The organism is Magnetococcales bacterium (assembly GCA_015231175.1).
Lineage (GTDB): Bacteria > Pseudomonadota > Magnetococcia > Magnetococcales > DC0425bin3 > HA3dbin3.
Map to the genome: position 1 here is coordinate 1 of JADGBZ010000003.1, position 99,293 is coordinate 99,293.

Here is a 99,293-nt window from a genome sequence, read left to right on the forward strand (position 1 = left end):
CAGGGGTGTGGGGGGTGCATGGGCCGGGTTCCACTCCCGATCCATCACCCGGTGGAGCAGCATGGCAAAACCGGCCAACAACACCACCCCGCCCAGGATGACAAAAAATTTCAGCACGCGCATGGATATCGAGACCTCCCCTGACAGGTACCGGATGGTGCGGATACCGGCGTCGCTTGCCGGGGCCCGGGTGGATCAGGCCCTGGCTGCCTGTGACCTTACGATGAGTCGCAGCGCCATTCAACGGCTCATCAAGCAGGGAGGGGTTTTGCGTTGGGGCGCTGCCATGGCGGACCTGGATGCGGGGGAGCCGGTTCTGGAAGCCGATCTTCGAGTGCAGGCCGGCGAGCGTTATCAAATGCCGTCGCCACAACCCGAACCCATCGCGGCGTTGCCCGAAAATATCTCCCTGGTCATCCGCCACGAGGATCGCCATCTGCTGGTGATCGACAAGCCGGCGGGTCTGGTGGTGCACCCCGGGGCCGGCAATGGGCACGGAACCCTGGTTAACGCCTTGTTGTACCATTGTGGCGGGGAGGGGGACTCTGCTGCGTCCGGTGAAGAAGGTTCAGTTCTTTCGGGTGTAGGCGGATCCTTCCGCCCCGGCATTGTGCATCGGTTGGACAAGGATACCAGTGGTTTGCTTGTGGTGGCCAAGAGTGACGCCGTTCACATGCACCTGGCGCAGCAGTTTGCCGAGCATTCGGTGTCGCGCCGTTACCTGGCGCTGGTCAAGGGCCACCCCGAGCGGGAGCAGGGGAGGATCGAGGCTCCCATTGGGCGGCATCCGACGCAGCGTACCCGCATGGCGGTTACGACCCGCCATGGTCGGGCGGCGGTAACCCACTATACGGTTTTGGAAAAACTCACCGGTTTTTCCCTGATCCAGTGTCGCCTGGAGACAGGGCGTACCCATCAGATTCGCGTCCATTTGACCCATATCGGCCACCCCTTGCTGGGGGATCCGGTTTATGGCCGTCCTTTTCAGCCTCCCGGCCACTGGCCGGAGGCGGTGCAACACCAGGTCAGGAGCTTCGCCCGCCAGGCCCTGCACGCCACCACCCTGGGTTTTACCCATCCGATCACCGGGGAACGTCTGGCTTTCGACTCCCCTCCGCCCGAGGATTTCAAGGGGTTGCTGACGGCGTTACGGAGTCTCGGGGAGAGCGGCAGGTGACCGCCGGGTGTTCCTCCTGGTCTATCTCCTGCCGAAGGAGCGTTTAGGACCAAATTTTTTGCCGCGTCCGGGGTGGGTACGGGTTTGTGCTGCACGCGGGTGGGGCAGGGTGCGCCTCTGGCCAAGGAGGCGGTCGATTTCGGCATTGATGGTGTGGCGATGGTCACGCGCCTCTTCCAGATCGGGGAAGCTGACGGGAAAACGGTAGTGCAGCCAACAGTAGAGATCGACAATGCGGACGGTGGTTTCCAGGGTGACCAGGCGTTGGAATCGGTTTGCGTCGGTGGGGAGGATATCCTCCAGGTCCAGGGTATGTTTGCGGGCCACGCTGGCGACCATGGTTTCAAAGGCGGCCATGGCCTCGTGGGAACGCACAGGTACCGGGGCCGAGGAAAAAATGAAACGGGTCGGCAGGTCCAGGGATTCGTGACTGTCGGCAATGCGGGCCAGAATGGTTTGATCTTCCAGATCGGCGAGCTTGTAGGTTTTCGGGTCGGGTTTGACGGACTTGAGAAACAGCGCGAGCAGGCGGGCCAGCTTGGGATCGTTTTCGCCCCGTAACGTGGCCATGGCCAAAATATGGTCCAGATTGGGGGCCAGGTGCGCCCGGCGCACGGCAAGGGGGCGGGCATGAAAGGCCGTGCGGATATGTTCCATGCCGATGCGGTATGTTCCGACGTAGCCGATCTCGTTTTGGCCAAAACGCCCCGCCCGCCCGGCAATCTGGCGCACCTCCAGGGGGGTCAGGGGGTGCTCTTCGCGGTCCATGAATTTGCGGTCTTCGCAGAAGAGCAGGGTTTTGATGGGCAGATTCAGGCCCATGCCGATGGCATCGGTGGCGGCGAGAAAGGGTGCTGCACCGCTGGCGAAAAGCCTGGCCTGGGTGCGGCGGATCTCGGGAGGAAGCGCACCGTAGATGACCGCTACGCGCTGGCCGGTCTGCTCTTCAAGATCCCGTTTCAATCCCAAAACCGCCGCCCGTGAAAAAGCCACCAGGGCTGTTCCGGGTTGCAGGGATTGGTGATCGCGTACCGTTTGGGGCAGAAGATGTAACGGGGTCAACCGTTCGAGGTGGACAATCTCGGGGATTTCACCGGTCAGGCGCAGCAATTGACCCAGGACGGCCTCGGCCTCGGGGGAGCCCACCACGCATACGTGTTCCGCCTGCACCCCCAAAACAGCCTGCGTCCAGGCCCAACCCCGATCGGAATCCCCCAGCATCTGGGCCTCATCGATGACACAAAGGGCATACTGCTCATGCAAAGCAAGCATTTCGATGGTGCTGGCGGTGTGCCTGGCCCCGGGGATCGGGATGCGCTCCTCCCCTGTGACCAGATTGCAGGGGGTTCCCCATTCGTTCAGGGTTTGCGCCACCTCCTGAGCCAGCAGGCGCAACGGGGCCAGGTAGACGCCATTCTCAGCCGCAGCCAAAAGTTGCAGGGCTTGATAGGTTTTACCCGAATTGGTCGGCCCCAGGAAAAAAGTGAATCGTCTCTGTTGCCGCCGGGCCGGAAACAACAGGTGAAACTCGCGGATCCGGGTAGCCGCGGCCACTTCGCGCTCAAAACGGGCTTCTTCGTACAACTTGTAAAATTGAGCGTAATATTTCCAATACGGTTGCAGATAAAACGGTTCAAGATTTTTTTGTTCCCGTTCCGTCAGGCGGCGATCGATCTGGTTGGCCAGGTCGGTATCTTCAGGGTTTTCCGCCGCGATGATGGCCTGAAACCGCCGTTGCCGAAACCGGGCCATGGCCCGAGTCCACGGCGTCAGGTCGAGTTCGGGAACGACGATCCCCAGTTGCTCCGCCGACAACCCCAGGGAGTGGCGCCGCTCCTGCCAATCAGCCAGCCGGGTCAGCATGCGGCGGAGCAACTCTTCGGCCTCGGGGGGGTGGGTCTGGACGAGGTCGTTGTTTTCCCAGGCCAGGAGGTTTTGTTCCATGGCCCGCAATCGGGTTGCCAGATCGTCACAATGGGCCTGAATGCGCTCACGCTGAGTGAGCAGATACTCTTGTTCGGTCAGGGTCTGGCTGAGGGCGAAAAGGCGCAGAATACCATCTTCCTGAAGGCTCTCGTAAGCCGGGAGCACTTGCTCCTGTACGCGGCGTCCCTGTTTTTTCCAGGCCTTCCGGGTGCGCAGGGGCTCCACGTCCCGGAGATGCCACACCGGGGTGCCATCGGCACGTTGTATGGGTTCTGCGCCGGGGCGAATGCGGCGAAACTCCCCCAGGTCGGCCTGGGTCACATACTGGTTTGCGTCGGCATCCTGTCCGGTCGCAAGGGAGTCGGGGAGCAGTCTCTTCAGGACGGCAAACGGGTTTGGCGTGCGGGGTTGAGGGGTATCTTCCGGCGTGAGGGACGCCTCGGCCTCGATATTTTCAGGATCGGGGCTTTCCGATCGGGGGTGAGTTTCTTCAGGAATGATCCGAGGCATGGCATCCGGCCTTGGTTTGGAGGGGTGACGGTACACACCCCTGAGGGTACAGCTTCCCATTGCAGAACGCCATTATGGTCGTTGCCCAAAATCCATCAATAACCCTTCCGCCCTGGCGGCAGGGCGGAGCATCTTTCCGTGCCATCGTGCAGCGGCTTGCGTAGGTTGACGTGCGGTGGAAAAGTTCCTCCATCCATGGATGTTTTTGGGAGAGTCACCAGATGATGCATTATCCCGGGTTGGAATTGGATCTTTTCGATCAGGCACGGAATTGGAAGAAATATAGTAACTATTCAGCACCCTTTCAAAAAAAGCCTGGATATGAAAGCCTTTGTCAGGGCTTCGCCCCGAACCCCACCAGGACTCTGTCCTGGACCTGCCAGGGAGCCAGCCCCCTGGACCCCGATTCGTGGTCGGGTGCTGAATAGTTACGAAATATGTAACTATTCACCACCCTTGCAAGAAAAGCCTGGACGGGAAAGCCTTTGTCAGGGCTTCGCCCCGAACCCCACCAGGGCTCTGCCCTGGACCCGCCAGGGAGCCAGCCCCCTGGACCCCGATTCGTGGTCGGGTGCTGAATAGTTACGAAATATTTAACTAGGCTTATCCGCTCGGAGTTGCAAGGGAGCGTATTGGAAGTCGGGGCCGGAACCGGCAACAGCACACTCCACCTGTGCGGGGGAGAGGGACTCGCCTGGACATGCCTGGAGCCGGATCCCGACCTGCTTACACGCACCACCGCCCGCATCGACCGGGGTGACTTCCAGCCGGTTGCACAACCCTGTTGGGAACTCTGGCGGATCTGCAACCGCATGCCCGTTTCGACTGCGTCCTCTATATTGACGTTTTAGAGCATATTCAATGCGATCAGGTCGAGTTGCGACGGGCGGCCAGTCATTTGACAAGGCCCGGAGGCCGGTTGGTCATTCTCTCTCCAGCCCACAATTTTCTTTTCACCCCCTTTGACACGGCCATTGGCCACTACCGTCGTTACAACCGTCGATCACTCACGGCCATCTTGCCGCAGGGCATGGTCATCGAAAAACTCCGCTATCTGGATTCGGTCGGATTTTTTGCCAGTGTTGCCAATCGCCTGCTGTTCCGCCAATCCATGCCTACCTCGGAACAGATCCGAATCTGGGATCGTGCCATGGTTCCCCTCTCCACATGGATCGACCCCGCACTTCGCTACCACCTTGGCAAATCCATTCTCCTGGTGGCACGGTTGAGTTGATCTCGGCATGTAGTCAAGGCAGGGCAATCGCATTTCAAAATTGAGCAAGGAGGGTGCGAGACATGCCTTGCCCCCTTTTGTCTGCTCTTCGGCAGTCGTCTTTTTCAGGATCCATTTTCCCCCAGGGGAGAACATCAAGCCACCGCGATGGAGCATCATGGAAGAGACGAAGCCAACCGATTCAGCACATTCAGTCCACTAAAAGAGATTCATCGACAGGTAGCGGTCCCCGCGATCGGGCAGGATGACGGCAATGCAGGCTGGCCCGGTGCATGTACCAGCCAGGCGGACGGCGGCGGCCACGGCTCCTCCAGCCGAAATACCGGCAAAAATGCCCTCTTCCCTCCCCAGGCGGTGGACCATCTCCAGGGATTCCGCTTCCGAGACATCCATCTCCCGATCCACCCAGCGAGGGTCAAAAATTTTTGGCAGGTAGGCAGCCGGCCACCGCCGAATGCCCGGTATTTTGGCCCCTTCTTCCGGTTGCACGCCAATGACTTGGATGTTCGGGTTGCGGGCCTTCAAGGCCCTTGAGACACCCATGATGGTGCCCGTGGTTCCCATGGCACTGATGAAATGGGTCACTTTTCCATCGGTATCCCGCCATATTTCCGGCCCCGTGGTACGTTGATGCATGCCCCAGTTGTCAGGATTGGAAAATTGGTCCAGCATGATCCCCTCGCCATGGGCCACCATCTCGCGGGCCCGGTCGATCGAACCCTCCATGCTCGCACTGGCCGGGGTCAGGATAAAATCGGCGCCATAGGCGGCCATGACGGCACGGCGCTCGATGGTCATGCTTTCAGGCATGATCAAGGTCAGGGGATACCCCCGACGCGCAGCGAGCATGGCCAGAGCAATGCCGGTGTTGCCGCTGGTCGCCTCAATGATCCGTACTCCAGGTTGCAGTTGACCTCGCGACTCCGCCCCCAGGATCATGCCCAGCGCCGCGCGATCCTTGACCGATCCGCCGGGATTGTCTCCCTCCATTTTGGCCATGATGCGCACATGTGGAAAAGGGGCAGACAATTTTTCCAGATCGACCAATGGTGTCCCGCCGATACATGCTTCCAGGTTTGCCACGTCGTTTTCTCCTTTGCCTCGTGTGACCATAACCGACAAAACAGGGATCTATCTTGACAGATTCGCGGACAACTGAAATGATTTCACGTTGGTGTGACTCATTTTGGGAAAAAGCATGAGCGATAGCAACGCTGAGCGTCAACGAAGGTTTGCCGCCAAAGCCAAGGATGCGGGAAAAATACGGATCCACGCCTGGGTTGAGGTTTCGACGGCCAGCCAACTGCGTGAGCTTGCCACCCAGAATGGATCGACGATCGGGGATGTCATCAACATGCTCCTTGGCATGCTCTATCCACCCGGGCCCATGATACGCATCAATCCGCAAGGTGATGCCACTCCCGATTCATCCGCGTCCGATTCCGCTGCCCTCCAGACTGAAACCTCTTTGCAACAGATGCAGAATCCATCTTCACCCTATCTGTTTCGTCCGATACCCGGAAACGACATGCCAAAATTGGAGACCCCCGCTGCGCCGACAGAAATGGGCGCCAACCGGAACAAAAAGCTGTTTTTCTCTCTTTTCGTTCTGATTGTCGTTGGCGTGGGGGTCGCTGCGTGGCAGCAGGTTTTGCCCCGTTTTTTCCCGTATTTGTCGTTCAGTGCCTCAACGCCGCTCCCACCACAAAAAAGCGAAGCACAGGTTCTCCTGACCAAAACCGGAACGGCGGCGCCCCTGGAGCGTTTACCCACCCACCACCACGGGGGGGCATCCCACGATGACGGCAAGGAAGACCGCCTCAAATTGAATCTCTCCCTGGAGTTCAAGTGACGGCCTCGTTTACTGTTTGACGGCGATGGGAAACTCCTCAAGCTCCCCGCCGGGTGTCTTGAAGGAGGGTTTTTGTTTGTGTTGTGGGTTGCTCTCCTGGACCAACCTTGGCACCATCCTCTTGACATATTGCCCCAGCATGACATTGTCCACGGACTCTCCGCCCATGGCAGCATGGCCGCTGATTCCATCCAGGATGGCGTAGGCAAAGACCCCGTGCCCGCTGTCACGGCCATTTTTGCGATACCCATCCAAGGCCTCCTGGGTACTGGAGGAGGCTGCCAGGAGGGTCATGCCGACTTCGTGTTGAACATTTTCCATGACCCGGTCCAGGGCGACGGCCCCGGCATGGCAGGTATCCAGAATCAACAAAATCCTGCCGGTCGTCTTGTTGACCTGGACCAGCCTGTCAACCAGCTCCCGACCTCCGAAGCCCTGCCTGGAGACCATCTCCGGTTCCGGCCCGGCGACATTTTGCGTCACATAGTAGTACTGATCGTTTTTGTTCTCATCCGGATAATTGACACCGTGTCCGGCCAGATAAATCAAGACCGTGTCACTCTTGCGCACCTCCTTGGCCAGGGTCGCGAAGGCCTTGTCCAGGTTCTCTTTGGAGACCTCTTCATCCGCCAGAATGTTGGTTTCCTTTGCAGCGTAGGCAACGAATTTGAGATCACCGCCCGGCAGCAGCTTGGGAACCAACACGTTGCTGAAGAGGGCCCCTTTGCGTTCTTGGAGGGTGTCCACGAACCCTTTGGCATCAGCCACGGCATAATGTAATACATTGACGTTTTTGTAGAGATTGACTCCGGCGGCCAGGATGAAGAGCCGTGGCTTTTCCTGCTCCGTCACGCCGCCACGTGACGCAATGGCCGTGGCAGTGACAAATTCGATCGGACGGGAGGTGCTGAAATAGGTACGGGATGGGTCGTACACCCGGAGGAGGAGGAGATTTTTTCCCGGATCCAGAGCGACTTTTTTCTCTATGACCAGGGTGGCGTTCTTGCCGGCTCCCGTACCGCTTCCCCCCGTGCCGGAGCCTGATGGCTCCGCTGTTCTGGAGAAGCCGCGCGTGGCTGTCTGGTCATCCTGATCGACATTTCTGTTGTTCAAAATCAGGGCCGTCGGGCCGGCTTGCTGCTGGCCTTTGGCAGAGATTTGATAGCGCACGCGAACGTTGTGGACCCCTTCCGGCAGGTGGAGTGACAGGGCATCCTCGGCGGTCACTGAAGCGGCAACTTGTTGTTTTGTCGCAGCAGTGGGGGAGGGGTTGGCAGGGGGATGGCTTCTGGAGAAGGCGCGAGTCACCACGTTGACCGAAATGTCCTGACACTTCTCGGCCTCTCCCTCTTTTTGGGCAAAACAGTAGGCGACGGGTTCCACCCTCGGCAATTTTTCCGAGACAAGGGCATCGATATCACCGATGGCTGCGGCAGCTTGTTGTATTTCTTTGGTGTTTTTTCCGGTGATCTTGCCGAGCAGAAAATCCTGCCGGTGCAACTTGCTGTAGAGCTGGTCAAAGTTGACCCAAAGGGGAGAGCTGTTCTTGCCTCTGTTGAAATGATAACCCACCATCTCCTGGCCGCCGTTGTAGGCGTGGGCAAAAAAGCCTTCTGGTGTCCAGGCGACCCAACGGTCATTGGCGGCATTCATGAAGAAGGTGGCCAACTCCTCAAGGGGGGAGGTATCCCGCAAACTGTACCAGCGCAGCGTGCCATCCAGCAGGGAGGCCACGGCCAGGGTGGCGTTTTTGGTAACCACCAAACCCGCAGCCGGAGCGGGAAGGTTGATCTTTTTCAGGAGTTCTCCCCGGTTATCAAAATATCGCAGAGAAAAATCCGATCCCAGCAGAAAGCCTTTCTGGTTGGGGAGGATGGCCAGGGATCTGGCGAGCTCTTCTCCATCCAGGGGCAGAGGCTTTTTTTCCAACGTCGGCTTGTTGGATGCTTCCCAACCCTTGATGTCGAGTTGCGGCGTGTGGGTGATGGGGGTAGCCAGGGTTGTGTCGACCGTGGTCACAGGAGAGAGTGTGCCATTTTGCAGGTCGAGCCGATAAGGACGTGCGCCTCGGCTTCGGGTGCCAAATTCGACGGTCACTCCGTCTTCCGAGAGAGCCAGGCGCCCTTGGTAGATTCCCCTGAAATCGGCAGCGACGGATTTTTTCTCCACGCGGAGACGACGGTCCGGGCCGATCAGGCCCCAAGCTGGGGACGCCGAGGCATAGAGAAGACCATCGGGCACGGATGCCAGCTGGTTGATGGCATCGCCGGATACAGACACGTCGGCATGTTTGCCGCGTCCACCCGCGCTCCAGAAGCGCACGAGACGTTTGCCTTGTGCGTCGACAGCTGTTCCCCCGGCAACGAGCGTGACCTCCTCTGGGTGTTGCGACCAGGTCACGGCTGAGGTATTGCCATCTCGCATACCCGAGACATTCGGAAGAAAAAGCGCCTTGAGATCCGTGGCTGACATGACTTCGACCCGGGGCGAATCCATGGATCCCACGGCCAACTGAGTATCGTCCGGAGAGAAGGCGACGGCAAGCGGGCGTTCTTTGGGGTGGAAACGCCGTTTGGCGATCAACTTGCCCTGGGTGTCGTAGAGGCGCACCTGTCCATCCAGGGAGGTGGTCGCAAGGAATTTGGAGTTATTGGCGAAGGCAACCCAATGCACCGCCCCTTCGTAGGCGCGATCCTGACCGATGCCATTGCCGGATGCATCGAGAAGAACCAATCCAAAGGTGCTCTCCGCCAGGGCCAGTTTTTGGCCATCCGGGGCGTAGGCCATATGGAATACCGGGGCTTTCAGGTTGGGGAGTACTCCCTTGATACGCTCCTTTTCCAGATCGAACAGGTAAAGCGAAAACAGGCCATCCCAGGAGTGGCCTGTGGCGCCGGAGACCAACAGGTTTTTTCCGTCGGGCGAAACGGCCACGCTGTAGAGCGCCCCCTCGTTGCCATGACCCATGGGAACGCGCAATGTGGAGAGAAGCCGGCCATCGGGAAGCGACCAGACACGCACGGTTTTGTCGTCGGAAACCGTGGCCACGAAACGGCCTTTGCCATCCATGCCCATCCGGTTGATCATCGCCGTGTGCATTCCGGTTTCGATGCGCAGAAAGGGTGTTTTGGGGGGGGCAGGAGGTGGGGTGGCATCCACCCCGGCCAGGCACGCGCCGGCGAAGACCAGGCTCAACAACAGCACGAGCCACCCATCCACAAAACAACGTCGGCGACACACAGCCATCAACCCATCTCCTGGCGGGGTTATCGAGAACCTCTCCCCTCTCCAAAGGTGGAAAAGGGGAGAGGCCCCGTTTGTTTCAGCCCTGTCTGTCAGGAGCCCAGGGACCAGCCATCCAACCGGCACATCCCATCCGTGTTGGCTCTCCATGACAGGAGAGCACGACGGTTGGTTCCATGCAGCCAGGAGGTATCCTGGGAGAGGGTGAAGCCGGTGCTGATATTTTGCACATAGTTATCGCCCATTTGCTCTGTCGGCGCCCATTTGCTCTGCGTCGAGGTCAAGATTTTTTGGGCCTGTTTCTTTTCGGTGGGAAGTTCCACCTTCTCGGCGGATTTTTTCCTGGCGGACGATTTGTCGTGTGAATCGGCCTTTTTCTTTTCGGTGTTTTGTTTTGCCTTTTCTGTCGGTTTTTTAACGGTTTCAGATACTGGCGCGGCCTTTACGGATTCCGCAGGAGAGGCGCTGTCCACCCCGGCGGCGGCGTTTTCGTCGGTTTTCTCAAGCTCGGCAACGGCGAATTTATACTCGTCCATACGTTTGTTCATGCCCGTGCGCACCCGGTCCCAAACAACGGCATCCTTGGCGGCCAGGCTCTTCAGGAGGGCCATTTGTGCTTCGGCTTCCGTTCTGGGTATCTTTTTGGCTTTGAGGTCGGCGCGAATCTTGTCGGCGGTTTGGGTACGGCAGGTGATCAATTCTTTCAAGGCCTGTTGGGTTTTATCCATTTCCTGGCCGTCTTTGAGCATGTCGTTTTTAAGATCGAGGATGGCCTGGTCTTCACCCTGTTGAACCTTGTTCATCCAATACCCGCCCAGAGCGCCGACCGCTGCACCTGCCGCAGCGCCGATCAAGGCGCTTTTCACATCCCCCTTCAACAGGGCTCCGAGACCAGCGCCGGTTGCAGCGCCAACCAGGGCGCCTTTCAGCATATCTTCGCCGTAGTAATCCCCGGTCGAATCCAGGGCAACCAGATATGTGCGGCATGGGTCGCGTCCATCATCCGCTCCGATTCGCTGCTCCTGGGTGGAGACACCGACCGCATTGAAGGCCTGCCCCGTGGTGACGCAACCTGTCAATTGCAGGCTGACAAAGCTCGCCAACAGAACCGAGACCCCTGTGCGTCGCATGACCTCGCGGCATCGACTGGCATGGGCGTGTGATCCGGTCTTGTCTCGGAGGTGCAACTCATGCAGATGAGAATCTGGCATTCTTTTCTTCCTTTGCTATGGGGAGGTCACACTGTGGGAACAAAAACATGTCAAGCAGGTTGGCACGGGGTGGCAGACCGGATCCACATCAAGCCGGACCAGGCAGGGAAACGACGACGGCAGTACGTTCGGGTTGGGAGCAGTCCAATTCGATGGTGCCACCCTGCGTCTTGGCTGACAACCAGGCCGAGTAGGTACCAAGACCCGTGCCTCTTTTTTTTCCGGAGGTGACGTATTTTTCAAAAAACCGGTTTCTGATGGAGAGCGGCACCGTGCCGGGGTTGGTGATTCGGATGGTGCGAGCACTGTTGGAGGAAGCCAGGGTGATTCCCACCACACTCGTTTCCGGTGTGGCCTCGATTGCGTTCAGGATCAGGTTGGAAAACAACGGATGACAAAGCATTTTTTCGCCAACCACCAGGAAAGGGGCATGGCTGTCTTGATCATCGGTTCGATCCACATGAATGGAGACCCCTTTTGGTTTGGCATGTCTCTCCATGTCATTGATGACCCTGCCCAACACGGTCAACAGGTCAAATGTTTCCGGCTGAAGCTGGTAGTTTCCCGTTTCAATTCGGACCAGATCAAGGGAGCGGTTGATCATCTCCAGCATGGAATAGGCGCTTTTCTCCATCATGTGGACAATGGCGCGTTGTTCGTCGGTCAGATTGTTTTCTCCCGTCAGCAAAACTTCAGGTAGACCGATCAGGCCGGACAGGGGGCCTTTAAGGTCGTGGCGGGCCATTTGCTCCATGTCTTCACGCAATTGCAAAGCGGTTTGCAGTTCAATGTTTTTCCGCTGCAAATCCCTCTGGGCCTTGTGCAGGGCAACGGCATTGCCGACCCGCGCCAACACAACCAGAGGGTTGCTTGGTTTACGGATATAATCGACGGCCCCCAACTCCAGCCCGATGGTTTCATCCGATGTCCCATCCATGGCGGTCAGGAAAATGATCGGAATGTCCCTGGTGAGGGGATCGCTCTTGATGCGGCGACAGACTTCATAACCGTCCATGTGTGGCATGACAATGTCCAGGAGAATCAGGTCCAACTCTCCCTGGGCGGCAATTTTCAGAGCCACATGGCCATGGGTGGCTACCTTGACGGTGAAGCGGGTTCCAAGGATGCTCCGGATGACATCGATACTCTCTGGTTGATCATCGACGAGAAGAACGACCCCTTTCCTGGACTCAGGGAAAGGATCACTGACGAGTTCATGCGTCTCGCGCTGGGGTTCTGAGTGACACATGGCAACGTTCCATGAGATGGTCAACAATACGAACGAGATATATCATACGTCCATATCGAGACGATGGCTCGGCTAATCCTGATGCTGATCCATGATTTGCAAAATCTGCGGTCTTAAATCAATAAAAGGCTTCACCAGGTCAGGGTCAAAGTGTTCACAGGACTCCCTGCGGATCAAATCCATGGTGTCATCCACCGACCAGGCTTTTTTGTAAGGCCGGGTGGATGTCAGGGCGTCGAACACATCGGCAATGGCCGTTATTCTTCCCTCCAAGGGAATCTCTTGACCTTGCAATCCTTGTGGGTAGCCGCTGCCATTCCACTTTTCGTGGTGGGTGTAGGCAATGGTGCGGGCCATGCTCAACAATCCGGAAGGTTGTTCCCCGATAATCCTGTATCCCACTTCAGGATGTGTTTTGATGATTCCGAACTCTTCTTCCGTCAGTTTGCTGGGTTTCAGGAGAACCTGATCGGGGATGCCGATTTTTCCAAGGTCATGCATCATGGAAGCGTTCATGAGTTGCTCGGATTCGGGCTCGCTCAACCCAATCTTGAGGGCCAGAAATTTTACGAAGTGGCTCATCCGGATCACGTGCTGGCCGGTTTCGTTGTCCCGAAATTCGGCGGCCCGACCCAATTGGCGGATCACTTCAAGCCGTGTCTTTTCCAGTTCCATGGTTTGCAACCGCAACTGGGTCGTGCGCAAGTCAACCTGGTCGGCAAGCAGCTTTCTTTTGTCGCTGAAGGCCAGATGGGTTTTGACCCGCGCCAGAACGATAGGCACGCTGATTGGCTTGGTCAGATAATCTACTGCGCCAAGGGAAAAGCCAAGGGTCTCATCTTCGACATCGACTCTGGCCGTCACGAATAAAATGGGGATATCACTGGTTCGCTTATCTGCTTTGAGAAGTCGGCACACCTCGTGGCCATCCATTCCGGGCATCATGACATCCAGCAGGATCAAATCCGGAGGTGATGGCGAAAAAGCGATTTTCAAGGCAAGACGACCATTGGTGGCAACCTGGAGTCTGTAATCGTTACTCAGAATGTTCTTCAGCACATCCAGATTTTCCGGTGTGTCGTCTACGACAAGGACTGTTTTTCGCACATCACTCGACATGGATGCACTCATGATTCGATCTCCAGATTGACATCCAATTCTCTGGCCCATTGTCGCAGTTGTTGCAGTCCTTCCTCAAAATCATACCTCTCGATACATTGTCGCAACATATGGGTCTTGAAACGTTTGTCTGATGTGTGGACCAACCTGTCAACGCGATCGATGACGTTTTCCACAGAGGCGTCGTAGGCAAGCAGGAGCGCCTCTGCCTCCCGAAGGTGGCCGGACAACAATACCAACTCTTCGGCAGTTTCCTGGACAACCTTGGCATCCTGGGAATTGTCGTTGGTGTTGGCCGACTCCACGGGAGCGGGGAGTGTGGCCCTGATGGCGCCGATGATCCGTTCCAACTCCCGGCCAGCCACGTCGATAGCGAGAAGAATATCTTCGGTACCCGCAGGGGCCGTCACCTTGTTTTCGATCTCCAAAGCCATGTTTCTCAAGTCGGTCATGCCCAGGGTTCCGGCGACGCCTTTCAAGGTGTGGGCGGCACGGGCGAGGGCATCCAGGTCGCCATGGCGCAGGCTCGTCTGCATCTGGTGGCAGGTGTGGAGCTGATTATGGGTGAATTTAAGCAGAATCTTTCGGTAAAGCTTCGCGTTGCCCCCCACATGACGCAGACCCAGGCACGTATCGATACCTGGCAGGTGTGGCAAAGAACTCACATCGCCTGGTGTTTGTGACTCTATCGGTTTTGCCGGAGTTACAACAGATTGGCTCTCGACCGGTGTGGTTGGCTTGGCCCATTTTTTGAGGACATCCAGAAGGGCATCCGGGTGTATGGGTTTGGCAACGTGATCGTTCATGCCGGCAGCGAGGCAATCGTTTCGATCATCCACCCGGGCGTTAGCCGTCATGGCGATGATGGGCACTTGGCCATGGGCTACCAATTTTCGAATGGACCTGGCAGCCGTCAAGCCATCCATCACGGGCATCTGGATGTCCATCAGGATTGCGTCGAACCGCTCACGTTGCACCACCGCCACAGCTTCCTCCCCGTTTTCGACCAGTGTAACGCGAATGTGTGCCCGTTCCAAGAGTTCCCGGGCAACCTGCTGATTGATTTCGTTGTCTTCCACCAGAAGAACATGTGTTCCGAGAAGAGAAACGGGGGGGGGATCGCCAACATGCGCGTTTTCCATGCCAAACCCATCCTGGGAAGAGGATGAATCATGCCGTTGATTCCCTTCCGGCTTGCGCAAACAAACGTTGAACACAAAACGGCTGCCTGCCATGGGAGCGCTTTCGACCCGTATCTCCCCCCCCATGATCTCCACCAGGCGTTTGCTGATGGCCAGACCAAGTCCTGTGCCTCCATACCGGCGAGTCGTGGAGGCATCGGCCTGAAAAAATTTCTGGAACAATTTCGCCGACTGCTCCGGTGTCATGCCGATGCCCGTGTCGCTGACGGCACATTCCAACACCGCTGTTGCCTCTGTTTCGTCGAGCAGACGGGTTTCCACAACGATTTTGCCCTGGTGAGTAAATTTGACGGCATTGCCCAACAAATTGGTTAAAACCTGTCCCAACCTGAAAGGGTCACCGGCGAGAAGGGGTGGTATATCGTCCGCCGTATGCAGAGACAGTTCGATACCTTTCTCCTGACACTGTAGAGAAAAAGTGTCCGCCAGATTATAAAGCATACCCCGGACAGAAAAAGTCTCCTGTTCCATGGAGATCTTGCCTGCTTCAATTTTTGAAAAATCCAGAACATCATTGATCAGATGCATGAGAGAGTGGGTGCTCAGGGCAACTTTTTTAAGATAATCGGTTTGTTGTTGCGTCAGATCGGTTTTGAGGCAGAGATTGGTCAGTCCGATGATGGCATTCATGGGAGTTCTGATTTCGTGGCTCATGTTGGCCAGAAACTCCCCTTTGGCCCGGCTGGCGGCTTCAGCTTCCTCTTTGGCGCGAATCAGGGCCGCTTCCATCTCTTTGCGGGGGGTGATGTCGCTGACCGTGCCTACCATGCGCAACACCCGGCCCTGAGCGTCCCACTCCACAGCGGCCCCTTTCGAGTGAACCCACTTGATCTCTCCCCCAAGGGAGATGATACGAAACTCGAGGTCATACGTTTCCGCCTCGCCGTTGCGATAGCGTTCCCCCTCTCGCAGAACCCATTCCCGATCTTCCGGGTAGAGTCGGGCCATCCAATCCTCCCGCAAACGCTGGCTCTGGTCCGGTGAAAATCCATAAATTCCTGCTTCGGTGGGATCTATAACCTGTTCCCCGGTGGCAAAATTGATATCCCACAATCCGAGTTTGCCATTTTGCAGGGCCATCGCCAGCCGGTTGGCGCTCCTTTCCACCTCCTCCTTGGTCTTGACGAGCTCCCTTTGCATATTTTTCAAATCTTCCAGATATTTTTTGCGATCGGTGATGTTGCGGATCACCCCCACTGTTCCCATGTAGCGGCGGGTGCGACAGTGGGTCTCGTTGCCAATATCTCCATAAATGCCCGAACTGTTGACCTCGACATCCACAACAGGATCGCTACAGGAGCGCATTTCGGTAGATTCCACCGCCTGGCCCCATTTCGTTTTCAGCCGGACCTCCAGGGCCATGGTCATCCTTTGGCCTGTGCGGCGTTCGTTGAAAACCTTGGCGCTTCCCGAGGTGGACACTTCGGACATCAGTTTCCGCAACAGACTTTCCCGGGAAACATGACCTTGGTCAACTTGATCGACAATCTCGGTAAAATGTTTGCCGATCAGCTCTGACGGGTGGTAGCCAAGCATTTCCACAGATTTGTTTAAAAAGGTAAAATAACCATTCTCATCAATTTTGTAAACAATGTCGGGCAACATTTGCACCAGGCTCCGAAAACGCTCCTCGGAAGCCGAAAGTTGCTCCATGTTGGTGGTCAATTGCTCATTGATGGTTTGCAGTCGTTTATTGTTGTTTTCCAACGCAGCATGGGCCTGGCGCAGGGCGATGTGGGTTCGGACACAAGCCTGGATATAGGGAGGGGTCAGGGGCTTGAAGATGTAATCAATGGCCCCCAATTGGAACCCCTTGATCTCATCCTCCACGTTCTCCTTCGCCGACATAAAGATGACTGGAATGGCACGAGTCGCATCATTGGCCTTGAGTCGACGACACACTTCATAGCCATCCATCTCCGGCATGAGGATGTCCAGAAGGATCAAATCTGGCCTGGGATCCATGGCCGCCACTTCCAAGGCCTTTTGCGCATTCAAACATGCATGAACACGATAATCCTCCCTCAAGACAGTGCCTAGAAGGTCTAAAATCTCTTCTGAGTCGTCGACAACCAGGATAAAGGGTGCAGATTCGGTTTTTAACATGAGGCTTTTCCAGTACAATCCGCATTCATTTCAAGCAAGCCAGGATCCGGGTATTTCATATTCGTATGTCCACCTGGTCCAGCATCGTTCGTATGTCCTACCTGGTCCAGCATGGTTCGTATGTCCACCTGGTCCAGCTTACGATCCCACTTTCCCTCCCGGGGCATGGACCCCGTCGGATATTTTGTCCACAGGGTGTAAAGCATCATACCTGATTGCATGCACAACTGGCTATTGCCAAATTGTTGGAGAATCTGGCAGAATGGCTAGGCTTTTTTTATACCGGTCTGCCGGCTGGCCACTCCTTGAATAGGACAATCAAATTGGCGGAAGCTCCTGTTTCTGATGCTTGTGATCCCCCAGATGAGGATGGGTTGCGTGTGGGGCAGTGGATGCAATCCTCGGGGTTTCACCGTCTGCTGGGCATTCAGGTGGAGGCGGTGCGCTCCGGCTGGTGCCGAGCCTCCCTGGTGGTGACGGCTGATCTTCTTAACCCCTTCGGCATCACGCACGGCGGTGTCGTCTTCACCCTGGCGGAGTTTGCCTATGGTGTGGCCGGCAACGCCAGTGGAGAGACCTCCGTCGGGCTGATGACCAGCATGACTTTTCCATCATCCAGCCGGGAGGGGGACCGCCTGACCGCTGAAGCGCGTGAGATGGCCTCTGGCTCCCGCACCCGGCACTTCCAGGTGGATGTCCGACGCGGCGACGGGCAGGTTGTCGGTCTCTTCACAGGGGTTCTCTTTCGTCGTGGCGATCCGCTCTCCCAGTGGATGACCGACGCGAAACCTATGCCCTTGCCCGACATTGCGCCGGCTGTGGCGGAACCTCCCGGCTCCGGTTCGTAGTCCTGCATCGTAGTCCTGCACGGGTGCAGGATGCATTGTCGCCATGAATAAATCACCGGTGACCGTTTACCAAAGAAAAGCCTGGAACGAACCATCCCCAAATCGGGAATTCTTTGAAATTTTCTTGGTGGCCTGACACTGTTCCTTGCAATCAACATGATGTGGTATAAAGGCTTTTCCAATCCTTCAAGGAGGAGAAAGGACCATGGATGGTCCAGAAATCGTTTTGGATGTCGGATGTGTGAATCCTGATTGCGGACGTTACGGGGTCAAGGGGTTGGGAAATATCGTGATCCGTCGTCGGTATGGAACCAGCGACATACGGTTCCTTCATTGCCGGCATTGTCAGCATGAGTTTTCCGAACTGGATGACTGTCAGGCCACCAAGCATTTTTCCGAAGGGGCCAGAGTGGAGGCGGTGATTCGGGAGAGTCTGGGGCGGTTGGCGTTGCCACGCTGAACCTGGACCAAGGAGACAAACCATGCTGAAAGCAGTGGAAGCCGAAGTTGGGGAAAACGGACAGATCCGATTGCGGGAACCTTTGGTATTGCGGGGTTGGCATCGAGCCGTGCTGACTGTTCTGGAACCCCTGGAAGCGGTGGAGGTCGATGCGCGGATTGTAGACGAATCAGGGAGTTGGCGCAGACATGTGGGGACGATGCAAGGCTCACCCCATTTTAACGGCGACCCTGTGGTCATTCAAGATGCGATGCGCGATGAATGGCGTTAATTGGCTGTTGGATACCAACTTGGTGATCGGGCTGCTTAAAGGGCATGCCGATGCCGTGGCTTTGGCAGAAAACCAAGGACTCATGCTGAACCACTCTGCGGTGAGTCAAATCACCCGCATGGAGTTGTTGGGCTTTCCCGGTCTGACCGAGACCGAGGAGGCACGCATCCAGGCATTCCTGAACGACTGCCGGGTCGTTTTGCTGGACGAGGCTATCGAGCAGCAGTCTATCCGCTTGCGTCGTTCCGGTTTGTTCAAACTACCGGACGCCATCATTGCTGCAACAGCCTTGACCTGGAGATTGCGACTGTTGACCTTGGATCATGGCATGGCCAGAGCCTTGGAGCAGGTGACCCCATGATGACCGTTGCGGATCTGGGTAGTGTCCCTTTTTGGTTGGTTACGGTCACACAGCCAAGGAATCTCGTAGCCCACCAGCGCCTACATCCTTACCTTGCTGTAACGCATCATCGTCCGAGCCTCGCGAACCATTGTAGCTGGACACGCCAATCGCAGCATATCCGTCGGATTCCAGCGCAGCAAAGTCGATCTTCGGATCGTTCCCGTGATAAAGTTCCGGCGTTGCGGGCGGCTGTGCAAAACGGCGCTGGGGCAACTCCTGTTGAACAACGGGTGGAGTAGACAACGCGGTCGGCATTCATAGGGGTTTGGTCCTGATGATCAGGGCTGAGCGCATGAGTCGTCATGGGTCGCGCCGGGTTTGCGGTCGATTGGGCCCCTGATGCCCGGGAGGGGCGGTTCATCCGCCAGAAACTGAGCGTCTGAACCTGAATGTCCAAAAAGGCATTCCCGACCAAATTCCGGTGGACGGTTGCGGCGAAATCCAGGAGAATCCGGCCAAGGGGATGAGGTTCCAATGGGAATGTTTTGCCGGGAGTCCTGGTGGTCGAGCGGGCCGCCTGCGGAAGCTCTCTGGTGTTGGCATAAAGGGAGTTCACATCTACCTGTGTGACAAGGAGTGGCACCCGTGAATCAAAAAAGAGCCGCAATGATTGCTGCGTTTGGCGTCCTTCTGGCCATTGTCGCACCAGGTCACGCCCGGGCCGAATCCTGTTCCAAAGCCACCGCCGAGCAGGCCGTCCTTGCTGCGTCGGAGATCGTTGAACGTTTGGGTGTCGAGGCGGCAAAGCAGGTGATTACGAAAGAGGATGCCCGCTTCCGTTGTGGGGAGTTTTCCGTGAAGGTCATCAACCACCGTGGAACTTGGGTGATCGATCCGGAAGACGGGAGCAACGTTGGCCACAAAGTGGCCGCGCTCCAGGATGGTGCTGCCATCAACTTCATGAATTCGCTCATCCAAGCGGCTATTCGCAACCGTGGGAGCATGGGAAGCTACTTTGCAACCGACACCGAACACGGGAAGGAGATCAGCAAGGCTCTGTACCATATCGACGTGCCGAAACGTAAGGTTGTTGTTTATGGCGCATTCATATTGGGCTGAGACTCCTCCCTGGTGGCATGTAAGTTTTGTGAATTTTTTGCGCGCCTGCCTGGATCTTTCGAAAGATGCTCGGTGGATGGGTCTGCCAACTTGATAACGCCCAATGCACGTATTCTGGAACGGGGGCGCGAACGGTTGGTGCCGCTCGCCGATCTGGTCTCACGCCTGCGCCAATGCGCCAGTGTTGCCATGGATCTGGGATGCGGCGACGCACGCTTCGTGCTGCACCAGGCACGACTGGATCCGGACACTCTCTTTGTCGGCGTGGATCTGGTTGCGGACAACATGGTCAGGGTCTCCAACCAGGCAGCCCGCAAGCCGGCGCGGGGAGGGGCGCCCAATCTGCTGTTGTGGGTGACCGACGCCCTGCTCCTGCAGGCGGCGCTGGCCCAAAGCGTCGACCGGGTCACCATCAACTGTCCATGGGGTGCCTTGTTGCGTGGGATCGTGCAGGGAGACCCCCAGGTATTGCGCCGCATGGCCATGCCTTTGAAATCTCATGGACGCATGCTGATCCGGCTGAATCTCCACACCTTCCGGGAGGAGACCCTGCGCGAGCGTTTGCTTCTGCCGACCATGAATACCGCAGGAGAGGATGCCCGCCTGCGGGACGGTTTTCATCAGGCAGGATTGAATCTCCTGCGCTGGGATCTTGCCGGAAGTGCAGACCGGGCCATCCGCACCACCTGGGGAGAGCGGCTCGGTCGAGGCAGTCTACGAGAGATCCTGGTCATCGAACTCGGCGTCCGAGCTACTGCGGGTGGCCCCCTTGAGGGCCAGCAACCGTTCAAAGGCCTGTCGGCGCGGGATGCCCTGGGTGACGGCCAGGGCCTGGGAGAGGGTTTTGAGGGGGCAACCTGAACGCAACAACTCGGTCAGCAACCGATCCTGCTCCTCTCCTGTGGCGTTCTCCTGGCGGGGGGGGGCCTTGCCAATGACCAGGGTGAACTCTCCCCGCACCGCATCCTGATCCCGAAAATGTTGCCTGAGCGTGTCGGCCTGGCCTCTGACCACGATTTCATTGGGCCGGGTCAGATTGCAGGTGATGACCATATCCCGCTCAGGCAGGGTGGCCAGGAGATCATCCAGGGTTTCCAGAAGTCGGTGCGGTGTTTCAAATACCACGGTTGTGGTGGACGCCAGGGCAATCTCCTGCAAAAGCAATAAACGTTTGCCGCGTGTCCGGGGCAGAAATCCCAGAAACAGGAAACGATCACTGGGCAGGCCGGATATGGCCAGGGCAGCCAGAATGGCGCTTGGACCTGGAACGGGAGAGACCAGGGCGCCTAATTGAACGGCACGACGCACCACCGGATAGCCTGGATCGGCACAACCCGGTGTTCCCGCCTCGGATATGAGCGCCAGGCGTTCACCGCGTTGCAACCATGTCTCCATCTGGGCGGCGCGTTCCTCCTCGTTTTGATCATGGCAGCTGATGAGTGGTTTACGAATTCCCAACGATTTTAACAAGGCATCTGCTGTGCGGGTGTCTTCAGCCAGGATGCGGTCCACCCCGGCCAGGGTGGCCTGGGCACGTGGCGAGAGATCCAGGGAATTGCCGATAGGCAGGGAAACGACATACAAGATTCCCTGGATTGTAGTTGCTTCCGGCAGGCGAACAGGTTCAACATCCATGACCACGTTGGCCCCTGGCAACCTGAGGCTGTCGATGAACGCCCGGTCCAAATCCCGTGCCGACTTGGTGGCCGCATGGGCAAAAGTGTTTCCCTGTGGCAAAGGGTGGCGCCGGATGATCAGGGGATCTCCTGGCTTGAAGGTAGGTGAGACGACCGCAAACAAGGTGTCGATTTGTTCTCCGCAACGCAGGGTGATGCACACTGGACCCCGCAACGAGGCCAAGGCATCGGCATCATATTGAGCGGCCACGCCAACAATGCAGCTGCCGCGTTGCGTCACATCCAGATCGGTGGTCAACTCCAGGGTTTTGGTGTGGGTCGCCTGAATGTTAAGATGGCCCTTGCAGTGAATGGAGACAGAGGTGATGGTTGCTGGGTCATCTCTCTTGGCGATTGCATTCACATCGGCTCCATTCCATGGGGAAAATTATTGTTCACTATGCGTCACCCGGCAACGAATCAACGGTTACTTTTTTTGGTCAAGAGTATGCATGCAGGTGGCACATGGCAAGATCACCTTCCGTCCGGCGCTCTTGGCACGTAAGAGTGGCGTGGATCAACAACCTGACCGGTACATTGTCATGGCCATTATTCTTGGTTTGAACGCTTATCATGGCGACGCCGCCGCTGCGCTTGTGGTGGACGGTCGGCTTTTGGCTGCCGTGGAGGAGGAGCGGTTCCGCCGCATCAAGCACTGGGCCGGTTTTCCCTCCCAGGCCATCCGCTACTGTCTGAGCGAGGGGGGAATCTCCCTGCAACAAGTGGATGTGATTGCCATCAACAGCAACCCGAAGGCCAACTTGCTGCGAAAAATAGACCACGTTCTGCGTTACTCACCGGATCCCGGTTTTGTTCTCTCCCGGCTGCGCAATGCCCGCCGTCGGCACGTCATCCTCAATGAACTGGAGCGGCATTTCCCCAACGCCCGCTTTGCCGGGGAAATCCAGAGAGTCGAGCACCACCTGGCCCATATGGCCTCCGCTTTCTTCGTTTCTCCCTTTGCGGAGGCTGCCATCCTCTCCGTGGACGGTTTCGGGGATTATGCCTCCGCACTCTGGGGGGTGGGCGAAGCGGAAAAAATCACCATCCTTGGCCGGATCAATTTTCCGCACTCCCTGGGCATCTTTTATCAGGCCATGACCCAGTATCTTGGTTTCCCACATTATGGCGATGAGTACAAGGTTATGGGATTGGCTCCCTATGGCGAGCCGACCTACAAAGATGCCATGCAACGTATCGTCCGCATCTCCTCCAACGGCGAATACACGTTGGACCTCGATTTTTTCCGCCATCATCGGGAGAACATTCACTACGAGTGGGACCATGGCGCCCCGACCTCTGGAGATCTGTTTTCACCCTCTCTGGAAAAGTTTCTTGGTCCTCGGCGGCAACCTGACGAGGTGTTGACTGCTCGCCATAAGGACATGGCCCGCTCTGTCCAGGCCATGTACGAGACGGCGTTGTTTCACCTTTTGCAGGCCTTGCAGAGGCGGACGGGCCTGGAGACCCTGGCCCTGGCGGGAGGGTGCGCCATGAACTCCGTGGCCAATGGAAAAATCCATGAGCATACCCCCTTCCGAAAAACATATATCCAACCAGCCGGGGGTGATGCCGGCGGGGCCATTGGCGCGGCATGGGCGGTCTGGTGTGGTCGGTTTGGGGGAGCGCGGCCTGAACCCATGCTCCACGCCTACTGGGGGCCATCCTACACCGACGACGACCATGCACACCTGCTGCTGACTCACACCATCACCCTGAATGTTGCGGGGTGTACGTTCGTCAAGTTGGAAAATGGAGAGCTGTTGACGCGCACTGCCCAGGCTATCGCGGATGGGAAGGTTGTGGGTTGGTTCCAGGGGCGTATGGAGTGGGGACCACGGGCCCTGGGCAACCGGTCCATCCTGTGTGATCCCCGGCGGGCCGACATGAAGGAGATTCTGAACTGCAAAATCAAACGGCGGGAGTCCTTTCGGCCTTTTGCCCCGGCCATTTTGCGCGAAGCCGTCCCCGAATGGTTTGAAACGGACGATGATGTTCCCTTCATGATGAAGGTGTTCCAGATTCGCGCCGAGAAACGGCCCCTCATTCCAGCCGTGACTCACGTTGATGGCTCAGGTCGGTTGCAAACGGTAGCGGAAACCGCCAACCCCCTCTACCACCGATTGATCTCCACTTTCAGGGATATTTCCGGGGTTCCTATTGTTCTCAACACATCCTTCAATGAAAATGAACCCATTGTCTGCCAACCCAGTGAAGCCCTGGAGTGCTTCCTGCGGACCCGGATGGACATTCTGGTGATGGGAAACTGGTTCCTCATGCGAACTCCCGGCATTGATGCGAGGTAACGCCTACCTGATTGTTGCAGATGCAAGATGAAGCACGTTGTAGGTAGTTGGGATTTGTCAAGGTATTGTTGACGGATTATTTTATTGTAGCTATGATAAGTCCCATAAAGATTGAGTTTGATTCTGCCAAGGACAGGGTCAATCGCATGAAGCATGGGGAGTCCCTGCGCGGCGCGATAGATCTTGATTGGGAGAGACTTCTTGCCACTTCGGATTACCGGCACGACTACGGGGAGCCTCGCCAGGTTGGCTACGCACCAAAAGGGAACAGGCTGTACTGCGTCGTGTTTGTAGACCGTTGAAATATCAGAAGAATTATTAGCTTGCGCAAAGCGAACAAACGGGAGGTTAAGCGTTATGCCAGAGACATACATGGGATTCATCCTTCCCACTTCTGAAGAGGAGGAAGCTATCGCCCGTGGCATTGCAGAGGATCCAGACACGTATGTGCCGACTGACGATGAGTTTAGGGCCATGCGCCCCCTGCGAGGCAGGCCGGTTGCCCCTGATAAGAAGATTCTGTTATCCGTGCGGTATTCGCCGGATGTTGTAGAGTTCTTCAAGGCTACAGGTCCAGGCTGGCAAACACGCATGAATGACGCCCTGCTGGAGTGGGTGGCATCGCACAGGTGACCATCCGCACACCCAACCATTTGGAGATCCAGTGTCAGTCCCGAGAGAGACTTGGCTCCGGCCAGGGGAAAAGGGTCGAGGGCAACGGCGCTTGGATGATGATTTCATCTATCAATTCATGGGGGTGTGACATCCTCAAGTCCCATACGCCGCTCCAGCAGGCGCAGGGTCAGCAATATTTCGCTCAGGCTCCTTTGGGCGGCATAATATAAACCAGGACGCCCGTCCAGGATGCCCCCCTTCAATAACAGGCATTTGATCAACACCAGAAAGGGCGCTACAAAACAGAGGCGCCGCAACCGGTCTGGCCAGGAGAGTTTCATCCAGGGTGTGGAGAGGATGTGATCCGCCTCCAGGCGCATGTACCGGTCCTGGGCCTGTAGCCAGTAGCTCAACGATTTGCGATCATCATGATCGATGGGGTGCCGCAGGAACTCCACATGGCCATCGATGGCCAGGGCCTGGGTATGGCCATCCTGGTAGTAGCGACCGCAGGAGCGGCGAAACAGGACGACCTTGTCCGGATAGAGCGTGCCACGCAGCGGTTTGCCGTCGATACAGTAGCGGAACCTGGCCATATAACCAACTGTTTTGGCCGAGGGACGTAATTTGGTCAGCTCTCGGGTCAATGCTTCCGATACCTGATAATCCGCATCCAGGGCCAAAATCCAGGCATCCTCTTCGATGATGATGTCGTGGATCGCGACATTCCATTGCTGTGCATGGGTATCGAAAAAGCGCTGGTGAAAATCGACGTTGGGAAAGGAGACAGCCATGTCACGGGTGGTATCGGTGCTGAAGCTGTCCAAAACGACAACCCGAGAGGCCCACCACAGCTTTTCCAGGGTTCGCCCGATGTTGGGAGATTCGTTGCAGGTCAGGATGACCGGGGTGATTTGATCCAGCATGTCATGGATCCTGTGTTGATGGCCCGGCAGCGAACCCGGTACGTACCAGGAGCAAGATGGGCAGTTTTTGGGGGAGAGCGAAGCCCCATTTATTGGATATTTCCACCAGGTCGGCTTCATCGAAACCGTCATGGCACTCAACGCACAGAGCGTCCACACGATTCAACCAGGCGCAATTTTTCTTCAATAATATCTTTTCGTGTCCTTCGATGTCCATTTTGAGCAGGCCGATACGCTTCCACTTCAGTTGCTCAAGAATACTCTCCACAGAGATGGACTCGATCTTCATGGTGCGGCCTGTAAATCGTTCTGGGTGCGTTGTTTCCAGGACACGGTGATCAAAATCGCGCCGGGCGATCTCCATCTCCACATGGCCGTCATGCACCGAGGCTGCACTCTGAAACAGGGTGGCGTCCACTTGATTCAGGCGCAGGTTTTCCCGGAGCACGGCCATGTTTTCCGGAATGGGTTCCACGCCAGCTACACGCGCCTTGGGGTAGGCCCGGGAAAAATAAATCATCGTCAGGCCCGTATTGGCTCCCAGATCCAAAATGGTTTCGGGCACGAACGGCAAGGGCAGATCATAATAGCGATGATGGAAAACCTCACTGAGTATGAAGGCATCCGCACCGAGATTGTTGCGAATCAGCAACCGAAGGGAACCCACCGGATGGGGGTACCGGAAGTTGATTTGCCAAGCAAAACCAAACAGCCACTTTGTCCATGGATATTTGGCACAGTACATACAGGACAAATATTTGAGACGATCCGGCAGGCCCGGACATGTTGAGGAAACCAATCGGATGTTTTCGCGCAGCCTGTTCAGGATACTCATGATTTCTCTACATGTTCAAGGATCATGATGCTGGTCGGCCCCTGTGGTATCGACGTTCTGTTGTTGATGCAACAATTCCAGGAAATAGCCGGGACGGTTGGACAACTCACCCCAGGATCCCCGATCAACGATGCGGCCCTCCTTCAGCACGATGATGACATCAGCCTGGCGAACCGTCGAGAAACGGTGAGCGATCAGGAGAATGGTCATGGTTTTGGCCAACCGGTCGATCGTTTGCTGTACCAAAGCTTCGGATTGGCTGTCCAGGGCGCTCGTTGCTTCGTCCAGGACAAGCAATTCGGGTTGTCGGGCCAGGGCGCGCGCCAGGGCGATCCGTTGTCGTTGGCCACCGGAAAGGCGCACCCCCTGGTCCCCGATGAGGGTATCGTACCCGGCGGGAAGTTGCTGAATGAACGTGTCAGCCTGGGCTTTGCGAGCGCTTTCCTGAATGTTTTCCATGTCCTGCGGATTTTGTGAACCCCAGCCGATATTGGCGGCGATGGTGTCGTGAAGCAAGAAAGTTTGTTGGGACACATAGCCGATGGCACGACGCCAATCGACAGGATCGTAGTTGGTCAACGGCTGCCCGTCCAGCAGAATGGTACCGCTGACGGGATGGAGGAGTCCCATGATCAGATCCATCAACGTGCTCTTGCCACCTCCCGATCCCCCAACCAGGGCCACGGTGGCGCCACGCTGGATGTCGAGATCGATGTCGGACAGCACCGGTCTTCCTGCTCCATAGGAAAAACAAACCTGCCGCAGTTGCATTCCTGACTGAATGCCTCGAAAAGCCACCCCCTGGCCAGGACGCCAGGAATCTTGATGTCTCCGGGCATTTTCCAACACCCCCTCGACATTTTCCAATCCAGGAAGATTGGCCATGACGGCAAAATAGAGATGAATGAATTGCTGAAACCGTGGTATGAATCTGTAGAATACAAAGAGCAGGATCAATATGCTTGGCAGGTCCATGCCGATCTGTGCAACGCCGATGTAAATGGCCAGGCAAAGCTGGCTGACCGTGACCAGTTCAAAAACGGCCCGGTTCAAGGCGGGGAGGGATACAGTGCTGAACCAGGCGAGGGCGACCTTTTCCGAGGCCTGGTCGGCCTGCTGCACGGCCAGTTTTTCCATGGCGCCAGCCTTGACAATCTTGGCATTGTCCATGTATTCGAGGATGATTCCTTTGTAATGTGTGTTCCGCAGCGTGATCTCCTCGCCAATATTCAGGCCACGCCGCAACAGGGATCGCATGAAAAATACGACGACTCCTCCCACGGTCAGCACGCCGATCGTCAGACGCCAGGAGACAAGACAGGCGACCCCGGCATAAATGATAACTGTAATCATGTTGCTGATCAGCGGGGAGTAATAAAGCAGCATGTTGACAGCGCGTGTCACTTCATCGGTCAGGGTATTGGCCAGGTCACTCTTTTTGGCAGTCGTAAAAAACGGCCAATCCGCCGCGAAGATGGATTGAAAGAGCCGGTGACGAAGTTCTCCCAGAAAACGGGCGCACAACCATCCCGACATCCGTTCGCGAAAAAAAGTGGTTGCGACCTGCATGGCAAAGACGAACAGGAAAAATACCAGGCCCGATACCAGGGTCAGGGAGATGCCGGAGGCCTGAAAAAGCTTTAAAAAAATGCCGCTGATCCCCTGGACTTCCACAGGCTTGGCCATGGCCAGATCAAGGATCGGAACCAGAAGGGCAACCCCAAAACCCTCCAAAAATCCACCTATGACCATAACCCCGATCAAACCGGGCAGATGCCACGGATAATATTTCATCAGGCGCCGGGTGACCCGATAGATTCCCAAAAACCTGACATGGGCCAGAGATGGGGAGATGGTCAAGACGAATTCCTTTGGCAACAAGCTCCAGAGCGTTGTCGGGTTCCGCAGAGTGCAGAAATGGCTCACTATAGTGGCCGTGGTGCAGTTATGCCACAACAAATTTTTTTTTGGTTCTCGCAATCATCCCGGTCTGGCAATCGTTTTTTTGGGTTCTTTTTTTTCGATCACTCGGGCTACCATGGGACCGGGGTGGATTTTCCTCCCTGTTGACGCCTTCCGGAGCCATGCCTCCTGGATGACGTTCCGGCCCTTGTCGAAAGCATGTCCATGAACTTTTTTTTACCATTGTCCCTGCGGGCCACCTTTTTCTTTCATCTGCCATGGGCTTCATGTCTGGTGGCCCTGGCCGTTCGGCAGGAAAATCTCTCCTGGTGGGAGCTCCTGACATTTTTCCTGTTCGTCTCCTTGTTGGCCCTGGGATCCGGTTTCTTGTTCCACAGCTACATTTCCCGGCGTGTTGCACGCCTGACGGATGCAGCGACCAAACTGGCTGCGGGTCATCTGGATACCCGGGTTCACCTGGACGGGAGTGACGAGTTCACACGCCTGGCCGATGTTTTTAACCATTCGGCAGAGGCGATGCAGGACGCCCACCGACTTCTGGAGAGTCAGGGTGAGGAGAGAATTCGAGCATTGGAGGTATCTTGCCGCACCCTGCGCCAGATACTCGACGCCATGCCCACCGGGATTTTCTGGAAAGATGCGTTTGGGCGCTACCTCGGTTGCAACCCATGTTTCGCGCAGGAGAACGGACTGGAAGATTCCCAGGCCATTTTCGGTCTCAGTGACATGGATCTGCCCTGGCATGAGGAGGCCCCGCGATACCGGCTTGATGACCTCGCCATTCTGGAACGGAGAGAGTCAAAACTGGTCAGCGAAGTCAAAATAACTTCTTCCAACCTTGGAGAACGATGGTTCCAAATCAGCAGAGCGCCCATGTTGGATGCGGAGAATCGTGTCGTCGGCGTCCTGGGTCTGCACGTGGATATCACCCATGTCAAAAAAACCGAACAGGCCCTCGTGGAGGCGAATCGAAAGAATGACGAAGCAATCCTGAAAAACACCCTGGAAGCCATCGACGAAGGGGTTTGGGATTGGGATATCACCAGTGGAACCGTCTATTTCAGCCCACGCTGGGCGCGTATGTTCGGTTTTGAACCTCACGAAATCCATTCCAGTCTGGCAACCTGGCAAAACCTGCTCCACCCTGAGGATCTGACCCGGTTCGAGAAGGCAGTCAGGGACCATTTTCAAGGACATGCCGACCATTTTTCCCTGGAACATCGCATGCGGCACCGCGATGGCCGTTGGATGTGGATTCTGGACCGGGGCCGGGTCATCGAACGCGATGCGCATGGTTCTCCGGTGCGCATGGTTGGCGCAAACCTGGATATCACCCCGCGCAAAATCATGGAAGATCGTCTGTTGCAGGCCAAACAGGAGGCGGAAAGAGCCAATCGGGCCAAATCGGAATTTCTGGCCAATATGAGCCATGAAATCCGGACTCCGCTGAACGCCATCATCAATCTCAGTTACTTGGTGTCCCAGGGCGAGTTGCCCCCCGTGCAACGGGATTATCTCAAACGGGTCCAGGAGGCAGGACGCTCTTTGCTGGGGATACTCAACGATATCCTGGATCTTTCCAAGATCGATGCTGGCCAGATGACGTTGGACCTTGTTCCATTCCAGATGGACGACGTTTTGTCACACCTTGCCGCCACAATCAACTCGGCCAATACCCAAGGTCTGGAGGTTGTGTTCCGGGTCCACCCTGCCACGCCTGCCGAACTGCTTGGCGACCCGCAACGCCTGGGGCAGGTGCTGGCGAATCTGGTGGGAAACGCCCTGAAATTTACCAAGAAAGGCCATATTCTCATCACCATCGAACCATGCCAGCGCAACAAGGAGCGCATGGCTTTGCGTTTTGCCATTACCGACACCGGCATTGGCATTCCGGACGAGGGCCGGGCATGGATTTTCGATTCCTTCAGCCAGGGGGACAACTCACGCAGCCGACGTTATGGTGGTGCGGGACTTGGCTTGGGCATTTGTGAGAGACTGGTGCGTATGATGGGGGGAGATATTCAACTGGAGAGCCACCCCGGCCATGGCAGCACGTTCCAATTCACCGCCTGGTTCGGCCTTTCTGATGCTACGTCCTGCCCGGTTGACAAATCACGACTCGCATCCCTGCGCCACCGGAGAGTTCTGGTCATCGAGGAGAGTGCCTTGGTGGGGGAAACCATCAAGGAATTGTTGAATTTTCATGGCATGGAGACGACGCTCATGACCACCGGTTCCCATCTCTGGGACGGATTGGAATCTGCTGAAAATATGGGAATCCCCCCCCCTTTTTCCTTTCTCGTTCTGGATATGGATGCCTCCCATACCGATGGCTTTGCAACCGTGCGACGCATTCGTGAAATTCCAACCCAAAAGGATGTGCCCGTTTTGTTCATGGTCTCTACCCGAAATCGGGACAAGGTCCAAAAAATTTTGGATCACCAGGAGGCCTGCGGCTTGGTGTTCAAGCCGGTCATCGCCTCCAACCTGCTGAACAGCATGGCCGATCTTTTTGAACTCAGTCATACTTTTTCAACCCAACACTCTGCGGCCCATACTTTCCTGGAGAGCAACGACTGGTATCTGCCAGGAGTTGACATGCAGGCCGGGTTGCATCTGGCGGATGGGGATGTCAGTCTGTTCCGTCGGCTCTTGCTGGAATTTCGCGAGCGCCATGTTGCGTTCATTGACATTCTCCACCAGGCTTGGGAAGGGAAGGCTATCGATCAGGTTCGTCAACATGTCCAACTGGTCAAAACCATGGCCGGTCACATCGGCGCATCTCCCCTCCAACATGCCGTGGATGCTTTCCTGGTGAGTCTGGACCAGCCTGAACAAGGTCAGCGGGAACTGGCCATGGCCGTCCTTGAAGCCCGATTCCAGGAACTTATGACCGGTTTGCGTGCTGGCTTTTCTCCCTTGGCGAACGAATCCCTGTTCCTGGATAATCACCAGACCCATATGTTGTCACTCGATATCAGGCGTGCTGGCGAGCTGGTCGAGGCGTTGTTGACCAGCCTCGATCTGGACGTAGCCAAATCCCATACGCTTTCCGAGGAGCTCGTAAGCCTGTTCAGGGGAACAAAATTTGAAAAATCCGGGCATCAGATCCACATCGAACTTTCCCAATTTGAAACGGATGCTGCACGGTTATTGCTTCAGGATGTCGTCTGTCGCTTGAAAAACTCAGAGCAGGGTGTCAACCATTCACATGGATAACTCCATTCGTCCGGAAAAACCCAGAATTCTTGTTGTTGATGATGTGGTGGACAACCTGCGCATCCTGACCATCCTGTTGCAGGGCGATTATGTCGTCATGGCCGCCAAGAGTGGGCAAAAAGCCCTGGAGTTGGCCCATGCTCATCCCAAACCGGATCTCATCCTGTTGGATGTCATGATGCCCGAGATGGACGGATTCGAGGTGTGCCGGCGCCTGAAGGAAGATGCATTGACCTGGGATATCCCCGTCATCTTCGTCACCGCCCTGGATGAAGAAAAGGATGAGGCCTACGGCTTCAAGGTGGGCGGGGTTGACTATATCTCCAAACCCTATCGTCCCCCCATTATCCGGGCGCGTGTGCAAACCCATATCTCCCTGCAATCCGCTGTGACCAAGTTGCGTACTCAAAAGGAACTGCTCTCGATTGAACGCAGCATGGTCGAAAACATCATCCTCAGGATGCGGAGTTCCCTCGCTCCGGCCAGTGACCCCCATATCCGCACCTTGGAAACGCCCGTGGAGAAAACCACGGGTGATATTCTGCTGGCCGAACGCCGCCATGATGGCGTTTTACACGTCTTCCTCGGCGATTTCACCGGACATGGCCTTTCGGCTGCTGTCGGTGGCCCCATGGTGGTGGATATCTTTCACGCCATGACAATCAAAAATTTTTCCATGGAGGAGATTCTCCAGGAAATCAACAAAAAACTTTATAAAAAACTTCCCCATAATCTTTTTCTTGCTGCCATATTTATTGAACTTACACATGATTTTCGGCAGATTCGCGTCTGGAATGGCGGGATGCCATCTCTGCTGATTTTTCGACAAGATTTTGCAGTCGAAGAGATTCCACCCAAATACTTTCCCTTGGGTATCTTGCCTGAAGTTGAGACGTCGAATGTCATTCAATCGGCAACCCTTCTTCCGCAAGAGCGTATTGTTGCATTTTCTGACGGTATCATCGAGATGATGGACGCTGACAGCCAGATGTTTGGGTCGCAGCGTCTGATTGATGTTTTGCGGCAAATTTTTAGAAACACGGAACCTTTGTCGATCCTGGAAGATCATCTAAAAAATTTTCGTAAAGACACACCACAAATGGATGACATTACCATGGTCGAACTGAGTTCCTTTTGACGGTTTATCAAGATGGATTCTGGCAACCAGACGTCCATCATTCTTATGACGGACCTTGTTCGTGTGTTCGATAAAAAATATAACATGACTTTACTGAGGGATCCTTATGGGAAGCGCTGGATGTTCCGCCATGGAGTGCGATACAGCCATCCGTTCTGAAAAGCAGGCCATTCTGGTCGTTGATGATGTTCCCGCCAACATCAAGACGTTGATCTCCATTCTTTCGGGTGATTATAAAATTCTTGTGGCCACCAGCGGACCCTCCGCTTTGGAAACAGCATCAAGCAAGCCGATTGACCTGATTCTTTTGGATATTCTCATGCCTGGAATGGATGGTTTTGAAGTGTGTCGCAGGCTGAAGGCCGACGCAGCGACCCGTTCGATTCCCGTCGTTTTCATCACCGGTTTGGAAGAACCGGAGAGCGAAAAGATGGGTTTGGAGATCGGCGCGGTGGATTACGTCACCAAACCCTTCAATGCCGCCGTGGTGAAGGCCAGGGTTGGTAATCACCTCTATCTCCAAGCTACCTTGCGGCAACTCGCTCGACAAAATCAGGCCCTTTCCGAGGCGGAAAAAATACGTGGCCAAGTCGAGCAGATCACCCGGCACGATATGAAATCACCCTTGAACGGCATCATCGGCTTTACGGAACTCCTCCTGGCAGCCGACGATATCGCTGCGGAGCACAAGGAATCCCTTCTGATTATCCGGCAGGACGCCTACAGGGCGCTCCATATGATCAACCTCTCCCTGGGGCTTTATCGCATGGAGCAGGGAACCTATCACCTGACGCCCAAGGAGGTGGACTTGATTGCCACCATGAAAAACGTTCGCCAGGATTTGGATACCCTTTTCTGTACCTTCCGGGTCACGAGCGTCGTGCTTCTCAACACCTTCCCCGTTGGGGAGAACGACCGTTTTTTGGTCATGGGCGAGGAGATGCTCTGTTACTCGGTGCTGGCCAATCTGGTCAGGAATGCGGTGGAAGCCTCTCCGATGGGAGGGTCGGTCACCCTCTCCATGTGGGAGGAGGAGAGCATGAACGTCGTCTCCATCCACAATCGTGGGGGGGTGCCGGAGGCGATTCGCGACCGGTTTTTTGACCGGGGGGTGACCCATGGGAAAAAATCTGGAACCGGTCTGGGAACCTATTCGGCCAAGCTGATCGTTGAAGCCCAGGGAGGCAACATTCTCCTGGCGCCGGCCACCGGTCTGGATGAATCAACGATTCAAATCCGTCTTCCTCGGGCATCATCTGCCCAGAAATGCGCGCCCCATGGACCCGACCTTATGATGACTACCGATCCATGCGGAGTGCACCCATGACCGCTCGGCTTTATGGAACCACAGGAGAATGCAAGTGGGGTATCTGAAAAAAATTCGGGTCAGTACCGGCATTGATTGGGTGGAAGCACCTGAAGCGGACATGCGTATCTTGTGTGGGTGCCCGGCTGACAGTATCAAGCACCTGATGAGGAGAGGTCTGATCCTTTCCGCAGAGAAAAATGGCGTTACCTTTGAGACCGGCCCCAACGCCATCCTGCTGGCAGACAGCCTGGTGCAAAACGGTGATTTTGCCAATCTGGCCGAATTTCCCGTCCTCCAGATGCTTTATCGGCAGGGTATCATCATACCCGGTCACCCCAACAATTCGGGCGTCAAACCCTTGCTGATCGGCCTCAGGGAACAGGTCAGCGCCCAGATGCAATACATTTATCGGGGCAGTTATGGTCTGGTGACCGAACAGGAGATGCTGACCGCCGGGGCCACTCCCGCCATCGCCCGGGAGATGCTGGCCCTGAAGATGAAATTTGCCTATGGCAAAATTCGCTCTCCCAAGGAATTTTTGGATATCTGCACCGTTGGCAACCATCCGGTGGAGATTCGCAATGGTCTGTTTATCCGCCGCTTAAGGGTTAATCTATACGAGTTCAGTTACCGGGATGAAACGGTTGCCGTGGATCTGCAACTGCCCCCACAGGTGTATTACGAGTCACCTTATCCATTGAATTTCCACAGAATTTCCCGTGATTACTTTTCAATTATTCACTCCGGCGAGGGGGATGGATGGGATATCAATCGGCCCAGCATGGGGAGTGTCATCGTTTTCCAGGGCAGGATCTATCTCATCGATGCCGGTCCCAACATTCAAAACACCCTTTTGGCACTTGGCATCGGTATCAACGAGGTGGACGGCATTTTTCACACCCACTCTCACGATGACCACATGGCCGGTCTGACAAGTTTGTTGCGGGCCGATCACCGTATTAAATATTACGCGACACCATTGGTTCGGAGGTCGGTCACCCTGAAGCTTTCTGCACTGGTGGGCATGGATCCCGCACGCTTCACGGATTTTTTCGCCGTACACGATTTGGAGGCCGGGAGATGGAACCAGGTGGACGGACTGGAGGTCCAGCCCATCTACTCTCCGCACCCTGTCGAGACCACTGTATTTTATTTTCGCACCCCATGGGAAAACAGCTTCCGTTCGTTTGCCCACCTGGCCGACACCATTTCCCTGCAACTTTTGCAGGAGATGACCACGCCGGAACCGGAAACCGTCGTCGCGCAGGATGACCCCCTGGGTCCAGCTCTTCTGGAACGTGTGCGGCGGGACTATGCCTTGCCGGTGGATATCAAGAAATTGGACATTGGCCGGGGCATGATTCATGGCGTTGCTGAAGATTTTCGCGATGATACCTCCGGAAAGCTGATCCTTGCCCATACAGCCCTGCCTCTTTCAGACGACGAAAAAGAGATTGGTTCCGGCGCCCCTTTTGGAACCGTAGACCTTTTGATTCCGGCTTATCAGGATTACTGGGGGGCCTTTGCTTCAGGTTTCTTGCGCTCCTACTTTCCTGCCGTACCCATGCACCAACTGGCCATACTGTTGAACAACCCTCGTGTGGAGTTCAATCCGCAAACCATTATTCTCAAAGCCAGACAGATTCCGGAAAATCTGTATCTCATCCTTTCCGGTACGGTCGAAACCATCCAATCCGAGCATGGGGCGCATGGCCTGCTTTATGCCGGTACTCTGGTTGGGGAGATACCCGGTTTCTTTCAGATACCATCCGCACATACGTTCCGGACGGCCAGTTTTGTGCAAGCCTTGCGTATCCCTGTGCCTCTGCACGCACAATTCATCAACAACAACGCCCTGGACCAGGAAATTGCCCAGTTGATGAACATTCGTGAACCTTTAAAAGAGGCTTGGCTCTTCAGTACGGGTATTTCAGATCCGGTTTGCAATCAGATCGCCAAGGATACCACTACCCGGACCTTGAAGGCGGGTACAGCCATGGAGAACGTCGGAGCGCAACATATTTATGTTATCGCCCAGGGACGCCTGGAACGGCGGCTGGGACTCGATGTCATGGAGGTTCTTGAATGTGGCGATTTCTTTAATGAAGAGACAGCCGTTTACGAAACGCCGGCCATCTTTCACTTCTGGTCTGAAAAATCTGTCACTCTCTACGAGATACCGTGGGAATCCCTGCGGCATGTACCCATCATCCAATGGAAAGTGTTCGAAACCCACGAAAAACGAAAAGAGCTGTTTTTGAACGCCAGGCAGGGGGGCGATATTGAATTTCAGTGGTACGAGGAGTACAACGTGGACGTGCGCGATCTCGATATCCATCATCAGCAGCTGTTTCAAATGGGTGCCAAACTCTATGCTGGATTAAAGAGTGCGGAGCCCCCCGCCGTGCTGCAAGAGGTCGCAGGCTTTTTAAAGGATTATTCAGAGTTTCATTTCAGGTCGGAGGAGAGGATCTTGTTTCAGATAGGGTACCCGGAGGCCAGAAAACACCAGGAGTCCCACAACAAACTGGTCCTGGACCTGGATCACATGCTGGAGGCCATGACCAGGGACGCATGGAAAAACAGCGACGATTTTATCAAGTTTTTCCGGAACTGGCTCGTGGAGCATATCCTGATCGAGGACCGTCAATATGCCGATTTCATTGCTCACACCACGCTTCGACCCGACCAGGTGGTCATGCCAACCGCTATGCCTCCGCCTGAGCATTCATATCCGCTTTCGCCAATTGCTCCAGGATCGCCTGCGCAATACGATCCGGCTGGAATTTTGGAATGAAATCATCGGCCCCCATCTGTTCGGCCTTGTAGGCGTTCGATTGATTGCTCAACGAACTGTGCAGAGCCAGATATATTTTGGCGAGACGTGGGTTGGATTTAACCTTCCGGGTAAAGGTGAACCCGTCCATGATCGGCATCTCGATGTCGGAGAAGATCAGGGTGAAGGGGCAACGTCCCCCGTCCTCAACTGATTTCTCCAATATTTTTAGTGCTTTATCTGCATTTTCCACCAGGGTGTGCCGAATGCCCATCTGATCGAGCGCCGAGCCGATCAATTGGCGGGCGGCCCGGGAGTCGTCCACGGCCAGAATGTGGTGTTCGATACGCACGATCTGGTTGGCCCTCTCCAGCAGGTCTTCGGAGACCTTATCTTCAATACCTATGATTTCACTTAATATTTTCTCAACATCCAGTATCTGGATCGGTTGATCTCCTTCATAGGTGATGGCGGTGAGAAAACTGTCGTTGTAGACCTCTCCCTCTGGACTGATGATGTCATCCCAGCTTTTGTGGACCAGCAGATTGGGTTGGGAGATCAGAAATCCCTGAGTCGATGTGCTGTATTCGCACACCATGACATAGCTGATGACGTTGCCAAAATCGATGGGTTCGAGCCCAAGGGCCTGGGAAAGATCAACCAGGGAGATGGCCGAGCCCCGGAAATCGATGTTTCCCTTGATCGCCGGGTGGGATTGAGGAATGCGGGTAACGTTTTTTGGGCATTCCAGGATTTCGATGATTTTAAAAACATTAAGGCCATAGAGCTGACCGTCTGTCAGATAGAAGGTCAGCATCTCCATTTCATTGCTGAAAGCAAGATTGGTTCTCTGATTGACTTCCGACATCAGGTCACTCATGGAATTTTCCCCTGGTTGCGGCTGGTACCAAACATGCTTTGTGCCTATGCGGCATTGGACACGATCCCCTACCCGGGAGGCTATAACAACACGTCAGGTTGTCAAGAACAATAATTCCCTGTTAGCCATGCGACCTGCGCCCCGGGGAGGTCGTCATTTTTTTTTGAAGCCCGGGCGGCAGCACAGTTTAGGGCGCCTGCCGGGTGCCCGAGGCGGGGTTGGCCGTCCATGAATGTCCACCCGTTCGGTTGCGAGTCGAGAGTAAATAATTGCCAGGCAAGCAAACAGGGCAACGATTTACACTTGCCAACCGGTTATGGGGAGTCCTACCATTTTCCCCGAGGGATGGAACCCAATCCACAAACACATGGTCAGGAGACCCGGAAGGAGTAGAGTTTGGCACGTCGTGCCGATAACTCTTTCTTTTCATTGTGTTTTTGCCCGGATACCGTGTATCCATGCCAGCCATGTTTTATGAAGGCCTTGAAGAGGAAAGGGAAAATAAAGTGTTTCAAATCCGCATTCATGGAAGGGGGGGTCAGGGGGTGGTCTCCGCTGCCGAGATGTTGTCGGTAGCGGCCTTCCTCGAGGGGCGCCACGCCCAGGCCTTTCCAAGTTTTGGTTCCGAGCGCATGGGAGCGCCGGTCATTTCCTATTGCCGCATCGACGATAAGGAGATTCGCCTGCGCGAGCCCATCATGAAGCCGGATGCCATCATCATCCAGGATCCCACGCTGCTGCTTTCGGTCGATGTCTTCTCTGGGTGCTCGTCGGATGGGTACATACTGATCAACTCCGGCAAGAGCTATGATGAATTGGGAATCGCCGACTTCGTGTCCAAGTTTCCCGCCAAGAACATCGGCAAGGTGGACGCGACGGAGTTGGCCATCAAATATGTGGGTCGTCCCGTGCCCAACGCCTCCCTCCTGGGGATTTTCGCGGCTGTCACCGGTCAGATCAAACTGGATTCGGTGATCGCGGCCGTGCGTGAAAAGTTTCCTGGCGCCGTGGGCGAGGCCAATATCGTGGCCGCCCGTGCAGCTTACGACAGGGCCGTGGCGAACATGGGCGGAGGAGCATAAGCATGCTGAAACAAATTGAAGGTTCCCAGGCCGTTGCTGAAGCCATTGCCTTGTGTCGTCCCCAGGTGATTTGCGCCTATCCCATCACGCCACAGACGCACATTGTGGAAGGCTTGGCTGCCCTGGTCAAAGCCAAGCAGCTTCAGGGGTGCGAGTTTGTCAACGTCGAGTCCGAGTTTGCTGCCTTGAGTGGCGTCATTGGTTCCTCGGCAGCCGGCGCTCGCAGCTACACGGCGACTTCCAGTCAGGGACTGTTGTTCATGGCTGAGGCCGTTTACAACGCCTCCGGTCTGGGTCTCCCCATCGTGATGACCCTCGGCAACCGGGCCATCGGCGCCCCGATCAACATCTGGAACGACCACTCCGACAGCATGGCCATGCGCGACTCCGGATGGATCCAAATCTTTGCCGAGACCAACCAGGAGGCCGTGGATCTGCATATCCTCGCCTTTCGCCTTGCCGAGGAGCTGAGCTGTCCGGTCATGGTCTGCGTGGATGGGTTCATTCTGACCCACGCCTACGAACGGATCGACATCCCCACCCAGGAACAGGTAGATGCCTTCCTGCCGCCCTATGAGCCGGTGCAGGTGCTTGATACCAAGGAGCCGGTCTCCATCGGCGCCATGGTGGGACCGGACGCCTTTGCCGAGGTGCGCTATCTCGCCCACCACAAACAGATGCGCGCCCTGGAACTGATCCCAGCCATCGGCGCCGACTTTGAAAGGCACTTTGGTCGCAAATCGGGTGGCCTCATCCATCACTATCGTACCGAAGGGGCGGAAGTCGTCGTCGTTGCCCTTGGCTCCGTCAACGGTACGATCAAGGATGTGATCGATGACATGCGCACCGAAGAGAATATTCCCATCGGTTCCATCAGCATTTGCTCGTTCCGTCCCTTCCCGTTGGCTGCCCTGCGGGAATCCCTCAAGGATGTCAAGTGCGTCATCGTGGTGGAAAAGAGTTTGGACGTGGGACTTGGCGGCGCCGTCGACCCCAATGTCCGCATGGCCCTGCGCGGTCTGGCCAAACCCCTCTTCACCGCCATCGCCGGTCTGGGTGGACGTCCCATCACCAAGAATTCCCTGAGAAACTTTTTCAAACAAGCCATGAAGGGTGAACTGGATACGCCGCACTTCCTCGATCTCGACTGGGCCGTGGTCAATCGGGAATTGGAACGTGGACGAAAGACACGCCGTTCAGGCCCCATTGCCGAAAATATCTTGCGCGATATCGGTCCGGGTGGACCCCTGGCCGGAGGAGAGTCATCATGACCGATGCGTCATCCGATCAACCTGTCAAGTTTTACCAAAAAGGCACCTATACGGTCAGCAACCGTCTGGTGGACGCCCGTAACCGCCTGGTCCAGTCCAGCATGGATCGCAACAACTCCCTGACCTGCGGCCATCGTGCCTGTCAGGGGTGCGGTGAGGCCCTCGGCGCCCGCTATGCTGTCGATGCCGCCATGCGCGCCAGCAACAACCAGCTGATCGCCGTCAACGCCACGGGCTGCCTGGAGGTGTTCACCACCCCCTATCCGGAAACTTCGTGGCAGATTCCATGGGTTCACTCCCTTTTCGGCAATGCTCCCGCCGTGGCCTCCGGCGTTGCCGCAGCCCTGCGCGTCAAAGGGGACAAGCGTGTGCGGGTCATTGCCCAGGGGGGCGACGGCGGCACCACGGATATCGGCTTTGGCTGCCTTTCTGGCATGTTCGAGCGCAATGACGATGTGCTCTACATCTGCTATGACAATCAGGCCTACATGAACACAGGCGTGCAACGCTCCAGCGCCACCCCGCCCGCAGCCCGCACTGCCACCACTCCGGCAGTCGGCGATGAGCCCGGCAACGTTTTCGGCACCGGCAAAAACGTCCCCCGGATTGCCATGGCCCACGGCATTCCTTACGTCGCCACGGCCAGTGTCGCCAATCTCAAGGATCTTGAATACAAGGTCTTCAAGGCCATGGGCATTCACGGCGCACGTTACATCCACATCTCTGTTCCCTGCCCATTGGGTTGGGGCAGCGCCCCACAAGACACGGTTCGCGTTGCCCGCATGGCCGTCGAGTGTGGACTCTACCCCCTCTACGAAGCAGAGTTTGGCGAAGTGACCAACGTCCATAAAATTCGTCGGCCCGTCCCTGTTCAAGAATATTTGATCCTGCAAAAAAGGTTTGCCCATCTCTTCCGGAAGGACAAACCCGATACCAAACGAATCAAGGCGATTCAGGACATGGCGGATGCCAACATCAAACGCTTCAACCTCCTCGGGGAGGCCGCCTCATGACCATGATCAAGCCTTTTGCCATCACGTTGGATCCGGGTTCCAGCCTTACCAACCACACGGGTTCATGGCGAACCTTCCGACCGGTCTACCTGGACCGGGTGCCGCCGTGCAACGATACCTGCCCGGCAGGTGAAAACATACAGAAATGGCTTTTCCATGCCGAAGAGGGGGACTACCACTCCGCATGGATGGAGATCATGCGCAACAATCCCCTGCCAGCCATCATGGGTCGGGCCTGCTATCACACCTGTGAAAACGCCTGCAATCGGGGACACCTCGACGAAACGGTCGGGATCCATGCCGTGGAACGCTTTCTGGGCGACCTGGCCATCGAGAAGGGGTGGATTGTCCGGTTGGAGAATCCGCCAACCGGCAAAAAAATTCTCGTCGTCGGCGCCGGTCCCGGTGGATTGTCCGCAGCTTATCATCTTACCCTCCTGGGGCATAAGGTCATCATCCATGACTCGGCTCCCAAGGCGGGTGGCTTGATGCGGTATGGTATTCCCCGTTACCGCTTGCCGACCTCGGTTCTGGATGCCGAAATATCCCGCATCGAGGCCATGGGCGTGCGGATCATGCTCAATTCGCCCATCCAGGATCTCGACGCCGCCATGCGGGAAGGCGGTTTCGATGCCGCCTTCGTAGCCGTTGGCGCGCAACTTCCCAAAACCCAGAAGCTCAATACCGATGGCTCGATCAAGGCCATGTATGCCATCGATATCCTGCGTCAGATCGAGGTTGGAGAGAGCACTCCGGAGATGGGGAAGCGGGTTGTGGTCATCGGTGGCGGCAACGTAGCCATTGACGCTGCACGCTCCGCCATTCGTCTCGGCGCCCAGGTCACCATCGCCTACCGCCGCACCAGGGAGCGCATGCCCGCCCACGAGTTTGAAATCAAGGAAGCGCTTGAGGAGGGTGTCAAACTGGAGTGCTTGCGCCGGGTCAATGAGGTCAAGGAAGGCTTTGTCATCCTTGACAAGATGGTCCTGGACGACACCGGTTGGCCACAGCCGACAGGTCAAATGGAGTATCTGGAGGCTGATTCCGTTGTCTTGGCGCTGGGGCAGGATGTGCAGGCGCCCTTCCTGCAAAATGTTTCGGGTTTGAAATTCAATGAGGGCAACCTTGTTGTCGATGATCACATGATGACCGGGCACCCTGGCGTCTTTGCCGGTGGTGACATGGTTCCGTCCAACCGTACCATGACCACCGCTGTCGGGCATGGGAAGAAGGCGGCACGCAACGTCGATGCCTTCTTGCGTGGCGTGCAGTACGCTTCACCGCAAAAGCACGAGGTTGCCAGGTTTGAAAACCTGAATCCCTGGTACTACGATGACGCTCCGAAGACCGTCCAGCCTACCCTGGATTTGATCCGCAGGCAGTCGGGTTTCGAGGAGGTTCTTGGTAATCTGGACGAGGGCAATGCGCTCTTTGAAGCGCGCCGTTGTCTCTCCTGTGGCAACTGCTTCGAGTGCGACAACTGCTACAGCGTTTGTCCAGACAACGCCATCAACAAGCTCGGGCCCGGACGACGTTTTGAATTCAAGTACGACTACTGCAAGGGTTGTGGCCTGTGCGTCCGCGAGTGTCCTTGCGGCGCCATCAAGATTCAGATGGAGAGTATCTGAGAAATACCGTGGATCGATCCACGGCATAACCGAAGGGCAGGGGAGGGGGAGAGACCCCACTTCCCATGTCATTGGGGCAGGGGAGGGGGAGAGATCCCCCTCCCTCCGTTTTTGGTGGTTGACGCAGCCCGGCCATTCAGGTCGGCGTGTTTTTGAACCGGAGCTTTTTCCGATAGATGGTGGAGGGGTTGATTTCCAACCTGGAAGCGGCTTGGGGAATGTTGCCCCCGCACAGGCGAATGGCCCTTTCGATGGCTTCCATTTCCACCTGCCAAAGGGGACGTATCGCCTCTGGGCTTTCCTGGAGAGCTTGTGTACCCTGATCATCGGGCGAAAATGGATCCTTCATGGGAGTTTTCCCATCAGGATCCTTTTCCGGGCGGACCTGGGGAGAGGGCGCACCGGCTTCCAGCGACAGCATGGAAGGAACGATGACTTCACCTTCACAAAGAACCACGCCACGCCGTATGGAGTTCTGCAGCTGGCGCACATTTCCTGGCCAGGGGTTTTCCAACAGCAACCGCTCGGCCTCTCTTGAAAATGCCTTGAATTTTTTCCCCTCTTCACGGGAAAACGTCTCCAGAAACCTGTTGGCGATCAACAACACGTCGTTCCCCCGTTCCCGCAGGGGTGGCAGATGGATCGGAATGACGTTCAGCCGGAAAAACAAATCTTCCCGAAAACGTCCAGCCTGTACCTCCTGCCAGGGATCCTTGTTGGTGGCGCAAATGAAACGTATATCCACAACCTCCTGATGACTGCCGCCGACCTTCTGGAACGTACCGGTCTGAATGAAGCGGAGCAACTTGCTTTGCAGCTCGAAATCAAGTTCACAAATCTCGTCCAGAAAAAGCGATCCTTCATGGGCCCGGGACGCGGCCCCCGCACGGTCGCTGATGGCGCCGCTGAATGACCCGCGAACATGACCAAAAATTTCACTTTCCAGCAGATTTCGGGGAATCGCGGCACAATTAATGGCGATCAAGGGCTTGTCGCGCCGTTGGCTCTGGCGGTGGATCGCCTCAGCACAAATCTCTTTGCCGCTTCCAGATTCGCCGGTGATAAACACCGATGCCCGGCTTGGCGCCACACTCTCTATGATCCGGTAGACTCCCTGCATGAGGGCAGAAGAGCCGATGAACCCGTGGAAATCCCTCCGGTCAAAGTTTTTCCGATAGTCATGCAACAGGCCCGACAGCCGCCGGTGTTCCATGGCGTTTTTCAGAGTGACCAGAAGCCTGTTGGCTGAAAAAGGCTTTTCCAGATAATCACTGGCTCCAAGACGCAGGGCCTCGACAGCCGAGTCCACCGAACCATAACCCGTGATGATCACCACCGATACCGGCAAGGAGTTTTGATGGATATGGCGCAGAATCTCCATGCCGCTGCCGTCCGGAAGTTTAAGATCCAGAAGCAGCAAATCGGGCAAAGCCCCTCCTGCAAGAACGTCCATGGCCTCCTGGCCAGTCCTGACGTGCCCGACTTCCCACGGCTCCGCGTGCAGATAACCTATGTAGACTGCGGCCATGGACTCGCTGTCTTCGACCAGCAAAATGGTTTGACCGTTCTTCATACGCCACCTGCACCCAGCCGAAATTCAACCACATGCACGCGCCCATGATGCCACAAGTTCAGCTTGCTCGTCACAGTCACGCGATCATGATGCCACAAATTCAGCTTGCTTGTTACAGTTATTCATTGTCTCCATATTTTTTCCATGATGACGCAACGCGGGTGAGGTCAAGATGGCTGCTGTTGCCCTCGCCAAAGCGGCTCTCAAAGCTCATCCGGCACCCCAATTTTCGACTTTGAACATGCAAGAGCATCATGGCAGTGTGGTCATTTGGGCTGAATTTCCCCTCCTCTGAATCTTCCGGCTCATAGGGCTGACCCCGATCATGAACAGAAACTCTGCATAACCCCGGCTGCGTCAGAATGGAAACGACTACATCTCCCCTGGGAAGAGAAAATCGGATAGCGTTGGCGATCAAGCCAGCCAGGAGGCCGGTCAAGAGCGTCCCATCGGCAAATACCAAAACATTGCTTGGCATACCGTTCTGTTGCAAATGCAGGCGCACCTCTCTTTTGATGGCCATCAGAGTGTTTGCGCCAAGAGCGTGCAACAGGAGTGGCCGCAGATGGCAGGGGCATGGATTCTGGCCTGTCTCTCCCTTTTCGATCATCTTGATATCCAATACATCCTGGATTAACTCCCTGAATCGAAGTTGACTCGCCCTGGAACCTGACAGGGAGGCTTTTGTTTTGATTGGTGTCTCTGTTCTCTGGGCAACACCATCGATAACCCGGGCAAGCTCCGCCTGGGCAACCAAATTCCGGCGTGGAGAAGGGAAATTTAATTTTTGGTCGATGCGTTTTTCCACCAGATAGCGTTTCACCCGGGGAAGGGCATCGTTGACTTTCCACCAGGCATGCAAAAAATCCATGGATTGTTGGAGGTCAAACCGGCTGATCGGAGGAGTCATTTTTTCTCCGGTTCTGAGCAGCATGCGAGCGGAACCATCCATGGGATTGGTTCTGATCATGCTGCCGAATGCCGGACGGGAGTGTTCCCGAGGAAGTCTTGAACAAAAGATCCGCTGCCAGCGGTCAATCTCTTTCTTTTCCAAAGCGTACTCTTCACACATCCCGTTCCGAATCATGACGCTCTGGATTGGATATTCAGAGGTTTCTCTCTTCTCTCTATATAATGATTGTTCCATAGGGATAGACCTCAACGATATGTGCGTTTTGGTATATCCAGCAACTCTTGCGCCAACAAATTATCATATTGATTTTATGTAATATTTTATAATATATAGATATTTTGCATGGCTGTGAATTGCAAATTGCATCTCAAAATGCAATCATTTGTGGACAATTGCCACAAGAATGGGGTGAAGCCCATCTCACTCCTTGGCTTTTTCCGTGGTGTTTGTTACATGGTAGTTTTTCACCATGTGGCAACGAACCGATGTCCAGGGGGCCGACTCCCTGGCAGATCCAGGATGGAGTCCATGAACACGACATACCAGCACCGATTTTTAGACGGAATCGTCCCAAATCTGCCGATGGGTAAGGTGGTTTGCGTCGGTAGAAATTATCGCGAACATGTTCGGGAGTTGCAGAATCGGGAAACCGATGATCCGGTGCTGTTCATGAAGCCAGGTTCCGCCCTGGTTCCTTTTCGAGAACCCATTCAATTGCCACGCCATGGCCGGGTCTGTCATTACGAGGCGGAGATTGCCGTACTGATAGGGGCGGTCTTGCAACATGCCGCTCCCGATGAGGTTGTTGATGCCGTTCTTGGTTATGCCGGGGCCTTGGACCTGACCCTCAGAGACGTACAGAATCGGCTCAAAGAGGCCGGGCACCCCTGGGAGTTGGCCAAGGCCTTCGACCGTTCCTGTCCCATCACACCTTTCATACGTGGAGAGACGCTACGGAGCGACTTGGCTGACGGGCTCCATTTTTCCCTCTCGATCAACGACGCCTTGCGTCAGGAGGGAGATACCCGGGAGATGATTTGGAACCTTGAATCTCTGGTGGCCAAAATTTCCGGGTATTTTACCCTCTATCCAGGCGATGTCGTCCTGACCGGAACCCCGGCAGGCGTGGGGCCACTGACCCCTGATGACCGCATTCTCCTGACCTTGGGGGGGTGTCACCACTTCGAGACCAGGGTGGCGTAGCTCCGGCGCTGCGTTCTGCGTGTCGGTCTACTTATCCGACTTCTTGCCAAACGCATCAAGCCATTGGGGATAAAGAGAGAAATAGGAATCGGTCATTTTTTTGAGATTCAGGTTGAGCGGGTCGAAAGCGTCCAGACTTGCCATCACTTTGCCGCGCATGTGCTCAATGACTTCCCGCTGCAAAGGTTCCACATCCGGAAGTCCGAGAAAAGACCGGCCCTCAGCCGGGGTAATGTCCAGTTGGATATTGATTTTCATGTTTTGCCCCTTACCCCCTTTTTGATTTTTCCACTCGTACCAGCCCCTGTTGACTTTAGAATGAAAACTTTCTGAACTCAATGAAATAATGGCCTATACGTCACGACTTGATCGTAAACGCGAAAAGTGCTAACAAGTGGGTGAGGGAATGGGGGGCTGTTGGTTCGTTTGCCGTCAAAGATGAGGAATTATGACCAAACTGTTCCCTATTCAGGCGACGGACTACCCTTCTCTGGCAGCATTTTGTTCAACCTTCCCCGGAGAGAATCTCTCCTCCGACATGTGGGAACGCCGCTTCAAGTTTTGGTGGGAGGAAAACCCGGTCTTCACCCCTGACTGGGTCCGAGGGTGGGTGCTCCTGGATGGTTCCCGTGTTGCAGGCATGTTGGCGGATATTCCCAGCCGGATCCAACTTTTGGGACACGAGGTGACCGTCAGCAACATATCGACTCTGCGTATCCTCCCGATGCATCGGAAAGAGACCTCATTTTTTTTGGAGACTCTTCTCGCCCATGCCAGGGCCAGGCCTGTGTTCAATACGACCTCGAACCCGGAAATGGCAGCCGTCCTCCGCAGTTTTCGGTTCAGGAATCTTGCGGAATATTTCGTTGAGCATCTCTTTGTGACGGATGCCTCCTTTCTGGCCCGGCAACTCCAGCAAAAAAAGCGTCTGCCCTGGGTTTTGGCCTTTCCGGTAGCGCGGATCACGCGCTTGACACAGCAACTACGATGCCGGACCGGCATCTCGAAAATGGAGGGGTTGCAAGTCCGGATTCTGGAAAACAGTGGCCCTGAGTTTGATCGCCTGTGGCAAAAGACTGATCAACTCTTCAGTTTCACCAACCGACGGATGTCTTGTGACCTGCAATGGATTGTGCGTGCCAATCCCGTTCGTCACCTGATTCTGTTCGGTTGCTACGACCAAAACGAAACTTTGGTCGGGTATGGCCTTTTTGTACGTTGCCCGGAGGAATACCCCGCAAAATCCTTTCGGCTTGTCTGTCTGGATCTCTGGAGCGAACGGTTGACGATGCCCCCTTACATTGCCTTGATTCGTGCTGCCATCCGGTTCAGTGAGCAGAACCATCTGTCCATGACAGTCGTTCCCCAGTACGATGAAATCATCGGTCGCGCTGCGTCCTTGAGTGGTTTTCCCATACGTCGGACAAAACCGGCAGCGATATACTGCCGGTTTCCCAGAGGCGTCACACTTGGGATCAACTCTGAAAAAAGTCGCTTGAGCGGTTACCTTGGCGATGCTGTTTTGTAGAGGGTTTGCTAACAAGACCTTGATCCGTAAACGTTGATTGTCCAGAGGCTGTCATGCTGGTCGGCATGGCATGAAGGGAGGAGGGTGAATGTCGGAGATAAGTTCTACCTTGCTGAGGCAACTGGACATGTCCACGGATTTGGATCTCCTCCTTGGACGGGTTCTCAAATTTTCTCTGGAGATTTCTTCCGCTGACCGCGGCAGTATTCTGGTGCTTGACGAATCGGGCTCCGTCAAACACCAAATCCTTGCCCGACCTGGTCAGACGCCTGAGTTTGCAACGTACAGCGTACTGAAGGTGATGAAAGACGGATTGGGGGGGTGGGTTTACACCAATCACCAGCCTGCGCTGCTGAGAGACGTGACCAAAGACCCCCGTTGGGTCATTCTGCCCCAGGATCAGTGGGAGACCGGTTCGGCCATGGCCGTGCCGTTTTTTTTCCAGGAACGGATCAGTGCCATGGTGATCGTACAACACGAGGCCAAGGAAGCTTTTGACGCATCGCACCTGGAACATCTACAGAAAGTGGCTGAACATACAGCCCATACAATCGAGAAAGCCCGCCTCATACGCAAAGCCTCGGCAGAGAACAAGGCTCTTTACACTCTCTTGGAAAAAACTCCGCAACCACTCCTGATTGTCGATGAGATGCACCGGATTACCTTTCTGAATCAGGCAGCTTTGCCCTATTTTACCAGCAATCCGACTGGTTGCGACATGCAGGTTTTTCCGGAGGGGAGTGGGTTGCTCCAGGCAATCCGCCTGTTCCGCAGTGAGGAGGTCACACCGCAACAATTGAAAGTTCGCACGAGCTGGCCTACGCGAGAGAGTCTTAAAATGAGTGTGCGGGAACTCTCTCCCCTGGGACTGGTCCTGACTTTTTTGGAGTAATTATGTAACCGCTAACGCACGCGGACGCACATGATGTTTTGGGCCTTGGGTACCGAACAGTTGCGTGATCGTTTTTATGGCTGGTCAGAGATCAGCACACTCTCCAGTACCCGCACGGCATCCCCGATTTGCACCGGGTCGTGGGCATTGGAACCGGGCGAAATCATGGCTCCGTGGCGTCGGCATATATCCAGGTATGGGCGCATGGGCTCGTGGTAGGCCGGATTGAGTTCAACGGCGATCCTTCGTTCTGCGGCGCGGATCACGATGGCCTCGAACAACTCCATGGGAAACGAAGAGATATAACGGTTACACACCCCCCCTGGATGGGCAATGGCATCGACCAGAGGGTTCTCCAGCAGGCCCATGCTGGCGCGGAATTCGACATCCACAGCCTGGGCGGGATTGCGGTAGCCGGTGCGCCAATCTCCCTCCGGAAACGCATGGACAGCACCGAGAATAAAGTCGGCTTCGCGCAGCATGTGATCGGTCAGATCCAGAGTACCGGCAAAATCCATCACCGGAACCTCCAAACCAAGGCGAATGTCGATGACTCCAGACCATTGTGCCTGCAAACGGCGCATCTCCTCGACATAGCGAGAAAACCAATCCCCGCTGCCAACCAGTTCATCTTCGGTGTGCTCGGTGAAGATAATGCGCTTGATGCCGGCTCCCACAGCGTAGCGAATCACTTCGGAGGCCAGTGCGGAGCCGTCGGAATGGGTGGAGTGGACATGATATTCCCAGGCGGGCAGGGGAGTCGCCAACCGGGTTGTCTGGAGAAAAAAATCTTCACGAAGATGGGGGCGCATGTCTTTCCATCGTCCTTCAGAATAGGTTTTTTTCGGGATTCATGCGAGTTGGCAAGCGTGTCGCTGATGATGTTCCAGCATACGAAAAACCAGGAGGATACGCTGAAAAAAGCTCTCTTTCAAAGCACGTTCACGCGGGGAGTGATCCCACTCACCAAAAGGGCCAAATCCGTCCAGAGTGACGGTACCTGCGGCATGGGTCAGGTTGGCGTCACTCACGCCACCACGCACCTCGGTGGGCAGGGGATCGCCTGTGATGGCGCGCAAGGCCTCCAGCAGGCGACTCTGCCGCATATCGGGAGAAAACAGTTCGCGTTGGATGCCCCCCTCCAGAGTCAGTTTTCCGCCGGGAAGGGGAGGGTGAGTGACCAGGGTGTCGATGGCCCGCAACAGGCGCATCTTCTCGCTTTCCGAGGTATAACGAAGTTCAAATTTGAGTGTGGCGGTCGGACTGATGGTGTTGATGCCCACCCCTCCTTCCATGCGGCCCACGTTGAGGGTGGTTTTTTGAGCCGGATCGGCCAATTTGGCCAGCGCCAGTATGGCATGGGCGGCGATCGTGTTAGCGCAAACGCCCAAAGCGTGGTCATTGCCAGAGTGGGCCGCCACCCCCGCGATGTGCAGGATGAAACTCCCCACCCCCTTGCGTCCGATCACCACTTCGCCGTGCCGCCCAGCCGCCTCGAACACCAGGCAAAAATCATATTCCTGGGCAATATCCAGCGTCAGAGAGCGGGAGTCGTCACTGCCGGTTTCTTCGTCGGAGACCAGAAGAATGTCGATATTGCGAATGGGACCGGTCTTTTCATCAAGTTGGCGCAAAGCTTCCAAAAGGACAATCAACCCCCCCTTCATGTCGCAAACGCCAGGCCCGTAGACCCACTGCGCGTCTTCCCGGAAAGTTGCAGGCGAGTCGGGGAGGGCAACAGTATCCAAATGGCCTACAAGGAGAATTTTTTGACCAGGAACGGTCGGGGACCGATAGTGCCAGTGATGACCGATGTGGGTCCGTTTGTGGCGCTGGGCTGCGTAACCAAGCGCTTCCAGGTGAGGCTGAAAAAATGCCCCTACAGCGTCGACACCTGCCTTGTTGGCAGTGTGAGAGTTGATGTCAACGATGTGTTGCAACAGGGAAAAAAGAGGCGGACGCAAAGCAATGGACCCTAAAAAACGATTGTAAAAGAGTGGGATGGAGCTCCAGGAGGCAGGGTTGCGCCACTCCTCCTGGGTGGGTTCGGGGCGAAGCCTTGACAAAATCTGTTAATTTTTTGGTATCTATTCAGCACCTGCCAACGAATCGGGGTCCAGGAGGCTTGCTCACCGGCAGGGCCTTAGACAGTGTCCTGGCACGGTTCGGGGCGCAGCCCTGACAAAGGCTTACATGTCCAAGCTCTTCCTGCAATGGCGGGAATAATTACATTTTTTGTAACTATTCAGCACCCGACCACGAATCGGGGTCCAGGGGGCTGGCTCCCTGGCAGGTCCAGGACAGAGTCCTGGTGGGGTTCGGGGCGAAGCCCTGACAAAGGCTTTCATATCCAGGCTTTTTTTGAAAGGGTGCTGAATAGTTACCATTTTTTTTAATATTTGGCAGGCAACCGAGTCTGGCGAAGTCGGACGTGCAAAGTCAATGAAATTTTGGTAGGGTGGGATGGAAAGGAGATTCCCATGACGACGATCACGTTTGATACCCTGAAATATGTCAAGGTACTCAAGGCTGCCGGTTTCGACGAGGTCCAAGCAGAGGCCATGGCTCAGGCCCAGTCTGACTTTGTGAAGCAGGTGCAAGAATCCAACCTTAAAGAATTGGCCACAAAAGCCGACCTGAAACTGGCAATTTCCGAACTAAAAGCCGAAACCATCAAATGGATGTTTGGTGTGGCCGCCGGTCAGGCAATGTTCATCATTGCCATTCTCAAGTTGTCTCCGACGCATTGAGCGACCAAAGTTGGCCACTCCACCATGAAAAAGGGGTGGTTGATTGTTTGGCTATCGCATTCGGTTCAGCAACCGAACCTTCACCTCGATGCATACCAAAAACTTTTGTTTACCGACTCGTCTCCACACAAAAAACCCCATGAAGGGTGCAAATTCATGGGGTTTTGATCTATATGGACGGCATCGGACGGTCATTTGGCGTCCCCAAGGGGATTCGAACCCCTGTTACCGGCGTGAGAGGCCGGCGTCCTAGGCCTCTAGACGATGGGGACATCGTTTGAATCCAGCATTATTGAACCAAAACGACCTCCAAGGCAACTTTTTTTGCAACTGTCTGGAATTTTTTTAACAAGGGCTTGACATGGCAGGGGCCGAGTGTCGCATAGTCGCTCCTCTCATTTGATACGCATACCCGGTTGCGCCCCGGCATCCGGGAGGAGAAGAAAAATATCCTGGCCGCCTGGACCAGCGGCCAAAACCATTCCTTCGGAAAGGCCAAATTTCATCTTGCGAGGTTTCAGATTGGCCACCACCACCGTCAAACGGTCGCGCAGATCGGCAGTTTGATAGGCGGATTTGATGCCGGCAAAGACGGTGCGCGTGCCCAGGGAACCGAGATCCAGGGTCAGTTTCAGTAGTTTCTCGGCTCCGGGGACATCCTCCGCTGTCACGATGCGTGCCACCCGCAAATCCACCTTGATGAAATCATCGATGGGAATTTCATCTGCTAAATCATTCATTTCAGAGATTGGCGTAGGAGGGGAGGGGAGGGGGGAAGTCGTTCCCAACGCTGCGGAAGGGTCTCCCTCTTCTCTGGCGGCGAGGAGCATGGCTTCCACTTTTTGAGGATCCACTCGCGCCATGAGGTGCTTGAATGGTTTGACCGAGCGACCATGCCAGGGATGTTCCCGATCTTCCCAGGTCCATGCGGGCACGGCGAAAAATTGTTCGACCTTCTGTCCGAGTTGCGGCAGAACCGGCTTCAAGTAGAGAATCAGGATACGGAAAAGATTGAGAGCAACGGTACAGGTATCCTGCAATGCTGCCGAGTGGGCATCCTCTTTGGCCATTTGCCAAGGCGCCCTGCTCTCCACAAACCGATTCGCCTCCTCGGCCAAACGCATGATGGCACGCATGGCACGGGCATATTCACGACTTTCATAGAGTTGGCCAATCTCCTCGCCGGCCTCGACAAATTGCCGGTGCAAACCCCCATCGTCCGGATACTCTCTGGAGAGTTGACCGGAAAATCCCTTGTGGATGAAGTTGGCGGTCCGCGCAGCGATATTGACCACCTTGCCCACCAGATCGCTGTTGACCCGCTGGGTGAAGTCCGCAAAATTCAGGTCGATGTCATCCACCCGGTTGGTCAGTTTGGCGGCATAATAGTAGCGAAGGTACTCCGGATCCAAAAATTCGAGATAGGTCTTGGCATTGATGAAGGTTCCTCGCGATTTCGACATCTTCATGCCGTTCACGGTCAGGAAACCGTGGGCAAAGATGGCGGTCGGCGTGCGGAAACCGGCCCCGTGCAGCAAGGCAGGCCAAAACAGGGTGTGAAAGTAGAGAATATCCTTGCCAATGAAGTGATAAACCTCGGCCTGGGCATCGGCTGACCAATAGGAGGAGAAATCCTTGCCCTCCCGTTGGCACCAGTTCATGGTGGAGGCCATGTAACCGATGGGAGCATCCAGCCAGACATAAAAATATTTACCCGGGGCATCGGGGATTTCAAACCCGAAATAGGGTCCATCCCGGGAGATATCCCAATCCTTCAACCCCTCTTTGAACCATTCGTCAAGCTTGTTGGCCATCTCTTCCTGGAGGCGCCCGGAACGGGTCCAATCCTTCAGAAAGGTTGCAAAGTCGGCAAGTTTGAAAAAGATGTGCTCCGATTCGCGCTCCACGGGCGGCGAGGCGCAGATGGCGCAACGGGCATCTTTCAGATCCAGGGGAGAATAAGTGCTGCTGCACACTTCGCAGGCATCGCCATACTGGTCCAGGGCGCCACAGGAGGGGCAGGTGCCGCGCACGTAGCGATCCGGCAGGAACATGCCGTCGGTTTCGCAATAGGCCTGACGCACCATGCGGCGATCCATGTGTCCGCCATCCCGGTTTGCTTCATAGATCTTGTTGGAAATAAGACGGTTTTCCTCGGAATCTGTGCTGTAGTAATTGTCGAAACCAATGGCAAAACCGGCAAAATCCCGGGTGTGTTCCTCATGCATGCGGGTGATCAATTCCTTGGGAGGAATACCCTCGCGCATGGCTCGGATCATGATGGGGGTGCCATGGGTATCGTCGGCGCAGATGTAGACACAATCGTGTTGGCGCAACTTGTGGTAGCGGACCCAGATATCGGTCTGGACATACTCCACGAGGTGGCCCAGGTGGATGGGTCCATTGGCATATGGAAGGGCGCTGGTGACCAGGATGCGACGACACATGGCAGAAACAATCCTTTCGCGGGATTTTTTTGGCGGTGTGATGATCAGACCGGCGATTCTAGGCTTGCCAGGATGCGACGGCAAGCCAGGACAACGAAGAGGCAGGGCAATCGCAATCCGGGGTCCAGGGGGGGCTGGCTCCCTGGTGGGGTTCGGGGCGAAGCCCTGACAAAGGCTTTCATGGGCTTTCATGTCCAGGCTTTTCCGGGCTTTAGGGGTTCAGGGATCATTTAACATAATCGGAATCCGGGCTAGGTTCAGGGACAATTTAACATAATATATCTTATGCGACAAAATGATTGCAATGATTGCATTGTGATTTGCGCCATGTGCCAAACCGGAAAAACTGATAATGTGCCAAATGCGCCAAAACTGGATGACTGGAAAAAATTGTGCCAAATGTGCCAAATGGAGAAACAGGAAAAATTTGTGCCAAATGTGCCAAATGGGCGAATTTAACATTTAACATTGTATTACTGAAAACTGGAAAAATTTGTGCCAAACAGGTCCAAGACGGAGTCCTGATGGATTTGGGGCAAAGCCCTGACAATGGCTTTCACCTCCAGGCCTTTCTTAAAATGGTTGGTTACGAATTTTTTATTTATTATTCTGGGCGGTACATGGTAGAAATGGGAGTTGGCTCGTCGGGCTTTCAAAAGTGTGCCTTGGAGGAGATTCGGTGAAACAGGCCGGGAATGGCGTGCAAAGTGATGGTGTTTCTGATTCGGCGCTCGAAGAGCCATCGGATGGATCCTCCGCCAACCTGTTGCGTCGTATCAACAAACTGAATGAGTTGGGCATAGCCCTCACCTCCGAAAGGGATACGAACCGCCTTTTGGAAAATATTCTCCTCGGAGCCAAGGAGCTGACCAACGCAGATGCCGGAACGGTCTACCTGGCGACAAGCCACCAGACTCTCAAATTTGAAATCATTCGTACCGACTCCCTGAAAATCGCCATGGGTGGTTCGACCGGCGTCCCCATCAAGTTTCCAGAATTGCCCCTCTTCAAAAACGGAAAACCCAACCTGGCCATGGTGGCCGCCTATTGCGCGATCCGGGATAAAACGGTCAATATCCCCGACGCCTACGAGGCAGAAGGGTTTGATTTTACTGGGACAAAAGCGTTTGACAAAAACACGGGCTACCGCTCGATGTCGTTTTTGACCGTGCCCCTGAAAAATCATGAAAACGAGATTATCGGGGTTCTGCAACTGATCAATGCCAAGTGCGCAGAGACAGGCAAGATCATCCCTTTCACCCGAGAAGATCAGCGCCTGGCCGAATCCCTTGCCTCTCAGGCCGCCATTGCCCTGACCAATCAACGCCTCATTTCCGATCTGAAAAAGCTGTTCGAGTCCTTCATCCAGTCCATCGCCACGGCGATCGACGAAAAATCCCCTTACACAGGCGGGCACTGTCATCGTGTTCCGGTCCTGGCCGAAATGTTGGCCGAAGCCGCCATCGGCTCGGAAGTGGGAGAGTTGAAAGATTTCAAACTCACCGAAGATGACATGTATGAACTCAGGATCGCAGCCTGGTTGCACGATTGCGGCAAGGTGGTAACACCGACAGAAGTCGTTGATAAAGCCACGAAACTTGAGGCTATTTTTGATCGGGTCCATCTGGTGGATGTTCGCTTCGAGGTGTTGAAGCGTGATGCCGAAATCGAAATGCTGAAGAAAAAATTGGCCGCCCTGGAGAAAGGCGATCAGATTGACACCCAGGCTCTTGACCAGGAATTTTCTGAAAAAATAAACCAGATCCAAAGCGACCGGGATTTTATACGCGAGGCCAACATCGGCGGAGAGTTCATGTCCAAGGAGCGCAAGGATCGTGTTGCCGCCATCAGCCGCTACAAATGGTGTGATCCAGAAGGAAAAATTGTTGATTTCCTTACAGAAAATGAGTCATATAACCTCGATATCGATCGTGGAACAATCAACAAGGAAGAGCGTGAGATCATCAACAACCATGTCGTGGCAACCATTAAAATGCTTGAGGCCATCCCCTTCCCCAAACATTTGGCCCGCGTGCCCGAAATGGCCGGCGGGCACCACGAGACCATGATCGGGACCGGCTATCCCAAGGGTTTAAAACGGGAGCAAATGTCCATTCAGGCCCGTATCATGGCCATCGCGGACGTGTTTGAAGCCTTGACCGCCAGGGATAGACCCTACAAATCAGGTAAAACGCTGGCACAGTCCCTGAAAATCCTGGGTTTCATGAAAAAGGATCAACACATCGATCCGGATCTGTTTCAGGTATTTATCGATAAAAAGGTCTTCATGCGCTATGCCGAACAGTTTCTCTCTCCGGAGCAGATCGACGATGTCGACGTGAGTCAGATTCCAGGTTACGTCCCGCCCTCCCCTCCTCCCTCTGTATGACAGTGATATGGCAAAACAACCCGGAGCGAAACACTATCTTGTCAGGCACATACTCAGTTCCTTGTGTGTTGCCCTTTTTACCGCCCACCTTCTTAATATCATTGATTTTCCTGCGCTTGTCTCCCTGGAAAACGTGGCCTACGATCTGCGCGTCAGGGAAACCACTCTCAATACCATGGATCCCCGTATCGTCATCGTGGATATCGACGAGAAAAGCCTGGCAGAAGAAGGGCGTTGGCCATGGAGCCGCAAACGCATGGCCGATCTGATCCATATCTTGTTCGATGAGTATGGCATTGGCGCCCTGGGCTTTGACGTGGTGTTCGCAGAACCTGAAACCAACTCGGGGCTGAGCGTGCTCGAAGAGTTGTCCATAGGCCCCCTCCGGGAAGATGGTTTACTCCAGAGTCAAATGCCAGAACTGAGAAAAAAATTATCCTATGATCAGATGTTCGCCGATGCACTTTCCGACAAACCCGTAGTTTTGGGATTCTATTTCAAGTCCGCATACGGTTCCGAGGAGGTCAAGATTTCGGGAACCATCCCTCCCCCCTTGACCACTCGAAAGGATTTGCAGGAAAAGGGGTTCTCAGGATCCTTCGTGCGTGTAGGTGGTTATGGCGGCAATTTGGAAACATTGCAACGACATGCGATGAGCGGTGGTTTCTTTGACAGCGTACCCGACGCGGATGGTGTCTTCCGCCGGCAGCCCGTGGTCGAAGAGTTCCAGGATGGGATCTATCCCTCGCTCTCCCTGGCCCTGGCGCGCTTGGTCGTCGGACCGGATGCCCCCGTCGAATTTTCTCCCGAATCGATCTCGGTCGGCTCCCTCAAGATTCCCGTTGACGGCAACAACACGATTCTGGTTCCGTTCCGGGGCACGCAAGGCAGTTTTCCCTATATTTCCGCCACCGATATCCTGCATCGCCGCGCCAAACCGGAATCCTTGTCAGGGGTGGTGGTTCTTGTGGGTACGACAGCCCCCGGCCTGATGGATATGCGGAGTTCGCCGGTGCAAAGCGTCTATCCGGGGGTGGAGATCCACGCCAATATCATCAGCGGCATCATGGATGGACGCATCCTTTCCCGTCCAGACTACCTGTTGGGTATGGAACTCACGGCTTTGCTCATTATAGGCGCCTTGTTGGCCCTGACTCTTCCCCGCCTCTCTCCTGTCAAGACTGTTTTGCTGACCTTATTCCTGTTATCAAGCCTTTACCTCGGCTCCCTGTACGCATGGAAGCAGGGTGTTGTCATTTCGGTTGCAACCATTGCCATGCTGATCCTGACCATGTTCATCCTCCACACATCCTACGGATTTTTTGTTGAAGCCAGAAGCAAACGGAAAATTTCCCGCGTTTTTGGGCAATATATACCCAAGGAGCTGGTCGATGAGATGAACGCCAGCGGCCAGGAGTTCACGATTGGTGGCGAAAGCCGTGAGATGACAGTTCTTTTTTCTGACGTGCGCGGCTTTACCACCGTCTCTGAAGGTCTCAGGCCGGAAGAGTTGACCCGATTGATGAACTTTTTCCTGACCCCCATGACCCATGTAATCCAAAAACATCGCGGTACCATCGACAAATACATGGGCGATGCCATCATGGCTTTTTGGGGAGCGCCGCTGCAAGATCCCAAACATGCTGAAAATGCCTTGCACGCTGCCGTCGAGATGATTCAAACCATGATCGATCTGGGCAGCAAACTGCAAGAGCGCGGCTGGCCTACACTCAAAATTGGCGTCGGCCTCAACTCGGGAACCATGAATGTGGGCAACATGGGCTCGGAATTTCGCATGGCCTATACGGTTCTGGGAGATGCCGTCAACCTGGGATCCCGTCTGGAAAGCCTGACAAAACAGTATGGCGTCAACATTCTCGTCGGTGAAACCACCCGCAAACGGATTCCCGGATTCCTCTTCCGGGAGATCGACCTGGTCCGCGTCAAAGGCAAACACGAGCCCGTGGCCATCTTTGAACCGCTTGGTGATCCAGCCAAGATGGAACCAAAAGTTGTGCAACACCTCGATATCTATCAAAAAGCGCTGGATTCGTACCGCCATCAGGCCTGGGAAGAGGCCAAGGCCGGTTTTTCTGCGTTGCAGGCAGAGGATCCAGAGCGGAAGATATACGACATCTATCTGGAGCGCATCCAAAACTTCCAGGTATCGCCTCCGGGCGCCAATTGGGATGGGGTCTACACCCACACCAGTAAGTAGACGAGAACCCCCCTGCCCTTCGCGGCGCCTTGGCGCCTTGGTCAGGGCTTCGCCCCGAACCCCACCAGGAGGAAGGGCGCACCCCTTCCTCCTGGACCTCTATCCCAGTCTTTCAATCGTTGTTGGCTGTCTGTTCCCGGGTCTTGAGAAACCTTATCTTCGGCCACTCCCTGGCGGCGTTGTCCAGGTGCCAGGCGTTGCGCGCCAGAAAGACTGGCGCACCGTCATGGTCTTCGGCCATGCTGGAAAGATTGGCATCCTTGAAAGAGCCCAGGATGGCGCCCTCGTCGCATTCCACCCATCGGGCCGTATGCAGCGATGTTCCCTCGAAATGGACCTGAATGTTGTATTCGGTCCGGATCCGATCAGCGAGAACTTCAAACTGTAGACTGCCCAAAACACCAATGATCCATTCGGAGCCAAGGTTGGTCTTGAAGACCCGGGCAGCCCCCTCCTCGCCAATCTGACACAAGGTGCGTCCCAGATGTTTGGCCCGCATGGGGTCATCGGCGCGCACCTTTTGCAACAGCTCGGGCGCAAAGCTGGGAATACCGGTAAAATGCAGATCCTCCCCTTCGGTCAGGGTGTCTCCGATGCGCAGATTGCCGTGGTTGGGAATGCCAATGATATCCCCACCCCAGGCCTCCTCCACCAGGCCGCGATCCTGGGCCAAAAACAACAAAGGGTTGTGAATGGTCAACACCTTGCCCGAGCGGACATGCCGCAGCTTGCCGCCACGCCGGAAGTGTCCGGAACAGATACGCAAAAAAGCAACCCGATCCCGATGTTTGGGATCCATGTTGGCTTGGATCTTGAAGACAAAGCCGGTCACCTTCTCTTCAGCTGGATCCACCAATCGTTCCCGGGCCGGTTGCGGACGCGGCGGCGGCGCCAGACGGACCACGCTCTCCAGCAACTCCCGAATACCGAAATTATACAAGGCGCTGCCAAAAAAGACCGGCGTCATGTGCCCTGCCCGATAGGCCTCCAGGGAAAACGGGGGGCACAAGCCGCGCACCATCTCCACGTTGTCACGCAGGGTTTGCACCGCATCGGCGGGCATGAGATCATCCAGCTTCCTATCCGCCAAGCCCTGGCAGGCGATGGCCTCGGGAACGTGTTCGCTGCGGCCACGCTCCATGAAGAGCAGTCCGTCATTCATCAGGTCATAACAGCCCAAAAAATCGCGTCCCATGCCGATGGGCCAGGTGGCAGGCACCACATCGAGCGCCAGATCCTGCTCCACCTCATCCATCAGGGAGAACGGATCCCGCCCTTCCCGGTCCATCTTGTTGATGAAAGTCATGATGGGCACGTTGCGCAACCGGCACACTTCAAACAGCTTGCGGGTTTGTTCTTCTATACCCTTGGCAACATCGATCACCATGATGGCCGAGTCCACGGCTGTCAACGTGCGGTAGGTGTCCTCGCTGAAATCCTCATGTCCGGGTGTATCCAACAGGTTGAAAACGCATCCACCGAACTCGAAAGTCATCACCGACGCCGAGACGGAGATGCCTCGCTCCCGTTCCACTTTCATCCAGTCGGAACGGGCCGACCGGCGTTGTTGCCCCCGCGCCCGCACCTCTCCGGACAACTGAATGGCTCCACCAAACAGCAATAGTTTCTCTGTGAGAGTGGTCTTCCCGGCATCGGGGTGGGAAATGATGGCGAAGGTGCGTCGCCGGGCAATCTCATCTAAATGTTGATTCATGACACTCCAACAAAAATAACGATTGCAAGACTGGGATGGAGGTCCAGGAGGAAGGGCTGCGCCCTTCCTCCTGGTGGGGTTCGGGGCAAAGCCCTGACAAAGGCTTCCATATCCAAGCTTTTCTTGAAAAGGGTGCAGAAAAAAACTGCACCTCCCCAAGGGAACACCCTCGGGGAGGCAGTTGTTTGACCAACATCACTCGAAACAGGACGCCCAGGATCAATTTTGATCCGCTGTCGTCCCCTCTCCCCATGACCCTGGGGTTACTTGCCCGGAGGATGCACTGCCGCCACCGGCGCACAGGGCAGCTGGCGCCAGCGATTGAACAGCGGCGGCGGCTTCGTCATTGTAGGTAAACACGGCATCCGTGCTGAGCGTGGCGCTGCCCCCGGTCAGAATCGATCCAGTCAGCGAGCTGCCCCGGTCAAAGCGGATAGTGGCCGAGCTGGATGGGGCATAAATGATCCCTGTGACATCGGCGCTTTGGCCAGCTTCGAACGAGTTGTAGACATAAATGCCCAGATTGCCGATGGCGCCACCCGTATTCACCTGGGCATTGTGTTTGAGGTGGGCGTTTTTCAGATGGATTTTGACAACGCCACTCGGCGATATCACGACACGGGGAGTGTCGCCACCCCACGAACCGTCGAACCGGTGATAATCCTTGCCACCATCTTTGTCGCCATCTTTATCTTTGTCACCATCTTTGCCATCATCTTTGCCATCATCTTTGCCATCATCTTTGCCATCATCTTTGCCAGCGGCATAAGCCACCCCGACCCCCAATCCGGCGAACCATTTTTTCCAGAGAGGTTCGTGCAGGTTGCCGTACCACCACCAATGGCGCGTGTTCCAGTCTGAAATGTAGTAGTCGCCCGGAGCCAAATTCAGCGTCGCGTTGTCACCAAGGTTGAGTTGTTTGATGTAGTACGTTCCGCCGGAATCGGTAAAGGTGAGGGTTCTGTTATCGGCGATCGTCACCCTGTCATACTGGCCAGTTCCCCTGCTCATGTCGCTGGACACGATCAAATCACCTTGGGCCCCCGTACTTTCCACAAAGGCCGGCAAATCGACCAACGGCACGTTCTGCTTCTCCAGGGCGCCTTGAATGGTCAGGACGTTGCAGTCCCCCATACAATCCTGGTGCCAGTGTCCCCAACCCCGGCAACGTCCCCAACCCACCCAGCCACGATCCTGACGGCTGTGACCATAGCGGTCCTTGCCATCATCCTTGCCATCCTTATCTTTGCCATCATCTTTGCCATCATCCTTGCCATCATCCTTGCCATCATCTTTGCCAGCGGCAAAGGCGGGCTGTATCCCCAGGGAACAAAGCCACTCACTCCAAGGGGAATCCAGAAGGCTTCCATGATCCTTGCCACCACCATCCTTGCCACCATCATCCTTGCCGCCATCATCTTTGCCACCACCGTCCTTGCCACCATCCTTGCCACCACCACCATGGCGGTGGTCATCATCGTCCCACTCCCCACGGTGTTGCCAATCTCCGCCACCACGATGGGTGGGGTTGGTTTTGCAGGGTATGACCGACTCGCCATTCACCTTGGCACGGTCGTCGATAGAGAGACCCGCATTGGCCACCATGGCATAGGTCGTACAAACCCCACCATCGCCACCAGTACAGGTCACGCCGGGAAATTTGGCGGCCCGGCGGCCATTTTTCTCCTTGACGACAACAGTCCATGAATGACTCACCCCTGGTGTAGGGCGGAAAATCACCACGAATTGACCAGCGCCGGCAATGTCTTGCGTCACCATGACATTGTCACCCACCTTGATCATTCCAGGCAGCAGGGTCGGGTCGCATCCGTTGGCCTTCAATTGGGCAAGCACCGACTGGGTACCTGCCTCGGCCAAATTCAATGCTTTATCAGAAGCCAAATGTTCCAAACCCGCCTTGCGGCTGGATTGATACATCTTGGCCAGAACGACACCTGCCACGCCCACAGCCGCCGCCACAGCGACGGCACCTATGACCATCGATCCTCGTTGCCTGCCAAATTTGCTCATCACACACTCTCCTCGATCTCTAGAATTGCTCGCCCCATGTCCCATGTGTGATGGTTCCACCGCCGCCGCCGCCACCACCGCAAGAGATGCCCAAAGCCGTGACCGCAGCCGACGCAGCCGAATCATAGGTGATCTCAGTATTATTGCCGATAGCGACCTGGCCTCCGGAAATGACGGACCCCGTCAATTCCGTGTTGTTGCCAAGTTGAACCTGGGTGGCGCTGCCCGGAGCGTAGACCACACCGGAGATATGGGCATTATTGCCGACCTGGAATGAGCCATAACTGTAAAACCCAAGATTGGCGACGTTTCCGCCATGGTTCAGATTGGCATTGTTGCCGATATCTGCCTGGATGTTCACAAATATCTTGACGACACCGCTCGGGGTCACGACCAGGTTGTTGTTGTTGCCAAATTGTATCCGGGCAGCATGATACGTTCCCGGCGCCATGTTGACGGTCACATTGTTGCCAAGGGTAAGATTGTTCATGTAGTAGGCGCCTTCGGAGGTGTTGAACGTCAGCGTCCCGTTATTCCCAATGGTGATGTCATGATAATTTCCTGCTCCCAAGGGCCCGCCGCTTTTGTTGCCATCGGCCAGGGTGCTGGCCACGTATGTTGGCAACGCCGTCAGGGAGACCGACGCCGATTGCCGGGCGCCGCTGGCATCCAGGACGTTGCAGGTTCCCCCGCCGCAACTCGACACGCTGTGACTGTTGACCTCCGTATTGTTGCCTACACTCAGATTGTTATTGTTCCTGCCGACGACGGCGTAGGAACACCCGGCGCTGGAACCACAGCTCAAACTGGGAAAATTTGTGATGCGGCGGCTACCCGTGGCCACAGAAGAAACAGACCAGGTGTTGGGAGCGCCCGTGGGGTGAAACGTCACCGAAAACACCCCCTGGCCGGATATGGTTTGGGTGATTACAACATCGTTGCCATTCATGGCCTTTCCGGCCAACAAGGTCGGGTCACAGTTGCTCGCCTTCAACTGGGCGAGAACGGATTGGGCGCCAGCCTCGGCCAGGTTGAAGGCCCGGTCGCCTGCCGTGTTTTCTGACTCCGCAGTTTTGCTGGATTGGTACATCCTGGATAGGACGATGCCTGCGGTTCCCAACACCGCAATCAGAATGATCGCCGTTACGGCCATGGATCCTTGCTGCTGCAATCTTGATTGCCCAGACATACCTAATTCCTCACGTACACAGCGGTCCGGAAGGGAACTGTGATGGTCGATCCACCCAATCCTCTCATGACCACCTGCATGGTAAAGTTGATGGTGACGAGGTTTTTTGTCGTGTCCCAGGTGAACTGGAGAGAGTTTTGCGCGACATCTTCCACCAGGGCTACGGAGTTCATGAAGACGGTGGTGACCGGGCTGCCGGTCTGGTTCAAAAGAATGGTGGTACCCTGATCGTTGGTAAACTGGATGCTACCGGAACCAGTCGGTTGGGTCACGCTGGCAGCAGTCGCGCTGCGCAACTCCCGAATGATCCTCTCCATGGCTGCCTTGGCTTTGGAAGGGAGGGGGTTCAAGTACATGTTGGCTGTATAGGCCGAGTAGACACCAGCCGTCATCCTTCCGGCCACACCCAGAAAGATTCCCATGATCGTGATGGTGATGACCATCTCGATCAGGGTAAATCCGGTCTTTCCGCCGTGGTGTCGTGTCATGTTCGGCCCAATCAAAAGTCGCTGATCATCGTCTGCGTCACACCAAGAATCGTTGTTTTTCCGTGAGCAAATACCCTGACATAGAGACACTTGTAACTTTCCGCAGTATAAACCCCCGTGCCGTTGCAAGTCAGGGTTGTCCCCACCAGAGATGCCCCTTCGATGACGACAGTCCGGTCAAAATTCAGGCTGGCGCCAATGTTGATATTGGATTCATTGGGATAATTGGCGGCAGTCACAGCGGTAAAGCCACCTCCGGCATACTTTTCCGCCAGCATCTGTTCCAGGCGTTCCTGGGCCAGATATTGCGCCTGGAGCATCTCGCGACTGGATTTGGCGCCCACGGTAATCTGTAGGTAGAGGGGCACAACGGCCAACAGCCCAAGGGCCACCACAACAATGAACACGATCAACTCGATCAGAGTGAAACCGGTTTGCAAGCGCACCCAAGGTGAAGTGAAACGATCATTTTGCATATCAGCGCACCAGACCTGTTGTGGCCACAACTTGAACCGTGCGCGTGCTCGTACCCATGGTCAGGGTGATGGTGACGCCTGCGTTGGGCTGGCCTCGCCCATCGAACGAGAGGGCGAAGTTTGTCAAGGTGACGCCGCTCAAGGTTGTGGTGCTCAGGGCGGTGCCAACCGGATTCCGGATTTGGTAGGTATCCGTGGCTGTGCTCTGGATGGAAAAGTCGCCGACACCCGTATTGGACATGGAGTAGGCCTGGGTCTGGCGGATATCCATGGCCAATTGGTCGGCCTTGCTGCGCAGTTCCATGGTGTTACCAGACATTCTGGTCATGACATGGACACTCAAAATACCAAGGACGACAATCACCATGATCAATTCGATCAGGGTAAAACCTGGTTCGGTACGGAGGTACTCCTTGCGGACGGATCCCATCGGACCCTCCTAACCTTTTGTCCCGTTCAACCCCACGACCGCACCGGGGCAGACACAAAAGCCGCTCCCTCCACCTTGCTTCCGAAAGGTGTCACCCGCCGACCCGGAGAGCGACCAACGGAGCAACCGAAACACCTCGATCAGCGCCCAATCCATGGTTCGAACTTTCCTGGATAGCACACCAGATTCCGGCCAATCCATTCAAACCGGCAGGCAACAAGGCTAACCTGCCACACCAGTATGGACAATTTTAGTGCGCCGGAGTTCCGGTTATTCTGACACGAACGGAATCGCCGAGTCTGGCGCTGGTCAAGGCACAGGTCACAACTTCCCAGGGTGCAATCGGCTTCTCCTCCGCCACGAGGTCACTTGGTACGGTACGTGGGGGAAGGAGACTGGGCATCTGACTGCAATCGTGAACGGGCACGCATCGGGCGTTGCCATCGTTGCAACCCGAGGCATTGAGGAGATTGGCATCCTCGATGCGACGGGCCATCCCATGGAGCGTGGCCTCGCCACTGACATCCGCCTGGGATTTGAGGAAACCCCAAACGACCAACACGAGCAAGGCAATCGAGAACAGCCCCACCAGAAAACCACGCGACATATCAACACCACCTGAGAAAGGCGCACCCGCCAGGGAGAGTGGCGGGACGAACGGGATCCCGCCCGGAGATGCCGAAATGGCACCTCCGGAGCGGTAACCCTTTCAGGGAGAAGCGAAAAGAGACCCTGCGGTCTCCCTCAATTTACGATGCCAATCAGGGCGTACCCGTGATGGAAAAGGTAGTCGTCGCACTCGAAGTTGTATCCGTAAGAACGCAGGCCGCACTGGTTACCCCGCTGGCCACAGCCGCAGCGGTAATCGTGTAACCTGCCGGAAGCCCGCCCTGCAAAAGGTCTCCACCATCGGAGCAGTTGTCAACTGCGACACACTTGCCCCCAGCCGTGGTAAGGGTTGGATCCACGGCGCAGACGGAGACGTTGGTGCTGTTGCCGGAAGAGATGCCGCCCGCAACGCCGGCGAGGGCCGCTGTCCGGGCATTGGAAGAGAGGTTGGTGAACTTGGGCACGGCCACGGCGGCCAGAATACCCAGGATCACGATCACCATGATCAATTCGATCATCGTGAAACCGCCCATCCGGTCGAGAGGGAACGACTGCCTGTTGTTTTTCATATTGAATTCTCCATCTTGCAAAGTGAAGGCCGCAGCCCACGTTTCACTTGGCCCGCAGCATCGGAGCCCGCCGCAGCGGATAACCGAAAGCCAACCCGGACCCATATCCCCGACCGGACTACACAAACCCGGATGCAAGGGATACAACGACTCCCCCAGTCTAAACATAACGAGAAAAAAAATCCTCAAAAAAATAAACATTGCCCGGAAATTTTTTCAAAGTCAGCCGGATATCAAAAGCCGCATGGCAGCCGTTGGATCACGGGAAATCATGCGTAGAAGCGTACGCGCCGGTCCTGTGGGGGACGTACGGTGCTGTTCCCAATTTTGTAAGGTTTTCACCGGCACTCCGATGAGCCTGGCAAACTCGCTTTGGGATACGCCGACCCTGTTGCGAATGGATTTTGCCTCAACTTCGGGAAATTCCGTAACCCTGATCCCGTCCAATTTCTTTCCACTCATGTGCTCTCCCATGATGTGAACACTTTCCAGGAGATCATGAAACGCTTCCTCATCCATGGCGGATCACCTCTTGCATGGCTTCGGCCAATCGCCGGAGCTGGAACCGGAATGCAAGAGGAACGATCATGCGGCCACCTTTCAAAACCCCAACAGGAAAGTCAAGTGGTATCGCAAAAAATGCTGCAAGGTAAAAAGACTGCCAATGATCAAAAACAGGGCGATGACCCTGGGATGGTGCAGGATCCACCCTGAGAGGGCGCCATGCCATTGCGTCAGCGTGATGCGCAACCCTCGAGTGGAGAAGCGCCGATTGGCCCACTCTTCGAAGGTACGCAACAGGCTGGGGCGAAGAAGCAGCAGGATGCCGACGGTCAAGGTGAAAAGGCCCGCCAGGCAGATAAAAACGACCACGCTTTCCCAGAGCCAGATCTGCACAGGGCCACCCGGTCCGGCCATGGGGGCCAGAGTCAGATCCTGCCCCAAAAACCCAACCAGCCGGGACAAAAAAATGGCCGAGGCCAAAAACACCAAGCCACCAAACAGGCGATGATGCCGGTAAAAAAAACGTTCCGTCCGGATGGACCGGGCCAGAGGCAGCAATAACTCCTTGGCCGGGCGGCGCAAGGTATGCCCGTAATCCGGCCTGAGTAACAACCCTATCCCAACCAGCATGCCCAGCAAACACCCCCCGGCCATCAGGAGACCCAACAGCCGCACCCCCAGCTCACCCAGAGCACTCATGGTCCCCACCCCGAATACTGGTTTTTGCTCATCCCTTCTGCATTGCCGCTGCGCCAAGATCCCACATGGGCATGAAAATTCCCAGTGCCAACACGAGAACCAGAGCACCGATCACAAGAAGAAGTATGGGTTCGATGGCCGATGTCAAATTTTGCACATCATACTCCACCTCCCGTTCGTAGAACTCCGCCACCTCCTGCATCATTTCATCCATGGAGCCCGTCTCTTCCCCCACCGCCATCATTTGCAGGACAAGCGGCGTGAACAGTGCGCTGGCGAAAGCCGCCTGCACCATGCTCTCCCCGCGTTCGATCCCATCGCGTATTTCGTGGATCTTTTTCGCGACATATTCGTTATCCACTGCCTCCCCCACGGCCACCAGGGTTTGCATGATCGGCAGGCCGGAACGGGAACCCATGGCAAAGGCCCGGGCAAAACGCGACAGGGTAGCCCGATTGATGATGGTTCCTACAAGAGGCATGTGCAACTTTTTTTGGTCCCACCACAATCGGCCACCGGGAGAGTTCACATAATATCGGATCCCCATCACCACCAGGATCATGGCAAGAAGGATATAGACGGCATATTTCTCCGTGAATCCCGAAGCGCCCAGCAAGATGCGGGTAAAGATGGGCAACTCGGTATTAAACTGGGCAAACACCCCCTTGAAGGCTGGAATCACTTTATAAGTTACCACAAACATGGCGCCCACGATAGCCATGATGACAAAGATTGGGTAACGCAAGGCGCTCTTGATCCTTTTGCGCGTCTCCTTTTCGATCTCCATATACTGGTACAACTGCAAAAAAGACTCCTGCATCCGTCCGGTCTCCTCCCCCATCCGGACGATGCGCAGATAAAGCTGATTGAAAATTTTTTGATGCTCGGCCATGGCTGCCGAAAGATCGCGCCCCGCCTGAAGATCCTCGATGATCTGGCGCATGGCTGCCTGAAATTTTTTGTTGTGGGTTCCTTCCGACAGCCCTTGAAAAGAGCGCACCAGGGAAACGCCGGATTTGGTCAAGGTGTACATTTGCCGGGAAAAAAGGATGAGCTCATTGACGCTGGGCCACTCCTCCAGGAATGCAATCCGGATCTCGCCACCGCCTCCCTCGCTGACCTCATCGATCTCCAGAGGATCGATACCCCGGCTGACCAGCTGCTCGACCACAGCATCCGCCGAGGGGGCATGGAGATTTCCCTTGGTGACGGCGCCGCCGCTGCTGCGACCTTGATAACGGTAATTGGGCATGTTCGACTATGCGCTCTCGGTCGCCACTTCGGCTTTCTCGTCCTTGTCCTCGTCATCTTCACTGCTGAACTCCGTGGTCAACCGCATCACCTCTTCCATGGTGGTGACCCCCTTGATGGCATAATTCAGAGCAGCCATGTGAAGGGGAACATACCCCTTCTGCTTTTTCGCCGCTTCGATGAACCCCGCCGTATCATCGCGACTCAGGGCCGAAACCAGGGCTCCCTTGACCTCCAGCATTTCAATGATTGCAATTCGCCCTCGATATCCGGAATTGTTGCACTGGGTACACCCCTGCCCCTTGACCAACGGCGGTAAATGACCATCCTGGGTTTGCAGGAGCCCCTGCAACAAGACCCGTTCATGTTCCTCCAGTTCATAGGGATGGGCACAATCTTTGCACACGCGCCGCACCAGGCGTTGGGCCAGGATGCACCGCAAAGCCGAAGCCACCGCAAAGCTCTCCACTCCCATATCCACCAGGCGAATGGCCGTGCTGACGGCGTCGTTGGTGTGGAGGGTGGACAAAACCAGATGCCCCGTCAAGGCGGCGCGAATGGCAATCTCCGAGGTTTCCTTGTCGCGCATCTCCCCCACCAGCACCACGTCCGGATCCTGCCGCAGGACGGTGCGCAAAACACTGGCAAAGGTCAACCCGATTTTGTGATGGATCTGGACCTGGTTGATCCGGGGCAAACGATATTCCACCGGATCCTCAACGGTGATGATCTTGCGACCCGGATCGTTCAACGCATTGAGCGCCCCATACAGGGTGGTGGTTTTGCCACTACCGGTCGGACCGGTGACCAGGATCAGACCGTGCGGTCGATGAATGAAATAAAGAAAACGCTTGAGCAGGTTCTCTTCCATGCCCACCATGCCCAGGTTCAGGCTGTCCCCGGACTGATCCAGCAACCGCATCACCACCGATTCACCATCCTGAATCGGCAAGGTGGAGAGACGCACATCCACGCTCCGATCCTTGACCGTCATATTGAAGCGGCCATCTTGCGGCAAACGTTTTTCGGCAATCTCCAGCCCCGCCATCAATTTGAGCTTGGAAACCAACGCCGGGGCAATCTGCTTCTCCTTGACGATCTGTTCGTGCAGAACACCGTCAATCCTTTGGCGAATGCGCAATACCTCCTCATCCGGCTCGATGTGGATATCCGAAGCGCCAACCTGCAAGGCGTCCTCGAACAGAGATTGGAGAATCTTGACCACCGGCGCATCGACCGCCATCTCCGACTGGACGATCTGGTCGAGGCTGAAGGCCGCAGACTTCTGCATCTCCTCGCCCAACGCCTCGGCATGTTCTTGGATCTCCTCCGTGCGACGAAACACCCGGTCCATGGTGCGCAACAGGTCCGTTTCGCTCACCATGGCCAAGCGAGGAGGACGCTTCAACAACCGGGTTAATTCATCAAAAATAAAAATGTCCGCAGGATCGGCCATGCCCACCAGCAGGCCATCCTTGTTTTCGGCCAGGGCAATGGCCCGAAAGCGTCGGGCGTAACTCTCGGGAATTTTTTGGATGATTTCCGGCACAAACTGAAAATTGCGCAAATCGACGAACGGGAGATCCAACTGTTTGGAGAGAAACTCCAAAAATCGGGTCTCGCTGAGAATCCCCAGATAGGCCAGGGTCTGCCCCAGCTTCTTGCCGCTCTTCTTTTGCTCGGCCAGGGCCTTTTGCAGCTGCTCTTCGTTGATCAACCCCTGGGCGACCAGGGTGTCGCCAATCCTGACCTTGCGCCGCTGCTGGGCCAAAAACCGTTGCAATTTCTCTTCGGTGACCAGCTTAAGGTCAAGCAACGCCTGACCAATCTTGCAGTCCACCTCTTTTTGATAAGCCAGGGCCTTCATCAGCTGCTCTTCGGTGATGATCTGGTTTTGTACCAGAAGATCACCCAAGCGCAGCTTTTTTTTGGCCTGGGGTTGCTCCGTCTTGGCTTGTTGCCCTTGTTCCATGTCGTTTCACCAGAGTCAACGCAACGTCACCCCCCCCCAGACCCAAAAAATCCCCGTCCAATCCTGCCTTTCCACCAAACTTTCGCCAAATGGTACCGGCCCGGACGCTGCCACTCAATTCGACAGGGCCTGTATCCTTTTGCTGACAAAATTTTTCAGATTCAGCTTGAGTTGGCCATTTTCCATGGCATTGTGATAGGCCTGCAAGGCCGAAGATTTTTCTTCCACCCCCTCCAGGGAGATGGCCAACCCCATCCACCATATGGCATTGTCCTGGTGTTTGGCCAAGAGTTTTTCGTAGAGATCAATGGCTTTCCAATGGTTTTTGTTGCGCTGATACATCGCTGCCAGGAGTGCCATCAGCTCTTCATCTTCTGCGCCGCCTTGCGCCTGGGCATTTTCCAAAACTCCAAGCGCGGACTCCGTCTTGCCATCCTGCACCAGAATCCGGGCAAACAATTTGACGAGACCACTGTCAAACCCCTTGGCCAGACCATCGGATAACAGAGGATAGGCCTCATTCGAGCGGCCAGAGGTGAACAGGATACGCGCCAGGAGTTCCCGGGCACGGTGGTTCGAAGAGTTCAGATCCAGGGCACGGCGGGAAAAATCCTCGGCTCCCTTGTTGTCCCCTTCCCGCTCCAGACGCTGCGCCTCCTGGAAAAACCTGTCAGACTGCATGGTTTTTCCCGAAACCCCCTGCCCTGCCTTTTGAATCACCTCCTTCAATGGCCGGGGTTTATGCAAAAAGGGCGTCGTTCCTTCGGAACTGGTGTGCGCTTCCACCACAGGTGAACCTGTCAACGGAACGGCGGCAACAGCTTCGGGAACCTGGGGAGGTTTGTGCTCCATGGCCTGCCTGCCACTCAAGATCTCTTCGGCGCCCAACTCGGCCAGGGAAACCTTGTTGCCATTGCCGTTATAGTCCTCCAACACGTCAACCTTCCCCCCGACCGGGCCTGGTGTCCCAGTCCCGACTTCGTGACCTTTGTCGTTGGCCCCTCTGGCCACTGGTGCAGCGGAGACCGGTTTTTCCGCAGCCGCACCCCCTGAGGTGACTGGGTCAGAGGTGCCAGATTTGCCGGAGTCACTCTCCGTTCCCGTGACCGCTGCCAGAGCGTTCTCACTTTTTACGAGAGGAAGGTTGATCGAACGGCTGGCTACAACCTGTCCCGCCACCTTTTCCGGTAAATCGCCCGGGCTGTGGGAAGAGTCGATGGTGACCACATAACCGTCCCGTTTTTCCCGTTTCCGAAAATCCAGGCCGGCTTTTTCGGCCTCCCGCAAATCCTGGAAGTTGCCAATGCGCACGGTTTTACGCATCTTTCCCGATTTGCCGCTCGTGGGCAATTCGAGGATATAGGGGTCATACCCCCGTTTGCGTAAATCCCGCACCAGATCCCTGGCACTGCCATCCTCGATGAAGGAACCCACCTGAATGGCATAACGATCTTTTTCGTCGATATAGGATTTTTTAAGTGTTATCCCGTCATTCGTGGCAACCGTGGCAGGCACACCTTCCACTGGCCTTGCCACATCGGAAAGATCTGACTTTGCAACAGGCTCTGTTGCGGTGGGTGTCTGGTCGGCCTGGGAGTGGACGGCCTTGCCCTTGGCCTTCCGCTGGACGGCCTTGTCGGCTGGCACTTTACCTGCCGGAACTTCCTTCTCCAGATGCGCCGCAGCCGTGGTGCCATCACCCCGGCGGGCAATAAATTTGATGAAGGAACGGGATTCCACCGGCAGCACGTAGGCTTTGCCAAGATCTCCATTTCTGGTACGCGCCAGTGCCTGTTTGGCCACATCCATGTCGGTGAACAGGCCAAAACAAACGCTGTGCCACAAAGTGTTGTCCACATCCCGCAATCTCAGGACGTAGGGGTACATCCCTCTCTCGCGCAGTTTGGCGGCCAGTGCATCCGCCGAGGTCTGTTCCCGAAAAGAGCCTGCCTGTATGGCATAAAGGAAAAACGTCTTGCCATTCTCCTCAAGACTGGAAGCCGGCTTCCCCTCCCCTTTGACTGCATGGTTCGACGGGGTGGACGACGGTTGTCCAGCCGAGAGGATGGGAGGCAAAACCTCCTCGGACATTTTGCCAACCTTGCCATCCACCTGTAGCAGCGGGAGATCCTCCACCGCCTGGGCGACAAACGCCCCTTCCATGCCCTGCGAGGCATACCCCCCTGAAACCGCAGCTGCCTTCTCACGGCTGACAAACGGCCCAGAGCGCACGGCAAACATGGGACGGTTCAAAAGATCGCGCACGGGCGAAATCCGACTGGACTCCCGGGCCGATGCAGGCAACTTCTCTTGAAACCGCTTTGCCTCCTCCAAGGTCGGGAACACACCCATCTGGACCATGAAGGGTGCAGTCGCTCCTTTGGCCAACCCTCTCCCCCCATCCCGACTGCCTGCATCCGAGGCCGTCGATCTGGTAGAGTGGTCCGATTCGGTGGCTCCCGCTTCCAGTTCCAGGGTTTGCCCCATGGCCAAGGCAACGCTGTCAAGGGATTGGGGTGAGCCATCATCCAGGGAGTTTTCCTCCCTGAGCACTGGGATGGACGCATCCTGGTCGGAGGCGGCTTCGGAGGTGGGCTGGCGCACAGCTTCACGAGCCGCAGAGGGTACCGTGAGACTGGTTTCCTGCCCGGTGCGCCCGGAGGGATCCCCTTTGTGGTCCGTCATCAACCAAGGCATCATCGTCACTGCCGAGGCCAGCGCCATTCCCCCGGCCAGCCATAACAAACGCTGCCGTCCTGGCATCCCCCCCAGCCCGGCGGGAAATTTCATCACCCCATTGACGCCAACTCCGTCCTGGGCCTGCCCCGAGGCATGACGAATCTTCTCAAAATCCCGCAACATCTGATGTATCAAACTCACGTTTCGCTCTCCATGCCAAATAGGGGGATCATCCTGCATCCAGGACTTTCCGACGCCGCATGATCCAGGTCAGCCACAACACTTTATGGGGGGATCATCCTGCATCCAGGACTTTCCGACGCCGCATGATCCAGGTCAGCCATAACACCTTGATGGTATGGAACCATTTGAAGAACAACAATATCCTCGGCTGCACTGTCGACACACCCTCCGTTTCCCGGACTGCCCGGCGCATGCACTTCGCCGTCACCAGTTGTTCCCTGTTCTCCGCTGCCAGGCCCAACGCCTTGTTGGCCAGAATATGCACCAACCTTGGAGATCCACGACTCCCTCGAAACAGGGCTTCAATCGCTTCCGGGGTGAACAACTCCCGCTCGCCACATCCCACAGCCTGCATGCGATGGCGCAGGTAGCTCCGTAACCGATCAATATCCATGGGCCGCAGGTGGCACGAGGTGGCAATACGCTGTTTCAGGGCTCGAACTTCGGGTTTTTCCAACCTTTCATCCAATTCCAATTGACCCAACAACACCACCTGGACAACCTTCTCCTTCTCCGTCTCCAGATTGGTCATCAGGCGCAACGCCTCCAGGGTGGAGTCCGGCACAGACTGGGCCTCATCCACCAGGATCAGGGCTTTCATGCCTCGCGATCCCATCAACATCAACTTTTCCAGCATTCGGTTCAGCAGCACCTGAAAACCCATGCCCGGCTCGGCCAGAATGCCAAACTCCGCTGCCAACACCTGATTCAAATCCCGTACCGAAAGCAGCGGATTCAACAGATAGGCCACGGCATAGCGCTTCTCCAGAATCCCCAGGAGGTATCGCCCCAACAGGGTTTTGCCAGTCCCGATATCACCTGTCACCTTGATGATCCCCTCACCTTCCTCCAATGCGGCCAGAACCGTCTTCGCGGTCATCAGGAATTCGAGATCTTCAAACAGGAATTCGGTATCCGGGGTCAAGGAAAAGGGCGTTGTACGCAAGCCGAAGTGTTCGAGGTAGTTCACCGAACCTACTCCTATTTGGCCCACCAGAGTGGGTTGTTGGTCTTCAAATTGTCGATGCGGTCCGCCGTCTCATCAAGCACACCAGCCCAATCCTGCATGCCATCGATCACCACGGGCCGCAGCAGGATGACCAATTCGCTTTTTACGGTTGATTTGTTGGTATTGCTGAAAATTTTTCCGATCAGGGGCAGATCTCCCAGAATCGGCACTTTATTGACGACCTCCTGCACCTGGTTTTTCATCAGTCCACCGATGACAACCATGTCACCGCTCCGCACCCGCACCATGGTATCCACTTCGCGCGAGGTGGTGGAGGCCAGGGGGTAGACGTTAGCCGTACCGGCAAAAGAGACCGTCAAATTTTTCTGGGTCACGTTGGTGATCAACGGGTGAATGTAGAGGGTGATGATCCCATCCTCGCCAATCTGGGGTACCACATCCAGGGCCACCCCGGAAAAAAATGTCTGAAAGGTGGGAGAGACATTGACCGATGAGCTGCCGCCATTGGTACCGGCTGTCGTCTCCGACTTGACGTTGGTCAGAAAAAAATCATCCTCGCCGACCTTGATCACCGCCTTTTGATTGTTGACGGTGGAAACCCGTGGATTGGAGATGACCTGGACCTTCCCCTGGCTTTGCAGCATGCTGAGGAAGCCAACGAAATCGTGCGTTCGCAAAGCCAGGGCGAAGGGACTGTCGCCGGTGGCCTGAGAAAGAATCCCTGTCACGCCCGCAATGACCGGATTGAGAGCCTGGGTCAAGGCAGAGGTCGATGAGGATGTGCCCCCCGATGTTGAACTCGTGCTTGTACTCGTCGCCCCGCCGGTCGATTCGGTCGTCGAGGTTGTTGACGGAGCCACCGTCGTTGCGGTTGAACTGCCTACCTGGGCCTGTATGGCCTGAAACGACTGGAAGGCGCTGACATTGCCGCCCGTATCACCCGTGATGCCATTCTTGGGCTCGCTGGCCAGGGGCATTTTGCTGCCGAGCCCCCGATTGACGGCAGCCCAGTTGATGCCAAACTGAAAGCCATCATTGAGCGTCACTTCCATGATTTTGGCCTCAAGAATCACCTGACGCCGGACCCGGCGGGTCATCTTGTTCAGATAGCTCTCGATCTCCCGCAAATCTTCCGGATAGGCGCGCACCAGCAACAGCCCGGCCTGGCGATTGAGCATGAAGCTCTTGCCATCTACGGTGGCGTTCTGATTCTCCGTTGCCGAAGATCCTCCGCCCGGGGCACTCCCGCTCCCTGTCGAACCAGACGAAGTTCCACCTGTTCCCAGAAGAGCCTCGGCTGTCCCGAACCCCTGCGTTGCCCCGCTCCCTTGCGTTTGGGCTGCGGATTGTGACGACGATGCCGCAGGCATTTTCAAGAAGGTACGCAGGGTCTGCTCCAACTCACCCCAAAAATCCGATTTGTTGGTCGTGCTGATGGAGCTTCCGGACAAATTCGAGGTCGTGGATGAACTCCCCGACGTACTCCCGCTCTGTCCACTGGTCGTGGTGGTGCTGGAGGCATTCCCCGTGCTGACCAACGTGTCGGACTTGCCGGTCCGCGCCACTGCCAGGATGTCCACCTTGAAAGTGCGCGTTGCCAGGCGGCGAGGGTAGATCCGGAAACTTCCCCAGGAATCCCTGTGTTCCGGCTCCTTGAAACTGCAATCGTATCCGTAGATTTCACAGATGGTATCCACCGCATCCCGAACGGTCACATCCACCAGAGACAACGGCAGGGAGATATCCCCTTTGATGTCGGGGTGGACGATCATGGTGTACCGGGTTCCTTCGACGAGACTTAAGAAAAGATCCCGCGCCGGAATCCTGCCACCTTCGGACATGATCAGATCAATGCGGTAATCCCCCGCCAGATCTGTCATCTTTTTGACCTTATCGACGATGGCCGGCCCCCCAAGGGAGGGAATCAGGGCATCGGCAACGGCATCGGGCAACTCTCCACGTGCCACGGCATCCCGTTTGGATCTCTCTGCTTTGGCGCTCTCCGGTACAATGGCGTCCACCGTCTCCTTGAAGTTGGACTTTTCCTCCTTTTGCAATCCGACACAGGAGACCAAAAGAAGAAGGCCGACCGACCAGGTCAACAAGCGCCTGTCCGTCATAACTCCGGTCCATTTGGGGTGGTAAGGTTTCATCCAGCTCCCCGTGATCCGACCCAGTACTCAGTCAACATGCCATCACCCCGACACCGCCTCTGGATTCCTTTTCCAAGCTTACCATCGGAAAAGACGAACCCCGGACGGAATCAACGGAGATAATGCAAGCAACATTCCAATCGGATTCGGGAAGTAAGGCAGCGGGCGAACAGGAGCAGGTATGGCGGATTCACATCCCGATCAACTCGCGATTCAGGCTTAACGAATAAACGGACAGTGTGACCGTCATGTCGGGGTATTGGCTCACGGCATATTCCAGGGAGTCCCAAAAAATAGCCCATTTCATCACCTCAAGGGATTTTAAATATCTCACCACATCGAGGTAATTCCCCCGCAACCGGATCTTCATCCCATGCTTGAAGATGGCGTCTTCGGAAAATTCACTCCCGGCGGCGGCGCCCTCCCTTGCACTCGGGTTCGTTGCCTTCTCTTCGGGCTTATGCGCTGCCGTGTCCGTTGCTTCGCCGGGTTTGTCAGGCGTCTTTTTCGATGCTTGGGATGTCGCAGGCGTTTTGCTTTTCTCCTTGGCGGAGGGGCCCTCCTTGGCGGAGGGGCTCTCATTGGCCTGGCTGGAAGTGCGTTCGGCAGGTTTGGATTTGGTCACCACGGGAACAGATGGATCAGCCGCCATCATGATCAGCTGCAATCCGCTCTCCGAGCGAAAAAACTGCCCCAGAATATGGGGCATATCCCGAGCATCCACCATGTTTTTCATGGCATCGGCCAACTGCGCCTTGATTTCACCAACTTCCTTCTGATATCTCTCCTTCCGGTCCCGATTCGCCCGGTCCGGGTCTTCCTTGCTGCGCCCAAGGACCGCCGCTTCGGCTGTGACCAGTTTGTCATACTGCTCCTGGGCCGCCACGATTTTGGTTTGAACTTCAGCCCGCCCCTTGATCCAAGGCTCCAGATAAAGCAGATCCCACAAACCTCCCAAGCCCACCAGGGCAATGCCCAGCAGAATGACGCGCTCCCTTTTGGTCAAGGCGTCGATCCGGGTCGTCAGTTTGGTGATCTGCTCTTGCAAAGCGCTCATGTCAAACCATATCCATCCTGAGGCAGGTTGTTTTCGGGCGACCGCTCAATTCGTCCTCCCCTGACGATTTTCCTGGACCTTTTTGTCGGACCCCGACTTTCCTCCCTCTTTGGAACTGCCTCCCCTGGATGGGTCGTTCCTGCTTTCCTTTTTGGACAGAGCTTGATCGCGACGAATGTCCTGGTCGATCGTCTTGATCTGGAACCTGATCAAAGGTCCGCCTGCACCGATTGTGGGAACCGGAACCGGTTTATCCTTTGTTTCTTCATTGGGCTGGATATCCTCAGACATTTGGAAATGACTGAAGCGTCGTCCAGAAAATATTTTTTGTCGGGAGAGATGCTGTAGATAGAGCGGCACCAGTTCGGCGCTTTTGGTTTTCCCTTCCAGGACCAGATCCTCCCCGCCTGAAAAAACACCGATGCCATCCAGCCACAGACCATCCACCTTCTCCCGCCCCAAAGCCTCCAGGATAGCGCTAAAACCACGCGCATTCCCGGTCTGGTTCTGTTTCAACAGATCTGCCACCCTGTGCATCCGCTTGACCTCTTTCTCCAGCTCGTCGGCTTTCCGGCGCAGCGTCGTACTCTCCTTGGGCGGAGGAAATTTTTTGACCAGATCCTGCAACAATTCAGACTTTTGGTTTTGCTGTTCAACCAGCAGTTGCAGATGACCCTCTTCGCGTGCAGCCAGCCAATTCATCACACCGGAGACAAGAACGAGAAATAAAATGAACAACAGTCCCACCAAAAACATGCCCCGTGCAACCAAAAACTCTTTTTTGATGTGGAATTGGGACTGGTAAAGATTGATCTGTTGGTCAATCATTTCGTTTTATCTTGACGCAGAGCGGCGCCGATGGCGGGAAGACAGCGGGCCAAGTCAATATCATCGATCTTTGCTTCGACCTCCAAAATTTTTGACAGAACAAGCTCTTTCAAACGCATCCCCAGTTTGTCGGCCAGGACTGCCAGCAAACCATGAAAAACCACCGGCAGCGGCGCAACATAAACGCAACTGACGGAGGGTTGCATGAAATGACTCTCATAGTAATCGAGTGTACGTTGGATCTCCAGAACAATGGAGTCAATCACGGATGAGGCCGCCAGCTCTTCTTCTCCGGCATCGGCACGTCCCGAAAGGGACTCCAACAATTGATCGACGCCAAAATCCAGGGGGCGCGCCAGATAGGTCACCCCCCCCCGGGTGACCTGCACCAACCCATCCGTGCGCCCGAGATAAAGCAGGCCAACCCCCTCGGCATCATCCGGAAGCAGCGCGGTCAGGTTGCGCAAGGCCAATTCAAGGATATCGATAGCCACCAGGGGGAGGTTGAGTTGGTGAAACAGGTTGAAACACTCCTTGATCACAGCTTCACGGGCCGCCACCACATAGACCATCTCCGGTTGACCAGGATTTTTCTTCTGGGGCAGGTCAAACACCTCGACCACGGCCTCCTTGACCGGAAACTCCAACCGATCCTTGATGCGCCACTTCATGGCTGAAGCCAATTCACTCCTGGCCACTTGTGGCGCCTCGGCTGGAAACAGGGCGTATTGTCCGGGAAACAGCAAACCCGCAAAACGGCCATGGTGCAGCTCGCGGGCGCGCAGGGTCTGATTCAGGGAGAACCACTCCGTGCCCTCGGCAGCAGAGGCCGTTGCCGAAACGAAGAAACATTCCTTCAGAATGGGGGTCTCTCCCTCGCCACGCCATACAATACGCGCCACGCCAAAACCATCCGGGGAGACCGTCAGTCCAACCAATCCTGCCAAGGTCCGCTTCTTGAACAGCTCCAGAAAGCGCTGTTTTAACCGCCGGTCGATCAAACGAGTCCGGCGTTTGGCGTCCCGACGCTCCTCTCCCTGATACCGGAAACGTGTCAGCCACGCGATGATGCGGGGCTTGCGGCGGTTCGGAGTCTGGCGCCTGTCCGATTTTTTCCTGTTTTTCGCGTCCAGATTCAACACGATGACGGTGTCCCTGCGGTTGGTCAAACCCAATACGACACACCACGTCCCTTGCTCGCACGCAAACGTCTGGCAGTCAAGCAAATCGCATGCCGTGCCAGCAAGACCAAGCGGTTTCCACATCACATCACCCCAGATCTTGCCAGCACATCCTGAGCGAACCGGATCAAGCCTTGCGGAACAGACGGATTCCGTTCCAGAAAGTGGGGTGTGCGTTGTGAGCGGTAAAACGGTAGGCACCGTTATCGTTCAGCCCAGACCGTCCAAGACACCCCGCGCCATGGCACGGCGGAGGATGCCGCGTCAGACATCAGAACCAGCTCTCGACTTTGCTCCGTGTCGGCACACCACCAGCATGTACCACTTTGCCGTCAACCACGACACCAGGCGTGGACATGACACCATAGGACATGATCTGTTGCAGGTCTTCCACTTTTTCAAGATGAATGTCAATATCCTTCGCCTTGGCGACTTCCTTTACAAGACTAAGGGTGGTCCGACAATTGGCACAACCGGTGCCAAGCACTTTGATGTTTTTCATTCATTTCTCCAACAATGTCAACGGCAAGAACCCCAATCGGCAACTCTCACAAAACAGCATTAAACACATACCCGACAATCAGAATTCCAGCCGCGACAGTAACTATAAAAGTGGCGATCAGTGGGAGTTTGAGCACCTTGCGCAGAATAATCATCTCTGGCAACGACAGCGCAATCACGCTCATCATAAAAGCGAGCACGGTGCCCATTGCCGCCCCCTTGCCAATCAGGGCCTCGACAATGGGAATAATGCCAGCGGCGTTGGTGTACATCGGTACGCCAATCAATACGGCAACCGGCACCGACCACCAAGGCGCATCTTTGCCCATGATCGATACCAGGAAATCCTCTGGTACATAGCCGTGAATACCTGCACCAACAGCGATGCCAACAAGAATATAGGGCCAAACCTTACCGACAATTTCCTTGACATGGGCAACTCCGGCAGCAAAGCGTTCGGCCCAAGCAGGTTGGAGTGCTTCGAATTCGGCGGGTTGCGTGGACTGCATCGCCCGCACCCAATCTTCCAGGTAACGTTCCATGCCAAGCATGCCGATGATCAACCCTGCGACAATGGCAACCAAAAGGCCCAAGCCCAGATACAGGCCCGCAACCTTCCAGCCGAACAGGCCAAACAGCAGAGCCAGAGCCACTTCATTGACCATCGGGGCCGAAATCAGGAAGGAGAACGTCACCCCGAGAGGAACGCCAGCCGAGAGGAAACCAATAAACAGGGGAACAGCGGAGCAGGAGCAGAATGGTGTCACGATGCCAAGACTGGCGGCCAGCACGTTGCCGACACCAAGATGGCGGCCTGAAAGCAGGACACGAGTGCGTTCCGGGGCAACAAAGGTGTGTACCACCCCCATGAGGAAAACGATGCCGGTGAGAAGCAGCAGCACCTTCGGCGCGTCGTAGCAGAAAAAGTGAACAGCTTCGCCAAGGTGGGTTTCACGTTGCAAACCGAATGCGACAACGACAGCATCGGCAAGAGGGATCAGAGCGTTGTATCCCACGATCCAGACAATGCATCCCGCCATCACCCATACCCAAGGAGTGCGGCGCACTGTTGAAAGGTCTTTGGTTCGTGTTGTCACTGTTCAGCACCCTTCCTGGATCTGACTGCATAACGCAAAAACCGGCTCCGCCACATGGACGGAACCGGCTTGCTGAACCATGGCCCTGACAAACGGCAACGCGATGGCGGTTTGACTATTTATGTAAAATCTTCGGCACTTTCGGGGCCTGGAGGCGGGCCTGGTCGGGCATGGTGGTGCCGATCAAGGGCCGCAGATAATGGACGAAAGCCTCCGTGACATCGTTGCCGGCGGCGTTGATATGGTTATCAGGCATGACGCGGGTCAAGGCGGCAATCTTGGAAAGATCGGTCAGTTGATACTCGACTGCGTAGTCGCCAACACGCTTGATGGCGATCGAACCGCTCAAACCTTTGCCGATACCGACCTTGGCCGCCTTCTGGGCCACTTCGCGGGCTTCCCGTTGATCCACGTCGGAGACGACACCCAGGAAGGAGCGCTGCAAGTAGCCGAAGGTATCGCCACGCACCCGCTTGATACCCAGTTTGTCTTTGACCTGATCGCAAAGAAGATCGGCCAAGGCGCCGGTGCCGGAGAGCTGCACGTTGCCGTGGGCATCTTTTTCAACCTTTTGCATCAGACGGGTGACAATGGGGGTGCCCTCCTTGTCATGAATTCCCTCGGATGCCGCCACGACGCAACGGCCATGCTTGTCATAGGCCGTCTTGACATCGATCAGGAACTTCTCCATGTCGAAAACCCGCTCCGGAAGATAGATCAGGTGCGGACCATCGTCAGGATAGATGCGGCCCAGGGCAGCGGCAGCGGTCAGGAATCCGGCATGCCGCCCCATCACCACACCCACATAAACACCGGGAAGCGCCCGATTGTCCAGGTTGACGCCCGCAAAGGCGCTGGCCACGAACCGGGCCGCAGATGGAAATCCGGGGGTGTGGTCGTTTTCCATCAGGTCGTTGTCCACGGTCTTGGGAACGTGGACCGCCACCATCTCGTAATTCGACTCTTTGGCAAACTCTCCGACGATGCGGCAGGTATCGGAAGAGTCATTGCCGCCGATATAGAAGAAGTAGCGAATGTTGTGGGCCTTCAAAACGTCGAAGATTTTTTGGCAATAAGCCCTGTCCGGCTTGTCCCGTGTCGAACCCAGAGCGGAGGAAGGGGTGGCCGCCACCCGTTCCAGGTTTTCAATGGTCTCCTGGGTCAAATCCAGGAAATTCTCTTTGACGATACCGGAAACGCCGTTCAGAGCGCCGTAGATACCCTCGACATGCGGATAGTTGCGGGCCTCCAGAACGACACCCACCAGCGATTGGTTGATCACCGCCGTTGGTCCGCCACCCTGTGCCACCAGAACGTTACCCCGTTGCATTCTATTCTCCTCGTTGTGCTAGCGTGGAACACACATGAAAAAAACACAGAACCCATGGTGGATTTTTCACCATACCGACAACTTCTTCAACCGATGTCGATGCATCCATTCCCCTCCTCCGCAAAAATTTTTCGAAACAGGGCCATGCTCCCATCGGCAAGATAATCTTCCCAGAGCCGCTCCTGGCATGCCACAAGCTGAGTCGAGGTCAAATGCAGCTCCTGGGCAACTTCCTGCAACTGCTCGGCGCAGGATCCGGCGCCCTGGACAAGCCGGGTTGCATCCAGACGCACCCCGAGGCCGAGCAGATTCAGAGCGCCCTTGGCAAGGCCCTGCCTGCGGGCCAACCACCCCAACTGGCAAAGCGTAGCCGCCTCCCCTTGACGATCAGCGATCTGCCCCCGCAACTGGAGCGCCTCCCGCAAATGATCCATGGCGCTCTCCAACAAATCTTCAAGCAAATCCATGACTCCCAACTGGTGCTGAACACGCGCCAGCATGGCGTTCTGGCCCAGATGCCGCAACAAGGGGAGCGCCATGGTAAAATATTGTCGGGATTCGGAAAAGCGCTCCAGAGTATACAAGAGATGTCCCGCCACAGGCAAGGTGGATGCCAAATCCACCATGTGCCCCATCTCCTGGTAAAGGACGATGGCCCGCGCAAAGTGAACCACCGCCTGTTCCGGGCGTTCCCTCTGCATCTCCAGCATGCCCCACAGGGCGTGTGAGGTGGACTCCCCCTCATGGTCCTGCACTGTTGTCTGCACAGCCAACGCCGCCCGCAATTTTGGTACGGCAGCGGTGAAATCGTGCCGGGCCATATCCACTTCCGCCAACCGGGAGAGGGTTCTGGCCGCTCCCATGCGGTCGCCGGCCTTTTCTTGCAGGGTCAAGGCGTGCTGGAGATAGGTCGTGGCTTTTTCCGGGGCGCCCTGGCGCACATGCAAGGCCGCCACCCGGGCGGCCATACTCGCCTCCCCATCCAGATCCCCGGCGCCCTGCAACAACTCCATGGCTGCCTGAAAACCCTCCCTGGCTGCATCGAGCCGTCCCTTGGCCAGATGGATCTCCGCCTCCCCCTGCCAGGCCACGGCCTGTTCGACGGGATAACGATCTCCCGCCGCCTCCCGGCTGCGTTGAAACCACTCCTGGGCCTGTTCCAGTTCGCCGCGTCCAAGGCACGATTGAGCGATCCAATAGCAGGGGGAGGGGTGGGATCCCCACGCCAGGAACTGCCGGTTGATCCGTTCAAGCTCGGCAAAGAGTCCTTGTATCTCAAGGCCATGACTTATTTTTCCCGAGAGCGCCGCAGCCATTTCAATGTCGTCGGCCTGCATCCAGTGGTAACGGGCCTCCATGAGGATATCCACCCAGGTCAGACCAAACAGATCTTCATGGTTATCCTCAAAAATCTGTATCAGGTAGGCGCCGATACGCCGGTGGGCCTGGCGGGCCGGACCCACGGGAAGATAACCCGAACCTGCCAACCAGGAGCCGATCTCCGCAGGCACCTTCCAGAGGGTTTCCCCCGTGGTACCACTCCAGGTGGCAAGAAAACCGGTTTCCCGCCAATCCGCCAATGTTTCGGCCTGGGTTCCCGTGAGTTCCACCATCCCTGCGGTGGGAAGGGCCAGATTGGGCAGTGCTGCCATCGCCAACTGCACACGTTCGGCAGCCGGCCAATGGGCAAAGCAGGCCACCAGGGGGTCACCCTGCGGGGCCTGGGCAAGCTGTTCGGGATGCATCGACAGGAGTGGACGCATCCAGGCCGGATGACCATGGGCCAGTTGGCAGACGTTGCCAAGTTCGGCCCATGTTGACGGCCCGGGTGGAAGGCGGGAAAAAATGGATCGTTCACACAAACCAATCCCCGCAAGAAGGTCCGGGGTAAGGTGATCCAAAACCACCAACCGAACCCAGGATGGCCACGGCTCGACCTTCTGCGGCGCGGTTGGTCCCGTGACCAGAATGCGCGTCTTCCCCGGTCCACTCTGCAAAAAATGGGAAAAAAACCAGGCCAGGTCGGCATCGCCGCCATCTCGTGTATCGGTCGTTGGCCATGGGTCCAGGTTGTCCAAAAGCAGGAGAATTCCCCAACGCCGGGTCAGCACATCCACCAGGGTGACCAGACGATCCCGAAGGGTTATGGAACCATCCTTGAGGTGATCGCTTTCCACCTTGCGTCCCAGGCGTTTCAGGACAGGAATGACGCATTGCACCAGACGAGCCGCCGTGATCGGGTTGGCCGGGGTTCCACTCACCACCAGATGGGGAAGTTTCTGCAACGCCGCCTCCCGGACCCAACGCAACGCCAGGGTGCTCTTCCCACAAGCGTTCGGACCGGAGATATGGACCAAACCGGCTCCACCCTCCCGCAAAGCGGTTGGCAGGTCCAGCGTTCCAAGCCGGCGCCCGTGAAACAGTCCCGTCACCCCTGCATGCATGCCCGGCAAGGGAGTGCAGGTGATCTCACCCGGTAGCGGATGGACCTGGGTGGAAATGGCCGCCACGTTGAACAAATACCCTTGTTGGGATCCCCCATACAGCATGGGGAGCGTCCAGGTTGGCGGGTGCTGTTCACCCCTCTCCAGACGACACAATTGACGAGCCCTGTTCAGGGATCTCTCAATAGGGGATCCCTCTGCCACACTTTGGAAAAAATTCTGCAAAAATATTTGGTCCACCGCAGGCCAGGCAACAGCCAGGGGAAGACCGGAGCGCACCACCTCCGCACAAATGGCTCCCGTGGCTGCCAAAGGCGGTGCCGAACCGGCGTGACAACCACACAACAATAAACATTGAACACCCGAAGCATGAAACAGCTCCTGGTACATTTCATGACCGGAATATATATCAGAACATCCGCGATCATCTTCAAAACATAAATAACCTTCATTATGATGTATACGCACAAGACTACACAAAAAAACCATTTGTGGTTGCAAACGGCGCATGCGCTCGCGTAGTTCGGTGATTCTGCCAGTGGTTGCCATTTCAAACACCACCTGGCCACCGATCGCAACCATGGCTGCCAAAAATGCGGTGGTCACAAGAGTGGCTGGCAGGGCAGAACTCTCTTCGGCATCGGACGGCATGGCAAGGACAAACAGCACCCGCAATGGGCGCGGTGGCAGAACAGAACAACAATGTTGGATGGACGCGGCATCAAAGTGCGGCATCCGGCGCAACCCCAGCCCGGGGTCGATACCCAAAACTCTCCCGTCCGGCAGGCGGGTGACCTCCCAGGGCATATTCAACACCTCTGGAATGGAAGAGATGATGCTCAACCGTAACGGCAGGCCTGGCAGGAAATGACCCTGAGCAGACTCCCAGAAAGGTGCCAAACCAAGATCGAACAACTCCAGACCGACGCCCACCAACCCCTCCTCTGCCAGATCCCGGGGCGCTGGATGGATGAGCGTCCGGCGAAAACCTTCAACAAGCACATGAACATGGCGCCAACGTTGCTGCTCCACCAACACAGACAGACCCAGAGGTTGGTGGTTGACTTGCATCTGGCAATCCCATGTCAGAACATCGCCAGGCCGGCGCTGCACATGCAGAAGCAGGATATTTTCCGGCAAAAGGGAGGTTTTTGAAGATCCTTGCAGAAACTCTGGGCACACAGATCAGCTCCTGACGACGAGCAGAGATCCAGGACTCTGGCTCCCTGGCAGATCCAGGACGGAGTCCCGGTGGGTTCGGGGCGAAGCCCTGATCAAGGCTTTCATATCCAGACTTTTCTTGCAAGGGTGGTGAATGGTGACGTTCGATGGTTAGTAACTATTCACCACCCGGCCACGAATCGGGGTCCAGGGGGCTGGCTCCCTGGCGGGTCCAGGGCAGAGCCCTGGTGGGGTTCGGGGCGAAGCCCTGACAAAGGCTTTCCCGTCCAGGCTTTTCTTGCAAGGGTGGTGAATAGTTACGATGGTTACATGGACTGCTGGGCTCTTTTCAACATTTTTTTGAGTTCGCCTTTGGAATCGACCCCCGCTTCAACGAGAATTTTCTCGCCTTTGGCAAACACCAGGATCGTCGGGATGGCTGTCACGCCATATTCATAGGTCAGATCCGGATGTTGATGCACATCGACAGCCATGACCTGAATCTTTTCACGATGGGCGCTGGCGAACCAGGGGAGGTGCTGACGCAGCTTTTCACATACAAAACAACTCTTGCTTGAGAAAACAACAAAAACCAATTTATGATGCGGAGCATCATGAAGGATCCTGCGCAAGGATTCGCCCGAAGAGCGTTTTACAACCATTTTCTCACCTCTGGATCCGGCGAGGAGCGGATCAAACGCATGACAATATTCCTGAATATATCAGGTGGTGTTTGACGGTTGGTCAACATGGCCAATAATTTTGCCATGGTCTCGTTGCGCCTCTCCGGTTCTTCGTAAGGGTGTTCGTTGAGCAGGCGGGAAATCGTCTCCAGATAGGCCACCATGCCACCCTTGAGTCCCTGGACAACGAATTTTCTTGAAAATTTTTTCAGAATATATCGACTGCCATCACCCTTGCTGCAATAGATCAGCAGGGGGCGGCGTAAAAGCTGCGCCTCAAAACGTTTCTCGAATTCGGAGATTCGATCTTCCAGATCCAACAGGTAGATCCTTTTGGATCGGGGGATGGCCGGATCATAATCGGTGCTGCCACGCACATCCAACAAAATAGGCAGAAGAGGCTTGGCCAAAAATTTTTCCACGGGTAATTCGGCAACATCTTTTCCAAAAATCATGTTCTGTCCAAAAAAACGATTGAAAATGTCAAATCTTTTCTTGAATCAATCACCCAATCTTGAAGAAATTGACTGCCTCATTCAACTTTTCGGAGTAACTCACCAATTCATCGGCGGTTCCGGACATCTCCTCGGCAGCACCGGCATTTTGTTGGATGACGGTGTCCAACTCCTGCAATGAAGAATTGACCCTGTCCACTTCGGTGTGTTGCTCTCTGCTGGCAGCAGAAATTTCCTGGATCAGGTTGGCGGTTTTTTGAATATCCGGGACGAGTTTGGCCATGATGCCCCCGGCCTGCTCCGACACCAGAACCGTTTCGGCGGAGAGAGAGCGGATTTCACCGGCGGCGTTTTGGCTGCGTTCAGCCAGTTTGCGCACTTCGCTGGCCACAACGGCAAACCCTTTGCCATGCTCACCGGCGCGTGCAGCCTCGATGGCCGCGTTGAGAGCCAATAGGTTGGTCTGCCGGGCAATGTCCTCGACGATGGATATTTTCCCGGCAATTTCCTTCATGGCGGTAACAGCCTTCGCCACGGCGGTACCGCCGGCATCGGCATCCTTGGCGGCCTGCAGGGCAATCTTTTCTGTTTGCTGGGAGTTGTCCATATTTTGCTGAATATTTCCAACAATCTGTTTCATGGACGAGGTGGTCTGTTCGATGGCCGCCGCCTGCTGTACGGCCCCCTGCGATACTGCCTGGCTGGCAGAGGAGAGCTCCTGACTGCCAGAGGTGACATGAACAGCCGCATCCCGAACCTGGAGCACCACTCCCCGTATCGTACCTGACATGGATGAAAGGGAGCGGAACAGTTCACCAATCTCGTCACGCCGCGTCATGGCGCAGCGAACCCCCAGATCCCCCTCTGCCAAACGTACAAACATATGTTTGCACTCTTGCAGGGGAGAGGAAATATTTTTTGCCAACATGTGGGAGGAGACAAACAGAAGAGCGGCAACAGAGAGCAACACACCGACAAAAACCCACAAACGTTCCATAAAGATGGCTTCGACATCATCCAGGTAGATACCGGAGCCCACAATCCAACCCCAGGGTGCAAATCCTCTGACATAGGAAACCTTGGGGACCGGCTGATTGAAACCAGGCTTGGGCCACCGATAGTTGACAAAACCCTCCCCTTTCTGCCTGACCACTTCCGCCATGGCAACGAACAGCTTCTTCCCGTCCGGATCGGCATGACTGCTCAGATCCTTGCCATCCAGTTCCGGCTTAAGGGCATGCATGACCATTTTTGGGTACATATCATTGATCCAAAAATAATTTTCCCCCTCGTAACGCAAACCTTTCACCATGCGAATTGCCGCGTCCTGGGCTTGTTGACGGGTCAACTGACCTGTTTTCTCCTGGCTCTCGAAGATGGCCAGGATGCCGAACACGGATTCGACAACGCTCTTGGTCTTCAGCTCCCGGTCTTCCAACAGCGCGTTCTTAAGGGTCTGAGCCGAAAATCCCCCCAAAGCGCACATGCCCAAAACGGCCAGCACTATGATCAAGCGGATTTTGGTTTCAACCGACAGATTCTCAAGAAACGTACTCATTTTATTATCCTTTTTTATGACGGATCCCTGCAACCAGCCCCCCCACAATAAAGAGAACCTGCCACGTATGTCAGGCGGCAACATGGTCGGAATGGGGAGAGCAGACCGAACGACCCGCAATCATAGTTCCACGGAGAGCTGTGTCAAGAGTTGATACGGTCAAGCAAACGTCCCATGAGTCGCTTCATTGCAAGGAGCGTCTGACTTCAGGCCGTGTCATCATAAATCACTGGCAACCATGTCAAGATAAGGAGTGTCTGACTTCGGGCGTGTCATCATAAATCGCTGGCAACCATGTCAAGATAAGTTGTTCATACCGACTGATTTTTGTTGATCTATTGTGGGGTTTTGGATAGACTGGTCTTTTTTGATATCAGTTATCTGGAATATTCTGGCTCGGAAAAATTCGGGAGATTTTGACCATGCATGACAAGGGGTCACCTTTTTTCTGGGGGAAGAGACAGGACATTTCCGGGCACATTCATTGGCACCCATTGGTTCACCACTGTCTGGAGGTGGCCAGCGTCGTCCACGCCCTGCTGGATACGACCGTGCTGCGCAAACGTCTGGCCATGGCAGTCGATCTGGAGGATCTCACCCATGGTCAAATGGCGCGTCTCGCTGTCATGGCTGCCCTGCACGATGCCGGAAAGTTCAATCTTGGGTTTCAGGAGCAGTATGATCCGCAGGAACACAATCGTCATCGTTCCCATGGCCACATACGGGAAATCTTCAAATTGCTCATGGAACACCCCCGGGCCGAAGAGGGGTACACCCATATGCAACTGGAGGCGCTGGACAGTTGGTTGCGACATGACGATCCGGATGAATTGGTTTATTGGTTGTGGGCCATATTTTGTCATCATGGGCGCCCTCTGCCCGGGGACAGAATAACATCGGGCAGCCCCGACAAACGGCTTTTGGATCAAATCAGCCCCAAAATATGGGAACAAAATGCCCGGTGGGATCCCCTGTCCGGGCTGAAAACATTGATCTCGGCGCTGGATACGCATTTTCCAGAGGCTTTTGCCGCAACAACACATGACCAACTCCCCATATCCCCGCCCATGCAGCACCTTTTCAATGGGCTGGTCACCCTGGCCGATTGGATCGGCTCCGATGCCGAACGTTTTTTTCCCTTTGCCGCCGATACTGCCCTCCCCTCCCCTGCGGCATTGCGGCACAAGGCCCATCACGCCTTGCATGCCATGGGTTGCGACGTGACGGCGGCGCGCAGACATATCCTTGAACAAGACATCGATTCGGCAACCATGTTCGATTATCCATCGCCCAACGCCATGCAACGCAGCGTGCGGGAATTGCCGTCGGCTGCCTCGGGAAACATCACCATCCTTGAGGCGGAAACCGGATCGGGTAAAACGGAGGCGGCCCTGATCCATTTTTTCGAGCTGTTCCGAAACGGTCTGGTGGATGGCCTGTACTTTGCGCTGCCCACCCGGGCTGCGGCGGTGCAGATCCATGCCCGGGTCAACCGGGCTGTGGAGCGAGCTCTGGGGCCGGCGCATCCACCGGTCGTCCTGGCGGTGCCGGGCTATATCCAGGTGGATGCAGTACAGGGCCGCCGCCTGGAAGGGTTTGAAATTCACTGGCCCGAAGATCAGAAGCGTTATCGCTATCGGGGTTGGGCGGCGGAACATCCGAAGCGCTATCTGGCGGCGACCATCGCCGTGGGAACGGTGGACCAGGCGCTCATGTCGGCGCTCGCCGTGTCGCACGCCCATATGCGGGCGACCGCTTTGAGCCGCCTGCTCCTGGTGGTGGATGAGGTCCACGCCTCGGATGCCTACATGACGACCATCCTGCGGGAGGTGATCGCCCGACATGGCGCAGTGGGGGGGCACGCCCTGCTCATGTCGGCGACCCTCGGCGCTGCCATGCGCTCCTTTCTGTTGCATGGCCCCCGGACGGATTGTCCATCCCCTTCCGAGGCGTCCGCCACACCCTACCCGCTCATCACCTGCCTGCATGGAGAACAAAAGCGGTGGCTGGTGGCCTCCTCCGGCAAGGGTAAGGTGGCTCAGGTGATTTCCCGTCCCCTGGCGGATGATGCCCACGCCGTGGTGGCCCTGGCCCTGACAGCGGCACGCGCCGGGGCGCGCGTCCTCGTCCTGCGCAACACGGTGCAGTGGGTCATCAACACCCAGACGACTCTGGAAAACGCCACCGGAGGGAACTCCGACCGGTTGTTCCGGTGTCAGGGTGTGTTGGCCCCTCACCATGCCCGTTTTGCCCCCGTTGACCGAACCCTGCTGGATCGGACCATCGAAAAAGAGTTTGGCAAGAATGGCGTGCGACAAGGGGGCCTGGTGGCGGTCACCTCCCAAACCACGGAGCAGAGCCTCGACATCGACGCCGATTTTCTCATCACCGATCTTTGCCCCATGGATGTGCTGCTGCAACGCATGGGCCGACTGCATCGCCATCCACGCAACCAGCGTCCCCCGGGTCATGAACATCCCCGGTTGGTGGTGTTGACCCCAGCCGAAGGCCTGGAACACCACCTGGATGCCAGGGGCAAGGTGTCCAAAAACGCACTGCAACATGGCTGGGGAAGCGTTTATCCCGATATGCGGATTTTGGCCGCCACCCTGGAGGCCATCACGGCCACGCCAACCATCACCATCCCCGCCGACAACCGCCAGCTCGTGGAGGCCGCGACCCATCCGGACAACTTGACGGAGTTGGCCGAAATGCGTGGCGAAGCGTGGAAAATACATGGCGAGAACGTCTGGGGCGGCAATGCCGCACAAAAAAATCAGGCCCGTGCGGCTCTTTATCGCCGCGATGAGTGGATGCACGCCTGTGAGTTCCATGAGGTGCGCGATGAACACCTGACCACCCGCCTGGGTCTGCATGACCGTTTGGTCACCTTCGACCCGGCGCCGCCGGGACCGTTCGGCCAAAATGTGTCCACGTTGACTATTCCGGGGCGCTGGCTGGGCAAGCAACCCTTGCCGGATACGGCCCAGCCCGAGGGTGTGCGGGAGGGTGACGGGGGGTTCGATTTTACCTTTGGCGGTCGGCCATTCCGTTACGACCGGCTGGGGTTGCGTCCGGCCTGAACAAAAACGAGGAGTCCAACAGTCATGAAACAAGAGGAGACCATGGACAATAATTTATTGACCGACGCCATTTTCCGTATCGATACGGCCACAGGCACCAGGGACAAGCGCTCCCTGCCAGGCGTTCTGGCCGGGTTGACGAACGACGAAATCATCGCCTTTGTGGCCCTACAGCCTTATCAAGCTCACGCCTGGCATGCCTTCCTGGTGCAACTCGCCGCCATGGCGCTGCACCGGAAAGGTTTGGCAACCCCACCCACCACCGAGGCCCATTGGCGCGACCTCTTGCGCACCCTCACCCCCGATTGGCCGCAGGATGAACCTTGGCAACTGGTGGTCAAGGATTTGTCCAAACCGGCCTTCATGCAACCCCCCGTTCCCGAAAAAATGTTGCAAGGATTCAAAAATCAATGCGCACAACCCGACAGGATCGATGTGTTGGTCACCGCGAAAAATCACGATATCAAGATGGCTCGCATGGGCCATGCCCATCCTGACAACTGGGTCATGGCCCTGGTCAGCCTGCAAACCATGGAGGGGTTCATGGGCGCGGGCAACTACGGTATTGCCCGCATGAATGGGGGATTTGCCAGCCGGCCAGGGGTGGGTGTTCGTCCAGATCCGGCTTGTGCCGCCCATTTTCGCCAGGATTTGGATCTTTTGCGCAAAAACCGTGGCCTGTTGCTGGATCAATATCCGGATCTTTACAGAAAAACTGACGGTATCTCCCTGCTTTGGCTTGTGCCATGGGATGGCCAGACCACACTCCCCTTGACCGATCTCGACCCTTATTTCATCGAAGTATGCCGCCGGGCCCGACTGGCATCAGCACCATCCGGCGTGATTGCCTCCATCAGCACCAGCAAGACGACACGCATCCAGGCTAAGGATTTCAAGGGTGTTTTGGGGGATCCCTGGACGCCCATAAAAAACGACAAGGAAAACACATCTCTCACCATTACCGGCAAAGGGTTCGACTACGCCACGGCTGCCAAACTGCTGTTGGGTGATGAACACTATCGTCCCTCCCCGGCACAAACCCAGGATATCAAAACGCAACACCGGGAGATTGAATTCTTTGCGCGTGCCATGGCCCGTGGTCAGGGTGTCAGCGAGGGGTATCACGAACGCCGCATTCCCATTCCAGCCCCGGCCAGGGTTGTTCTGGGTCGGCAGCAGGAGCGCGCCAAATTGGCTGAGATGGCCAATCAACGGATCCAGCAGTGCGGCACCATGGCCAACAAGGTTTTGAAACCGGCCCTGCTGACCATGATTCAGGAGGCGCCGGAAAAACTCAACTTCAAGGATCGCCGCGCCGATCCCTGGTTGGTCCATCTGGACCAGAGGGTTGACGACACCTTTTTTCCTGCTTTATGGCGCAGCCTGGCCATGACCCCAGAGGATGCCCAGGCCGATTGGTTGAATTTTTTGCGCCAGACATCGCTGGAAATCATGGAGTCCGCCAAACGCACCCTCATCGGGGGTGGTGCGCGCCGTTATAAAACCTTCGTGGCCGCCGAACGGACGTTTTTCGGCTCATTGAATAAACAGTTTGAACTATTTCAGAAACAACCTGGGCAAGCGAAACATGAGGAGAACACCTGATGGATGATCTGGAAAACATGCAAGAACAAGATGCGCAGGGTCTGGAGCACAAAATTCTTACCCTGGTGGCGCGCATGTCGCGTGACGTGGCCGAGGGGGGACTGGGAACGGGGGAGATGGCCGAACTTCGCCGCTGGCGCCTGGGTGGAGAGATCCAGCCCGCTGCCTGGCGATTGCTGGCCCAGCACATCTTCCCCGCAGGGGAGGCCGTGCAGGAGTTGGAAAACCGCTGGCTGGCCATCCTTTCCGGCATGGCGCAGATGTCGCCGCATCCACACCGGAGTGGCGCGTTTCCGGGCAAGGTGCTGGCCGGTGCCGGGTTTTCCGAAAACCGCTTCCACAAACTTTTGAACAGTCGAAATGAAGCCTTTTTTGATGCCGTGGACCGCACCTGCCGTTTTCTGCGGGCCAAGGGAGAGCCGATCGACTGGATCCGTTTTGCCCATTTTATCCTCGCCATGGACCCGGACAAGGCTGAGTCCCAAAGGCGCATTCTGGCCAGAGGGTATTTTTCCCATAAACCGCAATGATCCTGCCAGCCCGGCAGGATATCAACATCACTCTTATCAACCACAATGATCCCTGCCAGATCGGCGGATATCAACATCACTCCCAGGAGGGTTGCAAATATGTCCAATCCCCGTTTCATTCAGATCCATTTTCTCACCGGCTACTCGGCCACCCTGCTCAATCGCGATGATGCCGGCATGGCCAAGCGTCTTCCTTTCGGAGGTTCCACACGCACCCGTGTTTCATCCCAGTGCCTCAAACGCCACTGGCGTACCGCCGAGGATGTCCATGCCTTGAGCAACATCAAGGAGGTCGAAATGAGTCTGCGTTCACGTCATATTTTCGACAAGCTGGTGGCGCTGCCCCTGATCGAGGAAGAGGGGCTGGATCGGCAGAAGGTGGAGGCCGCCGTTGCCGCTTTTCAGGATAAGCTCCTCGGCAGCAGCGCCCGCGCCAAAAAAGAGAAAAAAGAAAAATCCGAAAAGGGTGACAAAGGCGACGGCGCCCTCTCCCTGCAAACGAGCCAGGTGGTGATTCTTGGCTGGCCGGAGGTACGTTTTATCCAGGAGAAGGTTCGTGCCATTCTCGCCAACACATCGGAAGTCAAAGAGATCGGCGCGGCAGTCGAAGCTTTCTTCAAGACAGAGAAAAAAAACATGGAGGCCTTGATCAACACCATGCCGCTGCCTGCCGGTTTGGATGCGGCCCTCTTTGGCCGCATGGTGACCAGCGATCTGCTGACACGTCTCGATGCGGCCATCCACGTGGCCCATGCCTTCACCGTCCACGAGCATGAACTGGAAACCGACTATTTTTCGGCGCTGGATGATCTGCTTCAGGAATCGGGTGAATTGGGGTCGGGACACATCAACGACAGCGAACTGACCAGTGGGATTTTTTACGGGTATGTGGTGGTGGATATCCCCTTGCTGGTTTCCAACCTGACGGGATGCCCACGCAAGGATTGGGAGAGCGCCGACCGGGGCCTGGCGGCACAGGTGGTGGAAAACCTGTTGCACCTGATTGCCACGGTCTCTCCCGGCGCCAAAAAAGGGGCCACCGCTCCCTATGCCTATGCGGAAATGATCCTGGTGGAGAGTGGCAACCGCCAGCCGCGCACCCTGGCCAATGCCTTTCGCCGAGCTGTTCCCAACAAGGGCCGTGAGGAGCTGCGGGACACGGCCATCGCCCAATTGGGTGATTACCTGAAAAAATTTGACACCATGTACGGTGGTGGCGAGACCCGCCGGGTGGCGGCCATGGCGGACATGTCGGCCATTGGCGCCGAGTCCGTAGTCGGTTTGGCTGAGTTGGCCCGCTGGAGCGCCGACCAGGTGCGGGGGGGGGGTGTGATGGAGATCCTTATGCTGCGTCTGGAGGCCCCTCTGCTCTCCTTTGGCGGCCCCATGGTGGATCAGAACGGCGTTATCCGGCCTTTTCCCGCCACATCCATGCTCACGGGACTATTGGCCAATGCCCTGGGTTGGGATCATGCCGATACCGAAAATATGGACCGGCTCCAGTCACGCATCCGTTTTGCAGCTCGTCTGGACCGAGAAGGAAACAGGGTCGAGGAGTATCAGACCGTGGACTTGGGGCAAGAGTTCATGGATATGAAAAAATATGGCTGGACCACGCGGGGTGAGGTGGAGGTTCGTGGTAAGGGTGATGCGACTTCCAGCACTCACATTCGTTTCCGGCCCTTTCAGGCGGATGTCCTTTGCACCGTAGCCCTGTTTCTTGAGCCTGCCGATGTAGCCCCAACCCTTGCCAATCTCGCCTCCGCCTTGGCGGAACCGGCCAGGCCGCTCTTCATCGGACGGAAATCCTGCTTGCCCAGCACGCCCATTCTGGCCGGGCAGGTCAAGGCGGACACGCTCCATGAAGCGCTAATGCATTTCATCCACAAAGCGCTTCCCCAGGACATAAAATCTCCCCCTTCGGGGAACATGCGAGCCTGTTGGCCGCCTGGTCAAGGTCCGGAGGATCCAAATAACACCACACTTGACCCGTGGTACGATCGACGTGACTGGCAGAATCAGATCCACTGTGGTCAACGCATGGTTCGGATCGGCATGCTCCGACTGCCGCAGGAGGGAAAACATGGTTGAACCGTTCTATATGATCCAGTTGCAGCTTCCGGCACGTTTGGTTTTTCAGACCTTGCCGGATGCACACGCCAGGATAAGCTCCGATGATGGTTATCGGCTGCATGCCTTGCTGGTGGGGCTTTTTGGCGAGGCGTCACCCAAGCCTTTCTGGTTTCGTCAATCGGGCCGTCAGGTGGAAGTTTTGGGATATGCCAACCAGGACGCCGGGGCCTTGATGGACCAGGCCCGTTTGTTTGGTGCGCCTGCACTGGTGACGGAGTTGGAAGGTCATTTGCACGCCAAGCCCGTTCCCACCATTCCTGTTGGTCAACGTTTGGGATTTCAGGTCAACGTGTTGCCCACGGTTCGCACCTGCAACCGGTTCGTTCAGCGCAAGGGAGCGGAAATGGATGCCTGGTTGGCGGCCAGCCTGGCGCACGAGGAGGGTTCTCCTGCCTTGGATCGGGGGGTTGTTTACATGAACTGGTTCAGGGCTGCCATGGAACGTCAGGGGGGCATGCGATTGGAAACCATTTCGTTGCATGCCATGCGGGGCGTGCAGTTGGCGCGTCGCAGGAGGGATCGATCTTTTGCCCGTGTCGAGCAACGGGAGGTCGTATTTCATGGCACCCTGGAGACAACCGATGCCGAACTTTTCCGGGCATTGTTACGCCGGGGTATGGGTCGGCACCGGGCGTTCGGGTTTGGCATGTTGCGTCTGGCGCCACCGGGACCGCAGGAGGCCTGACTTATGCTGGCTGGACGTTTGGGTTTGGAAACGGCGCGTGTGCCACACGCGGATCGTCAGGGCTTGCTCTGGTTGGGTCGAGGGAATCTGATCGTCAATGCTGGTACGCTACATTTTTTGGCGGCTGGCACCCAGGATTTTAAATCTGGCGACTATCAGATTCCCTTCCAGGGTGTTTCCATGATTTTGTTAGGGCCTGGAACGACCATCAGTCATGATGCTCTCCGTCTATTGGCGCGGCATGGAACAGGCCTGATTGCGGTGGGTGAGGATGGTGTACGTATGTACACCGCACCTCCTTTGGGGCCTGGGGAGTCGGCCTTGGCCAGGCGCCATGCCCAGGTTTGGGCTTCCGGCGCCCGGGAGCGCATTCGCATGGCCCGCCGCATGTATGCCTGGCGCCTGGGTGAAATATTGCCGGTCAAGGCAGACATATCCATCCTGCGTGGCATGGAAGGGGCACGCATGAAGGAGACGTATAAAATTCTGGCCCAACGTTTTGGCGTTGCCTGGCAGGGTCGTTTTTATGATCGACAAAACCCACTCGTGGCTGATGCCCCCAATCAGGCCATCAACCACGCAGCCACGGCGGTGGAGGCTGCCGCCACCATCGCCGTGGCTGCAACAGGGACAATCCCCTCGTTAGGCTTCATTCATGAGGATGCGTCGACCGCTTTTTGTCTCGACATCGCCGATCTTTATCGGGATGCCATCACTCTACCTGCCGCCTTCCAGGGGGTGCGCGATTTTCAGCGCCAGCCCAACATAACCTTGGAACGGCATGTCCGACGGCAGTGTGGCCATTTTTTTCGCCGTGAAGGGGTCATTCCGTCCATGATTGACCGTATCAAAGAGTTGTTTGCTGAAGAGGAATCCAGTCACTCCATGCAAAAGGACAAGGAACCCGGACAGGACGCGGAACAGGCCTGAAATGATCTTTGTCCGATCTTACAGAAACATTCACATATCAATCTAGAGCAGCCTGGAGATATGATACCATGACAGTTGTGGTCACACGCGATGTGGCAGATCGTTTCCGGGGCTTTCTGGCTTCCTGCATGCTGGAAATAGCCCCAGGCGTTTACACGGCTTCACGTATGAACAATGCTGTCAGAGAGAGGGTTTGGACGGTCATGGAGGATTGGTTCGGACAATTGGGAGGTGGCGCCATCGTCATGGTTTGGCGAGAACCCAAGCTCCCGGCTGGCCAATCGGTTCGCGTCTTGGGAGAACCCCCTGTTGAGTTGATCGATGTTGATGGCGTTATCCTCTCCCGCCGCCCCTTGACGGAAGCTGAAAAATCAAACCTCTCCAACTCCCCCGCACACCTCGTTCCCATCATTCCCCAGAAGGAGGTCAAACAAAAAAATAATTAATCTACCGCAAACTCAATTCCACCCCAATCAGGCCATGCCTGAATATAAAGTTCCTTGAAAAAATGTTAGCAATCATGCTAGTAAACACGAGAGGTTCCCCCGCACGCGCGGGGATAGACCGGGAATAAAAGTCATTTTTTTCTCTCCTGTTTAGGTTCCCCCGCACGCGCGGGGATAGACCCAGCGGGTCTAGATTGGCTCGTTCGCGGCATTGGGTTCCCCCGCACGCGCGGGGATAGACCCCAGACTCTGCCTTTTTTCGACCGCAGCCACTCGGTTCCCCCGCACGCGCGGGGATAGACCTCCTCCCTCGGAGAGGGCTAGGGAGTGGAGTAGGGTTCCCCCGCACGCGCGGGGATAGACCTTTTTCATCTTGAATACCCACTTTTCTTTCTCCGGTTCCCCCGCACGCGCGGGGATAGACCGCAGCCAGTCATGGCCGGCAGGAGTGGCCAGCCGGTTCCCCCGCACGCGCGGGGATAGACCCGTGTAGCCCTGGCCGCGACTGACCCAGTCCAGGGTTCCCCCGCACGCGCGGGGATAGACCGGCCTGGCGGGCCAGCCATGTCTGGCCTGCCGGGGTTCCCCCGCACGCGCGGGGATAGACCTCGGACCTCGCGCCAGAATCGGCTCTGGCGCCGGGTTCCCCCGCACGCGCGGGGATAGACCGGGCGCCTGTCCGGGTGCTCCCCATACGCCGCGGGTTCCCCCGCACGCGCGGGGATAGACCTCCCCCCCTGGTCGAGGATCATGGTCCACCGGAGGTTCCCCCGCACGCGCGGGGATAGACCGTGTTCTCGGTCATCGCCTTGCGCAGGACCGGAGGTTCCCCCGCACGCGCGGGGATAGACCTCTCCCTGTTGGCTTCCTCCACCTTCGCATCAGGGTTCCCCCGCACGCGCGGGGATAGACCGCCATCGGCCAGCCACTGCCGCCGCGACCGAAAGGTTCCCCCGCACGCGCGGGGATAGACCGCCCATCCCTTGCGCCAGAGCATCCCCGTTTATGGTTCCCCCGCACGCGCGGGGATAGACCCGCTTTGGTTTTGTATCGAGAATGGTATGGTGAGGTTCCCCCGCACGCGCGGGGATAGACCCGCAGAGCAGGTTTGCCCATTTCATTGCATAACGGTTCCCCCGCACGCGCGGGGATAGACCCAAAAAAAACCGGGATTTTCCGGGTCTTGCCGGGGTTCCCCCGCACGCGCGGGGATAGACCGTGTATGGGGT

76 protein-coding genes, 1 tRNA gene, 1 pseudogene and 1 CRISPR repeat array are annotated in these 99,293 nt (G+C 56.1%); of the genes and pseudogenes, 34 read left to right on the forward strand and 44 right to left on the reverse strand.

Annotation, left to right across the window (positions count from 1 at the left end):
- Window positions 1–154: 154 nt before the first annotated feature.
- Window positions 155–1,177, forward strand: a complete 1,023-nt coding sequence (locus tag HQL63_01000; protein ID MBF0175416.1) for an RluA family pseudouridine synthase — start codon at window positions 155–157, stop codon at window positions 1,175–1,177.
- A gap of 21 nt (window positions 1,178–1,198) precedes the next feature.
- Here HQL63_01000 and HQL63_01005 read toward each other — a convergent pair whose 3' ends face one another.
- A complete protein-coding gene (locus HQL63_01005) occupies window positions 1,199–3,613 on the reverse strand; it encodes a hypothetical protein (GenBank protein MBF0175417.1) in 2,415 nt (804 codons plus the stop codon).
- 784 nt (window positions 3,614–4,397) lie between these two features.
- Between HQL63_01005 and HQL63_01010 the strand changes: the two genes are divergently transcribed.
- Window positions 4,398–4,847, forward strand: coding sequence for a methyltransferase type 12 (locus HQL63_01010; protein ID MBF0175418.1), 450 nt, complete (start codon window positions 4,398–4,400; stop codon window positions 4,845–4,847).
- A gap of 198 nt (window positions 4,848–5,045) precedes the next feature.
- On the opposite strand, the gene cysM is transcribed toward HQL63_01010, so the two are convergent.
- Complete coding sequence (gene cysM / locus HQL63_01015; protein ID MBF0175419.1) at window positions 5,046–5,960, reverse strand: cysteine synthase CysM; 915 nt, start codon at window positions 5,958–5,960, stop codon at window positions 5,046–5,048.
- An 85-nt stretch (window positions 5,961–6,045) separates the two neighbouring features.
- Between cysM and HQL63_01020 the strand changes: the two genes are divergently transcribed.
- A complete protein-coding gene (locus HQL63_01020) occupies window positions 6,046–6,699 on the forward strand; it encodes a hypothetical protein (protein ID MBF0175420.1) in 654 nt (217 codons plus the stop codon).
- Between the two features lie 9 nt (window positions 6,700–6,708).
- Here HQL63_01020 and HQL63_01025 read toward each other — a convergent pair whose 3' ends face one another.
- The 5 genes from HQL63_01025 to HQL63_01045 form a co-directional block, all read right to left on the reverse strand.
- Window positions 6,709–9,945, reverse strand: coding sequence for a caspase family protein (locus HQL63_01025; protein ID MBF0175421.1), 3,237 nt, complete (start codon window positions 9,943–9,945; stop codon window positions 6,709–6,711).
- Window positions 9,946–10,034: 89 nt separating this feature from the next.
- Window positions 10,035–10,874 carry a hypothetical protein gene (locus HQL63_01030; protein ID MBF0175422.1) on the reverse strand — a complete coding sequence of 280 codons (840 nt, stop codon included), beginning with the start codon at window positions 10,872–10,874 and terminating at the stop codon, window positions 10,035–10,037.
- A gap of 367 nt (window positions 10,875–11,241) precedes the next feature.
- Window positions 11,242–12,402 (reverse strand): hybrid sensor histidine kinase/response regulator, encoded by a 1,161-nt coding sequence (locus HQL63_01035; protein MBF0175423.1) that lies wholly within the window; start codon window positions 12,400–12,402, stop codon window positions 11,242–11,244.
- 72 nt (window positions 12,403–12,474) lie between these two features.
- A complete protein-coding gene (locus HQL63_01040) occupies window positions 12,475–13,521 on the reverse strand; it encodes a two-component system response regulator (GenBank protein ID MBF0175424.1) in 1,047 nt (348 codons plus the stop codon).
- 8 nt (window positions 13,522–13,529) lie between these two features.
- Window positions 13,530–16,829 (reverse strand): response regulator, encoded by a 3,300-nt coding sequence (locus HQL63_01045; protein ID MBF0175425.1) that lies wholly within the window; start codon window positions 16,827–16,829, stop codon window positions 13,530–13,532.
- A 215-nt stretch (window positions 16,830–17,044) separates the two neighbouring features.
- Here HQL63_01045 and HQL63_01050 point away from each other — a divergent pair, with 215 nt between their 5' ends.
- From HQL63_01050 to HQL63_01070, 5 genes are all read left to right on the forward strand, one after another.
- Window positions 17,045–17,677: a hotdog fold thioesterase gene (locus HQL63_01050; GenBank protein ID MBF0175426.1), complete on the forward strand. Its 633-nt coding sequence runs from the start codon at window positions 17,045–17,047 to the stop codon at window positions 17,675–17,677.
- A gap of 205 nt (window positions 17,678–17,882) precedes the next feature.
- Window positions 17,883–18,137, forward strand: a complete 255-nt coding sequence (locus tag HQL63_01055; GenBank protein ID MBF0175427.1) for a hypothetical protein — start codon at window positions 17,883–17,885, stop codon at window positions 18,135–18,137.
- Between the two features lie 22 nt (window positions 18,138–18,159).
- On the forward strand, window positions 18,160–18,408 hold the full coding sequence (locus HQL63_01060) for a hypothetical protein (GenBank protein ID MBF0175428.1): 249 nt from the start codon (window positions 18,160–18,162) through the stop codon (window positions 18,406–18,408).
- Window positions 18,395–18,769 (forward strand): type II toxin-antitoxin system VapC family toxin, encoded by a 375-nt coding sequence (locus tag HQL63_01065; protein MBF0175429.1) that lies wholly within the window; start codon window positions 18,395–18,397, stop codon window positions 18,767–18,769. Before HQL63_01060 ends, HQL63_01065 begins: the two co-directional genes overlap by 14 nt.
- A gap of 627 nt (window positions 18,770–19,396) precedes the next feature.
- On the forward strand, window positions 19,397–19,870 hold the full coding sequence (locus HQL63_01070; protein ID MBF0175430.1) for a hypothetical protein: 474 nt from the start codon (window positions 19,397–19,399) through the stop codon (window positions 19,868–19,870).
- 714 nt (window positions 19,871–20,584) lie between these two features.
- Here HQL63_01070 and rsmI read toward each other — a convergent pair.
- Window positions 20,585–21,910: a 16S rRNA (cytidine(1402)-2'-O)-methyltransferase gene (gene rsmI, locus HQL63_01075; protein MBF0175431.1), complete on the reverse strand. Its 1,326-nt coding sequence runs from the start codon at window positions 21,908–21,910 to the stop codon at window positions 20,585–20,587.
- A 178-nt stretch (window positions 21,911–22,088) separates the two neighbouring features.
- On the opposite strand from rsmI, the gene HQL63_01080 reads away from it, so the two are divergent.
- The 3 genes from HQL63_01080 (at window position 22,089) to HQL63_01090 (ending at window position 24,485) form a co-directional block, all read left to right on the forward strand.
- On the forward strand, window positions 22,089–23,852 hold the full coding sequence (locus tag HQL63_01080) for a carbamoyltransferase (protein ID MBF0175432.1): 1,764 nt from the start codon (window positions 22,089–22,091) through the stop codon (window positions 23,850–23,852).
- Between the two features lie 104 nt (window positions 23,853–23,956).
- Window positions 23,957–24,154 (forward strand): BrnT family toxin, encoded by a 198-nt coding sequence (locus HQL63_01085; GenBank protein ID MBF0175433.1) that lies wholly within the window; start codon window positions 23,957–23,959, stop codon window positions 24,152–24,154.
- Between the two features lie 55 nt (window positions 24,155–24,209).
- On the forward strand, window positions 24,210–24,485 hold the full coding sequence (locus HQL63_01090) for a BrnA antitoxin family protein (GenBank protein ID MBF0175434.1): 276 nt from the start codon (window positions 24,210–24,212) through the stop codon (window positions 24,483–24,485).
- Between the two features lie 116 nt (window positions 24,486–24,601).
- On the opposite strand, the gene HQL63_01095 is transcribed toward HQL63_01090, so the two are convergent.
- The 3 genes from HQL63_01095 to HQL63_01105 are packed head-to-tail and all read right to left on the reverse strand — an operon-like array spanning window position 24,602 to window position 28,088.
- Window positions 24,602–25,393, reverse strand: a complete 792-nt coding sequence (locus HQL63_01095) for a glycosyltransferase family 2 protein (protein MBF0175435.1) — start codon at window positions 25,391–25,393, stop codon at window positions 24,602–24,604.
- A gap of 1 nt (window position 25,394) precedes the next feature.
- The gene (locus tag HQL63_01100) at window positions 25,395–26,228 is read right to left on the reverse strand and encodes an FkbM family methyltransferase (protein ID MBF0175436.1); all 834 of its coding nucleotides are present in this window, start codon (window positions 26,226–26,228) and stop codon (window positions 25,395–25,397) included.
- 15 nt (window positions 26,229–26,243) lie between these two features.
- Window positions 26,244–28,088, reverse strand: a complete 1,845-nt coding sequence (locus tag HQL63_01105; GenBank protein MBF0175437.1) for an ABC transporter ATP-binding protein — start codon at window positions 28,086–28,088, stop codon at window positions 26,244–26,246.
- A 267-nt stretch (window positions 28,089–28,355) separates the two neighbouring features.
- On the opposite strand from HQL63_01105, the gene HQL63_01110 reads away from it, so the two are divergent.
- The 4 genes from HQL63_01110 to HQL63_01125 all read left to right on the forward strand — a co-directional run bounded on the left by HQL63_01110 (window position 28,356) and on the right by HQL63_01125 (window position 36,614).
- Window positions 28,356–31,370: a PAS domain-containing protein gene (locus HQL63_01110; protein MBF0175438.1), complete on the forward strand. Its 3,015-nt coding sequence runs from the start codon at window positions 28,356–28,358 to the stop codon at window positions 31,368–31,370.
- A complete protein-coding gene (locus tag HQL63_01115) occupies window positions 31,363–32,508 on the forward strand; it encodes a SpoIIE family protein phosphatase (GenBank protein MBF0175439.1) in 1,146 nt (381 codons plus the stop codon). Before HQL63_01110 ends, HQL63_01115 begins: the two co-directional genes overlap by 8 nt.
- Window positions 32,509–32,638: 130 nt before the next feature.
- Window positions 32,639–33,835: a hybrid sensor histidine kinase/response regulator gene (locus HQL63_01120; protein MBF0175440.1), complete on the forward strand. Its 1,197-nt coding sequence runs from the start codon at window positions 32,639–32,641 to the stop codon at window positions 33,833–33,835.
- Window positions 33,836–33,869: 34 nt separating this feature from the next.
- Window positions 33,870–36,614: a bacteriohemerythrin gene (locus HQL63_01125; protein ID MBF0175441.1), complete on the forward strand. Its 2,745-nt coding sequence runs from the start codon at window positions 33,870–33,872 to the stop codon at window positions 36,612–36,614.
- Here HQL63_01125 and HQL63_01130 read toward each other — a convergent pair.
- The gene (locus HQL63_01130) at window positions 36,526–37,473 is read right to left on the reverse strand and encodes a chemotaxis protein CheV (GenBank protein ID MBF0175442.1); all 948 of its coding nucleotides are present in this window, start codon (window positions 37,471–37,473) and stop codon (window positions 36,526–36,528) included. The genes HQL63_01125 and HQL63_01130 overlap by 89 nt on opposite strands.
- A gap of 506 nt (window positions 37,474–37,979) precedes the next feature.
- On the opposite strand from HQL63_01130, the gene HQL63_01135 reads away from it, so the two are divergent.
- Genes HQL63_01135 through HQL63_01150 form a run of 4 tightly spaced genes read left to right on the forward strand, consistent with a single transcriptional unit; the run spans window position 37,980 to window position 42,467 of the window.
- Window positions 37,980–38,555 carry a 2-oxoacid:acceptor oxidoreductase family protein gene (locus HQL63_01135; protein ID MBF0175443.1) on the forward strand — a complete coding sequence of 192 codons (576 nt, stop codon included), beginning with the start codon at window positions 37,980–37,982 and terminating at the stop codon, window positions 38,553–38,555.
- A 2-nt stretch (window positions 38,556–38,557) separates the two neighbouring features.
- Window positions 38,558–39,826: a pyruvate ferredoxin oxidoreductase gene (porA, locus tag HQL63_01140; GenBank protein MBF0175444.1), complete on the forward strand. Its 1,269-nt coding sequence runs from the start codon at window positions 38,558–38,560 to the stop codon at window positions 39,824–39,826.
- Window positions 39,823–40,839, forward strand: coding sequence for a pyruvate ferredoxin oxidoreductase (locus HQL63_01145; GenBank protein MBF0175445.1), 1,017 nt, complete (start codon window positions 39,823–39,825; stop codon window positions 40,837–40,839). The genes porA and HQL63_01145 overlap by 4 nt, the downstream gene beginning before the upstream one ends.
- Before the next feature lie 2 nt (window positions 40,840–40,841).
- Window positions 40,842–42,467: an NAD(P)-binding protein gene (locus HQL63_01150; protein MBF0175446.1), complete on the forward strand. Its 1,626-nt coding sequence runs from the start codon at window positions 40,842–40,844 to the stop codon at window positions 42,465–42,467.
- A 136-nt stretch (window positions 42,468–42,603) separates the two neighbouring features.
- Here the strand turns inward: HQL63_01150 and HQL63_01155 are convergent, their stop codons facing one another.
- Both HQL63_01155 and HQL63_01160 read right to left on the reverse strand, forming a co-directional pair.
- Window positions 42,604–44,040 (reverse strand): sigma-54-dependent Fis family transcriptional regulator, encoded by a 1,437-nt coding sequence (locus HQL63_01155; protein ID MBF0175447.1) that lies wholly within the window; start codon window positions 44,038–44,040, stop codon window positions 42,604–42,606.
- 118 nt (window positions 44,041–44,158) lie between these two features.
- A complete protein-coding gene (locus HQL63_01160; GenBank protein ID MBF0175448.1) occupies window positions 44,159–45,127 on the reverse strand; it encodes a HAMP domain-containing histidine kinase in 969 nt (322 codons plus the stop codon).
- Between the two features lie 354 nt (window positions 45,128–45,481).
- Here HQL63_01160 and HQL63_01165 point away from each other — a divergent pair, with 354 nt between their 5' ends.
- On the forward strand, window positions 45,482–46,156 hold the full coding sequence (locus tag HQL63_01165; protein MBF0175449.1) for a fumarylacetoacetate hydrolase family protein: 675 nt from the start codon (window positions 45,482–45,484) through the stop codon (window positions 46,154–46,156).
- Between the two features lie 27 nt (window positions 46,157–46,183).
- Here HQL63_01165 and HQL63_01170 read toward each other — a convergent pair whose 3' ends face one another.
- Window positions 46,184–46,414, reverse strand: coding sequence for a hypothetical protein (locus tag HQL63_01170; GenBank protein MBF0175450.1), 231 nt, complete (start codon window positions 46,412–46,414; stop codon window positions 46,184–46,186).
- 190 nt (window positions 46,415–46,604) lie between these two features.
- On the opposite strand from HQL63_01170, the gene HQL63_01175 reads away from it, so the two are divergent.
- Window positions 46,605–47,684, forward strand: coding sequence for a hypothetical protein (locus HQL63_01175; protein MBF0175451.1), 1,080 nt, complete (start codon window positions 46,605–46,607; stop codon window positions 47,682–47,684).
- 88 nt (window positions 47,685–47,772) lie between these two features.
- Window positions 47,773–48,576 carry a GAF domain-containing protein gene (locus HQL63_01180; GenBank protein ID MBF0175452.1) on the forward strand — a complete coding sequence of 268 codons (804 nt, stop codon included), beginning with the start codon at window positions 47,773–47,775 and terminating at the stop codon, window positions 48,574–48,576.
- 74 nt (window positions 48,577–48,650) lie between these two features.
- On the opposite strand, the gene HQL63_01185 is transcribed toward HQL63_01180, so the two are convergent.
- Both HQL63_01185 and HQL63_01190 read right to left on the reverse strand, forming a co-directional pair.
- Window positions 48,651–49,388 carry a PHP domain-containing protein gene (locus HQL63_01185; GenBank protein MBF0175453.1) on the reverse strand — a complete coding sequence of 246 codons (738 nt, stop codon included), beginning with the start codon at window positions 49,386–49,388 and terminating at the stop codon, window positions 48,651–48,653.
- Window positions 49,389–49,427: 39 nt separating this feature from the next.
- Window positions 49,428–50,540, reverse strand: a complete 1,113-nt coding sequence (locus tag HQL63_01190; GenBank protein MBF0175454.1) for a M20/M25/M40 family metallo-hydrolase — start codon at window positions 50,538–50,540, stop codon at window positions 49,428–49,430.
- A gap of 516 nt (window positions 50,541–51,056) precedes the next feature.
- Between HQL63_01190 and HQL63_01195 the strand changes: the two genes are divergently transcribed.
- A complete protein-coding gene (locus tag HQL63_01195) occupies window positions 51,057–51,326 on the forward strand; it encodes a DUF1640 domain-containing protein (GenBank protein MBF0175455.1) in 270 nt (89 codons plus the stop codon).
- Between the two features lie 196 nt (window positions 51,327–51,522).
- Here the strand turns inward: HQL63_01195 and HQL63_01200 are convergent.
- Window positions 51,523–51,598 (reverse strand) — tRNA-Glu (locus tag HQL63_01200).
- Between the two features lie 123 nt (window positions 51,599–51,721).
- A complete protein-coding gene (metG, locus tag HQL63_01205; GenBank protein ID MBF0175456.1) occupies window positions 51,722–53,773 on the reverse strand; it encodes a methionine--tRNA ligase in 2,052 nt (683 codons plus the stop codon).
- 392 nt (window positions 53,774–54,165) lie between these two features.
- Between metG and HQL63_01210 the strand changes: the two genes are divergently transcribed.
- From HQL63_01210 to HQL63_01220, 3 genes are all read left to right on the forward strand, one after another.
- Window positions 54,166–54,456 (forward strand): hypothetical protein, encoded by a 291-nt coding sequence (locus HQL63_01210; GenBank protein ID MBF0175457.1) that lies wholly within the window; start codon window positions 54,166–54,168, stop codon window positions 54,454–54,456.
- Window positions 54,457–54,536: 80 nt separating this feature from the next.
- Window positions 54,537–56,162: a GAF domain-containing protein gene (locus tag HQL63_01215; protein MBF0175458.1), complete on the forward strand. Its 1,626-nt coding sequence runs from the start codon at window positions 54,537–54,539 to the stop codon at window positions 56,160–56,162.
- 7 nt (window positions 56,163–56,169) lie between these two features.
- Window positions 56,170–58,380 carry an adenylate/guanylate cyclase domain-containing protein gene (locus HQL63_01220; protein ID MBF0175459.1) on the forward strand — a complete coding sequence of 737 codons (2,211 nt, stop codon included), beginning with the start codon at window positions 56,170–56,172 and terminating at the stop codon, window positions 58,378–58,380.
- A 112-nt stretch (window positions 58,381–58,492) separates the two neighbouring features.
- Here the strand turns inward: HQL63_01220 and HQL63_01225 are convergent, their stop codons facing one another.
- The 25 genes from HQL63_01225 to HQL63_01345 all read right to left on the reverse strand — a co-directional run bounded on the left by HQL63_01225 (window position 58,493) and on the right by HQL63_01345 (window position 88,652).
- Complete coding sequence (locus HQL63_01225; GenBank protein MBF0175460.1) at window positions 58,493–60,094, reverse strand: peptide chain release factor 3; 1,602 nt, start codon at window positions 60,092–60,094, stop codon at window positions 58,493–58,495.
- 219 nt (window positions 60,095–60,313) lie between these two features.
- Window positions 60,314–62,125, reverse strand: a complete 1,812-nt coding sequence (locus tag HQL63_01230; GenBank protein MBF0175461.1) for a hypothetical protein — start codon at window positions 62,123–62,125, stop codon at window positions 60,314–60,316.
- Window positions 62,126–62,144: 19 nt separating this feature from the next.
- Window positions 62,145–63,314 (reverse strand): hypothetical protein, encoded by a 1,170-nt coding sequence (locus tag HQL63_01235; protein MBF0175462.1) that lies wholly within the window; start codon window positions 63,312–63,314, stop codon window positions 62,145–62,147.
- Between the two features lie 2 nt (window positions 63,315–63,316).
- The gene (locus tag HQL63_01240; GenBank protein MBF0175463.1) at window positions 63,317–63,802 is read right to left on the reverse strand and encodes a prepilin-type N-terminal cleavage/methylation domain-containing protein; all 486 of its coding nucleotides are present in this window, start codon (window positions 63,800–63,802) and stop codon (window positions 63,317–63,319) included.
- Between the two features lie 11 nt (window positions 63,803–63,813).
- Entirely contained in the window at window positions 63,814–64,278 is a 465-nt protein-coding gene (locus HQL63_01245) for a prepilin-type N-terminal cleavage/methylation domain-containing protein (GenBank protein ID MBF0175464.1), read from the reverse strand.
- Between the two features lies 1 nt (window position 64,279).
- A complete protein-coding gene (locus HQL63_01250) occupies window positions 64,280–64,708 on the reverse strand; it encodes a prepilin-type N-terminal cleavage/methylation domain-containing protein (GenBank protein MBF0175465.1) in 429 nt (142 codons plus the stop codon).
- 250 nt (window positions 64,709–64,958) lie between these two features.
- Window positions 64,959–65,315 carry a hypothetical protein gene (locus tag HQL63_01255; GenBank protein MBF0175466.1) on the reverse strand — a complete coding sequence of 119 codons (357 nt, stop codon included), beginning with the start codon at window positions 65,313–65,315 and terminating at the stop codon, window positions 64,959–64,961.
- A gap of 154 nt (window positions 65,316–65,469) precedes the next feature.
- Window positions 65,470–65,850: a prepilin-type N-terminal cleavage/methylation domain-containing protein gene (locus HQL63_01260; protein MBF0175467.1), complete on the reverse strand. Its 381-nt coding sequence runs from the start codon at window positions 65,848–65,850 to the stop codon at window positions 65,470–65,472.
- A 258-nt stretch (window positions 65,851–66,108) separates the two neighbouring features.
- Window positions 66,109–66,405 carry a helix-turn-helix domain-containing protein gene (locus tag HQL63_01265; protein ID MBF0175468.1) on the reverse strand — a complete coding sequence of 99 codons (297 nt, stop codon included), beginning with the start codon at window positions 66,403–66,405 and terminating at the stop codon, window positions 66,109–66,111.
- Window positions 66,406–66,486: 81 nt separating this feature from the next.
- Window positions 66,487–67,089 carry a hypothetical protein gene (locus tag HQL63_01270; GenBank protein ID MBF0175469.1) on the reverse strand — a complete coding sequence of 201 codons (603 nt, stop codon included), beginning with the start codon at window positions 67,087–67,089 and terminating at the stop codon, window positions 66,487–66,489.
- A 28-nt stretch (window positions 67,090–67,117) separates the two neighbouring features.
- Window positions 67,118–68,341 (reverse strand): type II secretion system F family protein, encoded by a 1,224-nt coding sequence (locus tag HQL63_01275; protein MBF0175470.1) that lies wholly within the window; start codon window positions 68,339–68,341, stop codon window positions 67,118–67,120.
- 6 nt (window positions 68,342–68,347) lie between these two features.
- Window positions 68,348–70,111 carry a type II/IV secretion system protein gene (locus HQL63_01280; protein ID MBF0175471.1) on the reverse strand — a complete coding sequence of 588 codons (1,764 nt, stop codon included), beginning with the start codon at window positions 70,109–70,111 and terminating at the stop codon, window positions 68,348–68,350.
- Between the two features lie 315 nt (window positions 70,112–70,426).
- Complete coding sequence (locus tag HQL63_01285) at window positions 70,427–73,192, reverse strand: SPOR domain-containing protein (protein MBF0175472.1); 2,766 nt, start codon at window positions 73,190–73,192, stop codon at window positions 70,427–70,429.
- Window positions 73,193–73,286: 94 nt separating this feature from the next.
- Entirely contained in the window at window positions 73,287–74,204 is a 918-nt protein-coding gene (locus tag HQL63_01290; GenBank protein MBF0175473.1) for an AAA family ATPase, read from the reverse strand.
- An 11-nt stretch (window positions 74,205–74,215) separates the two neighbouring features.
- Window positions 74,216–76,357, reverse strand: coding sequence for a secretin N-terminal domain-containing protein (locus tag HQL63_01295; protein MBF0175474.1), 2,142 nt, complete (start codon window positions 76,355–76,357; stop codon window positions 74,216–74,218).
- A 190-nt stretch (window positions 76,358–76,547) separates the two neighbouring features.
- Window positions 76,548–77,414 carry a hypothetical protein gene (locus HQL63_01300; GenBank protein ID MBF0175475.1) on the reverse strand — a complete coding sequence of 289 codons (867 nt, stop codon included), beginning with the start codon at window positions 77,412–77,414 and terminating at the stop codon, window positions 76,548–76,550.
- 45 nt (window positions 77,415–77,459) lie between these two features.
- Window positions 77,460–78,242: a hypothetical protein gene (locus tag HQL63_01305; GenBank protein ID MBF0175476.1), complete on the reverse strand. Its 783-nt coding sequence runs from the start codon at window positions 78,240–78,242 to the stop codon at window positions 77,460–77,462.
- Complete coding sequence (locus HQL63_01310) at window positions 78,239–79,411, reverse strand: hypothetical protein (protein MBF0175477.1); 1,173 nt, start codon at window positions 79,409–79,411, stop codon at window positions 78,239–78,241. The genes HQL63_01305 and HQL63_01310 overlap by 4 nt, the downstream gene beginning before the upstream one ends.
- A gap of 283 nt (window positions 79,412–79,694) precedes the next feature.
- Window positions 79,695–79,925 carry a TM0996/MTH895 family glutaredoxin-like protein gene (locus HQL63_01315; protein ID MBF0175478.1) on the reverse strand — a complete coding sequence of 77 codons (231 nt, stop codon included), beginning with the start codon at window positions 79,923–79,925 and terminating at the stop codon, window positions 79,695–79,697.
- A gap of 46 nt (window positions 79,926–79,971) precedes the next feature.
- Window positions 79,972–80,964 (reverse strand): permease, encoded by a 993-nt coding sequence (locus HQL63_01320; protein MBF0175479.1) that lies wholly within the window; start codon window positions 80,962–80,964, stop codon window positions 79,972–79,974.
- A gap of 172 nt (window positions 80,965–81,136) precedes the next feature.
- Window positions 81,137–82,351, reverse strand: coding sequence for a 6-phosphofructokinase (locus HQL63_01325; protein ID MBF0175480.1), 1,215 nt, complete (start codon window positions 82,349–82,351; stop codon window positions 81,137–81,139).
- Window positions 82,352–82,437: 86 nt separating this feature from the next.
- The gene (locus HQL63_01330; protein ID MBF0175481.1) at window positions 82,438–85,977 is read right to left on the reverse strand and encodes a hypothetical protein; all 3,540 of its coding nucleotides are present in this window, start codon (window positions 85,975–85,977) and stop codon (window positions 82,438–82,440) included.
- Between the two features lie 305 nt (window positions 85,978–86,282).
- Window positions 86,283–86,618 carry a thioredoxin family protein gene (locus tag HQL63_01335; GenBank protein ID MBF0175482.1) on the reverse strand — a complete coding sequence of 112 codons (336 nt, stop codon included), beginning with the start codon at window positions 86,616–86,618 and terminating at the stop codon, window positions 86,283–86,285.
- Window positions 86,609–87,094, reverse strand: coding sequence for a hypothetical protein (locus HQL63_01340; protein MBF0175483.1), 486 nt, complete (start codon window positions 87,092–87,094; stop codon window positions 86,609–86,611). The genes HQL63_01335 and HQL63_01340 overlap by 10 nt, the downstream gene beginning before the upstream one ends.
- 49 nt (window positions 87,095–87,143) lie before the next feature.
- A complete protein-coding gene (locus HQL63_01345) occupies window positions 87,144–88,652 on the reverse strand; it encodes a methyl-accepting chemotaxis protein (protein MBF0175484.1) in 1,509 nt (502 codons plus the stop codon).
- 422 nt (window positions 88,653–89,074) lie between these two features.
- Between HQL63_01345 and cas3 the strand changes: the two genes are divergently transcribed.
- The 8 genes and pseudogenes from cas3 to cas2e all read left to right on the forward strand — a co-directional run bounded on the left by cas3 (window position 89,075) and on the right by cas2e (window position 98,064).
- A complete protein-coding gene (gene cas3, locus HQL63_01350; GenBank protein MBF0175485.1) occupies window positions 89,075–91,735 on the forward strand; it encodes a CRISPR-associated helicase Cas3' in 2,661 nt (886 codons plus the stop codon).
- A 24-nt stretch (window positions 91,736–91,759) separates the two neighbouring features.
- A complete protein-coding gene (casA, locus tag HQL63_01355) occupies window positions 91,760–93,340 on the forward strand; it encodes a type I-E CRISPR-associated protein Cse1/CasA (GenBank protein ID MBF0175486.1) in 1,581 nt (526 codons plus the stop codon).
- On the forward strand, window positions 93,340–93,870 hold the full coding sequence (locus HQL63_01360) for a type I-E CRISPR-associated protein Cse2/CasB (protein MBF0175487.1): 531 nt from the start codon (window positions 93,340–93,342) through the stop codon (window positions 93,868–93,870). Before casA ends, HQL63_01360 begins: the two co-directional genes overlap by 1 nt.
- Window positions 93,871–93,969: 99 nt before the next feature.
- A pseudogene (gene cas7e / locus HQL63_01365) lies at window positions 93,970–95,196 on the forward strand (type I-E CRISPR-associated protein Cas7/Cse4/CasC).
- Window positions 95,197–95,199: 3 nt separating this feature from the next.
- The gene (gene cas5e / locus HQL63_01370) at window positions 95,200–95,961 is read left to right on the forward strand and encodes a type I-E CRISPR-associated protein Cas5/CasD (GenBank protein MBF0175488.1); all 762 of its coding nucleotides are present in this window, start codon (window positions 95,200–95,202) and stop codon (window positions 95,959–95,961) included.
- On the forward strand, window positions 95,954–96,688 hold the full coding sequence (gene cas6e, locus HQL63_01375) for a type I-E CRISPR-associated protein Cas6/Cse3/CasE (GenBank protein ID MBF0175489.1): 735 nt from the start codon (window positions 95,954–95,956) through the stop codon (window positions 96,686–96,688). The genes cas5e and cas6e overlap by 8 nt, the downstream gene beginning before the upstream one ends.
- A gap of 3 nt (window positions 96,689–96,691) precedes the next feature.
- Window positions 96,692–97,618, forward strand: coding sequence for a type I-E CRISPR-associated endonuclease Cas1 (gene cas1e, locus HQL63_01380; protein ID MBF0175490.1), 927 nt, complete (start codon window positions 96,692–96,694; stop codon window positions 97,616–97,618).
- 68 nt (window positions 97,619–97,686) lie between these two features.
- A complete protein-coding gene (gene cas2e, locus HQL63_01385; GenBank protein ID MBF0175491.1) occupies window positions 97,687–98,064 on the forward strand; it encodes a type I-E CRISPR-associated endoribonuclease Cas2 in 378 nt (125 codons plus the stop codon).
- A gap of 92 nt (window positions 98,065–98,156) precedes the next feature.
- Window positions 98,157–99,282: a CRISPR direct-repeat array (repeat unit 28 nt; unit sequence GGTTCCCCCGCACGCGCGGGGATAGACC).
- The last annotated feature ends 11 nt before the right edge of the window (window positions 99,283–99,293 follow it).

What these genes read in the sequence shown, in the direction of transcription:
- HQL63_01000 (MBF0175416.1), top strand. Translation starts at nt 155, where the DNA reads ATGGTGCGGATACCGGCGTCGCTTGCCGGGGCCCGGGTGGATCAGGCC.
- HQL63_01005 (MBF0175417.1), bottom strand. Translation starts at nt 3,613, where the DNA reads ATGCCTCGGATCATTCCTGAAGAAACTCACCCCCGATCGGAAAGCCCC.
- cysM (MBF0175419.1), bottom strand. Translation starts at nt 5,960, where the DNA reads ATGGTCACACGAGGCAAAGGAGAAAACGACGTGGCAAACCTGGAAGCA.
- HQL63_01020 (MBF0175420.1), top strand. Translation starts at nt 6,046, where the DNA reads ATGAGCGATAGCAACGCTGAGCGTCAACGAAGGTTTGCCGCCAAAGCC.
- HQL63_01025 (MBF0175421.1), bottom strand. Translation starts at nt 9,945, where the DNA reads ATGGCTGTGTGTCGCCGACGTTGTTTTGTGGATGGGTGGCTCGTGCTG.
- HQL63_01030 (MBF0175422.1), bottom strand. Translation starts at nt 10,874, where the DNA reads ATGCTGAAAGGCGCCCTGGTTGGCGCTGCAACCGGCGCTGGTCTCGGA.
- HQL63_01035 (MBF0175423.1), bottom strand. Translation starts at nt 12,402, where the DNA reads ATGTGTCACTCAGAACCCCAGCGCGAGACGCATGAACTCGTCAGTGAT.
- HQL63_01040 (MBF0175424.1), bottom strand. Translation starts at nt 13,521, where the DNA reads ATGTCGAGTGATGTGCGAAAAACAGTCCTTGTCGTAGACGACACACCG.
- HQL63_01045 (MBF0175425.1), bottom strand. Translation starts at nt 16,829, where the DNA reads ATGTTAAAAACCGAATCTGCACCCTTTATCCTGGTTGTCGACGACTCA.
- HQL63_01055 (MBF0175427.1), top strand. Translation starts at nt 17,883, where the DNA reads ATGGATGGTCCAGAAATCGTTTTGGATGTCGGATGTGTGAATCCTGAT.
- HQL63_01060 (MBF0175428.1), top strand. Translation starts at nt 18,160, where the DNA reads ATGCTGAAAGCAGTGGAAGCCGAAGTTGGGGAAAACGGACAGATCCGA.
- HQL63_01065 (MBF0175429.1), top strand. Translation starts at nt 18,395, where the DNA reads ATGAATGGCGTTAATTGGCTGTTGGATACCAACTTGGTGATCGGGCTG.
- HQL63_01080 (MBF0175432.1), top strand. Translation starts at nt 22,089, where the DNA reads ATGGCCATTATTCTTGGTTTGAACGCTTATCATGGCGACGCCGCCGCT.
- HQL63_01090 (MBF0175434.1), top strand. Translation starts at nt 24,210, where the DNA reads ATGCCAGAGACATACATGGGATTCATCCTTCCCACTTCTGAAGAGGAG.
- HQL63_01095 (MBF0175435.1), bottom strand. Translation starts at nt 25,393, where the DNA reads ATGCTGGATCAAATCACCCCGGTCATCCTGACCTGCAACGAATCTCCC.
- HQL63_01100 (MBF0175436.1), bottom strand. Translation starts at nt 26,228, where the DNA reads ATGAGTATCCTGAACAGGCTGCGCGAAAACATCCGATTGGTTTCCTCA.
- HQL63_01110 (MBF0175438.1), top strand. Translation starts at nt 28,356, where the DNA reads ATGAACTTTTTTTTACCATTGTCCCTGCGGGCCACCTTTTTCTTTCAT.
- HQL63_01115 (MBF0175439.1), top strand. Translation starts at nt 31,363, where the DNA reads ATGGATAACTCCATTCGTCCGGAAAAACCCAGAATTCTTGTTGTTGAT.
- HQL63_01120 (MBF0175440.1), top strand. Translation starts at nt 32,639, where the DNA reads ATGGAGTGCGATACAGCCATCCGTTCTGAAAAGCAGGCCATTCTGGTC.
- HQL63_01130 (MBF0175442.1), bottom strand. Translation starts at nt 37,473, where the DNA reads ATGAGTGACCTGATGTCGGAAGTCAATCAGAGAACCAATCTTGCTTTC.
- porA (MBF0175444.1), top strand. Translation starts at nt 38,558, where the DNA reads ATGCTGAAACAAATTGAAGGTTCCCAGGCCGTTGCTGAAGCCATTGCC.
- HQL63_01145 (MBF0175445.1), top strand. Translation starts at nt 39,823, where the DNA reads ATGACCGATGCGTCATCCGATCAACCTGTCAAGTTTTACCAAAAAGGC.
- HQL63_01150 (MBF0175446.1), top strand. Translation starts at nt 40,842, where the DNA reads ATGATCAAGCCTTTTGCCATCACGTTGGATCCGGGTTCCAGCCTTACC.
- HQL63_01155 (MBF0175447.1), bottom strand. Translation starts at nt 44,040, where the DNA reads ATGAAGAACGGTCAAACCATTTTGCTGGTCGAAGACAGCGAGTCCATG.
- HQL63_01160 (MBF0175448.1), bottom strand. Translation starts at nt 45,127, where the DNA reads ATGATTCGGAACGGGATGTGTGAAGAGTACGCTTTGGAAAAGAAAGAG.
- HQL63_01165 (MBF0175449.1), top strand. Translation starts at nt 45,482, where the DNA reads ATGAACACGACATACCAGCACCGATTTTTAGACGGAATCGTCCCAAAT.
- HQL63_01170 (MBF0175450.1), bottom strand. Translation starts at nt 46,414, where the DNA reads ATGAAAATCAATATCCAACTGGACATTACCCCGGCTGAGGGCCGGTCT.
- HQL63_01175 (MBF0175451.1), top strand. Translation starts at nt 46,605, where the DNA reads ATGACCAAACTGTTCCCTATTCAGGCGACGGACTACCCTTCTCTGGCA.
- HQL63_01180 (MBF0175452.1), top strand. Translation starts at nt 47,773, where the DNA reads ATGTCGGAGATAAGTTCTACCTTGCTGAGGCAACTGGACATGTCCACG.
- HQL63_01185 (MBF0175453.1), bottom strand. Translation starts at nt 49,388, where the DNA reads ATGCGCCCCCATCTTCGTGAAGATTTTTTTCTCCAGACAACCCGGTTG.
- HQL63_01195 (MBF0175455.1), top strand. Translation starts at nt 51,057, where the DNA reads ATGACGACGATCACGTTTGATACCCTGAAATATGTCAAGGTACTCAAG.
- metG (MBF0175456.1), bottom strand. Translation starts at nt 53,773, where the DNA reads ATGTGTCGTCGCATCCTGGTCACCAGCGCCCTTCCATATGCCAATGGA.
- HQL63_01220 (MBF0175459.1), top strand. Translation starts at nt 56,170, where the DNA reads ATGGCAAAACAACCCGGAGCGAAACACTATCTTGTCAGGCACATACTC.
- HQL63_01225 (MBF0175460.1), bottom strand. Translation starts at nt 60,094, where the DNA reads ATGAATCAACATTTAGATGAGATTGCCCGGCGACGCACCTTCGCCATC.
- HQL63_01230 (MBF0175461.1), bottom strand. Translation starts at nt 62,125, where the DNA reads ATGAGCAAATTTGGCAGGCAACGAGGATCGATGGTCATAGGTGCCGTC.
- HQL63_01235 (MBF0175462.1), bottom strand. Translation starts at nt 63,314, where the DNA reads ATGTCTGGGCAATCAAGATTGCAGCAGCAAGGATCCATGGCCGTAACG.
- HQL63_01240 (MBF0175463.1), bottom strand. Translation starts at nt 63,802, where the DNA reads ATGACACGACACCACGGCGGAAAGACCGGATTTACCCTGATCGAGATG.
- HQL63_01245 (MBF0175464.1), bottom strand. Translation starts at nt 64,278, where the DNA reads ATGCAAAATGATCGTTTCACTTCACCTTGGGTGCGCTTGCAAACCGGT.
- HQL63_01250 (MBF0175465.1), bottom strand. Translation starts at nt 64,708, where the DNA reads ATGGGATCCGTCCGCAAGGAGTACCTCCGTACCGAACCAGGTTTTACC.
- HQL63_01255 (MBF0175466.1), bottom strand. Translation starts at nt 65,315, where the DNA reads ATGTCGCGTGGTTTTCTGGTGGGGCTGTTCTCGATTGCCTTGCTCGTG.
- HQL63_01260 (MBF0175467.1), bottom strand. Translation starts at nt 65,850, where the DNA reads ATGGGCGGTTTCACGATGATCGAATTGATCATGGTGATCGTGATCCTG.
- HQL63_01265 (MBF0175468.1), bottom strand. Translation starts at nt 66,405, where the DNA reads ATGGATGAGGAAGCGTTTCATGATCTCCTGGAAAGTGTTCACATCATG.
- HQL63_01270 (MBF0175469.1), bottom strand. Translation starts at nt 67,089, where the DNA reads ATGAGTGCTCTGGGTGAGCTGGGGGTGCGGCTGTTGGGTCTCCTGATG.
- HQL63_01275 (MBF0175470.1), bottom strand. Translation starts at nt 68,341, where the DNA reads ATGCCCAATTACCGTTATCAAGGTCGCAGCAGCGGCGGCGCCGTCACC.
- HQL63_01295 (MBF0175474.1), bottom strand. Translation starts at nt 76,357, where the DNA reads ATGAAACCTTACCACCCCAAATGGACCGGAGTTATGACGGACAGGCGC.
- HQL63_01300 (MBF0175475.1), bottom strand. Translation starts at nt 77,414, where the DNA reads ATGAGCGCTTTGCAAGAGCAGATCACCAAACTGACGACCCGGATCGAC.
- HQL63_01305 (MBF0175476.1), bottom strand. Translation starts at nt 78,242, where the DNA reads ATGATTGACCAACAGATCAATCTTTACCAGTCCCAATTCCACATCAAA.
- HQL63_01315 (MBF0175478.1), bottom strand. Translation starts at nt 79,925, where the DNA reads ATGAAAAACATCAAAGTGCTTGGCACCGGTTGTGCCAATTGTCGGACC.
- HQL63_01320 (MBF0175479.1), bottom strand. Translation starts at nt 80,964, where the DNA reads ATGGCGGGATGCATTGTCTGGATCGTGGGATACAACGCTCTGATCCCT.
- HQL63_01325 (MBF0175480.1), bottom strand. Translation starts at nt 82,351, where the DNA reads ATGCAACGGGGTAACGTTCTGGTGGCACAGGGTGGCGGACCAACGGCG.
- HQL63_01335 (MBF0175482.1), bottom strand. Translation starts at nt 86,618, where the DNA reads ATGGTTGTAAAACGCTCTTCGGGCGAATCCTTGCGCAGGATCCTTCAT.
- HQL63_01340 (MBF0175483.1), bottom strand. Translation starts at nt 87,094, where the DNA reads ATGATTTTTGGAAAAGATGTTGCCGAATTACCCGTGGAAAAATTTTTG.
- HQL63_01345 (MBF0175484.1), bottom strand. Translation starts at nt 88,652, where the DNA reads ATGAGTACGTTTCTTGAGAATCTGTCGGTTGAAACCAAAATCCGCTTG.
- cas3 (MBF0175485.1), top strand. Translation starts at nt 89,075, where the DNA reads ATGCATGACAAGGGGTCACCTTTTTTCTGGGGGAAGAGACAGGACATT.
- casA (MBF0175486.1), top strand. Translation starts at nt 91,760, where the DNA reads ATGAAACAAGAGGAGACCATGGACAATAATTTATTGACCGACGCCATT.
- HQL63_01360 (MBF0175487.1), top strand. Translation starts at nt 93,340, where the DNA reads ATGGATGATCTGGAAAACATGCAAGAACAAGATGCGCAGGGTCTGGAG.
- cas6e (MBF0175489.1), top strand. Translation starts at nt 95,954, where the DNA reads ATGGTTGAACCGTTCTATATGATCCAGTTGCAGCTTCCGGCACGTTTG.
- cas1e (MBF0175490.1), top strand. Translation starts at nt 96,692, where the DNA reads ATGCTGGCTGGACGTTTGGGTTTGGAAACGGCGCGTGTGCCACACGCG.
- cas2e (MBF0175491.1), top strand. Translation starts at nt 97,687, where the DNA reads ATGACAGTTGTGGTCACACGCGATGTGGCAGATCGTTTCCGGGGCTTT.